Origin of the sequence: Jannaschia sp. S6380 (assembly GCF_023015695.1) — a bacterium.
Lineage (GTDB): Bacteria > Pseudomonadota > Alphaproteobacteria > Rhodobacterales > Rhodobacteraceae > Jannaschia.
Map to the genome: position 1 here is coordinate 1719479 of NZ_JALKAS010000001.1, position 109961 is coordinate 1829439.

Sequence of the window (109961 nt, forward strand, 5' to 3'; positions counted from 1 at the left end):
ACGCCGAACGCCTTGCCCAGAGTTCCCTCGATCAGGGTGATGCGATGGGCCAGCCCTTCGCGCTCGCTGATGCCGCCGCCGCGCGGGCCGTAAAGGCCCACGGCATGCACCTCGTCCAGATAGGTCATGGCGCCGTATTTCTCGGCCACCTCGACGATCTGGCGCATGGGGCTGATATCGCCGTCCATGGAATAGACGCTTTCGAAGGCGACGATCTTGGGCACGTCCGCGGGCAACGCGCGCAGCTTGGCCTCCAGGTCGGCCACGTCGTTGTGGCGCCAGATCACCTTTTGCGCGCGCGAATGCCGGATCCCCTCGATCATGGAGGCGTGGTTGCCCGCATCCGACAGGATGACGCAGCCCGGCAGGCGGCTGCCCAGGGTCGACAGCGCCGCCCAGTTCGACACGTAGCCCGAGGTGAACAGCAGCGCCGCATCCTTGCGGTGCAGGTCCGCAATCTCCCGCTCCAGCAGCAGGTGATCGTGGGTGGTGCCCGAGATGTTGCGCGTGCCCCCTGCCCCGGTTCCCGAGCGGTGCACCGCCTCGCACATCGCGGCGACGACGTCCGGGTGCTGCCCCATGCCCAGGTAGTCGTTCGAACACCAGACGGTCACATCGCGCGTCGCGCCTTCGTGGCGGTTGGCGGCGCGCGGGAACTTGCCCCTTCGGCGTTCGAGGTCGGCGAAGTAGCGATAGTTTCCTTCCGCCTTCAGGGTTTCGATCTGGCTGGTGAAGATGGCGTCGAAATCCATGGCTTTCATCTTTCGCTCGGGTTCATGGACGGCGGCGTGAACCGCCGATCGGGGGTTGCCGGCGCGGGCAGCATCCAGCGCCACAGCTTCGCATCCGGCAGCGGAAGGACCATCATCGCGTGTTCGACCAGCGCCAGCGCGGCCAGCATGGCAAGCAGGCTTGCGGTCGCGGCCTCTACCGAGGTCCGGGCCGAAACGAGATCGTGCAGCAGGACCAGTAGCAACGCCGACAGGATCGCCACGGCCAGCGGGAAGACGGCCGATATGGGCCCGAGGCGGAAATGCGATTTCAGATGTTCCAACCGCGCCGGCACGAATTCCAGGTTGATGCGTGGCACGCCGCAGAACAGGTTCAACTGCGCAAGGATCCGGGCGGCGAAAAGAATGGCATAGGTCTGCAATGCGATCGGGTTGGCATGGCCCCAGACGATCACGGTCAGGCCCAGAAGCCCGGCGATCAGCGCCGCCTCGTGATGCGCGATCGTCCGCCAGGCCAGCCGCACCCGTTCCGCGCCTGCAGCACCAGCAGGACACGGGGCGCGGCTGGGGCCGGCGATCGTGCCGGTCAGGAAGGCCAGCTCGATCCAGCCCCAGATGGCCAGCGCCGACAGGAAACCGGCATAGGCCCCCGGCACGCCGGCATCGCCGCGCGACAGGACGGCGCAGACGAGCCCGGCCGATAGGAACGGCAGCCCCGCCAACGCGGCGCCCAGCGGGGCCCGGCCGCCGGCGCGATCCGCCTGGCGCACGACGAACAGGATCGCCCCGGTGGCGAACCACCAGACGAAGAGCGCGAGAAGCGCCGCGATCCCGGCCGAGACGGCCATCAGTAGGCCGGCTCCAGCCGCGCATTGTCCGGCACGTCGCTATGCACCACCGGAATCGTGTAGAGCGACGCGAACGCCGCCGCCGCCTTCGCCATCCCGGCGATGCGGGACGCCATGCCGCCGATCCCGCCGCGCTGCTTCGCCTTGGCGACCTGCACCGAGGCGCGCTGCAACCGGTCGAGGCCAGGCCGCCAACGGGGATGGTCGATGTCGAGCGTGAACGGAAACACCTGCTTCGAGATCTCGGAGGTCTTGCGGAACACCTCCTGCCCGTACCAGGTCGGCTCCACCCCCAGCGCCTCGTGGAAGACCGGGCGCTGATGGTCGCGCACCCACATCGTACCGTAGACCGCCGTCAGGAAGAACTTGATCCAGAGCTTGTTGGCCCGGCTCTCCGTCAGCTTCGGGTCCGTCCGCATCAGCAACGCGAAGGCCTCGCCGTGGCTGAACTCGTCGTTGCACCATTCCTTGAACCACTTGAAGATTGGGTGGAACCGATGCTCGGGGTGCGCTTCCAGGTGGCGGTAGATCGTGATGTAGCGGGCATAGCCGATCTTTTCCGAAAGGTAGGTCGCGTAGTAGATGAACTTGGGCCGGAAGTAGGTGTATTTCTTGGCCTGCGTCAGGAAGCCCAGGTTCACCGCGATCCCCGCCTCGCGCAGCGCGTCGTTGATGAAACCCGCATGCCGCGCCTCGTCGCGGGCCATCAGCTGGAACAGCGTCACGATGTCCTCGTTGCTGCCCCGGCGCTTCATCTCCTTATACAGGACGCACCCCGAGAACTCGGCGGTGCAGGACGAGATCAGGAAGTCGATGAACTCGGCCCGCAGCGCGGGGTCCATCCCGTCCCAGTCGACGTGGTCCCAATCCTCGTTCTTCTTGAAATGGCCCTTGTTGGGGTCGGACTTCATCCGCGCGATCAGGGTGTCCCATTCGGCGCGGACGGGGGTCACGTCGATCGCGTCCATCTCGTCGAAATCGGTGGTGTAGAAGCGCGGCGTCAGCAACGTGTTCTGCATCGCGACCGCCGTCGCCGCCTCGTTCGACGTGATCTGCTGGTTCTCGGCGGCAAGCGCCTCCTCGACGGTGGCGGCGTCGGCCGAATGGGGAATATGGGCGTTCATGACAGCACCTCCTCGGAGAATGAAAACTCGCAGAGTTCCATGAATTCCAGATCGCCGGTCATCCGCGTCCAGGCCCGCTCCAGCGCCGAGGCGCGGGTGATCGTGGCCATGCGGTCCTCGCGCACCACCTCGCCATAGGGGGCCATGATCTCGGCGCCGTGGACGAGAACGCTGTCGCCGGGGTGGACGACGGCGCCGTTGTTGAACCGCACATGCGCGGACAGCTCGTCGAAGCGATGGCTGACCTCGACCGTGCAGGGGGCGGTTTCCGTCTCTCGTGTAAGCAGTCCCATGTCCGAACCCTCCTCCGGGTAATCAGTCGACCAGCCTGGCAAAGGCCGCGACGTTGTCCTCTCCGTACCCCACCAATTCCACCGACCAGTCGGTGGCCGTATCCAGGATGGCGATCGTGCCGTTCGTGCGGCGCAGCACGCGCACCGGGGCGCCGTCCGCGATGCCGCGCTTCATCCGTTCGCGGGCCAGCACGCGCCAGATCACGCCGATGAATCCGTTCCGGTCGGCCTCCGACCTGGCGATGACCGTGCCGGCGCCGTCGCGAACCGTCACGTTGCCCTGCCGGCTGCCCTCTAGATAGACGCGGCTCTCGGCCTCGACCGGGGCAAGGCGCGGCACGCCCACATGCGGGCGGTCCGTAAGCACCGCGAACCCCACCAGCAACAGCGCGCCCGTCATCAGCGCGAACATCGCCTGCACCAGCACGCGGGGCACCATCTCGGTGTCGCGGGCGCTCATCTGTGATTGCAGCTGTCCCATTCGGCCTACTCCGCGGCTATGGCGCCGACGGGCGTGTATTCGACCCGCGGCACGGCGACGCGCGCGTCGGCGGCCTCGGCGAACAGGCGTGCCACCCGGGCCGCATCGGGAATGCAACGAAACGCCGGCCGCGTGCGTCCCATCCGCCAGGGCCGGACATGCGGCCAGGTCATCAGGTACGAAAAGCGCGTCTCGCCCAGCAGGTCGAACGCCAGCGTGCCGCTGCCGCCCGGCCGGATATCCGCATCGGCCGAACCGATCCAGGTATAGGGAAGGTTCAGCGTCATCGTCAGCGCCACGCCGATCCGCATGGCGACGCGCTTGTTGGTCAGCGTGTAGACCGTCGTCCGCGCCATCGCCCGCGCGATCCCCAGAAGGACGAGGCAGGCCAGAGCCCCCAGCAGGACGAACGGCACCCCGTGCAGCAACGCCTCGCCCAGCGGCAGCCCGGTCGACGACACACCCACGCGCCAGATTGCCAGCACCGCGAAATATCCCGCGACCCAGCGGATCCACAGGACCTCGATCGCCAGTCGCCAGGCGTCGGGGCCGCCCTGCCACAGGATATGCTCGTCCGCGGGCAGGGTCTCGGGAAGGCCGCGCACTGGCTCGAAGTTGAAATCGTCATGGGACATCGCGAACCTCCTCCTTATGTCCGGTTCATATCTTGGGCTCGGCCCGCGACGGATGCGCGTAGAGCGTGCCGCCGGCGTACCAGGCCATGATCTTCTCTTCCTCCAACAGCGTGATGCGGTCGTCGGCCTTGATCGTCGGAATGCCCTCGAAGTTGTGGCTGTAGAGGGAGCGCACGGCGACGCGATCGCGCTTGATGCGGACCATGTGGATGGGCGCCAGGCGGATCTTGCCCGATCCCTCGGGGTTCAGGTCGATTACCAGATAGCGGACCATCTGCTCGGGCACGTCGACCCACATGTCGATGACCCGGCCCACGACCTCGCCATCGCCGGCCACGACCGCCTTGCCGCGCGGGTCGCGCCCGGCGCTGATGCGGAAATCGTCCAGCTTGGACAGCGGCCGGATCTTCGGATGGCCATGCGCGTCGAGTTCGGGGTGGTCGCCGCGTTCGGCCCAGCTGGCCGGCCCCACACCATCGACCATCGGGTCGCCGGTCGGCAGATAGGGCGCGCCACCGGAGGCGGCCGTCCGCTCCAGCGCGAGGTCGCGGCGATCCGCGCGCGCGCCCGACGGGACGGTCACGTCGTCGCGGTCATGCGGCAGATGGAACGTCTTGTCGCGCGGCAATGGGAAGGGGCCCTGGTTGGGCGACAGGTTCCCGTCGTCGTCCTCCAGCGGATAGCCCTCGCGCATGTTCTCGGTCTGGAGGTAGAAGATCAGCAGCGCGAAGAAGATCCAGAACATCCAGATCGCGGCACTGGCGAGGTCGAAGTTTCCAAAGAATTCAACGCCGAGCATGGCGATCTCCTTTCATGTTCAGGTCGGGAAGTCCGACAGTTCAAGCCGGACCGGCCGACCGTGGCCGAGCCGTCGGGCCTGCACGAGCGGGCCGAGGGCGATGAGGGTAATGAAAAGCAGGCCGATCTCGACCTGGTAGACGACGGAATAGCCGATCGACGGCGCGGTCAGTGCCTCGCCCAGCAGACCGGTCTCGGCCGCCTTGTTGATGATGTCGCGCAACGCCCCGCCGACGAAGATCGAAAGCCCCGCGCCGGTGGCCTGCGCCGCGCCCCAGACGCCGAGGGCCAGGCCGCGGCCCGCCACGCCCTGCACCGGCAGCGTCATCGCCGCCGTCAACGTGGCCACGGCGAACAGTCCGCCGCCCAGCCCGATGGCCGCGGCGCCGGCATAGAACATCAGGGGCGAGCCGGTCGGCGCCGAGAAGATCACCGCGCAGAACGCCGCCAGACCGCAAAGGATTCCGCGGGCGGCCATGCGGTGCGGGTCGATCCCGCGCGACAGCCAGCGTGCGGCCAGCCCGAAGCCCAGCAGCGCGCCGCCCGCCCACATCGCCGTCAGCAGCGTCGTGGACGAAACCGACAGGCCCAGTATCTCGCCGCCATAGGGTTCCAGCAGGACGTCCTGCATGTTGAACGCCATCGTCCCGAGGAAGATGACGACGACAAGACGCGTCACGCGGCCCTCGCGCGTGAAATCGGCCCAGGCCACCCGGAAGGACGGCCGCGGGCGGGCGCGTTCCGCGGGGGTGGTGGGGGACATCCGCTCCTGCTTCCACAGGGCCACGACGTTCAGGATCACGGTCACGACCGCGGCGCCCTGCACCACCTGCACCAGCCGCAGGTCCGAATAGTCCCGCAACAGCGTCCCGATCACCAGCGCGGCGAACGCCATGCCCAGCAGGTACATCACGTAGAGGAGCGAGACGACGCGCGCGCGCGTCTCCTCCGTCGCGCGGTCGGCGGCGAGGGCCAGGCCCGCCGTCTGCGTCATGTGCATGCCCAGACCAGTCAGGAGGAAGGCAAGCGCCGCCGCGACCTGTCCGAACATGCCCGCGTCGAGGGCTGTGTCCCCGGCCAGCACCAGCAGGGCCATCGGCATGATCGCGAGGCCCCCGAATTGCCAGAGCGATCCGAACCACAGATACGGCACACGCTTCCACCCGATCGCAGAGCGATAGGTGTCGGATCGGAACCCCAGAAGCGCGCGGAACGGTGCGATAAGGACCGGGATAGCAATCATCGCGGCGACGATGGTCGCGGGCACCGAAAGCTCCACGATCATGACGCGGTTCAGCGTGCCCAGCAGCATCACCGCCGCCATCCCCACCGAGACCTGGAACAGCGACAGGCGCAGAAGCTGCGACAGCGGCAACTGGTCGCTGACCGCGTCCGAGAACGGCAGCATCCGCAAGCTCAGGCCCGATATGGCACGCTTCAGGAACACGGGACGACTTCCAGAGCCTGCGAGATGTAGAAGCCGGAATTGACCCGCGTGACCGGCACCAGGCGGCAAGCGGTCAGACCCCGGCCAAGGCGTTTCGCCGATTGCGGCACCATTGCCGGCGACCGGTCGGCGCGCGGGAACAGCTTGCCCGCCCGCCACATCGCCATCAGGAGCGGGGTGCGCGGCGCGACCGTGAACAGTATGCTGTGCCGGATGCGCGGGGCGAGCGCGTCGAGCGCCGCGATCAGGTCGCTTTCCGAATAATAGATCAGGCTGTCCATTGCGGTGACGTGGTCGAAGGAACCCAGGCCTGCGTTCAGCATGTCGCCCGCGCGAAAGTCGACCCGGCCGCGCATGTCGCCCGGCGCGCGCCGCCGCGCGATGTCGATCAGCTGCGGCGAGATGTCGACCGCCGTCACCTCGGCCCCGCGCGCCGCCATCGCGACGGCAAGCGCCCCGGTGCCGCAGCCCGCATCCAGCACCCGCAGCCCGGTCAGGTCGCGCGGCATCCGGCTCAGCAGGATCGCGCGCATCCGGTCGCGGCCCGCCCGCACCGTGGCGCGAACGCCGGAAACCGGTGCGTCCGAGGTCAGCGCCTCCCACGCGCGGGTCGCGGTGCGGTCGAAATAGGTCTCGACCGAGGCGAGGGTGGCGTCATAGGTCATCAATCGAACCCCAGAAGCTCGAAGATCTCGCGGTCCGGCAGGGGTGCGGGCGCCAGCGGTTCGGTCCCGTTCCAGAGCGTCTCGGCCAGGCGGACGTATTCCTTGCGGACCTGCACGATCTCCTCGTCGTCGGCCATCTCGAACAGGGTCTTCTTCTTCAGACGCGATCGCCGGATCGCGTCGAGGTCGGGCATATGCGCGATCCGGTTGAACCCGACGGTCTCGCAGTAGCGGTCCACCTCGTCGGTATCCTTCGACCGGTTCGCGACGCAGCCCGCCAGCCGCACCTTGTAGTTCGCCGACTTGGCCTGCACCGCCGCGATGATCCGGTTCATCGCGTAGATCGAGTCGAAGTCGTTCGCGGTCACGATCAGCGCGCGGTCGGCATGCTGCAGCGGCGCCGCGAACCCGCCGCAGACCACGTCGCCCAGCACGTCGAAGATCACGACGTCGGTGTCCTCCAGCAGGTGATGCTGCTTCAGAAGCTTCACAGTCTGCCCCACGACATAGCCGCCGCAGCCGGTGCCGGCGGGCGGACCGCCGGCCTCGACGCATTTCACGCCGCCCCAGCCGTCGAAGATGAAATCCTCCGGGCGCAGTTCCTCGGCGTGGAAATCGACCTCCTTCAGGATGTCGATCACCGTGGGCACCAGCGTGCCGGTCAGTGTGAAGGTGCTGTCGTGCTTCGGATCGCAGCCAATCTGTAGCACGCGCTTGCCCAGCGTCGCGAAGGCCGCCGAAAGGTTCGACGACGTGGTCGACTTGCCGATCCCGCCCTTGCCGTAGACCGAGAAGACCTTCGCCCCTTCGATCCTGTCAGACGCGTCCTGATGCACCTGGACCGAGCCTTCGCCGTCGAGGCCGTTCAGAACGGGCGGTGTCCTGTCGAGTGCCATCGTTTCCTCTTTCCCGGCCTATTCGGCCGCAATGCCTTCCAGCCGATCCTCGAGCGCATCGGCGGCGGACCTCAGGCCCGCCAGGGTTTCGTCGTCCGGTGTCCAGTAGTCGCGATCGCTGGCTTCCAGCAGGCGGTTCGCCATGCGGATGCTCGCCTGCGGGTTCAGCTTGGCCAGACGCTCGCGCATCGCCTCGTCCAGCACGAAGGTCTCGCTCAGCCGCTGATAGACCCACGGATCGACTTGGCCCGTCGTGGCCGACCAACCCATCGTGTTGGTCACATGCGCCTCGATCTGGCGCACGCCCTCGTGGCCATGGGTCAGAAGCGGTTCGTAGAAGCGGGGGTTCAGGCTGCGCGACCGGGTCTCGAGCGCGACCTGCGCCTGCAACGTACGGACCTTGGTGCCGCCGCGCGTCTGGTCGCCGATATAGACCGCCGTCTCGGCCCCGCCCTTGGCGCGCCGCACGGCCCGCGCGATGCCGCCCAGCGTGTCGAAATAGTGGTCGACCGTGGTCACGCCCAGCTCCACGCTCTCAAGGTTCTGATAGGCCAGGTCGACGTCCTTCAGCGCGCTTTGCAACAGCGCCGCGTTTTGCACCGCCTTGCCGTCGGTCCCGTAGGCGAAGCTCTTGCGCGCCTCGTAGGCGTCGGCCAGCTCATCCTCGTCCCCGAAGGCGGAGCCGTCGACCAGCTGGTTCACGTTCGACCCGTAGGCCCCTTCGGCGTTCGAGAACACGCGCAACGCGGCAGTCCTGAGGTCGACACACATGGCGTCGGCATAGGCCAGGGCATGGGCGCGGACGAAGTTCCGCTCCGGCGGCTCGTCGGCATCGGCGCATTTCCACGCGGCCTCGGCCAGCATCCGGGTCTGGAGCGGCAGCAGGTCGCGGAAGATGCCGGACAGGGTCATCACCACGTCGATGCGCGGGCGCCCCAGTTCGGCAAGCGGGATCAGATCGGCGCCCGACAGGCGGCCATAGGCGTCGAACCTTGGCCGCGCGCCCATCAGCGCGAGCGCCTGCCCGATCGGCCCGCCATCGGACTTGATGTTGTCGGACCCCCAGAGGACCAGCGCCACCGAACGCGGCAGGGTCGCATGTGTGTCCAGAAGCGTCCGCGCCATCTCCGCCCCGTTTTGCAGCGCGAAGGCCGACGGCATCCGGAACGGGTCGAAGGCGTGGATGTTGCGCCCCGTGGGCAGGATGTCGGGATTGCGGATCAGGTCGCCGCCGGGCACCGGCGCGACGAACCGCCCGGAAAGCGCGCGCATCAGGGCGGGCAATTCATGATCCTCGGCCAGCAGCGCATCGACGCGGGCGGCGGTCTCGGCATCAGTGTCCATCGTGGCGATGTGGGCCGCGCGCACATCCGCCGCCAGCGGCCGCCCGACGACGTGCAGCCCGTCGGTGATCAGCGCCTCTTCCGTCTCCAGCAGCGTCAGCCACAGCGTCGCGGGATCGCCGCCATCCAGGTCCACCGCCTCCGCCTGTTCGCGGATCAGCGTGGCCAGATCGTCACGCGCCGGATCGTCCCCGGCCATCTCGCGCCAGCGGGTCAGGCTCGCCTTCAGGTCGGCCAGCCCCTTGTAGAGACCGGCGGCCGCCAGCGGGGGCGTCAGGTGCGTTACCGTCACCGCGTTGGCGCGCCGCTTGGCCAGCGTCGCCTCGGACGGGTTGTTCGCGGCATAGAGATAGACATTCGGCAGGTTGCCCATCAGGCGGTCGGGCCAGTCGGCCCCCGACAACCCGGCCTGCTTGCCCGGCATAAATTCGAGCGCGCCATGCATTCCGAAATGCAGCACCACATCGGCGGCGAAATCGGCCTTCAGCCAGCGATAGAAGGTGGCGAAGGCATGGGTCGGTGCGAAGCCCCGCTCGAACAACAGGCGCATCGGGTCACCCTCGTAGCCGAAGGCCGGCTGCACGCCGACGAAAACCTTCCCGAACCGCGCACCCAGTATGAACACACCGCGCCCGTCCGATTGCACGCGGCCCGGCGCGGGCCCCCACTGCGCCTCGATCTCGGCCAGCCATGGCGCGTCGGCCACGATCCGGTCGGCGGGCACATGGGCGGCGATGTTGGCCTGTTGCCCGTATTGCGCGGCGTTCCCCTCCAGGATCGCGGCGCGCAGGTCGTCCACCGTCTCGGGCGGATCGACGTCGTAGCCCTCGGCCCGCATCCGGTGGAGCGTGTTGTGCAGCGACTCGAACACGCTCAGATACGCCGCCGTCCCGACCGCGCCCGCATTGGGTGGGAACCCGAACAGCACGATGCCCACGTTCTTCTCGGCATTGGCCTTGCATCGCAGCGTCGCCAGACGGTCGGCCTTCTCGGCCAGCGCATCGATGCGCTCAAGGCACGGCGCCATCGCCTTGGCCTCGCCCGCCGGGCGGCAGGCATGGGCGCACCCGTCGCAGCCGCCGGTCCCGTGACGCCCGGCAAACACGGTCGGGTTGGTGGCGCCATCGATTTCGGGCAGGGCGACCAGCATCGTCGTCTCGACCGGGCCGAGGCCGCCGCCGCTCCGCGTCCACTGGTCCAGCGTCTGGAACTCCAGCGGCTGCGCCGAGACATAGGGCACGTCGAGCGCCGAGAGCGTCGCGACGGCCGCGTCGCTGTCATTATAAGCCGGCCCGCCCACCAGCGAGAATCCGGTCAGCGAGACCATCGCATCGACCCCGCCGAAATACGCCTCGATCGCGGGCCGCCCGTCGAGCCCGCCCGCGAAGGCCGGGATCACGCGCAGGCCCCGCGCCTCGAACGCGGCGATGACCGCGTCGTAATGCGCGGTGTCGGAGGCGAGGATGTAGGACCGCAGCATCAAGAGCCCGACGGTCGCGTGCGTCCCGTCCCGCGCGGGCAGGTCCGACAGGTCGGCGGCGATCCGGTGCCCGGGCAGGTCGGGGTGATAGAGGCCCACCTCGGGGTACTCGATCGGCGCGTCGGCCGCGACGCCCTGCCAGTCGATCCGGTGGGCATAGCGCGAGACGAGGAAGCGGATCAGCTGTTCGACATTATCGTCCGATCCGCCCAGCCAGTACTGCATCGTCAGGAACCAGGCGCGCAGGTCCTGCGCCCGGCCGGGGATCAGCCGTAGGATCTTCGGCAGGCGGCGCAGCATCTTCAGCTGGCTCTGGCCGCTTTTCTGACTGCCCGTGGCGTCGGTTTTCGGCTTCAGCTTCTTCAGAAGCGCCATCGCCCCCGAGCTGGGTTTCGACATGTCGAGCTCACCCATCCGCGTCTGCCGCACCATCTGCGCGTCCGAGATGATCGAGACGACGGCGTCGCAGTCCGCGCGCCGCGCCGCGATCTGCGGCAGGATCGCCTGGACGTGATCCTCCAGGAACAGGACGGCCGAGACGATGATGTCGGCGCTCGCGACATCGGCGCGAGCGGCGTCCAGCGCGGCGCGGTCCTCGCCCCATTCGGCGGCGGCATGGACCGTCAGCGACAGGCCCGGAAAGTCGCGGGCCAGGCGCGGCGCGACGCGCGCGACCGGCCCCGCCGCGTGGCGGTCCAGCGTCACGATCACGACGCGATAGTGCTGGTCCACGCTATCTCGCATAGTGCGCCTTCGCCTCGTAGAGCGTGTCGATCCCGATCTCGTGCAGGCCGTTCGCGGCGGCGAAGACCTCGGTGTTGCGCCGCGCCTTGCCGCGCACGAAGAACGGGATCTTGCGCAATTCGCGCTCCGCATCGGCCAGCCAGACGACGTTGTCGTCGGACGCCGCGACGGCGGGCGCGGGCTCTGCCACCGGCTGGGCGGGCTTGGCCTGCGCCCCGTGATGGCTGGCCCCGGCCGCATCGTGGAACTCGAAATCGTCGCGGAACATGTGCAGCAGATGCTCCTCCAGCCCCATGACCAGCGGATGCACCCAGGTGTCGAAGATGACGTTCGCCCCCTCGAACCCCATCTGCGGCGAATACCGCGCGGGGAAATCCTGCACATGGACGGGCGCGGAGATGACGGCGCAGGGGATGCCCAGCCGCTTGCCGATATGCCGCTCCATCTGCGTGCCGAGGATCATCTCGGGCTGCAGCGCCTCGATCGCGGCCTCGACCTCCAGGTAGTCGTCGGTGATCAGCGCCTCGACGCCGTATTCCTTGGCCAGCGCCCGGATCGGCCGCGCGAATTCGCGGTTGTAACAGCCCAGCCCCGCCACCTCGAACCCCATCTCGTCGCGGGCGATGCGTGCGGCGGCGGCGACATGCGTGCCGTCCCCGAAGAGGAAGACGCGCTTGCCGGTCAGGTAGGTGCTGTCGACCGAGCCCGAATACCACGGCAGCCGCAGGCGGCTCTCGTCCATCGACAGGTCCCGTCCGACGATGCCGCCGACCTCGGCCAGGAAGTCGCGCGTCGCGCCGACGCCGATCGGCACGGTCTTTGTCCAGGGCTGTCCCAGCTCCCGCTCCAGCCAGCGGGCGGCGCTTTCGCCCGTTTCGGGATAGAGCAGCACGTTGAAATGTGCGGCCCCAAGCCGGGCGATGTCGGCGGGCGTGGCCCCCATCGGCGCAACCACGTTGACCGCGATCCCGGCCTCCTCCAGCAGGGCGGTGATCTCGGCAATGTCGTCGCGGTGCCGGAACCCGAGGGCCGTCGGCCCCAGAAGGTTGCAGCTGACCTGCGCCGTGCGCTCCACCTTCCGGGCCAGATGCCGCACGATCTGCAGGAAGGTCTCGTCGGCGCCGAAATTCTCCTTGCGCTGATAGCTCGGCAGTTCCAGCGGGATGACCGGTATATCCAGCCCCATCGTCTCGGCGAGGCCGCCCGGGTCGTCCTGGATCAGTTCGGCGGTGCAGGACGCGCCGACGATGATCGCCTGCGGCTTGAACCGCGCGTAAGCGTCGCGACAGGCCGTCTTGAACAGCGTCGCCGTGTCCGACCCCAGATCGCGCGCCTGGAACGTGGTATAGGTGACCGGCGGGCGGTGGTCGCGCCGTTCGATCATGGTGAACAGAAGGTCGGCATAGGTGTCGCCCTGCGGCGCGTGCAGCACGTAATGCAGGCCCTTCATGCCCGTGGCGACGCGCATCGCGCCGACATGGGGCGGGCCCTCATATGTCCAGACCGTCAGCTTCATGCCGCGGCCACGCGAAGCTTGGCCCGGCGCCGCAACGGGCGCGAGAACAGGCCCGCCAGATCGCCCGCCTGTTCGTAGAAATGGACCGGCGTGAAGACCAGCTCGATCGCCCATTTCGTCGCCAGCCCCTCCGCCTCCAGCGGGTTGGCGAGGCCCAGGCCGCAGATCGTCAGGTCGGGCCGCGCTGCGCGCACGCGGTCGAGTTGCAGGTCCACGTCCTGTCCTTCGGAAATCCGCGGCCCCGCCGGCAGCAGGTCCAGATCCGGCCCATGCAGGACGTCGTGGATATAGGGCGATCCGACCTCCACCGCCGCCATTCCGCATTCACGGATCAGGAAACGGGCCAGCGGGATCTCCAACTGGCTGTCGGGGAAGAAGAAGACCGACTTGCCGCCCAGTATCTCCGCCGCCTGCGCCACGGCCTTGCGGGCGCGGGCGCGGGGGGCGTCGGTGACGCGGGCGAAGGTCTCGGCGTCGACGCCGAATTCGCGCGCGATGGCGGCGAGCCAGGCGGTCGTGCCCTCCTCACCGAACGGGAACGGCGCCGCGACGTGGCGCGCGCCACGCCGCTCCAACGCGGCATGCGTCTCGCCCAGGAACGGCTGCGTCAGCGCGAAGACCGTATTCGCGCCCACCCCCGTCTCGGCATCGATCCGTCGGGCCGGCAGGCAGCGGACCGGGCCGATGCCCAGATCGGCCAGAAGGCCCAGCATCTGATCTTCCACCACGTCCGGCAGGGCGCCGACGACCAACAATTCGCGCAAATCCGTCTCCGGCAGGACCGGAACCATCGACGCGAGGCAGGCATCCTCGCCTTCGGTGAACGTCGTCTCGATCCCCGAGCCGGAATAGTTCAGCACCCGCACATGCGGCGCATGAACCTGCGTCAGCTTCTCGGCGGCGCGGGCCAGGTCGAGCTTGATGACCTCGGACGGGCACGACCCCACGAGGAACAGCTGCCGGATGTCCGGCCTGCGCGCCAGGAGCCGCGCGACCTCGCGCTCCAGCTCGACATGCGCGTCGTTCAGGCCGGCGAGGTCGCTTTCCTCAAGGATGGCGGTGCCGAAGCGCGGCTCGGCGAAGATCATCACGCCCGCCGCCGATTGCAGCAGATGCGCGCAGGTCCGGCTGCCCACCACGAGGAAGAACGCGTCCTGCATCTTGCGGTGCAGCCAGATGATGCCGGTCAGCCCGCAGAACACCTCCCGCTGCCCCCGCTCCTTCAGGACGGGCGCCGCGCGGCAACCGGTGGCCGGGGGGCTGGGATCCTGTGCCGTCATACCGCCACACCCGCAGGCCGGGCGGGCCGGGCGACGTCGAGGCGCGCGCGGCGCAGCTTGAGGACGAACTGTCCCGCATTGATCGCGTAGGTCGCATAGGCCGCCAGCGCCAGGATCATCAGGCCCGTCGGCGACAACGCGCCCGCGAACAGCGCCACCAGATAGGCGCTGTGCAGGGCGATCACGATCATGCTGAACGCGTCCTCCCAGAAGAAGGCGGGCGCGAAGAGGTAGCGGCCGAACACGACCTTCTCCCAGATCGCGCCGGTCACCATGATCAGATACAGGATCGCCGTCTTGGCCACGATCGACATGGTCGCGATACCATAGCCCTCGCCGGTCGCGAGGTAGCGCAGCACAAGGCCCGCGGAGACTAGGAAGACCGCGAACTGCAGTGGAGCGAGGATCCCTTGGATCAGGGTCCAGACCGTCGCATCCCGGCGCGCGCGCTGGGCTTCGGTGTAGAGCTGTCCGGGGTTCGGAGCCGTTGCGGTATTCGCCGACATACGCTGTTCCTCGGATGGGTGCCTGTCACGAGATTACGCAAGCATTTCGCCAACTGTCAACTTAGACTTACACCGGCGAAAACCCGCCATGGCGCCTTACTGCCCGACTTCCTTGGAGGCTTGACTGCAACATGCGGAACACACGGCCTGCGCCGGTCTGCCGCGCCACGTTACTGTCAATTTCCTTTGACAGCCGTCCGACTCGGCTTAACCTAGCGGAAGGGATTGGGAGGTCCCGCGGGGGAATCGGTCGCGATGCGGCACCCCTGCAACTGGGAGGAGCGACCGAATGCCGAACCGTGCGAAATCGACGCCCGCGCCATGTGATCTTCATCTCGATGGCCGACTCGACGAATTGGCCGCCCGGGCGTTGAACGACGTCGCCCGATCGAGGCAACCCAGGCCCAAGGTCAACGCGGGCCTGGTCGAACGGCTGCTCGACGCCGCGCTTGGCCGCACGGGCGAATCCTACCGCACCGTCACCCGACGCATGCTGGCGCTGGGTATCGCCCCCGAGGTGATCGCCGACCGCTACATCCCGATCGTCGCCCGACGGATGGGCGAGGAATGGGTGAACGACAACGCCGGCTTCGCCACCGTCTCGATCGGCGGCACGCGGCTGCAGGCGATGCTGCGCGAGCTCAGCACCTGCTGGTCGGCCGACCGCATGGGTGGGGACGGCAAGATGACTTCGGCCGCGATGGTGATCGTGCCCCAGAACGCGCATCACACCCTGGGCGCCACCGTCCTTTCGACGCAGCTGCGCCGTGCGGGGCTATCGGTGCGGCTGTGCATCGGCATGGACCCCCGCGCGCTGAAGGTGACCGCCGACAACGGCGATTTCGACACCGTGATCATCTCCGCCTCGCTGGGCGACCGGATCGACGGCGTGCGAACGATGGTCGACATCGTCCGATCGGGTGGACGGGCCAAGACCCCGCCGGTGATCGTGGGCGGCACGATCCTCGAGCAGAACATGGACATCCAGCGCCGGACGGGCGCGGACCTCGCAACGGCCAACCTATGTGACGCGATGGATTTCTGCGACCTGCCCGCGCCGCGGGTTTATCATTGATCCTTCTGCGGCGTGATGTATCACCCTCCGTTAGCTATTTTTGAACGAGGCGCCGATGACATCCCGAAGCAGCGAAGACTGGGATATCGGTGCCATGCCCCTCGTCGCACCCGAAACCCTGGATGGGATCGTCACGGCTCTGGCGGACATGGCCTTGGTCGTCACCGCCGACGGGCATGTCCGCTCCGTCCTGGCCGAGCCACGGGACGGGACGGAGGTGGAGCCGGCCCGCTGGCGCGATGAGGATCTTCGCACGTTCCTGACCGTCGAAAGCGTTCCGAAATTCGAGGCCGCGCTCGATCGCGCCGCCTCGGCGACCGGCGACGCCCGACCGGTCGAACTCAACCATGTCGACCCGGTCGACAAGGCCGAGTTGCCGATCGCCTATACCTTCCATCCGCTGGGCGGCGAGGCCGGTATCCTGATGCTGGGACGCGACCTGCGCCCCGTCTCGGCCATGCAGCAGCAACTGGTGGATGCGCAGATCGCGCTTGAAGGCGACTACGAGCGTCAGCGCGAATACGATACCCGCTTTCGCGTCCTGCTGGCCGCATCGCGCGACGCGGTCCTGATCGTGTCGGTCGCCGATGGCCGCATCGTCGAGGCCAACGGCGTCGCCGCCGGCCTGCTGGGCCGCAGCGTCGAGGAACTGACCGGTCAGGAGATCGTGACGGTCTTCGACGACCGCGGCCGCGGCGAGTTCATGGCCGACATGGCAGCCTCGGCCCTGGCCGAAGGGGCGAGCCCGATCGGCGTCACGGCCCGCGACACCCGCCGCGCCCTGAAGGCGACGCCGTCCTTCTTTCGCGCCGCGGGCAACCGGATGATGCTGTGCCGACTGGAGGCGCAGGACCATGCCGAGGCCCCGACCGACGATCTGGCGCGCGGTCTGTCCGACCTCTACGATTTCGCGCCTGAGGCGATCGTATTCGTCGACCGCGACGGCACCATCGTGTCCGCGAACGAGGCCTTCTTGAACATGACGGAGACCGGCCATGACGTCGCCATCCGGAACCGGTCCATCGCCGATTACCTGGGCCGCGGAATCGTCGACATGAAGGTTCTGCTGGAAAACGCGACCCGGCAGGGGCGGATGCGCCTCTACTCCACCAAGCTGAATGGCCAGTACAGGGCCCAGCGCGCGGTCGAGATCTCGGCCACCGCCCTGGTCGATGCGCGCAATCCGGGTTTCGTCCTCGTCATGCGCGACGCGACCGTCGGTGACACCGCCCGCGCCTTGCAGGGGGGCGACGGGGCCCAGGATGCGTCGCGTTCGGTGGTCGATCTGGTCGGCAGCGCGTCCCTCAAGGAGATCGTGGCCGACACGACCGAGGTGATCGAGAAGGTCTGCATCGAGGCGGCGGTGGGCCTGACCTCGAACAATCGCGTCGCTGCGGCCGAGATGCTGGGCCTCTCGCGGCAATCCCTCTACGTCAAGCTTCGCAAGTACGGCATGGTCTCGCGCGGCGAGGAGGACTGACGCCTCACGGTTTGCTGTAACGTGATGTTTACACTTGTCGGATCACGGACGTCCATTTAACCTGACATTATGAGAGCGACTGCCGTCCTTCCGGCCGGCCGCTGGCCCGAACCGGCGGCGATGCTGCGGCTGCTCAAGCCGATCACGTGGTTCCCCCCCATGTGGGCATATCTCTGCGGCACCGTCTCCTCGGGCATGTCCCCCACCGGGAGCTGGGGCCTGATCCTCCTCGGCGTCGTTCTTGCCGGCCCGATCGTCTGCGGGATGAGCCAGGCCGCGAATGACTGGTGCGACCGCCATGTCGACGCAATCAACGAACCCGATCGTCCGATTCCGTCGGGCCGCGTTCCGGGTCGATGGGGCCTGGGCATCGCGCTGGCCATCACGGTGCTGGCACTCGTCGTCGGGTATCAGCTCGGCCCTTGGGGGTTCGGCGCGACCATCGTCGGCGTGGCCGCCGCCTGGGCCTATTCGGCGGAGCCCGTCCGGCTCAAACGATCAGGATGGTGGGGGCCCGGCCTCGTCGGCCTCTGCTACGAAGGGCTGCCCTGGATCACGGGCGCCGCCGTCCTGTCGGCGGGCGCGCCCGGCTGGCCCGTCGTCGCGGTGGCGCTCCTCTATGCGGCAGGGGCGCACGGGATCATGACGCTGAACGATTTCAAGGCGCTCGACGGCGACCGCCGGATGGGCGTCAACTCCCTTCCCGTAACGCTCGGCCCGGATCGCGCGGCGCGCGTCGCCTGCTGGACGATGGCCGTCCCGCAAGTCGCGGTGGCCGCGCTCCTGCTTCACTGGGACCGTCCGCTCCACGCCGCCGCCATCGCCGCGCTGCTGTTGGGGCAGATGCTGGCGATGCGCGTGCTGCTGACCGATCCGCGCGGCCGGGCCCCCTGGTACAACGCCACCGGCATCACCCTTTATGTCTCGGGCATGATGATCGCGGCCTTCGCGCTGCGCAGCTTCGGGGGCTTGGCCTGATGCTGGGCTGGGTCCAGATCGTCCGTCTGGGCCTGGTGCAGATGGCGCTGGGCGCGATCGTCGTGCTGACCACCTCGACCCTGAACCGGGTGATGGTGGTCGAGCTTGCCCTGCCCGCCACCCTGCCCGGCCTGCTGGTCGGTCTGCACTACGGCATCCAGATCACCCGCCCGAACTGGGGTTTCCGATCCGATACCGGCGGGGACCGCACCCGCTGGATCGTCGCGGGCATGGCGGTGCTGGCCCTGGGCGCGACGGGCGCCGCATGGGCGGTGCTGCTGTTCGAGGGGGCTGTCCTCTTGGGCATGATCGTCTCGCTTCTGGCCTATACGCTGATCGGGGTCGGCGTGGGCGCGTCGGGCACCTCGCTTCTCGCCCTGCTCGCGACCGCCACGGCGCCCGAGCGGCGCGCGGCGGCGGCCATGATCGTCTGGCTGATGATGATCTTCGGCATCGCGATGACGGCGGGCGTGGTGGGAACGCTGCTGGATCCCTATTCCCACGGTCTGCTGGTCCGCGTCGTGGGCACGGTCTCGCTGCTGGCGGTCCTGCTGGCCGGCCTTGCCGTCTACGGGATCGAGCGACGGACCGTGGCGCCCCGCGAGCCCGACCCCGCCCCGTTCCGCCAGGGCCTGCGCGAGGTCTGGGCCGAACGGCGAACGCGGCATTTCACCATCTTCGTGTTCCTGTCGATGACGGCCTATTTCATGCAGGAACTGATACTGGAGCCCTATGCCGGCCTCGTGTTCGGCCTGACCCCGGGCGAGACGACGACGCTCAGCGGTGCACAAAACGGCGGTGTCTTCCTCGGCATGCTGGCCGTGGGCCTTCTGCTGTCGGGCTTTCGCATCGGTGGCCTGCGCGGCTGGATCGTTCTGGGTTGCCTCGGCTCCTGCGCGGCACTGGCCGTCATCGCCTCGATCGGGCCTATGGGCGCGCGGGACCTGCTGCTGCCTTCGGTCGTGGCGCTGGGCCTCTTCAACGGGATGTTCGCCGTGGCTGCCATCGGCGCGATGATGGCGCTTGCCGGCCAGGGTCGGGACCGGCGCGAGGGCACGCGCATGGGTCTCTGGGGCGCGGCGCAGGCCTGTGCCGCGGGCTTCGGCGGGCTGGCCGGCGCGGCGCTGGTCGACCTCGCCCGCGCGGCCCTGACCACCGATGCCCAGGCCTTCGGCACCGTGTTCCTGTTCGAAGCGGGCCTCTTCGTCGCCGCCGCCTGGATGGCGGCCATCATCATCGACGGTCGGCGCAGCGCCCCCGTCGTCATACCGGGGGAATGACCATGTTCGACGTCGTCGTCATTGGCGCGGGTCCGGCCGGCGCCACCGCCGCAGAAGATCTCGCACGATCCGGCCGCAAGGTCGCCTTTCTGGACCGCGCCGGGCGGATCAAGCCTTGCGGCGGCGCCATTCCGCCCCGGCTGGTTCAGGACTTCGCCATCACCGACGACCAGATCGTCGCCCGCATCGCCACCGCGCGCATGATCTCGCCCACCGGGCGCCGCGTCGATATCCCGATCGAGAACGGCTATGTCGGCATGGTCGACCGCGAGCATTTCGATGCCTTCCTGCGCGACCGCGCCGAACAGGCCGGCGCCACCCGCGTCACGGGCACGTTCCAGGCCATCGAACGCGACGCCGACGGCACGCATGTCCGTTACCGCGACAAGGCCAGCGGCCGGACCGAACGCCTGACCACCCGCCTGATCGTGGGCGCGGACGGGGCCCGCTCGGCCGTCGCGCGGGCCGAGGTTCCCGGCGGCGACACCATCCCCTACGTCATCGCCTACCACGAAGTGATCGAGGCGCCCGAACCAACCCCCGGCTACGACCCGAAACGCTGCGACGTGATCTATGACGGCGCGATCTCGCCCGACTTCTACGGCTGGGTCTTTCCGCATGGCGGCCAGGCCAGCGTCGGCATGGGCACCCAGGTGCCCGGCGTCGACCTGAAACGCGCCACCGCCGACCTGCGCGCCGCCGCGGGCCTCGCCGATTGCCGCACCATCCGCCGCGAGGGCGCGCCGATCCCGCTCAAGCCGCTGGATCGCTGGGACAACGGCCGCGACGTGGTGCTGGCCGGCGACGCGGCGGGCGTGGTCGCGCCGTCTTCGGGCGAGGGGATCTACTACGCCATGGTCGGCGGACGGGTCGCGGCGAGTGCTGCCGCCGCCATGCTGACGACCGGACGCGTCCGCGACCTGCAACTGGCCCGCCGCCTGTTCATGCGCGAGCACAAACAGGTGTTCCGCGTCCTGGGCGCCATGCAGAACGCCTATTATCGAAGCGACGAACGCCGCGAACGGTTCGTATCGCTCTGCCACGATATCGACGTCCAACGTCTGACCTTCGAGGCCTACATGAACAAGCGTCTCGTCAAGGCGCGGCCCATGGCGCATCTGAAGATCGGGCTGAAGAACCTGGCCCATCTGTCGCGCCTGGTGGCCGCAACCCGCACGTGACGGCGCGGATCCCGGCCTGGGTCGGCGACACGCTCATGCCGGTCGACAAGCTGGAAGTGCATCGCCGCGGATTGCGTCACATGGCGGTCTCGGTCTTCGTGGTCGACCGGCGCCGGCTTCTCGTCCAGCAGCGCGCCCTCGCAAAATACCATACGCCGGGCCTCTGGGCGAACACCTGCTGCACCCACCCGCACTGGCAGGAACATCCCGACGACTGCGCCGCCCGACGCCTGGGCGAGGAGCTGGGCATCACCGACCTGCCCCTGCGCCATCGCGGGCGGCTGGAATACCGCGCCGAAGTCGGCGGCGGCATGATCGAGCACGAGGTGGTCGATATCTACCTTGGGCATTCGGACCCGTCGCTGCGGATCGAACCCGACCCGGCGGAGGTGCAGGACACCGACTGGATCGATCTCGACGTCCTGGCCGGTCAGGCCGAGCGCAAGCCGGAACGTTTCACGCCCTGGCTGCGGATCTACCTGAAGAACCACCTGCGCACCATCTTCGGCACGCTGCACTGACCGAACCTTGTCAGTCGGCCATCGGACGGGCCATGGCCGGGCGGATGCCGGCGGCCTCCAGCGCGGTGGCCGCGATGTCGGTCGCCGTCAGGCCCGCGTCGGCGTACATCGCGGCCGGCGCGGCCTGTTCGATGAACCGGTCCGGCAGCGTCATGCAGCGGATGGCGCAGCGCCCGTCCAGAAGCCCCTCGTTCGCCAGATAGTGCAGTACGGCTGCCCCGAACCCGCCGCGCGCGCCCTGCTCCACCGTGATCAGCGCGTCGTGGTCGCGCAACAGTCGGCGCACCAGCGCGCGGTCCAGCGGCTTGGCGAAGCGGGCATCGGCCACCGTGGGCGTGACACCGAAGCGAGACATCTCCTCGGCCGCTTCCAGACAGGTTGCCAGATGCGCGCCCAGCGACAGCAGCGCGATGCCCTTCCCCTCGCGGACGATCCGGCCCTTGCCGATCTCGAGCACCCGCCCACGCTCGGGCATGTCGACGCCCACCCCCTCGCCGCGGGGATAGCGGAAGGCGATCGGTCCGGCGTCGTGGGCGGCGGCGGTGGCGACCATATGCACCAGCTCGGCCTCGTCGGCGGCGGCCATGACGGTGAAGTTGGGCAGGTTCGACAGGTAGGCCAGGTCGAACGCACCGGCATGGGTCGCCCCGTCGGCCCCCACCAGGCCCGCGCGGTCGATGGCGAAGCGCACGGGCAGGTTCTGCAGGGCCACGTCGTGGACGATCTGGTCGTAGCCGCGCTGCAGGAAGGTCGAATAGATCGCGCAGAACGGCCGCAGCCCGCTCGCCGCCAGTCCGGCGGCGAAGGTCACGCCGTGTTGCTCGGCGATGCCGACGTCGAAGACGCGGTCCGGCATCGCCTCGGCCAGGATGTTCAGGCCCGTTCCCGACGGCATCGCCGCGGTCACCGCGACGATCCGCGGGTCGTCGCGGGCCGCCTCGCGGAGCGCCGCGCCGAACACCTTGGTATAGCCGGGCGCGTTCGGACGGGCCTTGGCCTGGGTGCCGGTCGCGGGGTCGAACCTGGCGACCCCGTGATAGCGGTCGGCGGCATTCTCGGCCGGGGCGTATCCGCGTCCCTTGACCGTGCAGCAATGGATCAGGACGGGCCCCGTCGCGCGCGTCCGCGCGGCCCGGAACGCGCCCAGAAGCTGGGTCATGTCATGGCCGTCGATCGGACCCAGATACTGAAACCCCAGCTCCTCGAACAGCGTGCCGTCGCCGCCCGGCATCCGCCCCGTCACCAGCGCCCGTGCGCGGCGGGCATGGTCACGCAGCGGCCCCGGAAGCGTCGTCTCGAACCCCTCGGCCATCCGGTGCAGCGCGCCCATGGGCCCGTCATAGAGGCCGGACATGTAGCGCGACATCGCGCCCACCGGCGGGGCGATCGACATCTCGTTGTCGTTCAGGATCACGAACAGGCGCCGGCCCGATGCACCCGCGTTGTTCATCGCCTCGTAGGCCATGCCCGCGCTGATCGCACCGTCCCCGATCACGGCGATGGAATCGCCGGTGTCCATCCCCATGTCGCGTCCGACCGCGAAGCCCAGCGCCGCCGAGATCGAGGTCGAGGAATGTGCCGCGCCGAACGGGTCGTATTCGCTTTCGGATCGTTTGGTGAACCCGCTCAGCCCGCCCTCCTGGCGCAGCGTGCGGATCCGGTCGCGCCGTCCGGTCAGGATCTTGTGTGGGTAGCATTGGTGCCCGACATCCCAGATCAGCTTGTCGCGCGGTGTATCGAACACGGCGTGCAGCGCGACGGTCATCTCTACCACGCCCAGCGACGATCCCAAATGCCCGCCCGTCTCGGACACGGCCGAGATCGTCTCGGCCCGCAACTCCCGGGCCAGCGCGGCCAGGGCTTCGTCGGGCAGGCGCCGCAGGTCGGCCGGTTGCGCTATTGCGTCCAGCAAGGTGGGCGATTTGGATCTATCGGAACACATGGCGACCTCCGGTCTGGAAGGGCCGGGCACGGCGGGCGTGCCGGGCAGATGCCGGGGGCGGCGTCTACGGACCCCGCCGCCAGCGCGGGCCATCCCAGGGCCTAGAGGACGTCTTGCGTGACCGGCCCCGGCAGAACGACCGAGGAGGTGGGCGTCGGGTCCCAGGCCTCTTTCGACTCGGGCGGCAGCAGGCGGCTGACGCCCAGGAGGATCCAGCCCAGGATCAGGATCGCGAAGCACAGGATCGCGGCATAGGCCGCCCCCTTCAGCATCAGCGCCAGTACATCGGCCCGCAACCGGAAGCCGCCTGTGGACGTCTTGAGGTAGTCGTGATTGTCGCTCATCTCATCGCTCCCTATTCCAGCGGCGCATAGCCGTGCTCCTGCGCCCAGACATACCAGTTGTCGACGACGGTGCCCGTCAGCAGGATGCCGATGCCGCCGGTCAGCGTGGTCAGCACCGCGAACCACCACGCCCAGCGGTGGATCCCCTCCATCGAGGCGTTGAACCCCATGGTCCAGCGCCAGAACAGCGAGGCGCGTTCCGTGGCCGTGCCTCGGTCGACGATCTGCTCGATCTCGCGCTCGCCGCCGAAGCGGCTGACGGCGAGGATCGTGGCACCATGCATCGCGAAGAGAAGCGCCGAACCATAGAGGAACACGATCGAGAGCGCGTGGAACGGGTTGTAGAACAGGTTCCCGTAGGTGATCGAGAACAGGTTCGTCCAATCCAGATGCGGGAAGATGCCGTAGGGCACCATCTCGGACCAGGATCCCATCAGTAGGGGCCGGAACAGGCCCAGCACCAGAAACAGCCAGATCGCCGAGGCGAAGGCCCAGCTGACATGCTTGCCCAGACCCAGCTCCTCGGCCCGGAGGTAGGTGCGGATCCACCAGCAGATCACGCTGACCAGCAGGAAGAACGACGCGATAAGGAAGTATCCCCCCTCGCCCATCGGCGGGATGCCCAGCCCGTATTCCGGCGAGGGCGGCTCCAGCGCTAGCCAGAACAGGTCACGGATGAACAGCGCCGGGTTGTAGCCGACCTGGTGCCAGAACGACATGCCGACCATGAAGAACCACGCGAACCCGGTGGCCAGCGACACCACCCCGAACACGCCCAGGTGAATCGGCCCCAGCTGCGCGTTCCCGAAGGTGCCCAGCAGTTGCGAGAACCGCGCGGACCGCGTCCGTTCCTGCCCCAGATTGGCGGGTGTGATCACGCCCATCTCGGGGGGACCCTGAACCTGCACCTGGGTGAAGATGTTCTGATATTCAGCCATTGCTCATATCCCCCTTACAGATCCGCCCACCAGGGCAGCAAAGCGTACCAGTCCCACCAGACGATCCATTCGTCGAACCAGATCGTCCCCGAGATCACGATGCAGATCGCGCTCCAGAACCCGGCATTCAGCGCCAGGAACAGTCCCAGTCGGTGGATACCCAGCGGGCCGATGGAATAACCGATCAGATCGCGGAAATAGGTGTCCTCGTGATCGGGCGACTTCACCAGCTCACCCTTGCCCGGATTGACCGCCGACAGCACCAGCGAGCCGTGCAGCGCCAGCGCGAAGCACGTCGTGAAGAAGAACGTGATCGCGATCATGTGCGCGGGGTTGTAGTGGAAGTTGCCGTAGGCGTAGCCCACGTTGTTCACCCAATCGAGATGGCTCCAGATGCCATAGGGAAAGCCGTGCCCCCATGCGCCCATCAGGACGGGCCGGATCACCACCAGCGTGACATAGGCCAGGATTGCTATGGAAAAGGCGAAGGGCACGTGGAAGCCCATGCCCAGCTTTCGGCAGATCTCCACCTGGCGCAACGCCCAGCTGCAGAATGCCCCGATCGCGCAGATCGTGATCATCTGCCAGAGCCCGCCCTCGCCCAGCGGCGCGAAGGCCAGCCCGTATTCCAAAGGCGGTGGATCGATCGAGATGAGCCACGGATTCCAGGTGTCGCCCAGCGACGCCCCGTAGAAGATCAGCAGCGTCCCCAGGATTGCGAAGAACGCGGTCGTGACGCCGAAGAAGCCGACGAAGAACGGCCCGATCCAGAAATCGAACAGATCGCCGCCCACGAGCGTCCCGCCCCGGACGCGGTATTTTCTCTCGAAGTTGAGCTGAGCCATCGTCCCACTCCTTGGCGTCGCGGCCGGCCCGGGTCGGGTGGCGGCCGTTCATGTGTCTGGGGTTCGCTGCGGCCGGGATCCCGGGGGGATCGCGCCCGCAGCGGTCTTATCGGATCGCCGAACGGTTCATTCGGCGATGACGACCACCTCTTCGGCGAACGCGCGCTCGAACCAGTTCGTCTGTGGATTGCTCAGCAGGACGAGATGAATCATCACCGCCAGCAGGAACAGAAAGACGCCCTGGAATACGAAGACGCGACGCGGATCGAAGATCAGCCATATCTTGTAGAACTGTGCCATCGCGCCCCCCTACCAAGCGAACCAGGGAAGCCGGATGTACGTGAGGATATGCGCGACGACCGCCACAAGCGTGAAGATCGCGAAACCACTCATATACACCGAATGCAGCTCCTGGGCCTGCTCGTCAGTGAGACCCGTGAACGACAGGTCGGTCTTATCAGCCATGTTTTTCCTCCGGAAAAAACAACTGGAGCCGCGCACGCCCCGCGACCGGGCTATGACGGGGGCTCATCCCCCGCATCCATCCACCGTCCCGTCAGGGGGGCGGATATCCGTGTTTCAGTCACCCGCAGAAAATCATCGGGGTGATGGTGCGGGCGTGCCCGCGCGCGACGGCCACCGGGCCGCAGTCCCGCCGCGGCATCAGCCGCAGCATCGACAGCGCCCAGCACAGCAGCGCCGCGGGCAACGTCAGCAGGAAGATCAGCGCGAAATAGAACCGGTATTCCATCCGGTCGTCGGTCGCGCGCCTATGGGTGTCGACGGGGGTGTCCGTGGTCAGGGTGGTCATGATCGCTCCTCCCAGTGATCGGCCGGTGTGGCATCGGGGTTCAGCCGCGCGACGGTCTCGCGAACGACGCGGTCGCCGCCATCGGCCAGCGCCGCGCGCTCGGCCGCGTCGCGCAGGGACTTGGCGGCGGAAATACGGGTCAGGATTGGATGCGTGGCGACGATGTCGTCCAGCAGGCGCTGCGCGTCCGCATCCCACGGGAAATCGCGGCGCAGCGTCGTGGGCGTGGCCTCGGCCGCATCCATCTCGCTGCCCAGCGGCAGGATGTGGAACAGCGCGTCGAACAGGCCGTTGCACACTTCCTGCAACAGGTAGGTCGCGCCGGCATAGCCCATGAACGGCGTCCCCGTGGCCCGCCGGATCGCGGCGCCCGGAAAGCTCGCGGCCAGGAAGGTCGGCGCGGGGCCATGTCCGCCCGCCAACTCGGCCAGGTACATCTTCTCGTTGATCGACCCCATCAGGACGAGGGGGCGCGTCTTCGCGATCAGCGACCGAACCTCCTCGTTGTTGGTCTTGGTCCCGGCGCTGCGCGAGATCGCGAAGGCGCAGGGCAGGCCCAGATCGTCCTCGAGGTACTTGCGGATGCCGCGGGCATAGGTCTCGTTCGCGACGATCCCGAAGGACGCGGTGGCGAAGAAGTCCTGCGTCACCGACCGCCACAGGTCCCAGACCGGCTTGATGGTCGAATGCTTCTCGCGTTCGATGAACGGTTCGGGATCCAGCCCCAGCATCTCGCCTAGGCGGCGCAGGAACCTGGTCGTGCTGTCGATCCCGACCGGCGCCTGAAGGTACGGCTTGCCCAGCACCTCGCAGAGGCCGCGCCCGAACTCCCGGTACATGCAGATATTGGCGTCCGCGTTAACGAGGTTCCGCATCTCGGCCACATGCGCACCCAGCGGCATCACCATGTTGACCGTGCAGCCTATCCCCTCGACCAGCCGCCGAATTTCGGCCAGGTCCGAGGGCATGTTGAACGTGCCGTACATCGGCCCCAGGATGTTGACGCGCGGGGCCATGCCCTCGTCGCGCTTGGTCTCCTTCGGCATCCGGCCCTTGGTCATCCCGAACTCGGTGAAGAGCCAGGTCATCGCCCGATCGGCGGCCTGCCACTGATCCTCGTCGATGGTGCGCGGCAGGAACCGCTGGATGTTCGTCCCCATCGGCGTGACGCCGCCGCCGATCATCTCGGCGATGGATCCGGTCACGACGACCGCCGGCAACGCGGGGTCCAGCGTGCCCCAGGCCCGCTTCATCGCGCCCTCGGTCCCGTCGCGGCCCAGCTCCTCCTCGCCCAGGCCCGTCACCACGATGGGCAATTCATGCGGCGGCAGCGCGTCGGTATAGTGCAGCACGCTCGTCACCGGCAGGTTTTCGCAGCCCACTGGCCCGTCGATCACGCATTGCAGGCCCTTCACCGCGCAGAACGCGTAGACCGCGCCCCAATAGCCGCCCGCCCGGTCGTGATCCTGGATCAGCATGGCGCATCTCCGTCACGTCCGATGGGCATCCGCGAACCGGAATGGCGGGTCATATCATCGCCTCCGCCGCTTCCGCGCGCTTGCGCTTCTCGATCTTCTTGAGGTTCAGCGCCCGGAATTGCGGCTGCAGGTTCGGCGCGCCTTCCCAGATACCGGCCGTATCGGCCTCGCCCACACCCTCGAAGAACGCCTTCATGTCGGTCATCCGCGTGCCGTTCCCGATGGCCGCGTTGACCACCTCGGCCAGCGACCCGGCCCCGGCCACGCCCATCAGGGGCCGCGCGGAGATCAGGTTTGTGAAATAAAGTGCCGGAATCCCCAGCGCCTTCGCCTTCTGGACCACCGGCGTCGTCCCGATGGCAAGGTTCGGATGCAGCCCCTCCATCGCGGCCAGGTCATCCTCCAACGAGGCCCGGAACTTCACCTCGGCCCCATGCGCCGTCAGCCAATCGACATCCGCCTCGGACCACGGCGTCTTCGGGCAGGCCGTTCCGACATAGGGGACGTCCGCGCCGCTCTCGATCAACAGACGCGCCACCAGAAGCTCGCTGCCCTCGTAGCCCGAGACGGTGATCGTCCCGTCGATCGGTGCCCCGGCCAGCGCGCCCTTGATCGCGGGCAGGGCCGCGTTCTGCGCCGCCTCGATCTGCCCGGCGGAAATCCCGAATGCCGCCCCGATCGCCGCCAGCCATGCGGCGGTGCCGTCATGGCCCACCGGCGCGGATCCGATGATCGGCCGGCCCGCCGCCTCGAACTCCCGGATCGCGGCGGTGTAGAACGGATGGATCGCGGCTACCGCCCCGCAATCGAGCGCGGCGTAAAGCTCCCGCCATTCGCGGCACGGCACCACCGGCCCCGCCGCGAGGCCCATCGGCTCCAGCATCCGCCCGATCATCATCGGATCGGCCGGGAACATCTCGCCCAGAAGCGTCACCGTCGGCCGGTCCGATTTGCCGCCGACCGGCGCGGGCACCGGCCCGGCCTCCACCTCGGCGCGGGCATAGTTCAGCATCGCACCGGCGAGGACGTCCTTCGCCTCGGCATGGGTCGGGATGCCGAAGCCCGGCACATCGATCCCCACGATACGCACGCCGTTGATCTCCGTCGGCAGAAGCCGCAGCGGCACGCCGGATGCGGTCGGCACGCAGAGGTTCGTCACCACGATGGCGTCGAACCGGTCCGGGTCGGCCATCTCGTGCACGGATTCGCGGATGTCCTCGAACAGCTTGCCCGTCACCAGCGTCTCGGAATTGAACGGGACATAGCCGACCGAGCGCCGCGCGCCGTAGAAGTGGCTCACGAAGGTCAGGCCATAGACGCAGCAGGCCGAGCCCGACAGGATCGTGGCCGTCCGCCGCATCCGCAGCCCGACGCGCAGCGATCCGAAGGCCGGGCACATGCTCTGCGGCCGGTCGTGCGGGCCTTGCGGATAGTCCTTCGCGTATTGGTCCAGGATCTCGGACTGGCCCGCCGCCGCGGCGGCCGCGCGCATCTCGTCGCCGGAATGGCAGCCGCCCGCCTCGACCGCCGTGACCGTCACGGCGCCATCCGGGTCGTGGCCGACCTCGTATCCGGCGCGCTCAGGCGTCATCGTAGACGACCTCCAGGCTTTCGGTCCGGACCGCGTTCTTGCCGCGCATGTCGGCATCCGTGGCCGGCTCCAGCACGACGTCGCCGCCGGTCTCGGACGCATCGAACAGGCCCAGAAGCCCGTCCTGGTCCAGCGGCGCGGGCCGCACCGGCGGGGCCACCGCGACGTTGTCTCCCAGCGACGCGAACAGGGCACCCCATTCGCTCTCCTCGGTGCCGACGATCTGATAGTTTGCAGATTTCTTGCGCAAATCGTCGTTCTGAGGAATCGCGGCCAGTACGGGGATCTTGACCGCCTCGGCAAAGGCCTTCGCCTCGCCTGAGCCGTCATCCTTGTTAATGACCAGCCCCGCGACGCCGACGTTTCCGCCCAACTTGCGGAAATATTCCACCGCCGAGCAGACGTTGTTGGCCACGTACAGCGATTGCAGGTCGTTGGACGCGACCAGGATGACCTTCTGCGCCATGTCCCGCGCGATCGGCAGGCCGAAGCCGCCGCAGACCACGTCGCCCAGGAAGTCGAGCAGCACGTAGTCGAAGTCCCAGTCGTGGAAGCCCAGCTTCTCCAAAAGCTCGAAGCCGTGGATGATGCCGCGCCCGCCGCAGCCGCGCCCGACCTCCGGCCCGCCCAGCTCCATCGCGAAGACGCCGCCGCGCTTGAAGCAGACATCGCCGATCTTGACCTCCTCGCCCGCGAGCTTCTTGGCCGAGGACGTCTCGATGATCGTGGGACATGCCTTGCCGCCGAACAGCAGCGATGTCGTGTCCGATTTCGGGTCGCAGCCGATCAGCAGGACGCGCTTGCCCTGTTCGGCCATCATGTGGCTGAGGTTGGCCAGCGTGAACGACTTGCCGATGCCGCCCTTGCCGTAGATCGCGATGATCTGCGTCTTGGAGGTCGGCTCGTCGGACACGATGTCGGCCAGATCCTCGGCCGCCTCGTCGCGCAGCCGCTGGTCGAAATCCTTCAGGTTCGGAACGTCGAGGCTCATGGGGTCGCACTCCAATCCAGGATCATCTTCAGGCAGTCGGGGTCTTCGAACGCCTGCGCATAGGCCTCAGGGGCCTCGGCGGCGGGACGAGTGTGGGTGATGAGGTCGTCGAGGCGCAGGCTCCCGCTCTCGATCAGGGCGCGGGTCGCGATCAGGTCATCGCGCGTCCACTCCGCGGCGATGCGCAGGCGCGCCTCCTTCATGAAGGCCGGCGCGAAGGCGAAGGCGACGGGTTGCGCGTAGAAGCCCGCCAGCACGACCTCGCCGCCACGCGCCAGACGTCCGATCAGCCGGTCCAGCACGGCCGCGTCGCCCGATGCGTCGTAGATCGACCGGTAATCGCGGCGCGGATCGTCGTCGGGATGGATGACTGCATAATCCTCGGCACCAAGGCGCCGGGCGGGCGAGATCTCCCACACCGTGGGCGGCGGCGCGCCGGCGGCGACGGTCAGCCGCGCCAGCAATCGCCCGAGGACGCCGTGGCCGACGATCAGGTCGGGCACGGCGTGGCCGGGCCCGGCCATCGCGTGACGGGCGGTTGCGGCAAGCGCCAGCAGCGCGCCTTCGTCGCCGGTCCCCGGATCAAGGCGCATGACCCTGTCGGCGGCGGTCACGACACGCCGCGCTGCCCCGCCAAACAATCCCTGCGCGCCGCGATAGCAACTCGCGCCGGGTACGAAGACCAGGTCGCCGACGCTATGCGTCGTCCGCGATCCCGCTTCGACGACATGTCCGACCGCCTCGTATCCCGGCACCAGTGGATATCCCATGCCCGGAAACGGCGGCATGTCCCCGGACCAGAACAGCTTTTCCGTCCCCGAGGAGATCCCCGAGGCCGTGACATCGACCACTAGATCGCCGTCGCCCGGCGGATCGATGGGCAGATTGTCCACGCGGATCGCCCTAGGTCCGTTCAGTATGACAGCCGTGCTTTCCATCTCGACCTCCAACCCGGCCTACGCCTTCGTGCGGCATGGACCCGACTCCGGCAGGTCCGTTCTGTCAGCTTAGACGGACATCAGATTATGTCAACTTAGTTAGACACCGCGCTTGTCAGGGGCGCCGACAAGTCAGGACCGATGTGATGTAGGGGCGCGGTGCCCGCTGCGGCCGCATCGCGCGAAACCCGACGTCGCGGCACAGCCCGGCCAGTTCGTCGGCGGACCGGGTTCGGCCGGTCCCCATGGCCACGGTATAGATCGCAAAATAAGCATCGCCCGCGCGCGCCGGCCGTGCCCCGCCCGACATCGGTTCGGATATCAGGAGCAGCCCGCCCGGGGGCAGCGCCTCGTACGCGGCGGCGAGCAGGGCGCGCACGGTTTCGTCGGAGTGGTCGTAGAGGACGCGGACCAGGCTGATCGCGTCGCAGCCCTTGGGCAGAGGATCATCGCGGAACGATCCGGGATGCACGGTGACCCGATCGCGCAGGTCCGGCGCCTCAAGGGCGGCGAGCCCGGACGTCACGACGTCGGGCAGATCCAGCAGCGACAGTCGCAGATGCGGATGGCGCCGCCCCGCCGCCGCCAGGAACAGGCCGGTGCCGCCGCCCACGTCCAACAGCCGCTTCACACCGGAGAGGTCGCAGGCGTCCAACGTGTCGCGCGCGACCAGATCCAGGCTGCGCGCCATCAGGTCTGAATAGCGGTCTACCGCGGCCCCGTCATCGGCGGCGCGGTCGCCAAGGACATAGGGCCAGAATGCCGCGACCTCGGTCGCCGTCTCGCCCCGGAAGAAGGCCACCGGGTCCGACAGGTCGCGATAGAGCGCGCGGTGATGGCGGATCATGTCGCAGAGACCGGGGACCCCCAGGAGTGCCGCGCCCTTGCGGGTCAACGCGAACCGGTCCGAACGACGCCGCCGCAATAGCCCCAGGGCCGCCCCGGCATTCAGCAGGACGCGCATGCGCTCGGCCGGCACGCCGCGCGACTGGGCCAGATCCGCGATGGTGGCATCGCCGTCAAGCATGGGCGCGAGGACGTCGAACTCGACCAGCGCGGCCAGAACCTGGCTGTGACAGAACCCGGCCACCAGGTCGAACAGCGCCGCCCCGTCGCGTCGAACCAGCCCGCGCGTCGGCGGAAACCGTGCCGCCCAATTCTGGAACCTCGGATTGGCGATCAGCCGCGCGCGCCAGCCCGTCAGGGGCCAGGCGCGCCGCCGCGGCGGGGGTCCGTCAAGCGTGACCATTCCGGCCCAGGGCGCCCGGTGCGACCGATGTGGTGGCCGGCATCAACCGACGCGCCTGCGCCTGCACCATGCGGGCCAGCATCGCCTCGCCGGGGCAGGACGGGATCGAGGCGATGGCCCCGCCCAATATGTCCTTCAGTCGCGCGACGGCACCGTCCAGACCCAGTTCCCGCACGGCGTTGGGGCGGTCATGACGCCCATCCTGATCGGCCGGCTTGCCGAGATCGTCCGCGTCGCCGCAGGCATCGCGCAGATCGTCGGCGACCTGAAACGCCTCGCCGATGCGCAGGCCCAGTTCCTCCCACGGGTCGGGGTCGTGACCGGCCGCGATGGCGCCCATCTGCGTCGCCGCGACGAACAGCGCGCCGGTCTTGGCACGATGATACGCGCCCAGGTCGATCTCGGCTTCGCTTTCCCATCCCTGCCCGGCGCAGATGCCGCCCGGCATGCCGGTCCGTCGCGCCAGTGACAGCACCAGCTGCGAGGACCGCATCGGATCGACCGTGGCGGCACGGGCGAGGATCTCGAACGCCAGGACGATCAGGCTGTCCCCGGCCAGCACGGCCAGTGGCTCCGAATAGGCACGATGGACGGACGGCTTGCCGCGTCGGGTATCCGCGTCGTCGAAGCAGGGCAGATCGTCGTGAACGAGCGACGCGCAGTGGATAAGTTCCAGCGCGCAAGCGGCGGCATTCGTAATTTCGGGCCGATCGTCGCCGCAGGCGGTCGCCACACCCAGCAGGATGGTCGGCCGAATCCGCGCGCCCCCGGGCAGGATGGCATGGTCGATGGCCGCCGCCAGCCGCGCGGGCGGGGCACCGGATCGGACATGCCGCAAGGCGCCGAGGATCGTGGGTTCGATACGGGTACTGACGGTCATCACGCGCCCCTTGTGTAAACAAACGGAAGCGCAAACTGCCCCGGTTGTGTAAATCAAACTGGACACTTTGCCAGTTCGAGTCAACAATTCCACCGAGAGGATGAGGCGAATGGCGGAAGATTACGACGTCATGGTGATCGGCGCCGGGATCGGCGGGATCGCCGCTGCGCTCTGTCTGGCGCATCATGGCCGCCGCGTGCTCGTCCTGGAACGACACGGCCATCCCGGCGGCAAGATCCGGACCCTGGACACCCCGGCCGGCCCCGTGGATTCCGGCCCGACGGTCCTGACCATGCGCGACGTGTTCGAGGATCTGTTCACCTCGGTCGAGGAGCGGCTGTCCGATCATGTCGAGCTGACCCGCCTGCCAATCATCGCGCGACATTTCTGGCCGGACGGAACGCGGTTGGACCTGACCGACGATGCCGAACAGAACGTCGGGCATGTCGCCGCTGCCATGGGCCGGCCGGCGGCACGGCAGTTCCGGGCCATGGCACGCCGCGCGTCGGGCCTGTTCGTCGGGTTCGAGGGACCGGTGATGCAGTCCCCGCAACCCTCCATCACTGCCTTGACGGCGCGCGTTCTGCGCCGGCCGCGCCTGATACGGGCGATGGCGCCGCATCGCAGCCTTGCTGGAATGTTGCGAAATCGGCTGGACGACCCCCGCCTGGCACAGCTCTTCGGGCGTTACGCGACCTATGTCGGCGGGATGCCCGATGCCGCGCCCGCGATCCTCGCGCTCATCTACCACGCCGAAGCGTCCGGGGTCTGGACCCCGAAAGGCGGCATGCAGGCCCTGCCCGCGGCGATGGCGGCGCTCGCCCGCCGGAAAGGGGCGGTGTTCCAGTATCGGACCGACGCCGGCGCGATCCGGCGGTCCGACGATGGCGGCCTTATTGTAGAGACCGATCGCGGCCCCCGAACGGCCACCACGGTCATCTTCAACGGCGACCCCCGGGCGCTGACGACCGGTCGACACGGGCCCGAAGTCGCGGGTGCCGTGCCGCGCGGGGCGACCGAACCCCGCAGCCTGTCGGCCTGCGTCCTGAGCTTCTCGGCCCGCGCCCGGGGGGTGGAGCTGTCGCATCACAACGTTTTCTTCGGCGACGCGCCGGGGGCGGAGTTCGACGATCTGGCGCAGGCCCGCCTGCCGCAGGACCCGACCCTGTATGTCTGCGCGCAGGATGCGAACCGGCCCAATGCGCCGGGCCGGTTCGAGATCATCATGAACGCCCCGGCGGGCCTTCGCGAAAGGAACGACCTCGCATGCCTCGATCACATCCTCGCGCGGCTGGCGCGCTTCGGCCTGACCTTCCATCCCCGGCCCGGCCCGGAAAGCCTGACGATGCCGCGCGATTTCGACCGACTCTTCCCGCACAGCCTGGGCGCGCTCTACGGCCGGGCGCCGCAGGGGCTCGATGCGACGTTCCGGCGACCGACGGCGCGCAGCCGGATACCCGGACTCTATCTGGCGGGCGGGGGGACGCATCCCGGGGCCGGGGTGCCGATGGCGACCCTCTCCGGCCGGCACGCGGCCGCAGCGATACTTCGGGACCTGCCTTCGACGTCGACGTCCCGCCCGGCGGCTATGCCTGGTGGTATGTCGACGGGATCAGCGATGACGGCCGGCGCGCCATCTCGGTCATCGGCTTCATAGGGTCCGTCTTCTCGCCCTGGTACGCGTGGTCGGGTCGACGCTCGCCGCAGGATCACTGCTGCATCAACGTCGCGACCTACGGGCCGGCCGGGCGCTTCGCGATGACCGATCGCGGCCGCGCGGCACTGCGGCAGTCGCCCGACGCCCTGACCGTCGGTCCGTCCGAAATGCGGTGGCATGGCGACCGGCTGGTCATGGATCTGGACGAGATCGCATCGCCCCCTCGCATCGGGCGCATCCGGGGCACGGTCACGCTGACGCCCGGCGCGGTGACGGGGGTGGAGCTGTCGCTGTCGCGATCCGGCGGCCATGTCTGGCGCCCCTTCGCCCCGGTCGCGCGGATCGCGGTCGATCTGGAGGCGGAAGGATGGCAGTGGGAGGGGCACGGCTATCTGGATGCGAATTTCGGCGACCGCGCCCTGGAACGCGATTTCGACTTCTGGACCTGGGGCCGGTATCCGACGCCGGATGGCGGCGCGCTCGTCGTCTATGACGCCGCACGCAGCGATGGCACATCGCTCGACGCGGCGTTCCGCTTTGCGGCCGACGGCACCGCGCGGGCTGCGACGGCGCCGCCGCGGACGGCGATGCGGCGCAGCGGTTGGGGCGTGCGCCGGGCGACCCGTGCGGATCCCGGCACGGTACCGCGTCAGGTCATGCCGATGCTCGACGCGCCTTTCTATGCAAGATCGGTTGTCGCCACGACCATCGACGGCGCGCGGCTGCGTGGCGTGCATGAGGCGCTGGACCTGCGCCGCTTCGCCTCGCCGCTCATCAAGCCGATGCTGGCACTTCGCGTGCCGCGTCGGCGGGGTTGGCCGACGGATCAGGCCTGATCGGGGCGCAGCGGCCGCACGTCGGGGTTCAGGCGGATCATCGCCGCGTTCAACGCGGTCGCGACCGTGACCCAAGCCAGATACGGCAGGAACGCCAGGCCCGCCCACAGGCTGAGCTGCCAATGCGCGATCGTCGCCCCGAGGACCGCAAGCCAGAGAACACCGACCACCAGCAGCGCCGATTTCATCCGCCGAAGTCCGAAGAACACCGGTGTCCAGAGCGCGCTGGCCGCCGACTGCAGCGCCCAGAAGGCCAGGGCCAGACCGCTTCCATTCATCTGCGCGACATAGGCCCCCGCCGCCGAGATCAGCAGGTGGATCGTCGTCCAGGCGACCGGGAAGAGCCAGTCCGGCGGAACCCAGGACGGCTTGGCCAGACGGTCGTACCAGGCGCCCGGCGGGAACAGCGCGCCCGTCGCGGCCGTCGCCCCGCAGGCGGCCAGGAACAGCAGGAAGAACAAAAGATCCAAGGCAGCCTCCGGGCGAAACGAACCATCAGGTCAGATAGGTCGTCCCGCCCCCGCTGTCACGCGCCTTGAGGTCGGCCAGCACCGACAGCAGCGCACCCGTCCGCCCTTCGCCCCAATCGGCACGGGGTTCGGTCCGGGCGGCGGCGTCGACCAGATGCGCGACTTCGGGCAGGGGCCGGGCATAGATGACCGGCGATCGCGGCAGCACCAGGCTGCTGCCGGTCCGACCCGCAGACAGGGCGATCAGCGCCAGCTTCCGGGCCCTGCCGGTCCGCGCGCGGTGCGAGATCGTGTCGCAGCCGTTGCGCCGGATGGCGGCCCCTATCCCGCAATAGATGTGGCGCGCCGCATAGATGCCCATGCGTGCATCGGGCGGCAGGGCCGGTATGCCGGCATCGGCGCGGACATACAGCCGCCGCGCCTCGCTCAGCAGACGCCGCACCATCACGCGAACGGCAGGCGTGGCGGCCGGGTCCGCCAGGAACGCCGCGGGCGACAGGCCCGCCGCCTCCAGCCAGGAGAGCGGCAGGTAGATGCGGCCGGCGCGGGCATCCTCGCCCACATCGCGCGCGATGTTGGTCAGTTGCATCGCGACGCCCAGATCGCAGGCCCGCGCGAGGGCGCCGCGGTCGCGGACCCGCATCAGCACGCACATCATCGCACCCACGGCGCTGGCGACCCGCGCGGCATAGGCATGCAGTTCCGACATCGTGCGATATCGGCGGCCCGCCGCGTCCCAGGCCAGACCTTCCAGCAGAGCCTCGGGCAAGGCGCGGGGCATGTCGTATTCCGCGACGATGGCGGCAAAGGCGCGGTCCTCGGGCGCGTTCCGGGGCCGGCCTAGATAGGCCAGGTCGAGCCGGTCGCGCAGGGTCAGCACGGCGCGGGCCTTGTCGTGGCCCTCGTCGACCTCGTCATCGGCCAGGCGGCAGAAGGCGTAGAGGGCGAGCGCGGGGTCACGCACCCGCGCCGGCAGCAGGCGCGAGGCCGCGTGGAACGACAGCGACCCGGTGCGGATCGCGGCGCGGCAATGCGCGAGATCGTCCGCGCGGATCATTCGGCCGCCATCCGATGCGCGACCGGCGGCGCGTCCGGCACCAGCTGCGCCAGAACCTCGGCGCTGGAGATGACGCCGGGCAGGCCCGCGCCGGGATGGGTGCCGGCACCCACGAGGTAGAGGCCGCGTGCTTCCTCGCTGATATTGTGGGGGCGGAACCAGGCGCTCTGCAGGATCCGGGGTTCTATCGAGAAGCCGCAGCCCAAAGGCGAAAGATAGCGTTCGCGGAACGTGTCCGGCGTGAAGGTCATCGACGGGCCGATCCGATCCTCGAAACCTGGCATCAGCCGATCCAGGACGCGGACCATCCGCCGCCGATAGGGTTCGCGCATGGCGTCCCAGTCGACCGGATCATCGCCCCCCAGATGCGGAACCGGCGACAGCACGTAGAACGTGTCGTCGCCCGGTGGCGCCACGCCGGGGTCGGTCACCGACGGCCGGTGGACATAGACGCTCATGTCCTCGGAGAGTGTCTTGTGGCGGAAGACGTCGCGGAGCAGCCCGCGATAGCGCGGCCCGTTCAGGATGGTGTGATGCCCAACATCAATCCACCGCCCGGCGGTGCCCTTCGTTCCGAAATACCAAACGAACAGGCCCATGGACCAGGTCTTGCGGGTCAGCTTCCGGTCGGTCCAGCGCCGGCGCGGCCGGTCGCGCAGCAGATGGGCGTATGTGTGGCCCGGGTCGGCGTTGCTGACCACGATTTCGGCATCCAGCGCCTCGCCCGAGGCCAGGCGCACGCCCCGCGCGGCGCCGTCGTCGACAAGGATCCGATCGACCTGTGCGCCGGTCCGAACCTGACCGCCCTGCCTGCGGATCACCGCCGCCATGGCATCGGCGATCGCCTGCACGCCGCCCATCGCGTAATGCACGCCGAACGCCTTCTCGAGATGATTGACCAGCGTGTAGATCGACGTCACCCGCGTCGGATCCCCGCCGATGAACAGCGGATGAAACGACAGCGCCATCCGCAGCCGGGGGTCGCGCACGCGCGCCGCCACATGGGCATAGACCGACCGGTCGGCCCGCAGGCGCACGAAGGTCGGCAGCACCTTCACGATCTCCATCAGCCGATTCATGGGGCGGCGGCCAAGGTCCTCGAACCCGAAGGAATAGCGGGTCTCGCTCTCACGCAGGAACCTGACATAGCCGGCCACGTCGTCGGGGTTCAGGCGGGCGACCTCCTCGATCATCGCTTCGGTTTTGCCGCTCGCCCGGAAGCGGCTGCCGTCCGGCCACCGCACCTCGTAGAAGGGGTCCAGCGGGCGCAGGTCAACATCGCGGCGGAAATCCCGCCCGCAGGCGGCCCACAGCTCCTCGAAGACCTGCGGGACCGTCACGATGGTGGGGCCCAAATCGAACCGATGTCCGTCCCGCGTAATGGAGGAGCCACGCCCCCCAACCCGGTCCAGCCGGTCGAGGACGGTGACCCGATACCCCTTGGCGCCCAGCCGCATCGCCGCGGCCAACCCGCCGAGTCCGGCCCCGATGATCAGGGCATGCGCGGCGCGATCCGGCAGAGGAGGCATGGGTCGCTGGAACATGGCGTCAAAGATATTTGCGTAAACTAAAGTTTACAATCCCAAACCTTGCATGAGTCTGAAATTCGGTATGGTCACTGCAGTGCCCTTGAAAATAACGATCAATATGTCAGGATAGCCTGACAACTTTCAGGAGGCCGCCTTGCCGCAGGCCGTGACCATCTCTTTCTATCGCTTCGCGTCGCTGCGCGATCGTGTCTGGGCGTTCGCGATGATGGCACTTGCCCCCCGGCGGTTGCGACAGGTGCCGGACCTCGGCTTCTGGAAACTGTGCGGGTCGGGGACGGGCGAAGGGTTCACGCCGGTTCCGAACACCGCCGTCTTCGCCATCCTCGCCACCTGGCCCGACGCCGACACCGCGCGCCGACGCATTGCATCCGCCCTGCCCTTCACCCGCTATCGGGCCCGCGCGGTCGAGGACTGGACCGTGATCCTGACGCCGACCGCCGCGCGGGGCGATTGGTCGGGCCGGCGGCCGTTCGACCCGGCCCCCGCGACGTCCGATGGCCCGCTGGCCGCGCTGACCCGCGCCACCATCCGTCCCAGGAGGCTGTGGCGGTTCTGGCGGCGGGTGCCGGAGATTTCACGCATGATCGGTCGCGACCCCGACGTGGCCTTCAAGATCGGCATCGGCGAGATCCCATGGCTGCACCAGGTCACCTTCTCGATCTGGCCCGACGCGGCGGCAATGGCCCGGTTCGCGCGACGGGGCCACCATGCCGAAGCCATACGTGCCGTGCGGGAGGGCGACTGGTTCCGCGAGGAGCTCTACGCCCGCTTCGCCATCCACTCCGATCTCGGCACGTGGAACGGAACCTCACCCCTGGCCGCGCTGGAGGCATCATGAAACAGCCCTATCCGTTCGCAGCCATCGTCGGCCAGGAAGAGATGAAGCAGGCGATGATCCTGACGGCCATCGACCCTTCGCTGGGCGGCGTGCTGGTCTTCGGCGACCGCGGCACCGGCAAGTCGACCGCGGTCCGGGCGCTGGCCGCCCTCTTGCCGCCGATCGACGTGGTGGAGGACTGCCCGGTGAATTCGGCCCGCCGATCGGACTGCCCCGACTGGGCCGAGATCCGCAGCGACACGGTCGTCACCCGTCCGACGCCGGTGATCGACCTGCCGCTGGGCGCGACCGAGGATCGGGTGACCGGCGCCCTCGACATCGAACGGGCGCTGACCCGGGGCGAGAAGGCGTTCCAGCCGGGGCTGCTGGCGCGGGCGAACCGGGGATACCTCTATATCGATGAGGTGAACCTGCTGGAGGATCACATCGTGGACGTGCTGCTGGACGTGGCGCAATCCGGCGAGAACCTGGTCGAGCGCGACGGCCTGTCAATCCGGCACGCCGCGCGCTTCGTGCTGGTCGGGTCCGGCAACCCCGAGGAGGGCGAACTGCGACCCCAGTTGCTGGATCGGTTCGGGCTGTCGGTCGACGTTGCCTCACCGGGTGATATCGACGACCGGGTCGAAGTGATCCGACGGCGGGAAGCCTACGACCACGATCATGCCGCCTTCATGCTGCGCTGGCAGGCCGAGGATGCCGCCATCCGCGAACGGATCGTCGCGGCCCGTGCCGCGCTCCGGCATGTCCGCACCCCCGACGCCGTCCTGCGCGACGTGGCGCAGCTTTGCCTGGAGCTTGGGACGGACGGGCTCCGCGGTGAGCTAACGTTGCTCAAGGCGGCGCGGGCGTATGCGGCCTTTCGCGACGATACCGCGCTGGCCCGCACCCATGTCCGCGCCACCGCCCCGGCCGCCCTGCGCCATCGACTGCGCCGCGATCCGCTGGACGAGGCCGGGTCCGGTGCCCGGCTGGCCCGCGCGGTCGAGGACGTCTTCGCCTGATGGGCGATGCGGGACGCTCCGCATGGTCGCGCGCCGCCTGCGTGCGCGACCTGTTGGCGATCGATCCGGTCGGTCTGGGCGGTGTCGTTCTGCGCGCGCGGGCCGGGCCGGTGCGCGATACGTTCCTCGCCGGCCTGACGGACCTGCCCGCCCCCGTCATCCGCCTGCCGCCCACGACCATGACGGATCGGCTGACCGGCGGCATCGACGTCACCGCCACGATCGCCGCCGGTCGCCGCGTGTCCGGGTCCGGCCTGCTCGAGGGGGCCGGCGCGGCAATTCTGCCCATGGCCGAGCGACTGCGCCCCGACCTCGCCGTCCATATCGCGCGCGCGATGGACGACTGCGGCCTCTGCGTCATCGCCGTGGACGAGGGGATCGACGAGGATGCCGCCCCCGCATCCATTGCCGAACGCGCGGCTTTTGCTCTGCATCTTGCGGACATCGCGATGGCCGACATCCATGGGCCCGCCACCGGTGCGCCGGCATTGGCGCGGGCGCGGCGCCGATTGGCGGCTATGCAGTCCGCGCCGGAGCTTGCCGCGCCGATTGCCCTGGCCGCGATGCGGTTCGGCATCGACAGCCTGCGCGCACCGCTTCTGACCTTGCGGGCGGCGCGGGCGCATGCGGCGTTGCACCGGCGCGACGCGGTGGAAGAGCCGGACCTGTTGGCCGCCGTCGACCTCGTCCTGTCGCATCGGGTCACGCACCTTCCCGACACGGAAGCGACGGATCTCCCGACTCCGCCTCCGGGCGGGACCGAGAGTGCGGGCGCAGACACCGACCGGATCGCGCCGAGCGACATGCTGGTCGAGGCGGTACGCGCCAACCTGCCCGCCGACATCCTCGACCGGCTGGCGGAACGCGCAAGCCGGACCGCACGGGGCGCGGGGTCGGGCGCACGACGCAAGGGCAACCGGCGCGGCCGACCGCTGCCCGCACGACCCGGCCGATACGACGGATCGGCGGCCATCGACATCGTCGCGACCCTGCGCGCGGCCGCACCCTGGCAGACCATCCGCGCGAGAACCGCGCGAACGCGCCGGGCGGTGCATGTCATGCCGTCGGACATCCATCTGAAACGCTTCGAGGAGAAATCGGACCGGTTGCTGATCTTCACCGTCGATGCATCCGGGTCCGCCGCGTTCGCACGGTTGGCCGAGGCCAAGGGCGCGGTCGAGTTGTTGCTGGGCGCGGCTTATGCACGGCGCGATCATGTCGCGCTGATTGCCTTTCGCGGCACGGGCGCCGAGCTGCTTCTGCCCCCCACCCGATCGCTGGTGCAGACCAAGCGGCGGTTGGCCGCCTTGCCCGGCGGGGGCGGCACGCCGCTGGCCGCGGGGCTGGCCTGCGCGATGGATCTGGCGATCGCGGCAGGCCGGCGCGGCATGACGCCGGCCATCGCGCTTCTGACCGACGGGCGGGCCAACATCGCGCTGGATGGGGCCGCCGACCGCGAGCGGGCCCGGGCCGACGCCACGCGGACCGCCCGCGCCCTGGCGGGCCAGGGTTGCAGCACCATCGTCGTCGACATGGGGAACCGGCCCGAGCCGGACCTGGCGGAACTTGGTCGAACGCTCGGCGGGCATTATCTGCCGCTGCCGCGCGCGGACGCGCATCGCCTGTCGGGGGCCGTCGCCGCCGCACTGGGAACCTGACGCCTTGCGCTGGCCGGAGGATGCCGCCGGATGGCCCATGGCCGAACATTCGCGGATCGTGGCCATGCCCCCCCACCGCTGGCACGTCCAGGAGGCGGGGACGGGCCCGACCGCCCTGCTGATCCACGGCGCCGGCGGCGCAAGCCAGAGCTGGCGTGGCCTGTTCCCGATCCTGTCGCGGCATTTCCGGGCCATCGCCATCGACCTGCCCGGACAGGGTTTCACCCGCCTGGGCGCCCGGCATCGCTGTGGCCTGGATGACATGACCCATGATCTGGCTAGGCTCTGCGATGCCGAGGGCTGGCGGCCGGACTTGCTGATCGGCCATTCGGCAGGCGGTGCGATCGCCCTGCGCCTGGCCGAGTTGGCGCCGGACACGCCGAAAGGGCCAAAAGGGATCGTCGGCATCAACCCCGCATTGGGCAATTTCCGGGGCGCGGCGGGATGGCTCTTTCCGCTGATGGCGAAACTACTGTCCCTCGCGCCCTTCACCGCCGATCTGTTCGTCGCCACGTCGTCCTCGCCGCGCAACGTCCGCCGCCTGATCGAGGGGACCGGCTCGCGGCTGGATGCACGGGGGCTGGACCTTTATGCGCGGCTGGCGGGCGACCGGGTGCATGTCGACGCGACGCTGGCGATGATGGCGCAATGGACGCTCGACCCGCTGCTGGCCCGGCTGGATCGGATCGCGACCCCGACGCTGTTCCTTCTGGGCGAGGAGGACCGCGCCGTGCCGCCCGAGATCGGCGCACGCGCCGCGGCGCGGATGCCGCATGCCACGGCCCGCCATCTGCCCGATCTCGGCCATCTGGCGCATGAGGAGGACCCGGACCTTGTCGGCGGGATCATCCGGGACTGGTGGGATGGCCTGACTTAGGGATCATGCCGGTCGGCCAGATCGACCAGACCGGTCTGCGCCATGGCGATGCTCAACTCGTCGCTCAACACATCCCAAAGGCGGACCAATCCCGCCTCGCCGGCGGCCGCGATGGCGAATTGCAGGATCCGGCCGAAGAAGCAGAAATCGGCGCCAGCCGACAGCGCCTTGAGCACGTCCTCGCCCGAACGCAGGCCACTGTCGAAGAACAGCGGGAACCCGGGGCCGACGGCCGCGCGGATTTCGGGCAGCATCGCAAAGGGCGACGGCGCGCTGTCCAGTTGACGGGCCCCGTGGCTGGAGACCTGGATCGCGTCCGCGCCCGCGTCCCGGATGCGCACGGCGTCATCGGGGTCGAGAACGCCCTTGACGACAAGGCTGCCCGACCACGCATCGCGCAGCCGGGCCAGCGTGTCCCAATCGGCGCGTGCACGGCTTTCGGTCCGGTCGAAATCGAACCCGTCCATCTGGAAGTTCGCCATCTGCGGACGGCCGGCCGCCAGCGATGCAAGCGACCACCGTGGATGCAGCGCAAAGTCGAGGAACTGTCGTGGGCCGATACGGAACGGCATGGTGAAGCCGTGCCGCAACTCCCGCGGGCGGCGGCCGACCTCGGGCACGTCCACCGTCAGGACGAGCGTGTCGTACCCGGCGGCGCGGGCCCGCTCGACCAGCTTGAAGGTGCCGGTCCCGTCGCCGCTGAAGTAGAGCTGGAACCAGGCATGGCCCTCGGCCACCTCGATCAGCCGTTCCATCGGCGTCGACGCGACCGTGGACACGCCCAGCGGCACCGCATGGCGCGCGGCGAGGCGCGCCAGCATCAGGTCGGCGCCGGGGCCCGCCAGGTTGCACATGCCCATGGGCGCAATTCCGAACGGGCGTGCGGCAGGCCGTCCGAAAACGTCGGCGGCCAGCGACCGGCGGCTGACATCGCGCAGGACGCGCGGCCGCAGGGTCGCGGCGTCGATGGCCGCGCGATTGCGGCGCGCCCCCGTCTCCTGCCCCGCGGCCCCATCGATATAGTCAAACACCATCCAGGGCAGGCGCCGCCGGGCCAGCCGACGCGCATCGGCCGCCCCGTGGATGCGTTCGGCTGCGCCCATGCGATCAGGCGCTGACGGCCTTCATGAACCGGTCACGGATGACCACCGGATCCATCGTGATGACCGGGTTCTTGGCGTTCCCGCTTTCGCATTTGCACACGATGATCGTCATCTTGCCGCTGTCCAGCGCGTCCTGCAGAACCTTGCCCGTCTCCTCGGCCTGGCATTCGACCACCCGGTCGCAACCGCAGGCCTCGGCCACGGCCGCGAGCGAGGTCCTCTTGCCCGCGTAGGTCGGCTGATCGCCGGTGGAGCCGTAGCTGCCGTTGTCGACGATCAGCAGGGTGAAGTTGTCGGCCACGTTGTTCGCGATCGTCGGCAAGGTGCCGAGATTGGTCAGCACGGACCCGTCGCCGTCGATGGCGATGACCGGCTTGGGCTGCGCGAGCGCGAGGCCCAGGCCGATGGACGACGCCAGGCCCATCGTGCCCAGCATGTAGAAATTCGTCGGCTGATCGTCGATCGCGTGGAGTTCCTGGCTGGGGATGCCGATGTTGCAGACGACCAGCTGGTCGCGAAGGATCGGTGCGATGTCCTTGAGTATCTCGGAACGGATCATTGGTCGCCGTAGCCTCCCCAGAAGTTGGCGTCGGTCAGGATCGCGACCGGCTTGTTGCACATGAACGTGTATTTCAGGATGTTGTCGAACTCGGCCACGTCCTTCTGCCAGTGGAAGTGGTAGGTCGGGATGTTCATCTGCGCCAGCAGGGCCTTGGTGTGGACGGCCATCTCGACCTGGCAGGCCACGGGCTCGCGCAGCTCGCCGCGGTACGAGATCAGCATCGGCAGGGGCATGCGGTAATACTGGATCAGCGTGGCCAGCGTGTTGATGGTGACGCCGATCGCGGTGTTCTGCATGATGATGGCGGGTCGCTTGCCGCCCATCCATGCCCCCGCGCAAAGCCCCATGCCCTCGTCTTCCTTGTTGGCGGGGATGTGGAAGATCTCGTCGCGGGTCTCGATCTCGTCGATGACGCCGGCCAGCTGCTTGCAGGGGACGGTCGTCACGAACGAGACGTCGTTCGCGACCAGATCGTCCGCGATCTTCTTGTCGATGTTCATGCTGACATTGCCTTTCGGTTCTCGGTCATGTGTCGGTTTCAGCCCGTGCCCCGGGGCGTGACGGTGCGGCCGGACCGGCCCGCCGGACCTTCGTCCGCGTCGGCCCAGGGGTCCAGAACGATCTTCGGGGCGGCGACGCGCCCGGCCCCCAGATCGGCGAAGGCCCCCTGCCCGGACGAAAGCGGCCGCGTCTCGTACCAGTCGAGCGGCCCCAGCCGGCCGTCGAAGATCGCCGCCGCCGTATCGCGGAAATCCTGCGCGGTGTAGGTATAGGCGCCCAGGAACGCGATCTCCTGCAGGGTCAGGCGGCGGACGTCCAGGCCGCCCGTGTCCTCGGCCAGGCCGACATGCACGATCACGCCGCCGGGTTCGGCCTGCGCGGATGCAACGGCGCGCGTCGCGGCCAGTCCCACGGCGTCGATCAAGATGCCGGCGCACCCCGGGGCCTCCGACGTCGCGGATTGCCCGCAGCGGGTGTTTAGGAACGCGCGGCGCGCGCCGTTCGGCTCCAGGATCCGCGGGGCGGGGGTGCCCATCGCGCGGAGCGACAACGCGCAGGCCAGGCCGATCGCCCCGCCACCGATGACCAATGCCCGCGCCGCGTCCGGGTCGGCCACGGCGGCACGCGCCAGACGGGCGGCGTGCCAGCCGACGGCCAGCGGTTCGGCCAGCGCCGCACGGGCCAGCGGGACATTCTCGGGCACCTCGACCAGGTTGGCCCCGGGCAGGGCGACGAACTGCGCGAAGGCCCCCTGGCGGGGCTGCATTGAGATGATCTGGCGGTCCGGGCACAGGTTCTCTCGCCCCGCCCGGCACATGGGACAGGTCCCGCAGGTCACCAGCGGGTTGATCGTGACGCGCGCGCCATCCCGGGCCCCGCCGACGATCGTTCCCGCAGCCTCGTGCCCCAGGATCAGCGGCGCAGGGCGGCGTGCGTCATGGCCGAGGAAGGCGTGCATGTCCGACCCGCAGATCCCCACCGCCTCGACACGGATCAGGGCCTCGCCATCGGCGCGGACGGGGTCGTCCGCATCGCGATAGCTGAGCCTGCCGGGCGCGGTATAGACCAGCGCCTTCATCGCGGGGCGAACCCAGACCCCGGGCAGGCCATCCGGCGATGTGCGGCGCGGTCAGGCATCGGCCTGCAAATCGAAGCTCTCGTCCGGAAAATATTTGGCCAACCGGGCGTCGGCGGCGCGGGCGTGTCCCTCCATCCCTTCCAGCCGCGAGATCCGGGCGGTCGCCTCGGCCACGGGACGGGCACCGTCGCGGGTGGCGCGCTGCCAGGTCACGATCTTCATGTACTTGTGGACGCTCAGCCCGCCGGTATATCGCGCCGCCCCAGACGTCGGCAGCACGTGGTTGGTGCCGGTCGCCTTGTCGCCGTAAGACACGGTCGTCTCCTCGCCCAGAAAAAGCGAGCCATAGCAGGATAGCCGGTCGAGCCACCAATCCAGGTCCTCGCATTGCACGGTCAGATGCTCGGGCGCGTATTCGTCGGAGGTCGCGGCCATCTCCTCGCGGTTGTCGCACAGGATCACCTCGGCGTAGTCGCGCCAGGCCGCGCGCGCGTTGTCGCGATTCAGCTCGGGCAGATCCTCGATCAGGCGGGGCACGCGCTCCATCACCTGCTCGGCCAGGGCGTGGTCGTCGGTGACCAGCCATACGGGTGAATTGTAGCCGTGCTCGGCCTGGCTGACGAGGTCGGTCGCCACGATATGCGCGTCCGCCGTCTCGTCGGCGAGGATCAGGCTGTCGGTCGGCCCGGCGATCATGTCGATGCCGACCCGACCGAACAGGATGCGCTTGGCCTCGGCGACGAACTGGTTGCCCGGCCCGACCAGAATGTTGGCCTTCGGTAGCCCGAATAGACCGAAGGTCATCGCCGCCACGGCCTGCACACCGCCCATCGCGATGATACGATCGGCCCCACAGACATGCGCGGCATAGACGATGGCGGGCGCCACGCCGACGCCGGGGCGTGGCGGCGAACAGGTGGCGATATGCCGGCAGCCCGCCACCTTGGCCGTGGTCACGGTCATGATGGCGCTGGCGATGTGACTGTAGCGCCCCCCGGGGACATAGCACCCGGCCGCATCGACCGGGATCGCCTTCTGCCCGGCAACCATGCCCGGCACGACCTCCAGTTCCACATCCGAGAGCGTGGCCTTCTGCGCCTCGGCGAAGCGGCGGACGTTGTCATGGGCGAACTGGATGTCGCGCTTGATGCGTTCGGGAACCTTCTCGCAGGCGGCCGCGATCTCCTCGGCGGTGAGGATGACGTTGCCGTCGTAGCGGTCGAACTTCGCGGCATATTCCATGGCCCTGGCGTCGCCGCCCGCTTCGATCTCGGCCAGGATGGTCTTGACCGTCTCGTGCACCTCTCCGGCATCGGACACCGCGGTCTTGGTCGCTTTCTTCAGGTATTCGCGGGGCATTGGCGGGCATCCTGCGGGTTGGGGGCCAGTGTTCGGCCGGCATCAAGGTGCATCTTGCGGACCGAATCGACGCGAAAAGGCACCACGAGGACCGTGTAAGCGCTTACATTCAATTCTGCAAGCGCTTACATCTCAATCCCGTCGGTGCTAGCACCAACCTTCATGCATCGGACGCGGAGGTCGCGATGATGTCGGACAATCGATCCACCCCGACCCTCGAAGACGTGGCGCGGGCGGCGGGTGTCAGCACGGCGACGGTGTCGCGGTGCCTGAACCGACCCGACCGGGTCGTGGCCGCGACCCGCGACCGGGTCATGGCGGCCGTCGAGACGCTGGGCTACACCCCGAATTTCGCCGCCCGCGTCATGGCCGCGCGGCGGACCTTCACCATCGGCGCCATCATCCCGACAATGGAGAACGCGATCTTCGCGCGCGGATTGCAGGCCTTCCAGGAGGCGCTTCACGAAAAGGGCTATACCCTTCTGGTCGCCAGTTCCGCCTATCGCCCCGACATGGAGGCCGAGCAGATCCGCGCGCTGGTCGCCCGCGGCGCCGACGGGCTCTTGCTGATCGGTCACGACCGGGACGGGGGCCTCTATGACTATCTTGAGCGTCAGGGCGTGCCCGCATTGATCGCCTGGTCCTACGCGGCGGAGGCCGCGCTGCCGTCGATCGGGTTCGACAATCGCGCCGCGATGCGCGCCCTGACGGAGGAGGTCCTGGCCCTGGGCCATCGCCGGATCGGCGTGATCTCGGCCATGGTCGAGGGGAACGACCGCGCACGCGATCGAGTGCAGGGGGTCCGCGACGCGGTCGGCGACGCCCCCCTCCGCGTGATCGAGACCACCTACGGCGTCGAGACCGGGGCCGCTGCGTTCGACGCCCTGATGTCGGACGAGGCCCCGCCCACCGCCGTGATCTGCGGAAACGACGTGCTGGCCGTGGGCGCCATGACCCGGGCGCGCGAAAGGGGGATCGCCGTGCCGCGCGACGTCTCGATCACCGGGTTCGACGATCTGGAAATCGCCCGCATCGTCGCGCCACCGCTGACGACCGTGCATGTCCCGCACAGGGAGATGGGCCGCCGCGCCGCCCATGCCCTCGTCGCCATGGTCGAAGGCGGGGGGGCCGCGCCGGCGGTCGAGCTTGCCACGCGCATGGAGTTGCGGGGGTCGCTGGGTCCGCCGCCCTGACCCGAGCGGGAACGCCGCCCGCCGGCGCCCGACGCGCCTGACCGAGATGGCCAGGCCGCGCGCAAGGCCTAGATCATGGCGCCGGGATGGATCACCACGGGCCGCAACCCCTATGAGCCAAGGGCTTACGATACACGACCTGACCTGCAGGTTCGGCGACCATACGGCGCTGGATCGTGTTTCGCTCGAGGTCGGAGGCGGGGAATTCATGTCGATCCTGGGCCCGTCCGGGTGCGGCAAGTCGACGCTGCTGCGTTGCATCGCGGGGCTGGAATCGGGCACCGGCGCCATCCGCATCGGCACGCGCGACGTCCACGATTTGGCGCCCAAGGACCGCGGCATCGCCTTCGTGTTCCAGTCCTACGCGCTCTACCCGCACATGAGTTCGGCCGCGAATATCGCGGCTCCGCTGCGGATGACCGACCTGTCGGCGCTTGGCCGTGCGCCCGGCCTCTGGCGGCTTTCGCCCCGCGCACGCCGGACCCGCGCCGAAATCGCGGCCGAGGTGGCCCGCGTGGCCGAGATGCTGCAGATCGGCCCGTATCTGCACCGGCGACCGGGGCAACTCTCGGGCGGCCAGCAACAGCGGGTGGCCCTGGGCCGCGCCTTGATCCGACGCCCGTCGCTCTTCCTTCTGGACGAGCCGTTGGCCAATCTCGACGCCGCGCTGCGCAACCGCACGCGCACCGAGCTGCGTGGCCTGCAACGCCGGATCGGGGCGACGACACTCTTCGTCACCCATGACCAGGGCGAGGCGATGGCGATGTCCGACCGCATCGCCCTCATGTTCGAAGGGCGCGTGCGGCAGGTGGGGACCCCCGATCAGCTGTTCCGCGACCCGGCCGACCTGGACGTCGCGCGCTTCCTGTCGCAGCCGCATCTCAACGAGGTCGATGCCGACATGATCCGCGCGCATATCGGCGACGCGACCTCCTCCCGTCCCATCCTGATCGGGGGCGCCCCCCTCCGCGATCTGGCGGGAACGGTGGCGTTCCGCCCCGAGGATGCGTCGATCCGGCAGGCGGCGCGCCCGGGACTTCCGGGTCTGCCCTGCACGGTCGATCACGCCGAACATGCCGGCCATGACGCGAACCTGTTCGTCCGGTTGCGCGATGGCACGCGCTGCGTGATCCGCATCCCGTCCTCCGCGATGCCGGACTGGCCGGAAGGCCGCGATGGCGTCGTGCATTTCGACCTTTCGGCGGCCCGCGCCTATGACGCATCGCAGGGGATCGCCGCGCCCCGACGGGCCGTCGCATGAGCATCGATGCCCGTGCCCGCAGGCGTGCGGGCGCCCTTCTTGCGCTGCCGGCCGCGACCCTCCTCCTCGCCCTGCTGTTCCTGCCCTCCTCGGGCGTCGCGGTCCTGTCGTTGACGGATTACCAGTTCGGAATGACCGGCTTCGACTGGATCGGCGCTCAGAACTACCAAAGGATGTTCGCCGATGCCCGGTTCCGTCAGTCGCTCGGCAACACGGGCCTATATGTCGCCGTGGTCACGCCGATCTCGATTTTCGCCGCGCTCTGGCTGGCCGTCCTGATCGAGGGGCAGGGCCGATTGCGCGGTCTCTTCCGCACCGTGTTCTTCCTGCCAGTCACCGCCACGCTGGTCGCCATGGCCACCGCGTGGGAGGTCGTCCTGCACCCGTCCTTCGGGATGGTGAACGTCGCACTGGACGCGGTGGGTCTCGACAAGCGCCGCTTCCTTTCGGACCCGTCCACGGCGCTGCCCACGCTGATGTTCATCGGCATCTGGAAGATGGTGGGCTACAATATCCTGCTGTTCATCGCGGGGCTTTCGACGATCCGGCCCGATCTGTACGAGGCCGCCGCGATCGATGGGGCCGACCGGGGGTGGAAGCGCTTCGGTTTGGTGACCTGGCCCATGCTGGCGCCGGTAACCCTGTTCGTGACCGTCATCACCCTGATCCGCGCCGTGTCGGAGTTCGAGACCATCGCCGTGTTGACCCAGGGCGGCCCGAACGGCGCGACCGAGATGATCCTGTACACCCTCTATCAGGAGGCGTTCCGCTATTTCGACATCGGCCTCGCCTCGGCCATCGCGATCTTCTTCCTGACCGTCGTGGCGGCCGCGTCGATCCTGAACGTGGTCGTCTTCGACCGCCGGCGCCGGGCATGAGGCGGGCCGCATCCCTTCTCGTCCTGGCGCTCGCCGCCGCGGTGACGCTGGCGCCCTTCGTCTACATGGTCGCGGTGTCGCTGGCCGCGCAGGGCACCGTCTATGCCGGCAGCGTCCTGCCCATGCCCTCGCTGGCGGCGGCGCACCGGAACTACGGCGACGCGCTGACGCAGGTGCCGCTGCTGCGCTACATGGCAAACGGGGCTTTCGTCTGCGCGGTCATCCTCGTCGCGCAGATTACGATCGCGGCGCCGGCCGGTTATGCACTGGCCAAACTGCCGTTCCGAGGGCGGCCGATCCTTTTGGGTATGGTCATCGTCGCGCTGATGATCCCGATGCAGGTGCCGGCGATCCCGCTCTATGTCGCGGTCGCCTATGCGGGGCTTCTCAACACCTACACCGCGCTGATCGTGCCCTTCGTCATCTCGGCCTTCGCGATCTTCCTGTTCCGCCAGTTCTTCCTGTCCTACCCCGACGAGGTGCTGGACGCCGCACGCCTCGACGGGTTCTCGGAACTGGGCATCGTCTGGCGTCTGATGGTGCCCGCCGCCTGGCCCGCCGTCGCGGCCTTTGCGACGATCTCGATCATCAACCACTGGAACGACCTCTACTGGCCCCTGGTGGTGGTGACCGACAGGCAGATGATGACCCCGCCGCTGGGCCTCGCCACCTTCCGGTCGTCGGGCGAATCCACCGGCAATGTCGGCGCCTTGATGGCCGGCGGCGTGATGGTCACCGCGCCGCTGGTGATCGCCTTCATGTTCTTCCAACGCGCGCTGATCCGGGGCCTCGGCCTCGGGGCGCGCACCTGATGTCGCTGCGAAAGGAGACTTCCATGAAACGACGCCACTTCAACATCGCGCTCGCCGCCATACTGGCGGCCACGCCCGCATTCGCGCAGGAGACGACGATCACCGTCTTCCACGCCTGGCCGCACCACGCCGAATGGCAGCAGGGCCTGGCCGACCGCTTCATGGAAGCGAACCCCGATATCACGGTCGAGATCCAGGCCCCCTCGGTCGACTACGACGAGGGGCTGGTGACCGTCATCCGCCAGAGCCTGGCAGACACCGCGCCTGACGTGTTCATGGTCGGCAGCCACCTGCTGGGCGAGCTCGTCGCCCGCGACATGGTCGCGCCGCTCGACGACGTGATGGCGGATGTCGACATGGGGGCGCTCGGCTACTCCGACGCGGCGCTCGCGCTCACGCAGATCGACGGAGTGCAGTACGGCCTGCCCTGGACGTCCTCGACGCCGGTGATGTTCTACAACGCCGATCTGGTGCGGCAGGCGGGCGGCGACCCGGATGATATGCCGACCACCTGGGACGCCACGATCGACCTGGCACAGCGGATCGACGCGCTGGGCGACGACATCTCGGGGATGTACTACGCGCCGGGCGACGACGACTGGATGGTGCAGAACCTGCTGGCCAGTGCCGGGATGCAGCCCATGGACGCAGACGGCACGCTGGCCTTCGACACCAAGGCGGGACGTGCCGCCTTCGGCCTGTGGGAGCGGTTCCACGACGAGGGCAGGCAGCAGGCGATCCCGAACTCCGCCGCGCGCCAGCAGATGTATGCCGGTCAGTTGGGCCTCTACTTCAACTCCACCGCCGCCGTCCGCAGCTTCGAGCGCGAAATCGCAGACCGGTTCGACTGGGGCACCTCCCAGATGCCCGCAGCGGTCGAAGGGGGCGGCGTCGCCTCGGGCGGCATGGCCGCTGTGATCCTCACCGACGATCCCGCGAGGCGTCAGGCCGCGTTCGAATATCTGCTGTTCGGCACCGGGGCCGAGGGCCAGGATTTCGTCGTGCGCAACACGGGCTACATGCCGGTGAACGACGGCGCGATGGCCGACGACCGTCTGGGCGGCTTCTATGCCGAGAACCCCGCCTGGCGCACCTCGGCCGAACAGATGGACCGCGCCTATCCCTGGTTCGCCTGGCCGGGCCAGAACGGCGTGCGCATCAGCCAGGCGGTGGTCGACCAACTGGCCGCCATCGCCAACGATCAGGTGGATACCGATGCGGCCGCGGCCACCCTGTCCGAGGAGATCGGACGCCTGACGCGCTGAAACGGTGCTTGGTGGCGGCCCGGTCTAGCGGGTCGCCATCCGGGCCAGATCTGGGGGCGCCTGCTCGGCATGGAACGGGCAGGCGACGCGGTGTCCCGGCGTCTCCTCGACCAGGAGAGGACGGGCTTCGGCGCAGGCCGCGCGCGCGATCGGGCAGCGGGTGCGGAAAACGCAGCCCGAAGGCGGGTTCAGCGGCGACGGCAACTCGCCCTGCAGAACGGGACGCGTGCGCGCCTTTTCGCGGCGCGGATCAGGGACGGGGATCGAGGCGATCAGCGCACGCGTATAGGGATGGCGCGGATCGGCGATCAGGTCGGCGGCGGGTGCGGTCTCGACGATGCGGCCCAGATACATGACCGCGATACGGGTCGAAACGTGCCGCACCACGCTGAGGTCATGGGCAATGAACAGCATCGATAGCCCCATGTCGCGCTGCAAATCGGCCAGCAGGTTCACCACCTGCGCCTGCACCGACACGTCGAGCGCCGAGACCGGCTCGTCGCAGACCAGCATCTCCGGCTCGGTGATCAGGGCACGGGCGATGCCGATGCGCTGACACTGCCCGCCCGAGAATTCGTGCGGGTAGCGGTTGAACAGCGACGGCAGCAGCCCGACCCGTTCCATCATCTGGCCCACGGCGCGGGCGCGTTCGTCCGACCGCATGTCCGGGCGATGCGTCCGCAGCGGTTCGGCCACGATCTGGCCGACCGTCATCCGCGGGTTCAGCGCAGCCAGCGGGTCCTGGAACACCATCTGCATCTCGCGCCCCAAGCGGCGCCGGTCGGCGGCGTCGGAGCCGGTGATGTCGCGCCCCTTCCACAGGATGCGCCCGCCGGTGGCCGGTACCGTGCCGATGATCGCGCGGGCCAGCGTCGACTTGCCCGATCCCGACTCGCCCACGAGGCCCAACGTCTCGCCCTCGTCCAGTTGAAGGTCGGCCTTCGACACCGCCTGAAGCCCGAGCGGTTTCGTCCAGGGCCAGGCACCGCGCGGCGTGACCGGGAAGGTCACGTCCAGCTCCTCGACCGACAGCAGGCGCGGGCTCATGGCGTCGCCTCCGGAATTTCGGACAGGGGGGCGTGGCAGGCGCGGGCGCGGTTTCCGTCGAACGTCTCCAGCGGGGGCATGACGTCGCAGGCATCGCGAACCAGCGGGCAGCGCGCGGCAAAGGGACAGCCGGGCGGCAGGTCGGTCAGGTCGGGCGGATCGCCCGGAATGGTGTTCAGGTTTTCCTGCGCGGCGTCCAGCCGCGGCACTGCCGCCAGCAGGCCTGTGGTATAGGGATGGGCGGGGCGGTCGAAGACGTCCTCCGTCGGTCCCGTCTCCATCACCCGGCCGCCATACATGACCGTGGTGCGCGCGCAGGCGCCGGCCACGATGCCCAGGTCATGGGTGATCAGGATGATGGCCGTTCCGAACTCGGCCCGGATCTCGGACAGAAGATCCATGATCTGCGCCTGCACCGTGACGTCGAGCGCGGTCGTCGGCTCGTCCGCGATCAGCAGCTTCGGACGGCAGAGCAGCGCCATCGCGATCATGATCCGCTGGCGCATCCCGCCGGAGAATTCGTGCGGATACATCCGCAGGCGCCCCTCGGCATCGGGGATGCGCACTGCCTCGAGCATGCGGGCGCTCTCGGCCAGGGCGTCGCGCCTGGACAGGCCCTGATGCAGTTGCAGCACCTCGGCCATCTGGTCGCCCACGCGCAGATAGGGGTTCAGCGACGTCATCGGATCCTGGAAGATCATCGCCACCTGCTCGGCGCGCAGCTTGTTGAGCGCGCGTTCCGGCAGGTTCAGCATCTCGGTCCCGTTCAGGCGCACCGACCCCGCGGCGCGCCCGTTGCGCGCCAGCAGCCCCAGGATCGCGAAGGCCAGCTGCGTCTTGCCCGAGCCGGACTCGCCCACGATCGCCATCGTCTCGCCCGCGTCGAGGTCGAACGAGATGCCGTTGACAGCGTGCACGGATCCGTCGGGCGTGTCGAATGACACCGTGAGGTCATCGACATCGAGCAGCATCAGCGATCCTCCGGCGCAGTCATTCTCAGCGGTCCTTGGGGTCGAGCGCATCGCGCAACCCGTCGCCGATGAAGAAGAACGCAAACAGACCCGCGACGAAGAAGCTCAGCGGAAAGAGGAGCTGCCAGATCGTGCCGTTGCGCATCTCGGCGGCGCCGTCGTTGATCAGTGCGCCCCAGGAGGTCAGCGGCTCCTGCACGCCGAGGCCGAGGAACGAGATGAACGACTCGTAGATGATCATCGAGGGGACGAGCAGCGTCGCATAGACGATGATGACGCCCAGAAGGTTGGGCACGATGTGACGCAGGATGATGCGAAACGGGTGCACGCCGGTGGCGATCGCCGCCTCGACGAACTCGCGCCCCTTGAGCGCCAGCGTCTGGCCGCGCGCGATCCGCGCCATGTCGAGCCAGGAGATCAGGCCGATGCCCACGAACAGCATCAGGATCGAGCGACCGAACACCACCAGCAAGAGGATCAGGACGAACATGTAGGGGATCGACATCAGGACATCGACCGTCCGCATCATGGCGCCGTCGACCCGCCCGCCGAAATAGCCGGCGACCGCGCCATAGAGCGTGCCGACCACGACGGCGATCAGCGCGCCCACGACGCCGACCATCAGGCTGATCTGCGTGCCCTGCACCGTGCGGGCGAACAGGTCGCGGCCCAATGTGTCGGTGCCGAACCAGTGCCCCGTGGCCAGCGAAGGCCGGCCCAGCGTCTCGACCTGGCCGAGGACGGCCCAGTCGATCTCCTCGTAGCTCCAGGGGGCGATGAAGGGGCCGACGATCGCCACGGCGGCGATCAGGCCCAGAACGATCAGGCCCGCCACCGCCGCCTTGTTGCGGAAGAACCGCCGCCGCGCATCGGCCCAGAGGCTGCGCCCGCGGGGGGCGTCGGCCAGTGCGCTGGCATCGGTGAGCGTGGCGCCCCGCATCAGTAGCGGATCTTGGGGTCGATCCAGGCATAGGCCACGTCGACGAGAAGGTTGAACAGGATGGTCAGCGCCCCCAGCAGCACTGTGATGCCCATCATCACCCCGTAGTCACGGTTGAGCGCGGAGGCGACGAAGAACTGCCCGATGCCGCCGGTCGAGAAATAGATGTCGATCACCACCGACCCGGTGATCATGCCCACGAAGGCCGGCCCCAGATAGGAGATCACCGGCAGCAGCGCAGGCTTGAGCGCGTGGCGCAGGATGATCCGGTGGCCCGGCAGGCCCTTGGCGCGGGCGGTGCGGATGAAGTTGGACGACAGCACCTCCAGCATGGAGGCGCGCGCGATCCGCGCGATCGACGCCATGAAGCTGGTGCCCAGCGCGATGACCGGAAGGATCACGTATTCCACCTGACCGCCCTGCCAGCCGCCGCCCGGCAGCCAGCCGAGCCAGAGCGTGAAGACCAGCACCAGGATCGGCGCCAGCACGAAGTTCGGCAGGACCTGCGCCCCGATCGAGACGCCGACCGCCAGGTAGTCGAGCCAGGTGTTCTGGCGGATCGCCGCCATGATCCCCAGCGCGCCGCCGACCAACACCGCCAAAACGAAGGCCCAGAACCCGTAGGTCAGCGTGACGGGGAAGCCCTGCGCGATCAGGTCGTTCACATCCTGGTCGCGGTAGACGAAGCTGGGTCCGAAGTCGAAATCGGTGACGATATTGGTGATGTAGGTCCAGATCTGCACCGCGAAGGGCTGATCCAGACCGTATTCGCGTTCGAGGTTCTGCAGCACCGCCGCGGGCACGCCGCGTTCGGTCGCGAAGGGCGAGCCCGGCGCGGTGTACATCAGCACGAAGGTCAGCACCACCAGCAGCAGCAGCACCGGAACCGCGACAAGCAGACGTCTGAGGATGAAGGCGACCATTCAGCGAACGGGGCGGCGCGGACGCCGCCCCTGCCCCGTCACTCGGACGCGGCGCGGTACATGTCCTGCACGTACCAGTTGTTTTCCACGTTGTTCATCGGCCAGTTCCGGATCGACGGGTCCAGCATGAAGTTCTGGGTGTAGTGGTAGATCGGGATGATCCCCATCTCGTCGGCCAGGATCTGTTCGACCTGGGTATAGGCGACGTTGGGATCTTCCATCGTCCGGCTCTCGGCCATCAGGCGGTCGACCTCGGGGTTGGAGTACTTGCCGTCATTGGCGCCATGCGTGGTGGTGACCAGGTCGAGGAAGGTCGACGCCTCGTTGTAGTCGCCGCACCAGGCCGAACGGGCGATGTCGAAGTTCTGCTCGCCCCGGATGTCGATGTAGCTCTGCCATTCGTAGTTCGACAGCGTCGTGTTCACGCCCAGCGGCTTCCACATCTGGCTGACCACGGTGGCGATCGCCTTGTGGTTCTCGGACGTGTTGTAGATCAGGTCCAGCTCGATGGGGTTGTCGGGGCCGTATCCCGCCTCCGCGATCAGGTCCCGCGCCTTCTGCGTCCGCTCGTCCTGGGACCAGGAGGCATAGTCGATCTCGGGCATCTCGAACCCGGCGGTGGCCTCGTGGGTGAAGTTGTAGGCCGGGGATTGCCCGCCCTTGAGCACCTGTTCCACGATCACGTCGCGATTGACCGCGTAGGACAGCGCCTCGCGCACCCGCTCGTCCTGCAGCGCCTCGTGACCGCTGTCGGTCAGGTTGATCGCGTAATAGTAGCTGCACAGACGCGGCGTCGAATGCGTCTCGTCCGGGAACTCCGCCTTCAGATCCGGATAGGTGCCGGCGGGCAGGTCGTCCATCATGTCGAACTCGCCGGCCTGATAGCGGGTCAGCGATTGGTTGCGGTCATTGACCACGAAGACCGTGATCTCCTCGATCGCGACGTCTTCGGCCGAATGGTACTCGGGGTTGGGGACCAGGCGCGTGAACTCGTTCACCTTCACCTCGTCGAGGATATATGCCCCGTTCGAGACCATGTTCTCCGGGCTGGTCCAGTCGTCGCCATGCGCCTCGATCGTGGCCCGATGCGCGGGGTACAGCGTCGAATAGGTCGTCATTGCGGGGAAGAACGGCAGCGGCTGCGTCAGCGTGACCTGCAGCGTGTGGTCGTCGACGGCCTCGACGCCCAGCGTCGAGGGATCGGCCTCGCCCGCGACGATCTCGGCGGCGTTCTCGATCGAGGTCAGCTCGACATACCAGGCGTAGGGCGAGGCGGTCGCGGGGTCGGCCGCGCGCTGCCAGGCATAGACGAAGTCCTGCGCCGTGACCGGGTCGCCGTTGGACCACCGCGCATCGTCGCGCAACTTGAAGGTCCAGGTCTGGTTGTCGTCGCTGGTCCATTCCGTCGCGACGGCGGGGATCAGGTTGCCGTCCGCGTCCTGGCGCGTCAGCCCTTCGAACAGCTGGCGGGCCATGTGGTTGCCGATCGTCTCCTCGATCAGCTGCGGATCAAGCGTCTTGGCCTGATCCAGAACGGAAATGTCGAGCGACTGATCCTCGGCCAGCGTATCTCCGGCCTGCATCTCGACGGCGAAGGCGGATGTGGCAAGCAGCGTCGCGGCACTGGCGAGCAGGGTCACACGTGTCATGTTCGAAACTCCCTTGAAGACGTGGGCGCCGGCAAACGGGCGCATCATGTCGCCAAGTGTTCGGACTGGACTGCCCTTTTGCAAGCGGGTTGACGGCTTGACGCCGGGTCGCGCCGGCCTAGAACCGGCGGAAATCCGCCATCGCGTCGGTCGGGAGACCCGCGACACGCATGCCCCGAAACGGGATCTGCGTATCGCGGCCCGGTGGCGCCTTAGGTCAGATCGAAGCGATCCAACTCCATCACCTTGGTCCAGGCGGCGACGAAATCGCGGACGAACTTCGCGCCGGAATCGTCCTGGGCATAGACTTCCGCGATCGCGCGCAGTTGCGAGTTCGACCCGAAGACCAGATCGCAACGCGTGCCCGACCAGCGGATCGCGCCCGTCGCACGGTCGCGGCCGATATAGGTGCCGGCGGTCTCATCGTCGGGTTTCCACTCGGTCGACATGTCCAGAAGGTTCACGAAGAAGTCGTTGGTCAACTTCCCGGGCCGGTCGGTGAAGACGCCGTGCGGCGTGCCGCCGGTGTTCGCGTCCAGCATCCGCAGCCCCCCGACAAGCACCGTCATCTCGGGCGCCGACAGGGTCAGCAACTGCGCCCGGTCGACCATCAGTTCCTCGGCCGAGATGCGGACCTCGTGATGCTGATAGTTGCGGAACCCGTCGGCCGTCGGCTCCAGCGGGGCGAAGCTCTCGGCATCGGTCTGGTCCGCGGTCGCGTCGGCGCGGCCGGGGGTGAAGGGGACCTCGATATCATGGCCGGCGTCACGCGCGGCCTTCTCGACGGCGGCGGTGCCGCCCAGCACGATCATGTCGGCCATGCTGATCGGCTGCCCGAACTCGGCGCGGACGCCTTCGAGCGTATCGAGCACGCGCGCCAGCTGCGCTGGATCGTTGACCTCCCAGTCCCGCTGCGGGGCCAAGCGTACACGCGCGCCGTTCGCCCCGCCGCGCTTGTCCGAGCCACGGAAGGTCGAGGCCGAGGCCCAGGCCGCCCCGACCAGTTCCGGGACCGACAGGCCCGATGCCAGGATCCGCGCCTTCAGGTCGGCGATCCCCGCCGCATCGATGACGGGCTGATCCCAGGCCGGGACGGGGTCCTGCCAGATCAGATCCTCCTCGGGCACCTCGTCGCCCAGATAGCGGATCCTGGGGCCCATGTCGCGATGGGTCAACTTGAACCAGGCGCGCCCATAGGCATCGGCGAACTTGTCGGGATTCGCGTGATAGTCCTGCGAGATGCGCAGGTAGTCCGGGTCCACCTTCAGCGCCAGATCGGCCGTCGTCATCATCGGCGCGTGGCGCTTCGACGGGTCATGCGCGTCGGGCACCAGGTCGTCGGTCGCACGGTCCACCGGGCGCCACTGATGCGCCCCCGCCGGCGATTTCGTCAGCTCCCACTCGTTGCCCAGCAACGTGTCGAAATAGGACATGTCCCAGGTCGTCGGCGTGGGCGTCCAGGCGCCTTCGATCCCCGACGTCGTGGTGTGCCCGGAATGGCCGCTCTCGAACGCGTTCTTCCAGCCAAGGCCCATGTCCTCCATCGCGCCGCCCTCGGGCTCGGCGCCGACCAGCGACGGGTCGCCCGCGCCATGGCCCTTGCCGAAGGTGTGGCCGCCGGCGACCAGGGCCACCGTCTCCTCGTCGTTCATCGCCATGCGGGCGAACGTGTCGCGAATGTCATGGGCGCTGGCCTGCGGATCGGGGTTGCCGTTCGGCCCTTCGGGATTGACGTAGATCAGACCCATCTGCACGGCCGCCAGCGGGTTCTCCAGGAACCGGCCCTTGCCGTCCTCGCCCTTGTCGTAGCGCAGGTCCTCGACGCCCAGCCACTCGTCCTCCATGCCCCAATAGACGTCTTCCTCGGGCTCGTAGATGTCCTCGCGGCCGCCGCCGAATCCGAACGTCTTAAAGCCCATGGATTCCTGCGCGACGTTGCCTGTCAGGATGAACAGGTCGGCCCAGCTGATGGCATTGCCGTACTTCTTCTTGATCGGCCAGAGCAGGCGCCGCGCCTTGTCCAGGTTGCCGTTGTCGGGCCAGGAATTGAGCGGCGCGAAACGTTGCGACCCCGACGACGCGCCCCCGCGCCCGTCCGCAGTGCGATAGGTCCCGGCGGAATGCCAGGCCATGCGCACGAAGAACGGTCCGTAATGGCCATAATCGGCCGGCCACCAATCCTGGCTGTCGGTCATCAGCGCCGTCAGATCCGCCTTGATCGCGGGCAGGTCCAGCTTGGCGAATTCCTCGCGGTAGTCGAAATCCGGGGCCATCGGGTTCGACGCCGGCGTGTTCTGGTGCAGGATCCCGAGGTTGAGCTGGTTCGGCCACCAGTCACGATTGCCGCGCCCGCCATGCGTGGCCCTGCGCGACCCGCCATGGATGACCGGGCATTTGCCGCCGCCAATATCGCTTCCGTCCATGTTTCGATCTCCCGATGTCTGAAATTGGCGGGCCGTGCGCCCGAAGATGCCGCTCCTGTATCACCGGCGCGCCATTGCGAAAAGTTGCATTTCCATATCCCGACGATAATCTGACCCTATGAACAACCTGACCCTGCGCCAGTTGCGGTACTTCGAGGCACTGGCCCGGCACCGGCATTTCGGGCGGGCGGCTGCCGCCTCCTCGATCTCGCAGCCGGCCCTCTCGGTGCAGATTCGGGAACTGGAAGAGACGCTGGGCGCCAAGCTGTTCGAACGCGGTCCGCGCCAGGTCGCCATGACCGCCTTCGGCGCGCAGTTCGCCCCCCGCGTCCGCGACATCCTGCGCAGCGTCGACGAATTGGGCGACCTCGCCCGCGTATCGCAGGGCGGCTTCGCCGGACGGCTTCGGATGGGGATCATCCCGACCGTGGCGCCGTACCTGCTGCCAAGGCTGATCCGAACGCTGACCGCGGCCTATCCCGGCCTGGACCTCGACATCCGCGAGACGGTGACCTCGCGCCTGATCGAGGAGATGGCCGACGGGGCGATCGACACGGCGGTGGTGGCGCTGCCGATATCCGAGCCCTCGCTGATCGAGACGCCACTCCTGACCGAATCCTTCGTCCTGATCCGCGCCGCCACCGACCGCGGTGCCCCGATGCCCGCGCGCGAGGACCTGCAGGAGATGCGCCTGCTGCTGCTGGAGGAGGGGCATTGCTTCCGCGATCAGGCCCTGTCCTTCTGCGACATCGCCACCGCCGGGCCGCGCCCCGGCCTTGACGGATCGACATTGTCGACGCTGGTTCAGATGGTCGCGTCCGGCATCGGGGTCACGCTGATCCCCGAGATGGCGGTCGGGGTCGAGACCCGGTCCGCGCCGGTGGCGATCGACCGGTTTCCCGCGCCCGGGCCGCGCCGCGTTGTCGGCATGGTCTGGCGCCGCACCAGTCCCTTGGGCGAGCAGTATCGGGACATGGCGGACCGGCTGCGCGTGGCGCTCAGATCCGCGCCATGACCTGAAGTTCGTCGTCGTCGTAGAACGCTTCCTCATCCTGGCCGTCGGTCAGGTCGGGCGATCCGTTCAGGAAATAGGCCCAGCCCGCCCCGGTAGCGCGGTCGGCCCAGACGCCGCCGGTGAAGCCCAGCGCATGGCCCGCGTGCCCGACCAACCGCCCGGGGATGCGGGGATGCCCGTCATAGATCGTGACGCCCGCCCCGAAGGCGGGGAACAAGCCATCGCAATCGGCCCCGTTCGTCCCGTCGAAGCGCCATCGTGCCCGGCGCTGCGCCCGCGCGATGTCGTCATCGGCGCCCAGCGCGCGGGCCAGGCGGGCCGCTTCGCCCACGGTCATGCGCAGGCCGGCATGGGGCGAGAACCACGTCGTGTCGCGACCTGGGCGGTAATCGGCCATCGGCGCGCCGCGTCCGCCGCGCCAGATCACCTCGGCCCCCCAATCGGTGTCGGGCCCGTCCGCCTCGCAGGTCAGGGCGTCGCCGTGGCGCTGCCAGACCGGCAGCGGGTTCCGGTCGTCCGGTGCGACGCCGGCCCAGTTGAACCCGCCAGCGATCCCCGCCGGCGCCAGGACCTCGCGCCGAAGGATACGGTCGAACCGGTCGCCCGCGATCACCTCCAGTGCGATGCCCAGCAGGATGTAGTTGAGGTTGGCATATCGAAAGAATGTCCCCGGCGGGTTCGTCGAGACCGCTTCGGGGCGGTCGGACAGGAAGGCGCGGGGCGTCTGGGGCGGCTCGATCAGGTATCCACCGTGATCCGTCAGGCCCGACAGGTGCGACAGCAGGTGGTCGAGCGTCACGCCGGGCAGATCCACATCCAGTACCTCCGACAGCGGCGTCGTCAGCGGCACGCCCGCCCGGTTCGCGCAGATCAAGACCGCCCGCGCAGTCGCCGCCTTCGAGATCGACGCCATGCGCAGCCGAAGATCGGTCCGTCGCAGCGGGTCTCCCCCTGGGGCCACGCGGCCGAAGACCCGCGCGACCTCGCCGCGCCCGTCGATCCGGGCCAAGCCCGCGTTCAGGAACCGGCCGGCGCGCGTCACCCGGTCCAGATGTGCGGAAATCGTCTCGAACACGTCGTCCATCGGCGCCCCCTGCCCGGTGGCGCCCTAGCCCGATTTCCGCCGTCGGGGAAGGCCCGCGTCAGACGGCCAGGCTGTGCCGGTCGCCCCGTTCATATCCGTCGATGGACATCGCGATCAGGCGGGCCAAGGGCCGGGCGCGTCCGACGATACGGATACCGCGCGCGGTCGGGCGCACCGCCTCGGGCCAATCGGCGGCGACACCTGCCAGCAGTGCCCGGGCCTCGGCCGGGTCCGCGCCCGCCCGGGCCGCGACGACCTCGGCCTCGGCGCCGAAGCGGCACAGAAGCTCCTCGATCGCCACGGCCTCAAGCCGATCGCGGGTCGACAGGGCATGGCCGCGCAACGTGGCCGGTCGCCTGGCGCGGACCGCAGCCTGCCATTTTGCCGTGCCGGGATCGTTCTGCGCATATCCCTGCGGCAGACGCGAAATCGCGGACGGCCCCAGCCCGATCAGTGTCTCGCAATCGTCGTCCGTGTAGCCCTGGAAGTTGCGACGAAGCCGGCCCTCGTCCTGGGCCACGCACAGGCCGTCGGCGGGGCGGGCGAAATGGTCGATGCCCACCGACGCGAACCCGGCCCCGGTCAAGCGGTCGGAGGCCTGCGCAAACAGGGCCATACGGGTTTCCGCGTTCGGCAACGCATCGGCGGGGATCATCACCTGCCGCCGCGCCACCCAGGGCACATGCGCATAGCCGAACAGCGCGATCCGGTCGGGGAACAGCGTCAGCGCCTGGTCGACGGTCCGTCCCAAGCTGTTCGCATCCTGAAACGGCAGACCGTAAAGCAGGTCGAGGTTCAGCCCGGAGACGCCCCGGGCACGCAGCCCTTCCACCGCCTCGCGCGTCTGCGCGACGCTCTGCGTGCGTCCGATGGCATGCTGCACCTTCGGCGCGAAATCCTGCACGCCGATGCTGGCGCGGGTCACGCCGAGCCGCGCCAGCGCGTCCAGGCGCGGGTCGTCGATGACGGTCGGATCGATCTCGACCGAGATTTCGGCCCCGGGCGCGAAGGCGAACCGGGCGCGCAGTGCCTCGGCCATCTCGTCCAGCATCTCGGGTGGCAGGATCGTGGGCGTGCCGCCGCCCAGATGCAGCCGGTCGATGCGGACCTGCGGCATGGCGTCGGCCATCAGGTCGATCTCTGCCCGGAGCGCGTCCAACCAGGGGCGCAGCGGCGCGTCCGTCTTCGTCCCCTGCGTGCGGCAGGCGCAGAACCAGCACAGCCTGCGACAGAACGGCACATGCACGTAAAGCGAGATGCCCGCCCCTTCGGGCAGCGAGGCGAGCCACCCTTCCATCTGCGCGGGCCCCACGGCGCGGTCGAAATGCGGCGCCGTGGGATAGCTGGTGTAGCGGGGCGCGCGCGCCTGGAACAGGCCGTGGCGGGACAGGAATGCGTGGTCGGTCATGGCGGTATCCTTGGTCCGCACACGGGGGTTCCGCCTTGATGCAGGTCAATGGGGTTCGTAGATGCCTCCCATGGCCCGACGTGATTCCACCCTCCGCATCGAGACCGATTGCAGCGCATGCCCCATCCGGCACCGCGCCGTCTGCGCCCAGTGCGAACCCGACGAGCTTTCGGTTCTGAACGATATCAAGACCTATCGCAGCTGGAAGGCGGGCGAGACCGTGGTGATGGAGGGCGAGCCGCTCGATTTCGCCGCGTCGGTCGTCCAGGGCTGCGCCACGCTGACCCGTTCGATGGAGGACGGGCGCACGCAGATGGTGGGCCTCCTGCTGCCGTCCGATTTCCTTGGGCGGCCGGGGCGCGACCGCACGGCCTACCAGGTGACGGCCGCGACCGACCTGACGCTGTGCATGTTCCGCCGCTCGGCCTTCGAGGCGCTGCTGCGCGACACGCCCCACGTGGCAGACCGCCTGCTGGAGATGGCCCTGGACGAGCTGGACGCCGCGCGCGAATGGATGCTGCTGCTGGGCCGCAAGACCGCGCGCGAGAAGGTCGCGACGTTCCTGTTGATGATCCTGCGTCGCGCGACGCTGGATGGCGGGCCCGCGCGGGCCGAACTGCCGATCACCCGCGACGCGATGGCCACCTATCTGGGGCTAACGATCGAGACCGTCAGCCGGCAGATGACCGCGCTGCGCCGCGACGGGGTGATCGCGACCGACGGTTTACGCGGCATCTCGACCGCCGATCCTGGCCTTTTGGCCGAGGCGGCGGGCGAGGACGCCGACGGCGCGCCCATCGTCTGACGCCCGATTGACCTGAATCAAGGCGCGCGCGCCGCTCGTGGGCCATCCCGCCCCCCGGAGAAGACCGGGAAGGGGACGGCGCATGTCCGACTATCTGAAACTCGTGGCACTCGGCCTGCTGGCCCTGTTCGCCGCGATAGCCGCGAGCTGGGCCCGCGACGCGGCCTACATGGTGCATGCCATCATCATCATGATGATCGCCACGGGCCTGTTCCTATGGACCCTGCGCGGCATGGAGGAGGCGCCCATCGGCGCCCCGACGCCCGCACGCGGATACATGGACGGGCCCATACGAGCGGGCGTCGTCGCCACCGCCTTCTGGGGCATCGCGGGGTTCCTGGTGGGGACCTTCATCGCGTTTCAGCTGGCCTTCCCGGCGCTGAACTTCGACTGGGGCCAGCCCTTCACCAATTTCGGCCGCCTGCGGCCGCTGCACACCTCGGCCGTGATCTTCGCCTTCGGCGGCAACGCCCTGATCGCCACGTCCTTCTATGTCGTGCAGCGCACCTGCGGCGCCCGCCTCTGGGGCGGAAACGCGGCCTGGTTCGTCTTCTGGGGCTATAACCTGTTCATCGTCCTGGCGGCGACGGGCTACCTGCTGGGGGCCACCCAGTCCAAGGAATACGCCGAGCCGGAATGGTACGTGGATATCTGGCTGACGGTGGTCTGGCTGGCCTATCTGGCCGTCTTCATGGGCACGATCCTGAACCGCAAGGAACGGCACATCTACGTCGCCAACTGGTTCTATCTCGCCTTCATCGTGACCGTGGCGATGCTGCACGTGGTCAACAACCTGGCGATCCCGGTCTCGGTCTGGGGCTCCAAGTCGGTTCAGGTCTTCGCCGGCGTGCAGGACGCGATGACGCAGTGGTGGTACGGCCACAACGCCGTGGGTTTCTTCCTGACCGCGGGCTTCCTGGGAATGATGTACTATTTCGTGCCCAAGCAGGCGGGCCGCCCGGTCTATTCCTACAAGCTGTCGATCATCCACTTCTGGGCGCTGATCTTCCTCTATATCTGGGCGGGACCGCACCACCTGCACTACACCGCTTTGCCCGACTGGGCCGCCACGCTGGGCATGGTGTTCTCGATCATCCTCTGGATGCCGTCCTGGGGTGGCATGATCAACGGCCTGATGACGCTGCAGGGCGCGTGGGACAAGATCCGCACCGACCCGATCATCCGCATGTTCGTGGCCTCGCTCGCCTTCTACGGCATGTCGACCTTCGAGGGCCCGATGATGTCGATCCGCGCGGTCAACTCGCTGTCGCACTACACCGATTGGACGATCGGGCACGTGCATTCCGGCGCGCTCGGCTGGAACGGGCTGATCACCTTCGGCTGCCTCTACTTCCTGACGCCGAAGCTCTGGGGTCGGACGCAGATGTACTCGGTCTCGGCCATCAACACCCATTTCTGGCTCGCGACGGTGGGGATCGTCCTCTACGCCGCCTCGATGTGGGTGACCGGAATCATGGAGGGCCTGATGTGGCGCGAGGTCGACGCGAACGGCTTCCTCGTCAACTCCTTCGCCGACACCGTCGACGCCAAGTTCCCGATGTACGTGGTGCGTGGCCTGGGCGGCGTCCTGTACCTGAGCGGCGCGTTGCTGATGGCGTGGAACATGTGGATGACGATCCGCGCGCCCCGCACCGACGCCATCGCCACACCCGCGGAGTGAACCCATGAGCAAGGACCCGAGAAACCCGAACTACGACCCCGAGGACGACCCGAAGGTCTCGACCCTGTCGGACGCCCCGGGCGAGCTGCCCAACGAGTTGCCGCCCGAAACCGAAACGATCACCTTCCATCAGCGGCTGGAGCGAAACGCGACACTGCTGCTGGTGGCCAGCTTCCTGGTGGTGACCGTCGGCGGAATCGTCGAGATCGCACCGCTATTCTGGCTGGAAAACACGATCGAGGACGTGGACGGCATGCGCCCCTACTCTCCGCTGGAACTGGCGGGGCGCGAAATCTACGTCCGCGAGGGCTGCTATGTCTGTCACAGCCAGATGATCCGCCCGATGCGCGACGAGGTCGAACGCTACGGCCATTACAGCCTCGCCGCCGAATCGATGTACGACCATCCGTTCCAATGGGGGTCCAAGCGGACGGGGCCGGACCTGGCCCGCGTCGGCGGGCGCTACAGCGACGAATGGCATGTCGATCACCTGATGGACCCGCAATCGGTCGTGCCCGAGAGCGTGATGCCGAAATACGCGTTCCTCGCCGACACGAGGCTGGAGGGGGAGCATATCGAGGATCTGGTCGCCACGCACCGGATGGTCGGCGTCCCCTATACCGACGAGATGGTCCAGATGGCCGCGGCCGACTTCCACGTCCAGGTCGACCCCTGGGGCGACATCGACGGGCTCCTGGAACGCTATCCGGGCGCGCAGGTCCGCAACTTCGATGGCAATCCCGTGCTGACCGAGATGGATGCCCTGATCGCCTATCTGCAGATGATGGGCACCCTGGTCGACTTCTCGACCTTCACCCCCGACCCGAACAGATAGGAGGGCGCAATGGACACCTATTCCTTCCTGCGCGAACTGGCGGACAGCTGGGTCCTGCTGATCCTGACGCTGATCTTCCTGGGCGTGATCGTCTGGGCGTTCCGCCCCGGATCGCGCCCGCTCCACGACGACGCCGCCGCCGTTCCCTTCCGCCACGACGACGCCGCGCCCGGCTGCGCCAATTCCTGCGCCGGCTGCACCTGCGGCGGCACGGACTTTCTGAAAGACGCGAAACATGGCTGACGAAAAGCGCATCGACGAGGCTACCGGGACCGAGACCACCGGTCACACCTGGGACGGCATCGAGGAGTTGAACACGCCCCTGCCCCGATGGTGGCTCTGGACGTTCTACGCCACCGTGGCCTGGGGCATCGTCTACGTGATCCTGTTCCCGGCCTGGCCGATGGTCAGTTCGGCGACGCAGGGCGTGCTGGGCTATTCCACCCGCGCCGAGGTCGCCGCCGAGATCGAACGCGTGAACCTGTCGAACGCGGACCTGCTGGAAAGCCTGCGGACCGTAGACCTGGGCGTGCTGGAACGCAACGAGGCGCTGCATGGCTTCGCGGTCCGCGCGGGCGCGTCGGTCTTCGCCAACAATTGTTCGCAATGCCACGGGCGCGGCGCGGCGGGGGTGCAGGCGGCCGGCTATCCGAACCTGCTGGACGATGACTGGCTCTGGGGCGGACAGATCACGGACATCGCCGACACCGTCCGCCACGGCATCCGCAACGAGGACGACCCCGACGCGCGCTATTCCGAGATGCCGGCCTTCGACGAGATCCTCGCCGACGAGGAGATCGCCGCGCTGGTCAGCCATGTCCGCGGCCTGTCGGGCCTGGCCGAGGGAGAAGCGGAGGGCGCGCAGCTCTTCCTGGACAACTGCTCGGCCTGTCACGGCGAGGACGGGCGGGGGGACCGCGAACTGGGCGCGCCGAACCTGACCGACGCGATCTGGCTCTATGGCGGCACGCCCGAGGCGGTCGAGCATACGATCCGCTACTCCCGCTTCGGCGTCATGCCCCCCTGGGGCGACCGCCTGGGCGAGGCGCAGGTCCGCGCCGTCGCGGCCTATGTCCACGGCCTGGGCGGGGGCGAGGCGCAGGTCGGCGTCCCGCTGTCCGAGGCCGCCGCCGAGGAAGCCGCCGACGTGCCCGAAGCGAGCTTCCCCGCCTCGGCCGACGAAACCCCGGCGGAGGCCGATGCGGCCCCGGTTCGCCCGGTCGACTGAAACCGCCCCCGCCCGGCCGGGCGACTGACGCCCCGGCCGGGCGCAATGCGACCCGGTCCCGGCACGGCTTGATCCACGTCAAGGCGTGCCGGGACCGCTCGTGCGATCCGGACCCCGATGGATTGCGCCCGGTGACCCCCCGATGACCCAGCCCGCCCCCCTTTTCGCGGCACAGGAGCCGATTTTCCCCCGTCGCGTGTCGGGCCGGTTCCGCACGCTCAAGTGGTGGATCATGGGGCTGACGTTGGGGATCTACTACCTCGTGCCCTGGATCCGCTGGGACCGGGGGCCGAACCTTCCCGACCAGGCGGTGCTCGTCGACCTGGCCGGGCGGCGCTTCTACTTCTTCTGGATCGAGATCTGGCCGCACGAATTCTACTTCGTCGCGGGCCTGCTCATCATGGCCGGCCTCGGCCTGTTCCTGTTCACCTCGGCGCTGGGCCGGGTCTGGTGCGGCTACACCTGCCCGCAGACGGTCTGGACCGACCTCTTCATCCTGGTGGAACGCTGGATCGAGGGCGACCGCAACGCCCGCTTCCGGCTTTGGAAGGCCAAGTGGGACGCGCGCAAATGGCGGCTGCGTCTGACCAAATGGCTGGTCTGGCTGCTGATCGCCGTGGCCACGGGCGGGGCCTGGGTGTTCTATTTCGCCGATGCGCCGACGCTGGCCCGCGAGCTGCTGACGCTCGACGCGCATCCGGTGGCCTATGCCACCATCGCCGTCCTGACGGGCACGACCTTCGTGCTGGGCGGGTTCCTGCGCGAGCAGGTCTGCATCTACATGTGCCCCTGGCCGCGCATCCAGGGCGCGATGATGGACGAGGGCACGCTGACCGTCGGCTATCGCGACTGGCGCGGCGAGCCACGCGGCAAGAAGCGGGTCAAGGGGGCGGGCGACTGCATCGACTGCATGGCCTGCGTGAATGTCTGCCCCATGGGCATCGACATCCGCGAAGGGCAGCAGATGGAATGCATCACCTGCGCGCTCTGCATCGACGCCTGCGACGACGTCATGGCGAAGATCGGCAAGCCCCGTGGCCTGATCGACTATCTGGCGCTGGACGACCGCCCGCCCGTCCTGCCGGGCGAACACGCCCCCGTCCGCCCCATGGGGTCCGACGCGCTGGACGACCCGAACACGACCGGCAGACCCGGATCGGGCGATACTGCGGTCGAGCCGGTCGAAGGCAGGACCGCGCCCGCCCCCCACGCCGCCGCCGCGCCCTTCGTGACCCGGCACAGCGAGGTCTGGGCCCCCCAGCCAGTCTGGCGCCACATCTTCCGGCCCCGCACGATCCTCTATTCGGTCGCCTGGCTGGCGATCGGCGTCGCGCTGGTCTTCGCCCTGTTCGTCCGCCCGGAGATCGAGATGACGGCCGCACCCGTGCGCAACCCGACCTTCGTCACGCTGTCGGATGGCGCGATCCGCAACGCCTATGACGTGCGCCTGCGCAACAAGCACGGCGAGGCGCGCGAGTTTCATCTTTCGCTGACATCCGAAACCGCCCTGGCCATCTCGCTGGAAGGCGAGGACGACCGGATCGTCACCGTCCCCCCCGACGCCACGCGCCAGCAGCGCGTCTATGTCACCGCCGCCCCGGGCAGCGACGCCGCCACGCGCGCGCTGACCGACCTGCGCCTGTGGGTGGAAGACGTCGCCTCGGGCGAGCGGGCGTATCGCGACACCATCTTCAACGGCAAGGAGAGCTTCGATGAACGCACCGGCGCGGCGGGCTGACCGCCCCCTGACCGGCCGGCACGTGCTGGCCCTGTTCTGCGGCGGCTTCGCCGTCATCATCGGCGTCAACGTGGCGCTGGCCGTCAATGCCGTGCGCACCTTCCCCGGCATCGAGACCGAGAGTTCCTATGTCGCCAGTCAGCGTTTCGACGCCGAACGGGCCGCGCAGGACGCGCTGGGCTGGACCGTGGATGCCGCCGTCGCCGATGGCCGGCTGCGCCTGGCCGTGACGGATGCCGCCGGGCCGGTCATGCCCGAAATCGTATCGGCGACGCTGGGCCGTGCGACCACCGTGGCGCAGGATACGACGCCGCGTCTGGAATGGACGGGCGGGGCCTTCGCGGCGCCCGTCGACGTCGCACCCGGCAACTGGAACCTGCGCATCGAGATGTTGGCCGCCGACGGCACGACCTTCCGCCGCCGCATCCCCCTGGTCGTCCGTTGACGGCGCTGGCGGCCTGCCCGGCCTGCGGACCCATGCCGCACGCCGCCAGCCGCGCGGCCCGCGATGCCGCGGGCGAAGTGCTGCACCTGTCGCTGCCGGGCGTGCATTGCGCGGCCTGCATCGCCGGGGTCGAGGCCACGCTGGCCCGGGTCGACGGCATCCGCGCGGCCCGCGTCAACCTCGGCCGTCGCCGGGTGCGCATCGTCGCCGCGCCGGGCCGGGGCGCCGCCCCCGCGCTGGCCGCGCTGGCGCAGGCCGGGTTCGAGGCGCACGAGATGGACGAGGCCGCGCTGGACCGCGACGACGACCCGGCCGGCCGCCTGCTGCTGGCCCGGATCGCGGTCGCGGGCTTCGCGATGATGAACGTCATGGCGCTATCGGTGGCGACCTGGTCCGGCGCGACGGACGCGACGCTGGCGCTGTTCCACTGGATCTCGGCCGCGATCGCGCTGCCGGCGGTCGCCTTCGCGGCGCTGCCGTTCTTCACCTCGGCCTGGTCCGCCCTGCGCGCCGGGCGGCTGAACATGGACGTCCCCATCGCGCTGGCCATCGCGCTGGCCTGCGCCACGTCGCTCGCCGCGGCGATCCGCCATGACCAGACCGCGTGGTTCGACGCGGCGCTGTCGCTGACGTTCTTCCTGCTGGCGGGGCGCTATCTCGACCACCGGGCCCGCCGGGCGGCGCGGTCGGCCGCGGCCGATCTGGCCGCACTGGAGTTGCCCCGCGCGACGCGGCTGGAGGGCGACATCCCCCGGACCGTCCCCGTCGAAGCGATCGCGCCGGGCGACCGTATCGCGCTTGCGGCCTTCGCGCGCGCGCCGGTCGACGGCACCGCCGAAGCGGCCGCCACGCTCGACCGCTCCGCCTTGACGGGCGAGTCGGCCCCGGTCCGCATCGCCGCCGGCGACCGCGTCTGCGCCGGCGAGATCGTGCTGGACGCGCCGCTGGTCCTGCGCGCGACGGCGCGGGCCGAGGACAGCACCCTGCGCCGCCTGGCCGCCCTGGTCGAGGTCGCCGAGACCGGGCGCCACCGTTACAGCGGCCTGGCCGACCGGGCCGCGCGCCTCTACGCGCCGGTGGTCCATGTCCTGGCCGCGCTGGCGTTCCTCGGCTGGTGGGCCGCGACCGGTCAGGTGGTGCTCGCCATCGGCGTGGCCACGGCGGTCCTGATCATCACCTGCCCCTGCGCTCTGGGCCTGGCGGTGCCGGCCGTGACGGCCAGCATGACCGGGCGGCTTTTCCGGCGCGGCGCATTGGTCAAATCGCCCACCGCCCTGGAACGCCTGGCCGAAATCGACTGCGTGCTGCTGGACAAGACCGGCACCGTCACCGAACGGGCCTTCGCGCTGCCCGCGACGCTGCCTCAGGACGCGCGGCATGTCGCCGTCAGTCTGGCGCGGGCCTCGCAGCATCCCGCCTCGCGCGCCATCGCGGACGCGCTGGCCGACACGCCGTCCACCCCCATCGACGACCTGCGCGAGGTGCCGGGTGACGGCATGCACGGCGTCTGGCGTGGCCTGCCCGTCCATCTGGGCGGTGGCGCGGACGGGGTCGCCCTGCGCATCGGATCCGATCTCCACCTCCTCCCCCTGGAGGAGCGGCTGCGCGACGGGGCCCGCGACCTCGTGCAGAAGCTGATGGCCCGGGGGCTGGAGGTTCGCCTGGTCACCGGCGACCACCCCGCCGCCGCCGCCGAGATGGCCGCACGGCTGGGTCTGGACCGGGTCCATTCCGCCATGCGCCCCGAGGACAAGGCCGCGATGGTCGCGGACCTCTCGGCGCAGGGGCGCCGGGTGCTGATGGTGGGCGACGGGGTGAACGACACGGCCGCGCTGGCCGCGGCCCACGCCGCCATCGCGCCCGCATCGGCCCTCGACGCGGCGCGGGTGGCGGCCGATGTCGTGCTGCTGGGATCGGACCTGATGCGCGTGGACGAGGTGCTGACCCTCGGGCGGCGGGCCGCGCGACGGATCCTCCAGAACTTCGCGCTGGCGGCGGCCTACAACCTGGTCGCGATCCCGATCGCGCTGGCCGGCCTCGCCACGCCCTTCCTGGCGGCACTTGCCATGTCGCTGTCGTCGATCAGCGTCGTGCTGAACGCGGTGCGGTCGTGAACGTCCTGGTCGTTCTGATCCCGGTCTCCGTCCTGCTGGGCGGGCTGGGCCTCGTGGCTTGCCTCTGGACGCTGCGCGCAGGGCAGTACGACGACCTGGAGGGCGACGCCGCCCGCGTTCTGCTGGAGGAGAAGGAGCCGGAGGACTGACCCCGGCGCCTCAACCCGCGAGAAGCGCGCCCACGGCTTCCGCCAGCGCCAGGCCCAGCGACTGCTGCGCGCCCGCCGACAGGTGGACCCCGTCGAGGCCGTCCACCTCGGCCACGCGGCCCGCATCGAAAAAGGCGCAGCCCAAGCGCGCGGCCTCCTCCTTCAGGGCGGGCGCGATGGCCCGCGACCGGACCCGACCGCCCTGGAACATCTCTGCCAGGATGCCCCGCTCCTCCACCGGGACCGGCGCGATCAGCAGGACCTTCGGCGCCGCCCCGCCCGGCCCCGCCGTCGACGCCTGGACCATCTGCGCCAGACGCCCGACCCCGGCGGCAATGTCCCAACCCCGCTGGCCGAACCGCGCCTTGCAGTCGTTCGTGCCCAGCATGATCGCCACCAGGTCCAGCGGACGGTGACTTTCGAGCAACGCGGCCAGCGCAGGCACCCCGTTCTTGTGGGCGCCGTCGATCGGATCGTCGTGAACGGTCGTGCGACCGGGATGCCCCTCGACAATGACGTCGGCGTCCAGGGTCCGGGCCATGACTTCGGGCCAGCGCGCGGATTTCGGGTGCCGGTCCAGTTGACCCAGGCGATGCTGCGGCCGGGTCCCGTGGGTGTTGCTGTCGCCGAAGACGAGGATCGTGGTCATGCGCGGCCCCTGCGGTCTGGCCGGACGCTAGCCCGCCGCGCCCGGCCTGTCACCCGTCGCAAGTTCCACCCGCAGAAGGCGCGCGGCCCGCACGGTCAGGGGCGCGTGGTTGCGCGCGGCGATCTCGATCCCCTGCCGGATGGCCACGCGGGGGCCCAGTTCCGCCAACCGTCCCGCACGCAGATGGCCCGCGATCAGCGACAGGCGCCCCATCAGGACGCCCGCCCCCTGCAGCGCGTCATCGACCGCGAGCGCATAGAGCGAATGAACCGGCCCCGCCCCCGATCCCGGCAGTGCGACCCCGCCCGCGCCGGCCTGCCAATGCGCCCAGTCGTCGGCCCATGACCCGTCGCCGAGGCGCGGGCCCTGACCCGCATCGGGCGCGGCGACGGGGACGATGTGGTCGCGCCCGCCCGGCCCGATGAAGATCGCGATATCCTGCGGGCTGCGCTTGGGCGCGGGCGGCGCCTCCATCGCGGTGATCGACACCGAAAGGCCGGGAATCGCGGCCTGCAACCGGGCCAGACGCGGCCGCAGCCAAAGCTGCGCCACCGCTGGAAGCGCCGCCACCGACAGACGCGGCGGCGCCGCCTCATGCCGCAGATGCGTCTTGGCCTGGTCGAGCGCGTCGAAGGCCGCCGTCAGGGCAGGCAACGCGCGGCGGCCCGCTTCGGTCAGTTGCACGCCGCGCGGATGGCGGTGGAACAGCGGCAACCCCAGCCGCTCCTCCAGTGCCTTGACATGCGCGGTCACGGCATTCGGTGCCACGCCCAGTTCCGCCGCCGCCGGGGCGAAGCCGCCCAGCCGCGCGGCGGCCTCCAGCGCGCGCAGGGCGTTCAGCGGCAGATCGGGCGCGGGGCGCGGTCGGACGGGCATGAAGTTCCTTCAATTTTCCTGAGCCTCAGTTTCACTGAACCTGAGTTGACCGCAAGCCCCCGGCGCGGCGAAACCACCCGCAGATACGCCCGGAGACCGCGCATGACGAACCTCGCCCCCCGCCCCTGGCTGCCCGATGCGGTGACCGAACGTATCGACGCGCTTCACCTGCCCGAGGACCCCGTCCGGCGGATCGAGGTGCTGGCCGCCCGCACGCGCGACATCCACGATCGCGAGGCGTTCAACCTGAACCCGGCCACGAACGTCATGAATCCGCGGGCCGAGGCGCTGCTCTCCGCCGGTATCGGTTCGCGCCCCTCGCTCGGCTATCCGGGCGAGAAATACGAGATGGGCCTCGGCGCCGTCGAGGAGATCGAGGTCATTGCCGCCCGCCTGGCCGCGCGGGTCTTCGATGCCGCCCATGTCGAGCTGCGCGTGCCCTCGGGGGCGGTGGCCAACCTGATGACGTTCATGGCACTGGCCCGGCCCGGCGACGCGATCATCGTGCCGCCCGCCACGATCGGCGGTCACGTGACCCACCACGCCCCCGGCTGCGCGGGCCTGTTCGGCCTCCAGATCCACGAGGCGCCGGTGGCGAAGGACGGCTATACCGTCGACCCGGACGCGTTGCGCGATCTGGCGCGGCGGGTGAGACCGCGCGTGATCACGCTGGGCGCCTCGCTCAACCTGTTCCCGCATCCCGTCGCCGCCATCCGCGGCGTCGCCGACGAGGTGGGCGCGCATCTGATGTTCGACGCGGCGCATCTGTGCGGGATGATCGCCGGGCGCACCTGGGACAACCCGCTGACGCAGGGCGCGCATGTCATGACCATGAGCACCTACAAATCGCTGGGCGGCCCGGCGGCCGGGCTGATCGTGACGAACGACGCCGACATCGCCCGCCGGCTGGAAGCGGTGGCCTTTCCCGGTCTGACCGCCAATTTCGACGTGGCCAAGACCGCGGCGCTGGGCGTGACGCTGCAGGACTGGGTGGCCTGCGGGGCCAACTATGCCCGGGCGATGGTCGACCTGTCGCGGGCTCTGGCACGCGCGGCCACCGATGCGGGCCTGCCGGTCTTCGCCGCCGAACGGGGCGGGACGGAAAGCCACCAGTTCGCGATCAAGGCGGCGCCGTTCGGCGGCGGACAAGCCATGGCGCGCCGGCTGGAGCGGGCCGGGTTCCTGACCTGTGGGATCGGCCTGCCCATCGCGCCCGTCGCGGGGGACATGAACGGCCTGCGCGTCGGCACGCCCGAACTGGCGCGCCGGGGCGTGGCGCCCGAAGACGCGCCCGCGATCATGTCGCTGCTGTCGCGGGCCCTGTCGGAGGATCCCGCGCGGATCGCACCCGGGACGGCCGCGCTGCGCCGGCGCTTCACCGACCTGCGATTCACCGCCTGACGGCGGCTCAGGCAGCGGTCGTCTGCGTCGCGCGCCGCTCCGACATCCAGGCCTCCAGCCGCGCGACCTGTGCCTGGTCGAGCCGCAGGCCCAGCTTGGTGCGCCGCCACAGGACGTCCTCGGCCCGCCGGGCCCATTCGCGGTCCATCTGCCAGGCCACCTCGGCCCCGGTCAGCGTGGCGCCGAAATCCTCGCCCAGATCCTCGGCCGTGGTGGCCTGGCCCAGAACCGCGCGTGCGTCGGTCCCGTAGGCGCGCACGAGCCGCAGCGCCCAGGGTGCGGTCAGGAAGGGATAGGCCGCGCGCAGGCCCGCAATCTGTTCGGCCACGCCGTCGACTGGAAAATCGCCGCCGGGAAGCGGCGCGTCCTGCGTCCACGGCCCGCGATCGGTGGACAGGTGATCTTCGATCTTCTCCATCGCGGCCTGGGCCAGCTTGCGGAACGTGGTGATCTTGCCGCCGAAGATGTTGAGTACCGGCGCCCCGCCCCGAGCCTCGACCTTGAGGACGTAGTCGCGCGTCGCGGCCGTGGCCGAAGTCGCCCCGTCGTCATAGAGCGGCCGGACCCCGGAATAGGTCCACACGACATCGCCCGGCCCGATGTCACGCTTGAAGTAGCCGTTGACGAAATCGATCAGATAGTCACGCTCCTCGGGCGTGCAGACGGGGCGGCTGTCGGGGTCGTGATGCTCGGCGTCGGTGGTGCCGATCAGGGTGAAATCCGTCTCGTAGGGGATCGCGAAGATGATCCGCCCGTCGGCACCCTGGAAGAAATAGCACTTGTCGTGGTCATACAGCCGCCGCGTCACGATATGCGAGCCGCGGACCAGTCGCACCCCCTCGGTCGCGTTGGAGCGCACGACGCCGCGGATGACCTCGCCCACCCAGGGACCGGCGGCGTTGACCAGCATTCTCGCGCGCACTTGGCCCGTCCGCTCTCCGTCGAGGGTGATCAGCCAGTCGTCGCCGTCGCGCTCGGCGCTGACGACGCGGGTGCCGACGGCGATCTCGGCCCCGTGCTGGGCGGCGTCCCGCGCGTTCAGCACGACCAGGCGGCTGTCCTCGACCCAGGCGTCGGAATATTCGAACGCCTTCTCGAACCGATCCTCCAGCGGCGCCCCCTCGGCCGTACCGCGCAGCGAGACCGTCCGCGTTCCCGGCAGCACCTTCGACTTGGCCAGGCTGTCATACATCAGCAGGCCCGCGCGGATCAGCCAGTCGGGCCGCCGCCCCTTCAGCCACGGCATGACCGTGCCGAGCAGTTTCGAGGTGGGCGTCCCGCCCTCGAACCGCATCTCGGGCGACAGCGGCAGGACGAAGCGCATCGGCCAGGAAATATGGGGCATGTTGCGCAAGAGGACGTCGCGTTCCTTCAGCGCCTCGCGGACCAGCCGCACCTCCCAATATTCCAGATAGCGCAGCCCGCCATGGAACAGCTTGGTCGAGGAAGAGGAGGTCGCGCCCGCGAGGTCGCCCATCTCGGCCAGACCGACCGACAGGCCGCGCCCCGCCGCATCGCGCGCGATGCCGCAGCCGTTGATGCCGCCGCCGATGATGAACAGATCGTAGGAATCGCGCATGTCACCCTCGCAAACGAACACAAGCGAACATCTACGCTTTCTTTTTCGCGCGTTCAACGGTGCGGCGGATCATCGGCGACCCTGCGTCATCCACGCCGGCGCCGGTGGCGCGGGTCGCGAAAGGCGGATAGCCTACGTCCCGACCGCCAGCCGGAGCCTTGCCCATGCAGATCACCGTCGACGGAACACCTCACGACATCGAGGTCGAGGGCGACATGCCGCTCCTGTGGTTGCTGCGTGACGAACTCGGCTATCTCGGCCCGAAATACGGCTGCGGGATCGCCGCCTGCGGTGCCTGCACCGTGCATCTGGACGGGCTGGCCGTCCGTGCTTGCCAAATCACCGCCGCCGAGGTCGAAGGCGCGCGTATCACCACGATCGAGGGTCTGGGCACGCCCGAGGCCCCGCACCCGGTGCAGGCGGCCTGGATCGACGAACAGGTCGCGCAATGCGGATATTGCCAGTCCGGGCAGATCATGCAGGCGGCGTCCCTTCTGGCGCTGAACCCCGCGCCGACGGACGCGGAGATCGACGCCGCGATGTCGGCCAACCTGTGCCGCTGCGCCACCTATCCACGCATTCGCGCCGCCATCCGCCGCGCCATGCGCGAGGGGGCGTGATGGGCCGCGCCGCGACCATCGCCCGCCGGACCTTCCTGATCGGATCGGCCGCCATCGCGGGCGGCGTGGCCTTCGGCGTCTGGGCCTATCGCCGCGAGGGCGAGAACCCGCTGCTGGCCGACCTGCCCGAGGGCGCCGCGACGCTGAACCCCTATGTCCTGATCGATGCCGGCGGCGTCACGCTGATCACGCCGCGGACGGATGTGGGCCAGGGCGCGACCTCGATCCAGGCGACGCTGCTGGCCGAGGAGCTGGACCTGGATCCGGCCACGGTCCGAACCGATCCGGGCCCCGCCTCCCCGGCCTATTACAACGGCAAGGTCGCGGCCGAAGGGATGCCGCTGGCCGCCTGGGACGACGGGACGGCGGCGCGCGCGGGACGCGTGGCTTCGGACGTGGCGGGCAAGTTCGTGGGGCTGCACCTGACGGGCGGGTCGACCACGGTGCCCGACGCCTATGACAAGCTGCGCGCCGCCGGCGCCGCAGCCCGCGAGACACTGAAACAGGCGGCGGCCGAACGTCTGGGTCTGGACCGCGCCGAATTACGGACCGCGGACGGCGCGGTGGTGCCGCCGGCGGGCGACCCGATCCCCTATGCCGCACTGGCCGCCGATGCCGCGCGACTGGACCCGGTGAAGGCCGCGCCGCGCGATCCGTCCGAATGGCGCCTGTTGGGCAAGCCGATGCGGCGGACCGACATCGTGACCAAGTCGACGGGCACGTATCGCTATGGCACCGACATGGTGCTGCCCGGGATGGTGCATGCCACCGTGATGTCCAACCCGGCGATGGGCGGGGGCGTCGCGTCCGTCGACGATGCCGCCGCGCGCGCCTTGCCAGGGGTGGAGGCGGTGCTGCCGGTCACCGACGGTCTGGCCGTGCTGGCCGACAACACCTGGCGCGCGATGAAGGCCGCGCGCGCGCTGGCGGTCGAATGGGGCACGCCCGACACCCACGCGGCCACGTCCGAGGCGATGTGGCAGGCCCATGCCGACGCCTTCATCGACGATCTGCGCGACAGCCAATTCTCCGACGACGGCGACGTGGACGCGGCCCCGGGCGAGGTTCTGGCGGCCGAATACCGAGTGCCCTTCCTGCATCACGCCCCGCTGGAGCCTGCCAACGCCACCGTCCGCTATACGCCCGAGAGGACCGACGTCTGGGCCGCGACGCAGGGGCCGGTCTTTCTGGCCGCGACGGTCGCAGCGATCACCGGGCAGGACACGGACCGCGTCCATGTCCACGCCCTGCCCTCGGGCGGCAGTTTCGGCCACCGGCTGGAGGATCTGTGGATCCGCCAGACGGCCGAGATCGCAATTCAGGTGCCGGGCCGCCCTGTCCGCATGACCTGGTCGCGCGAGCAGGACATGACCCACGGGTTCCTGCGTCCGATGGCGATCGCGCGCGGGCGGGGCACGACCGACGGGTCGGGCGTGCGCAGCTTCGACCTGGGCATCGCGGCCCATTCCGTCAGCGAGAGCCAGCTGACCCGCGTGGGCTATCCCCCCATCGGGCCAGATGTGGCCATCGTGGCCGCCGCCTGGGACGCGCCCTATGCGATCCCCGACCGCCGGGTGACCGGATACCGCGTGCCCGCCGGGGTCGGCGTATCGTCGTGGCGATCCGTGGGCGCATCCCATAACGGGTTCTTCTACGAAAGCCTGCTGTCGGAACTGATCCACCAGGCCGGCGCCGACCCGGTGGAGGAACGGCTGCGCCTGCTGCATCACGCGCCGTCGCGCAAGGTCCTGGAAACCGTGGCCGAGATGGCCGCATGGGATGGACCGAAGGGCGACGGCGTGGGGCGCGGCGTGGCCTTCACCTACGCGTTCGGCGTGCCCTGCGCGCAGATCATCGAGGTGACGCAGACCGACCGGGGCATACGGATGGACCGGCTGTGGCTGGCCGCCGAGGTGGGCCGCATCCTGGACCCGGTGAACCTGGAGGCGCAGCTTTCGGGTGGGGCGTTGTTCGGGCTGGGCCACGCCATCCATTCCGAGATCACATTCGAGGGCCATGCGCCGCAGCAGACCAATTACCACGACTACGAAAGCCTGCGCCTCTGGCAGACGCCGCGGGTCGAGGTCCGCGCACTGGGCACCACCGGCGACATTCGCGGCGCCGGAGAGCCGGGCCTGCCCGCTGCCGCACCCGCGCTTGCCGACGCGATCTTCGCGGCCACCGGCACGCGACTGCGAGAGATGCCGTTTGTCAGGGCGATGCGCTTCGCATGATCCGGGTGCTTCTGCTTCTGGGGGCCGTCGCCCTGCCTGCCGCCGCGCAGGATTTCGATGCAGTCCACGCCGTGCTCAGCCATCCGCGTTGCGCGAACTGTCATGTCGGCGGTGACGGCATCCCCCTGCAATCGACCGATGCCGGCGGCGTGCAGGCACATGCCTACGGCATTCGCGGCGGCGCCAGTCGCGTGGGCATCGAGACGCTGCCCTGCCTGACTTGCCATACCGACCGCAACGGCGTCCTGCCGGGCAGCGCGCCCGGTGCCGAGGGATGGGCCTTGCCGCCGGCGGAGATGCAGTGGGCCGCGCGTTCGCCTGCCGAGATCTGCGCGCAGATCAAGGATCCGGAACGGAACGGCGGCCGGACCCTGGCCGAGGTGGCGGACCACGTCTCGCACGACCCGCTGGTGCTTTGGGGCTGGGATCCGGGGCCGGGCCGCGACCCCGCGCCCGGCACCCCCGAGGAGGCCGCCGCCGCGATCCGCGCCTGGGCCGAGGCGGGCGCCCCCTGCCCCTGACGATGGACGGGGTTCGGCCCCGCACCATGCGAGGCGCCGACCTTCCGGATAAAATTGACACAGTCTCCTTTCATAGGAGTTTGTGACCGAATCGGGTATATGCGATGATCCGGAGCTTGAATTATCAGTCGGGTGATGCCCAGGGTCCCTTTGGCCCCTGGGCGATGGTTTGATGTATGCGTGACGAAAAAGAACAGATTGCCGCGCTGCCGTTGCGTTGGAAGAAGGACGCCGTCGAGGTTCTGATGATCACGTCGCGCGACAGCGGGCGTTGGGTCGTGCCGAAGGGCTGGACGATGAAGGGCGTCAAGCCCTGGGCCGCCGCCGCCATCGAGGCGATGGAGGAAGCCGGCGCCAAGGGCTACATCGCGCGCGAGGTGTTCGGCACGTTCCGCTATGACAAGATCATGGATAATGGCGAGGTTCAGCCCTGCCGGGTGCGCGTCTATCCGATGGTGGTGGAACGCCTGAAATCCGACTGGAAGGAACGCGACGAGCGCACGCGCAAGTGGTTCGCGCTGGAAACGGCCGCCGATCTGGTCGACGAGCCGGAACTGGCCGAAATGCTGCGTCGCCTGACGGTCAAGCCCAAGAAGGCGCCCGTCGCGGGCCCGCTGCTGCGCAGGGCGGCATCCTGAGGTAAAATCAAGCGTTCTATCCGGGCGAGCCCGGCCGTTCCGTCACCGATATGTCAGGGTTTGCGTCAGGGCCGGCGATGGGGCCGGTCGCGGACGGGGATCGGGATCGCGTCGGGCTGCGGCGCGAGCGCGCCGAGGAGATCGGACAACCGATCCTTGGCCGCATCGGTCAGCTTTCCAAGAATTCCCTTGCGATCCGCCATCGTCGAGACTCCCTTTCTTGGGGTGAATACGTGGAGCGACACCGGGGCGGCTTCAAGTCAAAGTTTGGGCAACTCGCGGAATTTTGCCATTTCCGGCATCGCGCCCGACTCGCATCAGTTCGCGCATCCCATCACCTCGACCGCGCCCCGGTCGCCGATGACGGTGATCCGTAGCCGGGACCGGTCGAGGGTCAGCGGACGCCCCTGCGCGGCCACGATCTCGGCCTTTGCCTGCAGGTGCTCTCCGGCCCTCCGCACGGTCGCGTCGCCCACCCAGACGGACGGGTCCGGCACTTCGAACACGACGATTTCGGGACCGCCTCGGGGCTTCAGCCGCAGGTCGGCGGTCACAACCAGACCGTCATGGGTCGGGCGGATCCCGCAGCGCGCCGATGCGTCGATCCGCCGCGGACGGTCCGCGAGGGCCGCCGCGATCTCGGGCGCGTACCCGCCACGGGCGGGCAGTACGGCGGCAAGCTGGACCCGCGCGGGAATACAGATCTCGGCGCAGACGCCGAAGTCCAACTCGCCCCGCAGATGCACGGGGCCCGCCCCTTCGGCGGCCACGAGCAGGGGCAGGATGAAATCCCGCTGATAGCCGATGGACCGCGCGCCCAACGGCCCGAAGGCACGCGGCGTCGGCCAGGACGGCGTGACGGACCGGGCCCCGCGCGTCGCGCGCCAGTCGAACTGCGGCGCGATGCCCGCGGCGCCTGCGCTTCGCCAATAAGTCTTCCAGCCGGGGCTCAGGTCCACCTTCAAGGCGGCGACATGCACGCCGTCCTCCCGGCGCCAGCCGGGCAGGACGGTGATGCGCACCACGTCCTCCATCGCCGCTGGCTGGGCGGTCGCGGACGGGGCAAAGGCCGTGGCGCCGATCAGGAGGAGGACGCCGAGGAAGAGACGGATCATGCCCCTGCCTAGCGTCGGGGTGGCGCGGGCGGAAATCACGGCTGCGCGATGCGGGGGGCCGCGGCGCGCCGCAGGCGATCGTTGATCGCGCGTCCCAGCCCGACCTCGGGGATCGGCGCCACGTCGATGCGCGCCAGCCCGCGCGCCCGGGCCAGCGCGTCGGCACGATGCAGCATGTCGAACAGGTTCGCCGCCGCCTCCACCACATCGCCCGTCGCCGACAGGGTCATGTCGCCGGCGACCGGTCCGAAACCGATATGCACGGCGTCCCCTTCGGCGTCGACCACATCCAGCCGCACCGCCGCGTTCGGCGCGTAGTGCGACGACAGCTGCCCCGGCGCCTGCACCTTGCCGGGCGTGACGTCGCGCGGAACGGCGTGACCCAGCGCCGCCTCGATCGCTTCGGCCGCCAGCCCCCCCTCGCGCAGGAGGGCCAGCGGATCGGTCCGCAGGATCGTCGATTCCAGCCCCACGGGGCAGGGTCCGCCGTCCAGCACGAGGTCGACATCCGCGCCCAGGCCCTCGCGGACATGCGCGGCCCGGGTGGCCGAGACCTGGCCCGAGCGATTGGCCGACGGCGCCGCCACGGGTCGACCCACCGCCGCAAGAAGATCGCGCGCGAGCGGGGCGGCCGGCACCCGGATCGCGACCGTATCCAGCCCCGCTGTCACCAGGGGCGCAAGCGCGTGCCCCTCGGCCAGGCGAAGCACCAGCGTCAGCGGCCCGGGCCAGAACCGCGCCGCGAGATCCCGCGCGACGGGATCGAAGACCGCGAGGCGCTCGGCCGCCGCAAGATCGCCGACATGGACGATCAACGGATTGAAGGCGGGCCGCCCCTTGGCCGCGAAGACCCGCGCCACCGCCCGGGCATCGGTCGCGTCGGCCCCCAGGCCGTAGACCGTCTCGGTCGGAAAGGCGACGAGACCGCCCCGCCGCAGGCGATCCGCGGCCTGCAACATCTCGTCATGACGTCGTGTTTCGGTTGCTGACATCTCCGGAGGCGCCCTAGGTTGGTAAGCGAGTTTTCCGGCCCATACACGGCCACCGCACCGAATGGGAGGTTTCCGATGTCCTACCGTGCCCCAGTTTCCGAGCTGCGCTTCGTCCTGGACCATGTCGTCGGCTTCGACCGCGTCACGGCCACCGACACCTTCGCCGAAGCCACGCCCGAGACGGTGGACGCCATCCTGACCGAGGCGGGCCGCATGTGCGCTGACGTGCTGGCGCCGCTGAACCGGCAGGGCGACCTTCATCCCGCACGTCTGGAGAATGGGGTCGTGCGCACCTCGCCCGGGTTCGCCGACGGGTTCCGCGCCATCGCCGAGGGCGGCTGGCTGGGCATGTCCGCCGATCCCGAGCACGGCGGCATGGGTCTTCCGATCGCGCTGACCATGGCCGTCAACGAAATGATGGGATCGGCCTGCCTGTCGCTGCAACTGAACCCGCTTATGACCCAGGGCCAGATCGAAGCGCTGGAGGCGCATGCCTCGGACGAGATCCGGGATTTGTACATCCCCAAGCTCATCTCGGGCGAATGGTGCGGGACGATGAACCTGACCGAGCCGCAGGCCGGCTCGGACGTGGGCGCCCTGCGAACCAAGGCTGTGCCGAACGGCGACGGCACCTATGCCGTCACGGGCCAGAAGATCTATATCAGCTGGGGCGACAACGATTTTTCCGAGAACGTCTGCCATCTGGTTCTCGCGCGCCTGCCGGACGCGGTCGAGGGGACGAAGGGCATCAGCCTGTTCATGGTGCCCAAGCGCATTCCCGATGCCGACGGCACCCTCGGCGTGGCCAATTCGCTGAAGGTCGTCAGCCTTGAGCATAAGCTGGGCCTGCACGGCTCGCCCACGGCGGTGATGCAGTATGACGGCGCGACCGGCTGGCTGGTGGGTGCGCCGCACAAGGGCATGGCTGCCATGTTCACGATGATGAACAACGCCCGCCTGGGTGTCGGCGTCCAGGGCCTGAGCATCGCCGAGGCCGCGATGCAGCATGCCGTGGGCTATGCGCTGGAGCGGCGCCAGGGGAAGACGGCATCGGGCGACGGGACGATCCTCGACCATGCCGACGTGCGCCGCATGATCCTGGGCATGAAGGCCGAGACCTTCGCCGCCCGCGCCATCGCGATGGACTGCGCGGTCTCGCTCGACATGGCCAAGGCCACGGGCGACGCGGGATGGCGCGCGCGCGGCGCCTTCCTGACCCCGATCGCCAAGACCTACGGGACCGAGACCGGGATGAAGGTCGCCGCCGAGGGCATCCAGGTCCATGGCGGCATGGGCGTGATCGAGGAGACGGGCGCCGCGCAATATGTCCGCGACGTGCGCGTCACCGCGATCTACGAAGGTACGAACGGCATTCAGGCGATGGATCTGGTCGGACGCAAGCTGATGGACGGGGGCGCGGCGGCCTTCGCCCTTCTGGACGAGGTCGAGGCGTTCGAGGATGACGACCTGCGCGCCGCGGCCTCGCATCTGCGCGTGCTGACCGACTGGATGGTCGCGCAGGACATGCAGGACCGCTTCGCCGGTGCCGTCTCCTACCTCGCGGCCTTCGCGCGGGTGTTGGGCGTTTGGCATCACCTGAAGGCCGCCGCGGCCGACGAGGCGCGCGCGCCGCTGGCCCGTTTCGCCGCCGGACGCCTGCTGCCCGAGGCCTTGGCCGAAATCGCCAAGGCGCGCACGGGGGCCGGGGAACTCTATGCCGTACCCACCGAGGTGGTCGCGGCCTGAGGTGTGGCCATGAACGACCTGTCCATCCCCGACGGATATGCCGGCCTGCAATTCCCCTGGGACACGCCGCCCGCCGAGGGCGATACGATCGAGGTGGCCGAGGACGTGCTCTGGGCCCGTCTGCCGCTGCCGATGGCGCTGGACCATGTGAACGTCTACTTCCTGCGCGAAGGCGGCGGGTGGGCGATGGTCGATACCGGTTTCGACACCAGGCGCACGCGCGCGATCCTCGAACGGCTGCGCGCGGGGCCGCTGGGCGGGCTGCCGATCACGCGCCTTCTGGTCACGCATCACCACCCCGATCACGTGGGTCTTGCCGGCATGCTGCAGGGCGGGGGGGCGGAACTGCTGATGACGCGCACGGCGTGGCTGATGGCGCGGATGCTCGTCCTTGATGTGCAGCCCGTGCCGACGCCCGAGACGTTCGCCTTCTGCCACCGCTACGGCATGGATCGCGACGTGCTGGCGGCCCGCGCGCAGGAGCGGCCCTTCAACTTCGCGGATGTCGTGGCCCCGATGCCCCTGGGCTATACCCGCATCGCCGCCGATCAGGTCCTTTCGCTGGGCGGGCGGCAATGGCGCGTGGCGCGGGGCGACGGCCATGCCCCGGAACATGCCGTCCTGTTCGAGGTCGGCGGCGACCTGGTGCTGGGGGGCGACCAGCTCCTGCCGGGGATCTCGCCCAATCTCGGGCTCTATCCCACGGAACCCGATGCCGATCCGGTGGGCGACTGGCTTCGGGCCTGCGACCGCCTGATGCCGCTGGCACGGGACGATCAGCTTGTGCTGCCTGGCCACAAGACGCCCTATCGCGGGCTGCCTGCGCGACTGGCTTCCTTGCGGCAGAACCATGTCGCGGCGTTGAACCGCCTGCATGCGCATCTGGCCGAGCCGCGAACCGGGGGCGAGTGTTTCGCGCCGCTGTTCAAGCGTGCCGTCGCGGACGACACCTATGGCCTCGCCTTCTTCGAGGCGATCGCCCATCTCAACCACCTCTGGCTGGAGGGGCGGGCCACGCGGACGCTGCGCGAAGACGGCGTCTGGTCGTGGCGCGCGGCCTGATCGCTTGAACCTGCCTCGCCGTCGGGCCACCATCGGCGCATGACCGACCCAACCGACACCCATACCACGGCCGAAGCGATGGAATCGGCCGCCATCCCGCGCTCTGCCGAGCTGCGCGCCGACGGACACGACCACGCCGTCCCGGTCCCCGCGCGGCTGGCCGCGAAGGCGCAGCGCAGCCCGGCGGAATGGGCCTATCAGCGCGTGATCTTCTATCTGAAGACCTTCGAGGAAAGCCTCGACGCCGACCAGGAGGCGGCGATGGGATTCACCGGCGGGGTCGCGGGCCTTATGCGGATCCAGGGCGTGGGCTTTCACGCGCCCGACATCGTCACCTTTTCCGGCGTCGACGAGCGGGGGTTCCGCACGCAGTCCGTCCAGCATGTCAGCCAGTTGAACATCCTCCTGCGCGCCGTTCCAAAGCCCGAGAACCAACCCGAACCCGCCCGCATCGGCTTTCGCCTGGCCAGCGCGCTCGAGGAGGCGGAGGAGGCCGAGACGAACGGTGACACGGGGCATCGTGACAGCGGCGCGGGCATGGGCTAGACGGGCGCCCGACACGGACAAACCCTTCAGGAGACGGACGCGATGGCCGAGGAACACAAAGTCGGAAGCATGGACATCACCGAGCAGGAAAAGACCTTCGCCGGCTTCATGACCTTCACCAAGTGGGCGGTGATCGGAATCATCGCCCTACTGATCTTCCTCGCCATCTTCCGGACCTGATCGGCATGCTTCGCGCGGTTGCGCTGGCGCTGCTGCTGCCGGTCTTGGCGGGCTGCGGCGCCGACAATGTCTATGCTCCCATGGCCGAGGTCGAGCGTCGCGCCTGGCAGGAGCCGGGCCCGGCGACGCTGACCCTCGTCACCGCGATCAGCAACCGATCCGGCGCCGGGGGCCACTCGGCGCTGATGGTATCGGGCAGCCAGCGGGTGATCTTCGACCCCGCCGGCACCTGGCACCATCCCACGGCACCCGAACGCGGCGACGTGATCTTCGGGATCACGCCGACGATGTACGACTTCTATATCGACTATCACGCGCGCCCGACCTACCATGTCGTCACCCAGCGGATCTTGGTGCCCGCCGCCACCGCCGAACGCGCGCTGCAGCTGGTGCAGGCCCATGGCCCCGCCGGCAAGGCGACCTGCGGGCAGTCCGTCAGCGGCATCCTGCGGGAACTGGGCTTCACCCAGGTTCGCCGCGCCTGGTTTCCCGACAGGATCATGCGCGACTTCGACACCGTCCCCGGCGTCGTGCGGTCCGAGATCTTCGACGACACGGTCGATGAACATTCGCCCGAACGGTCCACGATCCAGGCAATCAACGACGACCGCATCGCCCTGGACGGCTGATCGACACGGGCGGATGCCAAACGCCGCGAAACGTGCGAGGCTGCGGCCATGTCGAACGCCCTGCCCCTTCCCTGCGCCGAGGCGGCGCCGGACACCCGCGCCCGCGACACACCGGACGACCGCTTCGACCCAAGGGGCACGCTGACCGCCGCCATCGTCGCGTCCAGCCTCGCCTTCGTTCTCGGCTCGATCATCAATGTCGCGCTGCCGCGGATGCAGGCCGATTTCGCCGTCGACGCGGCCGGGGCGCAATGGATCGTAAACGCCTACCTGCTGCCGCTGGGTGCGCTGGTGCTGATGGGGGGCGCGCTGGGCGACCATTACGGTCGGCGTCGGATCTTCCTGGTCGGGCTGGCGGTCTTCGGCCTGTCCTGCGCCCTTTGCGCCGTGGCGTGGTCGTTTCCGGTCCTGCTTGCCGCCCGCGCGTTGGAGGGGATCGGCGCGGCCATGATCGCGCCGACCTCGCTGGCCATCCTGGCCGATGCCTTCACCGGGCGGGAACGGGGCCGGGCCATCGGCACCTGGGCGGCGGCGGGTGCGGCGGCGGGCGCGCTGGCCCCGGTCGCGGGCGGCTGGATCGTGGATGTCGCCGGGTGGCGTTGGGCCTTCGTCGCGGTCCTGCCCTTCGCGGCGCTGGCCTTCGCGATGGGCCTGCGCTCCGTCCGAGAGAGCCGCGCCGACGCCGCCGATTGCGCACCGCTCGACTGGTGGGGGGCGGCGCTCGTCTCGGCGGGTCTGCTGGCGGCGATCTGGGCGCTGATCGCCTGGCCGGCCGAAGGCGCCAGCGCGCGCGTGATCGTGGCGGCCATCCTGGGCATCGTCCTGATCGCCGGTTTCCTCCGGGTCGAGGCCGCGCGCGGCGATCGCGCGATGCTGCCGCTCCAACTGTTCACCGATCGCGCCTTCACGGGGCTCACCCTTTTCACGCTGGGCCTCTATGCGGCGTTGGGCGGCCTTCTGTTGCTGCTGCCCTACGTCCTGATCCAGGCGCTCGGTTTCTCCGCCACGGCTGCCGGCCTGGCGATCCTGCCGTTCCCGGCGATCCTCAGCCTCTTGTCGCGCTACACCGGCGGCGCACTGACCGACCGGTTCGGCGCGCGGATGATGCTGACCGCCGGGGCGGCGCTGGTAGCGCTGGGCTTCGTGCTGTTCGCACGGGTCCCGTCGCAGGACGTGACCTATCTGCGCGACATCCTTCCGGGGCTGGTCGTACTGGCGCTGGGCATGGCCTTGGCGGTCGCGCCGCTGACATCGGCCGTCCTGTCGGCGGCGGGCGAGGCACGATCGGGCATCGCTTCGGGCGTGAACAACGCCACCAGCCGGATCGGCGGGCTGGTCGCGACCGCGCTTCTGGGCGGGGTGCTGGCCGGCGACCTGCTGGCGGGGTTCGCGCTGGCGGCCTGGTTCGGCGCCGGGCTGGCCGCCGCCGCGGCCGCGATGGCGCTGACCATGGTGCCCGACAGAGGCTGACAAGAAAAACCCCCGGCGTCGCGGGACACCGGGGGTCTATCCTTCGGCATGGCGGGGACGACTTACATCATCCCTTCGCGCTGTGCCTTCTTGCGAGCGAGCTTACGGGCACGCCGAACGGCCTCGGCCTTCTGACGCGCCTTCTTCTCGGAGGGCTTCTCGAAATGCTGCTTGAGCTTCATCTCGCGAAAGACGCCCTCACGCTGCAACTTCTTCTTCAGGGCCCGGAGGGCCTGATCGACGTTGTTGTCGCGAACGCTGACCTGCATGTGGTTTTCACCACCTTTCTAGGTTTGAGTTGTCCGATAAATCGGTGCAGGAGGTGGCCATATAGGCCCCTGCCTCTATCTTGTCCAGCGACACCCCGCCGCGAGAGGAGACGCCATGACGCCGCTCAAGGACCGCATGATCGACGCCGCCCTGCCCCATGTCGCCTTCGACGGCTGGTCGGAGGCGACGTTCCGGCGTGCCGTCGAGGATGCGAAGGTCACGCCCGCGCAGGGCCGCGCGGCCTTCCCCCGTGGCGCCATCGACCTGGCGCTGGCCTTTCACCGCCGGGGCGACGACCGCATGGTCGACCGGCTGGCGGGCGAGGACCTGTCGCAAATGCGCTTTCGCGACCGCGTGGCCCACGCCGTCCGCACCCGGCTGGAGATCGCAGGCGAGAACCGCGAGGCCGTGCGCCGCGCCACCACGCTCTTCGCGCTGCCGATCCACGCGGCCGATGGCACCCGCGCCCTGTGGGGGACGGCCGACGCGATCTGGGAGGCGCTGGGCGATACGTCGCAGGACGTGAACTGGTACACCAAGCGGGCCACGCTGTCGGGCGTGTATTCGGCCACGCTCCTCTATTGGCTGGGGGACCAGTCCGAGGGGCGCGCGGAGACCTGGGGCTTTCTCGACCGCCGGATCGAGGACGTCATGCGGATCGAGAAGCTGAAGGCACATGTTCGCGAGAACCCGGTCCTGTCGCGACTGATGGCCGGGCCGAACATGATACTGGAGCGGGTCCGCGCCCCGGCCCGACCGCCCCGGGGCGAGATGCCCGGCTTCTGGCGCGACCCGACCTGACCGGGCCGCGAACCGGTTGATCGAAAACCGGACCGGACGTAGCCTTCCCCTAGGTCAATCGCTAGGAGAGAGCCATGCTACGTCGGACCAGCCTTACGACCCTCGCCGCGACCCTCGTCGCCGGAACCGTCGCTTTCGCCGCCAGCCACGCCGACGCCCCCCGCGAACTGAAGGCGCGCGAGGGCCTGATGTATATGCAATCGCTCTATCTCGGGACGATTGCCAACATGGTGCGTGGCAACGCCGAATACGATGCCGAGGCCGCGCAGACCGCCGCCGACAGCCTCGTCGCGCTCTCCGAGGTGGGTTGGGACCCGCTCTGGCCCGAGGGCACGTCCACCGCGGAGCTCGAAGCGACCCGCGCCCTGCCCGCCATCTGGGAGGACAAGGAAGGGTTCGACGCCGCCTGGACCAACTTCGCCGAAGCGGCCACCGCAATGCAGGCCGTCGCGGGCAACGGGCTCGAGGAGGTGCAGGCCGCCATGGGCGACCTCGGTCGGAGCTGTGGCGGCTGCCACGACGACTACCGCGAACCGGACGACTGACCGCGGTGCGACGCGCGTTTGCCGGGCTCGGCCTCCTCGCCGCCCTGGGCGTGGCGGCCGGGCTGTGGCTGACCCGCACCGACCCGTTGCCCGAAGGCACGATGGCAGGCCTGACCGGCGACCCGGAGGCGGGCGAGCAGGTCTTCTGGGCCGCCGGCTGTGCCTCCTGTCATTCCGATGCGGAGGCCGAAGGCGAGGCGCGCCTGGTCCTGTCGGGCGGGCAAGCGTTCCCCTCCGATTTCGGCACGTTCCGCGCCCCCAATGTCTCGATGCACCCCGAACACGGGATCGGATCCTGGGACGCCGATGATTTCGCCAACGCGGTTCAACGTGGGATTGCACCCGACGGTGGCCATTATTATCCGGTGTTTCCCTACGCCGCCTATGCCCTGGCCGAGGCACAGGACATCGCCGATCTGTGGGCCTTCTGGCAGACCTTGCCCGCCAGCGACGTGCCGAACCAGCCGCATGATGTGGGTTTCCCCTTCTCGATCCGCCGGGGCGTCGGCCTCTGGAAACGGCTCTACCTGCCGGACGATTTCGCCCTGCCCGATCCGCCCGACCCGGAGGTCGCGCGCGGCCGCTACCTGTCCGAGGCACTGGGCCATTGCGCCGAATGCCATACCCCGCGCGACGCGCTGGGCGGGCTCGACCGGTCGCGCTGGCTGTCGGGCGCACCGAACCCATCGGGCCGCGGGCGGATCCCGGCGATCACGCCCGACGAACTCACCTGGTCGCGATCCGAGATCGCCCAGTACCTGGCCGACGGCCTGACGCCGGAATTCGACAGCGCAGGCGGCCACATGGTTTCGGTCATCCGCAATCTGGCCCATCTGTCCGACGCGGACCGCGCCGCCATCGCCGCCTACCTCAAGGCCGTACCGCCCTCCGGTTGATGCCCCGGGAATCGGCGCGGCGGCCGGCCGGGTCTGGATGCACATCCCTCCGCCTGCTAGCCATCGGCCCAGCCAGCAGGAGATGCCGATGCCCCCCGCCAAGACCATGCGTGCCGTGGAGATCACCCGCCCCGGCGGCCCCGAGGTTCTGCAAATCGTGGAACGCCCCGTTCCCGAACCCGGCCCGGGCGAGATCCTGATCGCGGTGGATCATGCCGGTGTGAACCGGCCGGATGCCCTGCAGCGCGCGGGCGCGTATGACCCGCCAAAGGGCGCGTCGGACCTGCCCGGGTTGGAATGCGCGGGCACGGTGCAGGCGACGGGGCCGGGTGTCAGCCGTTGGCACGCGGGCGACCGGGTCTGCGCCCTGCTGCCCGGTGGCGGATACGCCGAATACGCCGTCACCCATGCCGACCATGCCCTGCGCATCCCCCGGGGCATGTCGATGGACCGGGCCGCCGTCCTGCCCGAGACATTCTTCACCGTCTGGTCCAACGTCTTCGACCGCGGCAGGCTGTCGGCGGGCGAACGGTTCCTCGTCCACGGGGGCAGTTCGGGGATCGGCACGACCGCGATCCAGCTGGCCCATGCCCGGGGCGCCCGCGTCTTCGCGACCGCCGGCACGGCCGAGAAGGTCGCCGCCTGCACCGCGTTGGGCGCCGAGGCCATGAACTACCGCGAGGTGGAATGGGAAGCCGCACTGCGCGAGGCGGGCGGCGCGCAGTTGATCCTGGACATGGTGGGTGGCGACTACATCCCCCGCAACCTGAAGGCGCTGGCCGACGATGGGCGGCTGGTGCTGATCGGGGCGCAGCATGGCCCGAAGGCCGAGGCGAACTTCGCCCAGGTCATGGTGCGGCGGCTGACGATCACCGGGTCGACCCTGCGGCCCCGTTCGGTGCTGGAGAAGGCCCGGATCGCGGAGGACCTGCGGCGCGAGGTCTGGCCCCTTCTGGATGCCGGGACCGTCGCGCCCGTAATGGACCGCGTCTTTCCCCTGGCGGAGGCGGCCGCCGCCCATGCGCGGATGGAGGGTGGGGACCACATCGGAAAGATCGTGCTCCAGGTGCGGTGACGCGGGCGGGGGCCGTGGGCCACACCCGGGCGGGCGGATGCATCGGTCTGCGCCGCCCCCTCTGGACAGGATGCCCCGTGCCGGGCCACCTGCGTGCATGGATCTCGACGTCACGCACCCCGCCCTCTCGGACCTTCGGGCCCGGGCCCGCCGCCGCATGCCGCATTTCGCTTTCGAATATCTCGACAGCGGGACGGGGCGCGAACTGGGTCTGTCGCAGAACCGCGCGGCGCTGGACGCGGTGCGCTTCAAGCCGGCGATTCTGGGCGGAGAGATCGAACCGAACCTATCCTGCACCACGCTGGGACACAGCCATCCCGTGCCGTTCGGCATCGCCCCCGTGGGCCTGGCCGGGGTGCTCTGGCCCGATGCCGAGCGCCTGATGGCCGAGGCGGCCTGTCGCCTGCGCATGCCCTATGGCCAGAGCACGGTGGCCGCCGCCGGCCCCGAGGAGACGGGCCCGATCGTCGGCGACCTGGGCTGGTTCCAGCACTACCCCGTCAACGATCCCGAGATCCGCCGCGACATGCTGGCCCGGATCAAGGCCTCCGGCTGGCGCGTGCTGGTCGTTACCGTCGACGTCCCGGGCGAAAGCCGGCGCGAGCGGCAACGCCGCGCCCATGTCTCGATGCCGCCGGTGATGACGCCGGGCGTTCTGGCCTCGATCGCGGCGAGCCCCGCCTGGGCGCTGGGTATGGCGCGGAAGGGCGTGCCGCGGATGGTCTTTCCCGGCAGCTATACCGATGCGGTATCGGGGGCGGACCATTTCACCCATGCCGGTCGTGTCATCCGGTGCTTCCCCGACCGCGCCTATATCGAGGCGCTGCGCGCCGAATGGGACGGGCCGCTGGTGGTCAAGGGCGTACAGGACCCCGACGATGTCGACCCGCTTCTGGACATGGGCGTGGACGCGATCTGGGTCAGCAACCATTCCGGCCGCCAGTTCGAGGGCGGGCCGGCCGCGCTCGACGCGCTGCCGCCGGTCGTGGACGCGGTGGCCGGCCGGGTGCCAGTCTACTACTGCTCGGGCGTCGAGGGCGGGCTCGACATCATGCGAGCCCTCGCGCTCGGGGCGGAGTTCGTCTTCCTCGGCAAGGCCTGGTATTTCGCGCTGGCGGCCTTCGGCGCGCGCGGCATCGATCATCTGCACCACGTCCTGACCGCCGACATGGTCGCCAACATGACGCAGATCGGGGCCGGCGCGATCGCCGACCTGCCGGGCCGGCTGATCCCGGGCGTGCGGCGCTAGCGGGTCAGCGTGCGCCCGACGGCGGCCTGCCAGCCGGCATAGCGACCGTCCCGCTCCTCGGTTGACATTCCGGGCTCGAACCGACGTTCCAGCGCCCAGGATTTCGCGAATTCCTCCGGTCCGCCGCAGACGCCGGCCTTCATCCCCGCCAGCCACGCCGCGCCGAGGGCCGTCGTCTCCAGCACCTCGGGCCGGTCGACGGGCGCGCCCAGGATGTCGGACAGGAACTGCATCGACCAGTCCGACGCACTCATCCCGCCATCGACGCGCACGACGCCCTCCAGCGGGCCGACATCGGCCTTCATCGCCTCCAGCAGGTCGCGCGTCTGGTAACCCACGCTTTCCAGCGCGGCGCGGGCGAACTCGGCCGGGCCCGACCCGCGCGTCAGACCGTAGATCGCGCCGCGCGCGTCCGGGTCCCAGTGCGGCGCGCCGAGCCCGGTGAAGGCCGGAACGAGGTAGAGCCGCTGCTGCGGATCGGCGCGTTCGGCCAGCGGCCCCGTCTCGGACGCCGCCTGGATCAGGCCGAGGCCATCGCGCAGCCATTGGACGACCGCGCCGGCGATGAAGATCGACCCTTCGAGCGCATAGGTCGGCTTGCCATCCAGCCGATAGGCAATGGTCGTCAGCAGGCGGTGGCTGGAGGTCACGGCCTGCTCGCCGGTGTTGAGCAGCGCGAAGCACCCCGTCCCATAGGTGGACTTCAGCATGCCCTCGCCGAAACAGGCCTGCCCGACGGTGGCCGCCTGCTGGTCGCCGGCCACGCCCAGGACCGGGATCGGCTTGCCCAGCAGGTCGGTCGTGCCGAAATCGGCGGCGCAGTCCAGAACCTCGGGCAGCATGCCCATCGGCACGTCCAGCAGGCCGCAGACGTCGGCGTCCCAGCGCCCCTCGTGAATGTTGTAGAGCATCGTGCGCGCGGCGTTCGTGGCGTCCGTCACGTGCCGCGCGCCGTCGGTCAGCTTCCAGATCAGATAGCTGTCCACCGTCCCGAAGAGGAGCTTGCCCGCCTCGGCCCGTTCCCGCGCGCCTTCGACGTTCTGCAGGATCCAGCGCAGCTTGGTGCCCGAGAAATACGGATCCATCAGCAGGCCCGTCCGTTCCGTCACCAGAGGCTCATGCGCTTGCATCTCGCGGCAGAACGCGGCGGTGCGCCGGTCCTGCCAGACGATGGCGCGATGCACCGGCGCGCCGGTCTCGCGGTCCCAGACGACCGTCGTCTCGCGCTGGTTGGTGATGCCGATGGCCGCGATGTCGCCCGGTTCGACCCCGGCCCGGGCCACGACCTCGCGGCAGGTCTCGGCCACCGTCCGCCAGAGGTCGTCCACCTCGTGCTCGACCCAGCCGCTGTCAGGGAAGTGCTGCGTGAACTCCTGCTGCGCCGTGGCGACCATGCGCAGCGACGCGTCGAACAGGATCGCGCGGCTGGAGGTCGTTCCTTGGTCGATGGCGAGGATATGGGTCATCTGGCGGCCTCCCTGCGGTTCGGATCAAGGTTTGCCGGATGGCGCGCAGGGGGGCAAGGGAATCGCCCGCGGGCCTGCCGCCAGCCTCACCCCGTGTCCGAATGGGCCCCGTCTTCGCGACCGACGGGGCGGGCCAAGGGCCCCGGGCAGCAAGGATACCTTCCCGTCCGCCCGGCCGATCGGAGGCGTTCGGATGTCAGCCGGGGTCGCGCGCGCGTTCGACCAGTTCCGCAACCCGCGGGCCGACCGCCTCGACGATCACCTCCACCCCTTCGCGGTTGGGATGTATCCCGTCGGGTTGCAGATAGCGTTGCCGGGCCGTCGCCAGATCGACCTCCGCCAACAGGGGGGCAAGGAAGCTCGTCTCGTGCAGCGTGCCGTATTCGAACGCCAGATCGGGATACATCGCGTCGAAATCGGCCTTGAATGCGGGGCCGTAATTGCCCGGCGCCTCCAGCCCGATCAGGAGAACGGGCAGGTCGCGATCGCCTGCCACCTGCGACAGGATCGCATCCAGATTGGCGCGCGACGCCGACGGGGGCACGCCGCGCAGCAGGTCGTTGCCGCCCAGCGCCACGATCATCGCGTCTGTCCCGTCGCTCAGCGCCCAGTCCAGCCGGGCCAACCCGCCGGCCGTCGTGTCGCCCGAGACGCCGGCGTTGACGATCGTCGCATCCACGCCGCTCGCGTCCAGCCATGCCTGGAGACGCGGCACGAACCCCTCGCCCTCGCGCAGGCCGTAGCCTGCGGTCAGGCTGTCGCCGAGCGCCACGACCTCGACGGTGTCGGCCCAGGCGGGGGCGGCCAGCAACAGCCCGGCTGCCAATAAGTGAACCGGCTTGTTCATTCCCCGTAATACCCCATATCGAAGACGACCCGCCAACCCGAGGAGCTTCCCGATGGTCCTGTCCCTGCGAGACGTCTCGCTGTCGCTGCAAGGAAACGCGGGGATGGTCGACATCCTGCACGACATTTCGCTGGAGGTGGCCGCGCGGGAGACGCTGGGGCTGGTCGGTCCTTCGGGGTCGGGCAAATCGTCTCTCCTAATGCTCATGGGCGGGCTGGAACGCGCCACCGGCGGGCAGGTCTCGGCGCTGGGCCACGACCTGACGACGATGGACGAGGACGCGCTGGCCCGCTTCCGCAGGGAGCATATGGGGGTCGTGTTCCAGTCCTTCCACCTGATTCCGACGATGACCGCTCTCGAGAACGTCGCCACGCCGCTGGAACTGGCCGGCCAGTCCGATGCTTTCGACCGCGCCGCGGCCGAGCTTGAGGCCGTGGGGCTGGGCCACCGCACCGACCACTATCCGGCGCAGATGTCCGGGGGCGAGCAGCAGCGCGTGGCCCTGGCCCGCGCCGCCGCGCCCCGGCCCGACATCCTGCTGGCCGACGAGCCGACGGGGAACCTGGACCAGGCCACGGGCGAGGCGATCATGGACCTGCTGTTCGGATTGCGCGACCGCCATGGCGCGACGCTGGTGCTGGTCACGCATTCGCCGGACCTCGCGGCGCGTTGCGACCGGACGGTGCGGCTGGTCGACGGTCGACTGGAGAGCGAGATGCAGCAGGCGGCGGCGGAATGACCTGGTTCGCCAACGCCGCGACCATCGCGCGGCGGGAGTTGCGTGGCGGGCTGGCGGGGTTTCGCATCTTCCTGGCCTGCCTGGCGCTGGGCGTGGCGGCGATCGCGGCGGTTGGTTCGGTGCGCGTGTCGATCACCGACGGGCTGGCCCGCGAGGGGCGGACGATCCTGGGCGGCGATGTCGAGGTGGAATTCACCTACAGGCGCGCAGCGCCGGAGGAGCTGGCCTATCTGGAAGGGTTGGGGACCGTGTCCGAGGTCGTGGATTTCCGCTCCATGGCCGCAACCGGCCAGGGGGCGGAGGCCGAGCGGGCCCTGACGCAGGTCAAGGCGGTCGACGACCTCTATCCCTTGGTGGGCGAGGTGGAACTGGACCCCCCGGTTTCGCTGGCCGAGGCGCTGGAGGGTGACGGCATCGTCGCCCATCCGGTCCTGGCCGACCGGTTGGGTCTTTCGGTCGGGGACCCGCTCTGGCTGGGCACCAAGCGGTTCACGATCCGCGCGCGCCTGTTGCGCGAACCAGATGCGGGCGGGGCCGGATTCGGCCTCGGTCCGCGGACGATCGTGCGCACCGAGGCGCTGGCAGGGTCGGGCCTGCTGGCCGAGGGCAGCCTGTTCGACGGCGAGTACCGCATCGCCATCCCGGATGCCCCCGACGAGACGCTGGACGCACTTCGCGACCGCACCGCCCAGACGTTCGAGGGCAGCGGCGCGCGCTGGCGCGACCGGCGCAACGCCGCGCCGCAGGTAGAGCGCTTCGTCGACCGTATCGGCAGCTTCCTCGTGCTTGTGGGGCTGGCGGGGCTGGCCGTCGGGGGCGTGGGTGTATCGGCGGCCGTGCGCGCCTATCTGGACCGCAAGACCGGTGTGATCGCCACGCTCAAGACGCTGGGGGCCGAGGGGCGGACGATCTTCGCCGCCTACCTGATGCAGATCGGCGTGCTGGCGGCGGTGGGCATCGTGCTGGGGCTCGCCCTCGGCACGCTGATACCGCTTGCCGCCGGTCCGTTCATCCAGTCGCAGCTGCCCGTTCCGGTCGCCCTGGGCGTGCATGCCGGGCCCCTGGCAGAGGCGGCGGTCTACGGCGCGCTGACGGCGCTGATCTTCACGCTCTGGCCGCTGGCACGCACCGAACAGGTCCGCGCCGCCTCGCTGTTTCGCGACGCGTCCGGACCGGCGCGGGGGCGACCGCGGGGGCGGTATCTGGCGGCGCTCGCCCTGTCAGTCGTGCTGCTTGTGGCGGTGTCGGCCTGGCTCTCGGGCATTCCCACGCTCGCGCTCTGGTCGGCGGGCGGCATCGTCGTCGCGCTGGCGATCCTGGTGCTGGCTGCGCTTGGCGTGCGCCTGCTGTCGCGGCGACTGGCACGCACCGCGCTGGTCCGTGGCCGGCCGGCGCTGCGCCTCGCGCTCGGCTCGGTCGGCGGCCCGGGGGGCGAGGCGACGGCGGTCGTCCTGTCGCTGGGCCTGGGCCTGACGGTGCTGGCCGCCGTGGGCCAGATCGACGCCAATATGCGCGCCGCCATCGACCGTGACCTGCCCGAGGTCGCGCCCAGCTATTTCTTCGTCGACATCCAGCCCGATCAACTGCCCGCCTTTCTGGACCGGGTTCAGGGCGACCCCGCCGTCAGCCGCGTCGACACCGCGCCGATGCTGGGTGGCGTCGTCACCTCGATCGCCGGGCGGCCCGCGTCGGAGTTCGACCATTGGGTCACGCGCGGCGACCGCCGGATCAGCTTCGCCGACACGCCCGGTGAAGGCACGCGCATCGTCGCGGGCGAGTTCTGGCCCGAGGGCTATGATGGTCCGCCGCAGGTCAGTTTCGCCCGCGAGGAGGCGGAGGAACTGGGCGTCGCGATCGGCGACACCGTCACGATGAACGTGCTGGGCCGCGACATCAGCGCGACCGTCACCTCGTTCCGCGAGGTTGATTTCTCCTCGGGCGGAATCGGCTTCGTCATCGTGTTCAACCCGGCCGCCTTGCAGGGTGCGCCGCATACCTGGCTCTCGACGGTTTATGCCGAGGAGGAGGCCGAAGCGCAGATCCTGCGCGACGTGGCCGGCGACGCGCCGAATATCACCGCCATCCGCGTCCGCGACGCCATCGCGCTCGTGACCGAGGCGCTGTCGGCGCTGGCCGCCGCGACCAGTTGGGGCGCCGGCGCCACGCTCCTGACGGGGTTCGTCGTGCTGATCGGGGCGGCCGCCGCCGGGGAACGCGCGCGCGTGTTCGAGGCGGCGGTGCTCAAGACCGTCGGCGCCACCCGCGCCACCGTGCTGCGCAGCTTTGCGATCCGGTCCGCCCTGCTGGGCGCGGCTGCCGGGCTCGTCGCCATCATCGGCGGCGCGCTGGCCGGCTGGGGCATCATGCGGTTCGTGATGGATGCGCCCTATGCATTCGAGTGGATCTCGGCCACCGTCATCGTGCTGGGCGGCGCCCTGGCCACGCTGCTGGCGGGGCTGGCCTTCGCCTGGCGCCCGCTGGCGACCCGCCCCGCCCGGGTCTTGCGCGCGCAGGACTGACGACGGAAATAGACCCGGACGTGGGGATACGTCCGGGTCGAACTTCAGTGAATGGCTTCGGTGCTATGGGCTGCTCAAGCCTCGGGTGCGGACATGACCGGCGGGTGTGAAGGTCCGATGTCGGCAGGATGACGGCTCCATGACGCGTGGCTTCTTTCCCCCGCCCGTCCCACCCGCTAGCGTCCGGCCCATGTGGCGTGCGCTTCTCTCCCGGCTGGTCTCGCTTCTGGCGTCGCTCGCGGTGGCCAGCGTGGTAATCTTCGTGATGCTGCAGGCCGTTCCGGGCGATCCGGCGGCGTTCATGCTGGGCCTGAACGCGCGCCCCGACACGGTGGCCGCCCTGCGCGCCGAACTGGGTTTGGAGGGGGCGCTGCCGGCGCGGTACCTGGCTTGGGTCGGCGGCATGCTGACGGGCGATTTCGGCACCTCCTACACCTATCGCGTGCCGGTGGCGGGCCTGATCCGGGACCGGCTTCCCGTGTCGGCGCCGCTGGCCCTCTATGCGTTGATCCTGACGCTGCTGATCGCGATCCCGGCGGGCCTCGTCTCGGCGTCCCGGCGCGGCCGGGCGGCCGATTGGGGCGTCATGGGCGCCACCCAGCTGGGCATCGCGATCCCGAACTTCTGGTTCGCCATGCTGCTGGTGTCGGTCTTCGCGATCTCGCTGGGCTGGTTCTCGGCCGGCGGCTTCCCGGGCTGGTCGGACCCGCTGGCCGCGATCCGCGCCCTGACCTTGCCGGCAATCGCCCTTGCACTGCCGCAGGCATCGATCCTCGCGCGCGTGCTGCGGTCGTCGCTGCTCGATACGCTCGATTCCGACTACATCCGCACCGCACGTGCCAAGGGCCTTTCGCGGCGCGCGACCCTCGTGCGCCATGCGCTGCGCAACGCGGCCATCCCGGCGCTGACGATCCTGGGCCTGCAGTTCAGCTTCCTTCTCGCCGGCGCGATCATCATCGAGAACGTGTTCTTCCTGCCGGGTCTCGGCCGCCTGATCTTCCAGGGGATCACGCAGCGCGACCTGATCGTCGTCCAGTCGGTCACGATGCTGCTGGTCTTCGCCGTGATCGTCGTCACCTTCGCGGTGGAGCTGGCCTATGCCGCCGCCGATCCCCGGCTGCGCCGCAGATGAGCTGGGCGTTCCGCTTCGGGTTGGCGCTGACGGCGCTGTTTCTGGCCGCCGCGGCGCTGGGGCTGATCTGGACGCCGCATCCGACGGATGTCGTGCGGGTCTCGGATCGCACGCTGGGGCCGTCGGCGCTGCATCCGCTGGGCACCGATCACCTCGGGCGCGACATGCTGTCGATGCTGATGGCGGGCGCGCGAACTTCGATTGCGGTGGCCCTCGTGGCCGTGGGCATCGGCATGGGCGCGGGCGTGCCGCTGGGTCTGCTGGCGGCGGCGCGGCGCGGCGGATGGATCGACGAGGTCGTGATGCGCGGCAACGACCTGATCTTCGCCTTTCCGTCCCTGGTGATCGCCATCCTTATCACCGCCGTCTTCGGACCCTCGGCCGTCAACGCGATCCTCGCCATCGGCATCTTCAACATTCCCGTCTTCGCGCGCGTGTCGCGGGGTGGGGCATTGCCGCTCTGGACGCTGGACTACGTGATGGCCGCGCGCGTGGCCGGCAAGGGACGCACACTGATTTCGACCCAGCACATCCTGCCCAACATCACCAACCTGCTGATCGTGCAGGCCACGATCCAGTTCAGCCTGGGCATCCTGGCCGAGGCCGCGCTGTCCTATATCGGCCTCGGCGCGCAGCCGCCGACGGCCAGCTGGGGCCGGATGCTGGCCGATGCCCAGACGATGATCCATACCGAACCGCAGCTTGCCATCCTGCCGGGACTGGCCATCGTGGGGATGGTCCTGGGGCTGAACCTGCTGGGCGACGGGCTGCGCGACATGCTCGACCCGCGCCTGCGCCGGGTGCGGATGTGAGCGAACCGCGCCTGGGCATCGAAGGTCTGTCGCTGGCGATCCACGGAACGCCCGTCCTGCACGATCTCTCCCTGCGCGTCGATGCCGGCGAGATCGTGGGCCTTGTGGGCGAATCGGGGTCGGGCAAGTCGATGACGGCACTGGCGGCCATCGGCCTGGCACCGGACGGCGCGCGCATGCAGGGCGCGATCCGGCTGGACGGCCGCGACCTGGCGCAACTGCCCGAACGGGAGTGGCTGGACATTCGCGGCCGCGAGATCGCGATGATCTTCCAGGAGCCGATGACCGCGCTGAACCCCGTCCATACCATCGGCGCGCAGGTGTCCGAGACGTTGCGCCTGACCGGCACGCCGCGCCCCGAGGCGGAGCGGATCGCACGTGACCGCCTGGACCGCGTCGGGCTGGAGGCGATCCCGCTGGACCGCTATCCCCATGAGCTGTCCGGCGGGCAGCGGCAGCGGGTCTGCATCGCGCTGGCCATCGCGCGCCGTCCCAGCCTTCTGATCGCGGACGAGCCGACGACCGCCCTGGACGTCACCACGCAGGCGCAGATCCTCGACCTGCTGGCCAAGCTCGTGCGCGAGGAAGGGATGTCGCTTCTGCTGATCACGCACGATCTGGGCGTTGTCGCCGGGCTGGCCGACCGCGTCGCGGTCATGAGGGACGGCGCCGTAATCGAGGCCGGGCGGACCGAGGCGTTGTTCCGCAACCACGCCCACCCCTACACGCGCGACCTGATCGCCGCGTCGCGCCCGTCGCCACGCCCGCCGCGCCCCTCCGCCGACGAGGACGTGCTGGCCGCGCGGGAGGTCGTGCGGGACTATGGCGCATTGCGCGCGGTCGATCTCGTCTCGCTGTCGCTACGCCGGGGCGAGAGCCTGGGGCTCGTGGGCGAGTCGGGCTGCGGAAAATCTACCCTGACGCGGGCGCTTCTGGGGTTGGAGCCGATCCAGGGCGGGGCGATCACCCTGCTGGGCCGCCCCGGCGGGACGGCGATGACCCGTGCGGACCGGGCGCGCATCAGCGTGGTGTTTCAGGACCCCTATGGCAGCTTCGACCCCCGCTGGACGGTCCGCCGCCTCGTGCAGGAGCCGTTCCACCTGACCGGCCGCCCCGCCGATGCCGACACCCGCGCCGCGCTGGCGCTGGCGGAGGTGGGCCTGTCGGAGGCGGATCTGACAAAGTACCCGCACGAGTTCTCGGGCGGACAGCGCCAGCGCATCGCCATCGCCCGGGCACTGATCACCAAGCCCGACGTGCTGGTCCTCGACGAGGCGGTCAGCGCGCTGGACGTGCGTGTTCGCGCGCAGGTGCTGGCATTGCTGGCCGATCTGCAGGCGCGTCTGGGCCTGAGCTATCTGTTCATCACCCACGACCTGACCGTGGTGCGCGCGATCTGCGACCGGGTGCTTGTCATGCGGGCGGGACGGATCATCGAGGACGGGGCGGTCGGGCGCCTGTTCGACGCCCCCGCCACCGACTACACCCGGACGCTGATCGCCGCCGCACCGGCGATCCCCGACGGTTGGCTGGAGGCGCGGGCATGACCTTGCTGCATCTGTCGATCACGGCGCGGTCGCCGAAGGCCTTCGCCCGGACCGTCGCCCGCCTTCTCGGCGGCGAGGCCCTACCCTTTCCGCCCTGTCCCGGCGCCTGGATCGCCTTCGCCGACGCCGATGATGGCACCGCGGTGGAGGTCTATCCCGCCGGCACGCGCCTGAGCGCGGGACCCGAGGCGCTCGCCTTCAGCCCCGGCCCGCCTCGCCGTTCCACCGGGGCGACGCATTTCGCGATCGCCTCGCCGCTGAAGGCCCAACAGATCCTCGACCTCGTCGAGGGTGTCGGCTGGACCGCGCGTCGTTGCGACCGGGGCCCGTTTTCCTGTCTCGAGGTGTGGACCGGCGAAGGGCTTCTGATCGAGGTTCTGGATTCCGGCATGCTGGCCGATTACCGCAAGGGCATGACGGCGGCGAACTGGCGCGCGATGTTCGGAATGGAGGAATGACATGACGATCTGGTTCGACACCGAGGAGATGCTGATCGGCGGCCGCTGGCTGCGCGCCGCCGATACGTTGACGCTGGAAGACCCCTCGACGGGGGCCCCGCTGGCCGAGATCGCACGTGGTCAGGCCCGCGAGATCGATGCCGCCGTCGCCGCCGGGCACGCGGCACTGTCGGGCGAATGGGGCCGGATGCCCGCCTTCGAGCGGGGCCGCATCCTGTCGCGACTCGGGGACCTCGTGCGGGCACGTGTCGAGGACCTGGCCGTGCTGGAGGCGATGGATGTCGGCAAGCCGCTGAAACAGGCGCGGGCCGACGCCGTGGCGCTTGCGCGATACCTGGAATTCTACGGCGGGGCCGCAGACAAGGTGCATGGGACGACGATCCCGTATCTCGACGGCTACACCGTCTACACACTGCGACAGCCGCATGGGGTGACCGGCCATATCGTGCCCTGGAACTATCCGATGCAGATCATCGGCCGGTCGGTCGGCGCCGCACTTGCCATGGGCAACGCCTGCGTCCTGAAACCGGCCGAGGAAGCGTGCCTGACCGCGCTCGCCTTCGCGCGCCTCGCCTGCGAGGCGGGCCTGCCGCCCGGCGCACTGAACGTCGTTCCGGGCCTCGGGCCAGAGGCGGGCGCGGCCCTGTCCGCACATCCCGGCATCCACCACATCAGCTTCACCGGCTCCGTCGCGACCGGTGCCAACGTCCAGATGGCCGCGGGGGCGAACGTGGTCCCGGTCACGCTGGAACTCGGGGGCAAGTCACCGCAGATCGTCTTCGCCGATGCCGATCTCGACGCGGCGCTGCCATTCCTCGTCAACGCGGGCATCCAGAACGCGGGCCAGACCTGTTCCGCCGCGAGCCGCATCCTCGTCCACCGGGATGTGCATGACGACGTCGTCGCGCGGATGGCCGAACGCTACGCCGCGCTGCGCGTCGGGCCGGCGATGGACGACCTCGATGTCGGCCCCCTCATCTCGGCCCGCCAGAAGGCGATCGTCGAGGGGTTCCTCGACCGCGCCGACGGCCTGACGGTCGCGGCGCGCGGGCAGGTGGAAGGCACGGGCGGCCATTTCGTCGCCCCGACCCTGCTGACCGGCGCGGATGCCGATCACCCGCTGGCCCAGGCCGAGATCTTCGGTCCGGTCCAGGTCGTCCTCCCGTTCGAGGACGAGGCCGAGGCCCTGCGCATCGCGAACGGCACCGATTACGGCCTGGTGGCCGGCGTCTGGACCCGCGACGGCGCGCGCCAGATGCGGATGGCGCGCGACCTGAGGGCCGGTCAGGTGTTCCTGAACAACTACGGCGCGGGCGGCGGGGTGGAGCTGCCCTTCGGCGGCGTCGGCAAGTCCGGGCACGGCCGCGAGAAGGGGTTCGAGGCGCTCTACGGGTTGAGCCAGCTCAAGACCGTGGCGGCGCATCACGGCTGACCAATCGGAAAGAAGTCACCTCTGGTCGAAATGCGTCGCGATGATCCGCTTGGCATTCGGTACCACGATATAGGTGCTCAAAGGCACCGCCGGGATCGTCGTCACGAAGGTCCGCAGCCAGATCGTGAGGCCCGAATCTACCGTCAGGTAGGTCATGATGGTAACGATCGGATAGACGCTGAGCCAGACCATCACCATCAACACCATGCGGTTTCACCGCTGGTGCGGATCGTTATCCGTCGTTATCTGGTCCGAATCCGGCATCCGTCCGCTCTCCCGTTCGACCCGGGATCAAGCGGCGCCCCGCCCGAGTGTTCCGTTCATCCGACCGGATAGAAGAACTCCTCCCGCACGATCTTGCCATCCTTGACCGTGTAGATGCCGATATCCTTCATCGGCTCCATCTCCCCGGTCTCGCGGTTCTTCATCTGCATGTCGAAGATGACGGCGAAGCGATCGTCGCCGTGAGGCATCGGGTCGGAGACATCACTGGAAACCTCCTCGTACTGGCTGGCGAACCACTCATGCTTGCCGCGGATCCCCTCGATCCCCTTCGTCTCGCGCCCGTTGCCCATGTCGGCGGCCTCGACGCTCACTGCGTCGTCCGCATAGAGCCTCGAAAGGTTCTCCTGCTCGCGCCCTTCGCGGCATCCGGCCACCAGTTCGTTCGCGACCTGCATCATGTCCATCCCATATCCCTCCGGTTGAATACTCAGACCATAGCACGGATTCCGCGACGGAAGGGTGACGCGGCGCATCCGGCGGGGCAGTATCGCCGCAAATGCGGGAGGGATCATGCGACTGAAGGGCAAGACGGCCATCGTGACCGGGGGCGCCTCGGGCTTCGGCCGGGGCATCGTGGAAAAGTTCGCGGCCGAAGGGGCGACGGTGCTGGTCGCCGACAGGAACGGGGACGGCGCCGCCGATGTGGCCGATGCGGCGGGCGGAATCCATACCCCGATGGACGTGGCGAAGGATGCCGACTGGCGTGCGCTGACGGCGCAGGCCATGGACGCATGGGGCCGGATCGACATCCTGGTGAACAACGCGGGCATCACGCACCTGCCGATGCCGATGGAGGAAGTGACGGAGGAGGAGTTCGACCGCGTCCTGTCGGTCAACGCCAAATCCGTCTACCTGTCGGCCCGCCATGTCGTGCCGATGATGAAGGCCGCGGGGTCGGGCGCGATCCTGAACGTGGCGTCGACCGCGGGGGTCAGCCCGCGTCCGCGCCTGAACTGGTACAACGCGTCGAAGGGCTGGATGATCACGGCGACCAAGGCGATGGCGGTGGAGCTGGCGCCATCGGGCGTGCGGGTCAACGCGATCAACCCGGTCGCGGGGGACACGCCGCTCCTGGCCAGTTTCATGGGCGAGGATACGCCCGAGACGCGCGCGAAGTTCCTGTCGACGATCCCGATCGGACGCTTCTCCACGCCCGAGGACATGGGAAATGCCGCCTGTTTCCTGTGTTCGGACGAAGCGTCGATGATCACGGGCGTCGGATTGGAGGTCGATGGTGGGCGGTGCATCTGAGGTGGTGGGAACGAAGGTCGATCTGAACGAACGGCTCGCGGCGATCGCCGAACACTGGGCGCCGGAACGCGTGGCCACCTACAATGACAACGAGGTCATGGTCGTGAAGCTGCGCGGCGAGTTCCCGTTTCACATCCACGAGGACAGCGACGATTTCTTCCTGATCCTGAAAGGCGAGGTCCATATCGACATCGAGGGGGAGGTGACGCAGGTCTGCGGACCGGGCCAGCTTTGCGTCATCCCCAGGGGCCGCCGCCACCGTCCACGCGCGCCGGAGGAGGCGGAGATCCTGCTGATCGAACCGCTGGGCCTGCGCGCGACGAACGACGCCGACCGGACCCAGGCGCGCAGCACATGAGGCTGGCCGCGGATATCCACGTGCTGGCCGGACGCTTCGCTTCACAACAGCTGGCCTATGCCCATCTTCTGGACGCGGCCGAGGCGGGCGACCTTTCCCCCGATCTCGACCATATCGAGGTGATTGCCGCGCCCGGACGAACGCGCCTGTCGGCCTATTTCGACGAGGACACGACTGCCGCGCTGATCACGGGTGCGGCGGGGGATACGTTGGTCCTGATCCTGCCGGGGGCATTGCTGACAGAGGCCTTCGCCGCGACGGCCCATCTGCGGGATCTGGGCCGGCACCCAGGCCATGTGAGCCGGGCGATGATCCCGTGACCCCCGGCGCGCGCAACCTGATCACGGACGTGGCCGGCCTGCATGTCGGCCACGCGCAGGACGTCCGCATCCGGTCGGGCGCCACCGTCCTGACCGGCGATCTGCCGTTCACGGCCGCCGTGCACGTCATGGGCGGCGCACCCGGCACACGCGAGACCGACCTGCTGGCGCCCGACAGGCTGGTGCAGGAGGTGGACGCCATCGTGCTGTCCGGCGGGTCGGCCTTCGGCCTCGACGCGGCGTCGGGCGTGGCCGATGGCCTGCGGGCGGCGGGGCGCGGCTTCGATGTCGGCGGCCAGCGGGTGCCGATCGTGCCGGGCGCGATCCTTTTCGACCTGCTGAACGGGGGCGACAAGGGCTGGTCGTCCAACCCCTACGGCGCGCTTGGCCGCACCGCGCTGGCCGAGGCCGGACCGGATTTCGCGCTCGGATCCGTGGGCGCGGGGTTCGGCGCGACGGTGCTTGACCTGGCAGGCGGCCTCGGCTCGGCCTCCTGCGTGTTGGCGTCGGGCGTGACGGTGGGTGCCTTGGTCGCGGTGAACGCCCTGGGGCGAGTTTGCGACGATGCCGGGCGGTTCCATGCCGCGCCGTTCGAGTACGAGGCCGAGTTCGGCGGCCGCGGTCATGCCAAGTTCGACCCGGAATGGGAGCCCTATGGCGACCGGGCGCCCGGACAATCGACCACGATCGCCATCGTCGCGACCGACGCGGCATTGACGCAGGCCGAGGCGACGCGGATGGCGATCGCGGCGCATGACGGCATGGCGCGTGCGATCGTCCCCAGCCATACGCCACTCGACGGCGACCTCGTCTTCGCGGCGGCGACCGGGCAAATTCCGCTGAAGGATCCGGTCTGGGACGGGCTGCGCCTGGGTCATGCGGCCGCGGCCTGCCTGTCCCGTGCCATCGCTCGCGGGGTTCGTGAGGCGTCGGGCGGCATCAAACCGTCCTGGCGCGACCGGCATGGCTGACGTCCAAGCCGGATTCCGCCCATCGGTGGCCCGGCCTCGGGGTTTTCACGCAACCGTGCATTGAAATCGGGACGTCACGCCCCACCTTAGGCCTAGGCGCGAACGAGGTTTCAGCCGCTCGCCCACCTGAAGACTGCCACGATCTTGGTCCTGGGCATTGCGCCATGCGGTGACCTGGACCGACGGGGCCGAAAATTTCTACGGCCCGCGAGGCGCGCTCGTTCCCCCCCGAGCGCGCCTCGATTCATGAACCTCCGCGCCTGTCCCGAAAGAAATCGCGCAGCAGTTCCGCGCAGGCTTCGGCGTCGATGCCATCATGGATTTCGGGTATGTGATGCGTCTGTGGATGCGTGAACACGCGCGCGCCATGAAGGACTCCGCCCGATTTCGGATCGCCTGCGCCGAAATGCAGTCGCGCGATGCGTGCGTGTGCGATGGCCTGCGCGCACATCGCACAGGGCTCCAGCGTCACCCAGATCTCGCAATCCGTGATCCGCTCCCGCCCGAGGGTGGCGCAGGCGGCCCGGATCGCCAGCATTTCGGCATGGGCCGTCGGGTCCCGTACCTCGCGCGTGCGGTTTCCGGCGCGCGCGATAACCTCGCCACCCCGGGTCACGACGGCGCCCACCGGAACCTCGCCGCGCGCCGCGGCGGCGCGGGCCTCCGCCAGGGCCTCGGACATGAAGGATCGGAACATTTCGCAGGTGTGACGGTCGGGCGTCCGGCGCGCAAGCCGCTTCCCCCCTGCGCGCAGGCAGGCTAGATCGCGACCATGACCCAGAACCCCGACAGACCCGGCGACCGCATCGCCAAGGTGATCGCGCGCGCCGGCCTCGCCTCGCGCCGCGACGCCGAGACGATGGTCACCGACCTGCGCGTCAAGGTGAACGGCAGGACCGTGTCCAACGTGGCGACGAACATCGTGCCCGGCGACCGCGTGACCGTCGACGGCCAGCCCCTGCCCCGGGCCGAGGGCGCGCGCCTCTGGCTCTATCACAAGCCCGCGGGCC

The 109961-nt window shown here is 69.3% G+C and carries 110 protein-coding genes (2 of these 110 running past the window's edge); 55 read left to right on the forward strand and 55 right to left on the reverse strand.

The features are described from left to right. The 14 genes in view from hemA to bchF are tightly spaced (at most 29 nt apart) and all read right to left on the reverse strand, a layout consistent with a single transcriptional unit that may run on beyond the window. Positions 1-752: the 5' portion of a 5-aminolevulinate synthase gene (gene hemA, locus MWU52_RS08845; protein ID WP_246951186.1), read on the reverse strand. Its footprint begins 463 nt before the window's first position; the window shows 752 of its 1215 coding nt (coding positions 1-752); it begins with the start codon at positions 750-752; its stop codon lies off the left edge, out of view. A gap of 5 nt (positions 753-757) precedes the next feature. Then, entirely contained in the window at positions 758-1579 is an 822-nt protein-coding gene (gene puhE / locus MWU52_RS08850) for a putative photosynthetic complex assembly protein PuhE (protein WP_246951187.1), read from the reverse strand. Beyond that, positions 1579-2703 (reverse strand): magnesium-protoporphyrin IX monomethyl ester (oxidative) cyclase, encoded by a 1125-nt coding sequence (gene acsF, locus MWU52_RS08855; protein ID WP_246951188.1) that lies wholly within the window; start codon positions 2701-2703, stop codon positions 1579-1581. Before acsF ends, puhE begins: the two co-directional genes overlap by 1 nt. Continuing rightward, positions 2700-2996, reverse strand: coding sequence for a hypothetical protein (locus tag MWU52_RS08860; RefSeq protein ID WP_246951189.1), 297 nt, complete (start codon positions 2994-2996; stop codon positions 2700-2702). The genes acsF and MWU52_RS08860 overlap by 4 nt, the downstream gene beginning before the upstream one ends. Positions 2997-3018: 22 nt before the next feature. Beyond that, positions 3019-3477, reverse strand: a complete 459-nt coding sequence (puhC, locus tag MWU52_RS08865) for a photosynthetic complex assembly protein PuhC (protein WP_246951190.1) — start codon at positions 3475-3477, stop codon at positions 3019-3021. 5 nt (positions 3478-3482) lie between these two features. Then, positions 3483-4112, reverse strand: coding sequence for a photosynthetic complex putative assembly protein PuhB (gene puhB / locus MWU52_RS08870; RefSeq protein ID WP_246951192.1), 630 nt, complete (start codon positions 4110-4112; stop codon positions 3483-3485). Between the two features lie 25 nt (positions 4113-4137). Continuing rightward, on the reverse strand, positions 4138-4911 hold the full coding sequence (gene puhA, locus MWU52_RS08875; protein WP_246951194.1) for a photosynthetic reaction center subunit H: 774 nt from the start codon (positions 4909-4911) through the stop codon (positions 4138-4140). A gap of 18 nt (positions 4912-4929) precedes the next feature. After that, complete coding sequence (locus tag MWU52_RS08880; protein ID WP_246952830.1) at positions 4930-6318, reverse strand: PucC family protein; 1389 nt, start codon at positions 6316-6318, stop codon at positions 4930-4932. Positions 6319-6347: 29 nt separating this feature from the next. Then, positions 6348-7022, reverse strand: coding sequence for a magnesium protoporphyrin IX methyltransferase (gene bchM / locus MWU52_RS08885; protein WP_246951195.1), 675 nt, complete (start codon positions 7020-7022; stop codon positions 6348-6350). Next, positions 7022-7918, reverse strand: coding sequence for a ferredoxin:protochlorophyllide reductase (ATP-dependent) iron-sulfur ATP-binding protein (gene bchL, locus MWU52_RS08890; protein WP_246951197.1), 897 nt, complete (start codon positions 7916-7918; stop codon positions 7022-7024). The genes bchM and bchL overlap by 1 nt, the downstream gene beginning before the upstream one ends. A gap of 18 nt (positions 7919-7936) precedes the next feature. Beyond that, positions 7937-11485, reverse strand: coding sequence for a magnesium chelatase subunit H (locus tag MWU52_RS08895; RefSeq protein WP_246951199.1), 3549 nt, complete (start codon positions 11483-11485; stop codon positions 7937-7939). Next, positions 11475-13001, reverse strand: a complete 1527-nt coding sequence (gene bchB, locus MWU52_RS08900) for a ferredoxin:protochlorophyllide reductase (ATP-dependent) subunit B (RefSeq protein WP_246951200.1) — start codon at positions 12999-13001, stop codon at positions 11475-11477. Before bchB ends, MWU52_RS08895 begins: the two co-directional genes overlap by 11 nt. Then, entirely contained in the window at positions 12998-14281 is a 1284-nt protein-coding gene (locus MWU52_RS08905) for a ferredoxin:protochlorophyllide reductase (ATP-dependent) subunit N (RefSeq protein ID WP_246951201.1), read from the reverse strand. The genes bchB and MWU52_RS08905 overlap by 4 nt, the downstream gene beginning before the upstream one ends. After that, a complete protein-coding gene (gene bchF / locus MWU52_RS08910; protein ID WP_246951202.1) occupies positions 14278-14787 on the reverse strand; it encodes a 2-vinyl bacteriochlorophyllide hydratase in 510 nt (169 codons plus the stop codon). Before bchF ends, MWU52_RS08905 begins: the two co-directional genes overlap by 4 nt. A gap of 370 nt (positions 14788-15157) precedes the next feature. Between bchF and MWU52_RS08915 the strand changes: the two genes are divergently transcribed. The 6 genes from MWU52_RS08915 to idi all read left to right on the forward strand — a co-directional run bounded on the left by MWU52_RS08915 (position 15158) and on the right by idi (position 21302). Next, positions 15158-15862 (forward strand): cobalamin B12-binding domain-containing protein, encoded by a 705-nt coding sequence (locus tag MWU52_RS08915; protein WP_246951203.1) that lies wholly within the window; start codon positions 15158-15160, stop codon positions 15860-15862. 55 nt (positions 15863-15917) lie between these two features. After that, entirely contained in the window at positions 15918-17342 is a 1425-nt protein-coding gene (gene ppsR / locus MWU52_RS08920) for a transcriptional regulator PpsR (protein WP_246951204.1), read from the forward strand. A 69-nt stretch (positions 17343-17411) separates the two neighbouring features. Next, positions 17412-18320, forward strand: a complete 909-nt coding sequence (chlG, locus tag MWU52_RS08925; RefSeq protein WP_246951205.1) for a chlorophyll synthase ChlG — start codon at positions 17412-17414, stop codon at positions 18318-18320. Continuing rightward, complete coding sequence (locus tag MWU52_RS08930; protein WP_246952832.1) at positions 18317-19600, forward strand: BCD family MFS transporter; 1284 nt, start codon at positions 18317-18319, stop codon at positions 19598-19600. Before chlG ends, MWU52_RS08930 begins: the two co-directional genes overlap by 4 nt. A 2-nt stretch (positions 19601-19602) precedes the next feature. After that, the gene (locus tag MWU52_RS08935) at positions 19603-20781 is read left to right on the forward strand and encodes a geranylgeranyl diphosphate reductase (RefSeq protein WP_246951206.1); all 1179 of its coding nucleotides are present in this window, start codon (positions 19603-19605) and stop codon (positions 20779-20781) included. Continuing rightward, the gene (gene idi, locus MWU52_RS08940; RefSeq protein ID WP_246951207.1) at positions 20778-21302 is read left to right on the forward strand and encodes an isopentenyl-diphosphate Delta-isomerase; all 525 of its coding nucleotides are present in this window, start codon (positions 20778-20780) and stop codon (positions 21300-21302) included. Before MWU52_RS08935 ends, idi begins: the two co-directional genes overlap by 4 nt. A gap of 10 nt (positions 21303-21312) precedes the next feature. On the opposite strand, the gene dxs is transcribed toward idi, so the two are convergent. The 13 genes from dxs to MWU52_RS09005 form a co-directional block, all read right to left on the reverse strand. After that, positions 21313-23244 (reverse strand): 1-deoxy-D-xylulose-5-phosphate synthase, encoded by a 1932-nt coding sequence (gene dxs / locus MWU52_RS08945; protein ID WP_246951209.1) that lies wholly within the window; start codon positions 23242-23244, stop codon positions 21313-21315. Between the two features lie 101 nt (positions 23245-23345). Then, positions 23346-23588, reverse strand: coding sequence for an RC-LH1 core complex protein PufX (gene pufX / locus MWU52_RS08950; RefSeq protein ID WP_246951211.1), 243 nt, complete (start codon positions 23586-23588; stop codon positions 23346-23348). Positions 23589-23599: 11 nt separating this feature from the next. Next, complete coding sequence (gene pufM / locus MWU52_RS08955) at positions 23600-24526, reverse strand: photosynthetic reaction center subunit M (protein WP_246951213.1); 927 nt, start codon at positions 24524-24526, stop codon at positions 23600-23602. Positions 24527-24540: 14 nt separating this feature from the next. Continuing rightward, entirely contained in the window at positions 24541-25371 is an 831-nt protein-coding gene (pufL, locus tag MWU52_RS08960; RefSeq protein WP_246951215.1) for a photosynthetic reaction center subunit L, read from the reverse strand. Between the two features lie 126 nt (positions 25372-25497). After that, a complete protein-coding gene (gene pufA, locus MWU52_RS08965; RefSeq protein ID WP_246951216.1) occupies positions 25498-25671 on the reverse strand; it encodes a light-harvesting antenna LH1, alpha subunit in 174 nt (57 codons plus the stop codon). Positions 25672-25680: 9 nt separating this feature from the next. Then, positions 25681-25836, reverse strand: coding sequence for a light-harvesting antenna LH1, beta subunit (gene pufB / locus MWU52_RS08970; protein ID WP_246951217.1), 156 nt, complete (start codon positions 25834-25836; stop codon positions 25681-25683). 118 nt (positions 25837-25954) lie between these two features. After that, complete coding sequence (pufQ, locus tag MWU52_RS08975) at positions 25955-26182, reverse strand: cytochrome PufQ (protein WP_246951218.1); 228 nt, start codon at positions 26180-26182, stop codon at positions 25955-25957. Further along, positions 26179-27660 carry a chlorophyllide a reductase subunit Z gene (gene bchZ, locus MWU52_RS08980; protein WP_246951219.1) on the reverse strand — a complete coding sequence of 494 codons (1482 nt, stop codon included), beginning with the start codon at positions 27658-27660 and terminating at the stop codon, positions 26179-26181. The genes pufQ and bchZ overlap by 4 nt, the downstream gene beginning before the upstream one ends. Positions 27661-27709: 49 nt before the next feature. Further along, positions 27710-29152, reverse strand: a complete 1443-nt coding sequence (gene bchY / locus MWU52_RS08985; protein WP_246952834.1) for a chlorophyllide a reductase subunit Y — start codon at positions 29150-29152, stop codon at positions 27710-27712. A gap of 88 nt (positions 29153-29240) precedes the next feature. Further along, on the reverse strand, positions 29241-30242 hold the full coding sequence (locus MWU52_RS08990) for a chlorophyllide a reductase iron protein subunit X (protein WP_246951220.1): 1002 nt from the start codon (positions 30240-30242) through the stop codon (positions 29241-29243). Next, positions 30239-31180, reverse strand: coding sequence for a chlorophyll synthesis pathway protein BchC (gene bchC, locus MWU52_RS08995; RefSeq protein ID WP_246951222.1), 942 nt, complete (start codon positions 31178-31180; stop codon positions 30239-30241). The genes MWU52_RS08990 and bchC overlap by 4 nt, the downstream gene beginning before the upstream one ends. 115 nt (positions 31181-31295) lie before the next feature. After that, positions 31296-32429: an acetylserotonin O-methyltransferase gene (locus tag MWU52_RS09000; protein ID WP_246951224.1), complete on the reverse strand. Its 1134-nt coding sequence runs from the start codon at positions 32427-32429 to the stop codon at positions 31296-31298. Then, positions 32416-33309, reverse strand: a complete 894-nt coding sequence (locus MWU52_RS09005) for a polyprenyl synthetase family protein (protein ID WP_246951225.1) — start codon at positions 33307-33309, stop codon at positions 32416-32418. Before MWU52_RS09005 ends, MWU52_RS09000 begins: the two co-directional genes overlap by 14 nt. A 109-nt stretch (positions 33310-33418) precedes the next feature. On the opposite strand from MWU52_RS09005, the gene crtD reads away from it, so the two are divergent. Further along, positions 33419-34966 (forward strand): 1-hydroxycarotenoid 3,4-desaturase CrtD, encoded by a 1548-nt coding sequence (crtD, locus tag MWU52_RS09010; RefSeq protein ID WP_246951227.1) that lies wholly within the window; start codon positions 33419-33421, stop codon positions 34964-34966. Continuing rightward, the gene (crtC, locus tag MWU52_RS09015) at positions 34921-35802 is read left to right on the forward strand and encodes a carotenoid 1,2-hydratase (protein ID WP_246952837.1); all 882 of its coding nucleotides are present in this window, start codon (positions 34921-34923) and stop codon (positions 35800-35802) included. Before crtD ends, crtC begins: the two co-directional genes overlap by 46 nt. On the opposite strand, the gene MWU52_RS09020 is transcribed toward crtC, so the two are convergent. Genes MWU52_RS09020 through MWU52_RS09030 form a run of 3 tightly spaced genes read right to left on the reverse strand, consistent with a single transcriptional unit; the run spans position 35793 to position 38858 of the window. Then, entirely contained in the window at positions 35793-36272 is a 480-nt protein-coding gene (locus tag MWU52_RS09020; RefSeq protein ID WP_246951229.1) for a TspO/MBR family protein, read from the reverse strand. The genes crtC and MWU52_RS09020 overlap by 10 nt on opposite strands. A gap of 25 nt (positions 36273-36297) precedes the next feature. Then, positions 36298-37329 carry a 15-cis-phytoene synthase gene (gene crtB / locus MWU52_RS09025; protein WP_246951231.1) on the reverse strand — a complete coding sequence of 344 codons (1032 nt, stop codon included), beginning with the start codon at positions 37327-37329 and terminating at the stop codon, positions 36298-36300. Further along, positions 37326-38858 carry a phytoene desaturase gene (locus MWU52_RS09030; RefSeq protein WP_246952839.1) on the reverse strand — a complete coding sequence of 511 codons (1533 nt, stop codon included), beginning with the start codon at positions 38856-38858 and terminating at the stop codon, positions 37326-37328. The genes crtB and MWU52_RS09030 overlap by 4 nt, the downstream gene beginning before the upstream one ends. Before the next feature lie 154 nt (positions 38859-39012). Here MWU52_RS09030 and crtA point away from each other — a divergent pair, with 154 nt between their 5' ends. The 4 genes from crtA to bchO are packed head-to-tail and all read left to right on the forward strand — an operon-like array spanning position 39013 to position 43253. Then, the gene (crtA, locus tag MWU52_RS09035) at positions 39013-39717 is read left to right on the forward strand and encodes a spheroidene monooxygenase (RefSeq protein WP_246951233.1); all 705 of its coding nucleotides are present in this window, start codon (positions 39013-39015) and stop codon (positions 39715-39717) included. Further along, complete coding sequence (gene bchI, locus MWU52_RS09040) at positions 39714-40718, forward strand: magnesium chelatase ATPase subunit I (RefSeq protein WP_246951235.1); 1005 nt, start codon at positions 39714-39716, stop codon at positions 40716-40718. Before crtA ends, bchI begins: the two co-directional genes overlap by 4 nt. After that, complete coding sequence (locus MWU52_RS09045; RefSeq protein ID WP_246951237.1) at positions 40718-42376, forward strand: magnesium chelatase subunit D; 1659 nt, start codon at positions 40718-40720, stop codon at positions 42374-42376. Before bchI ends, MWU52_RS09045 begins: the two co-directional genes overlap by 1 nt. Positions 42377-42413: 37 nt before the next feature. Then, positions 42414-43253, forward strand: a complete 840-nt coding sequence (gene bchO / locus MWU52_RS09050) for an alpha/beta fold hydrolase BchO (RefSeq protein ID WP_246951239.1) — start codon at positions 42414-42416, stop codon at positions 43251-43253. Here the strand turns inward: bchO and MWU52_RS09055 are convergent. Genes MWU52_RS09055 through hisD form a run of 5 tightly spaced genes read right to left on the reverse strand, consistent with a single transcriptional unit; the run spans position 43250 to position 47856 of the window. After that, complete coding sequence (locus MWU52_RS09055) at positions 43250-44356, reverse strand: alpha-hydroxy acid oxidase (RefSeq protein ID WP_246951240.1); 1107 nt, start codon at positions 44354-44356, stop codon at positions 43250-43252. The genes bchO and MWU52_RS09055 overlap by 4 nt on opposite strands. A 4-nt stretch (positions 44357-44360) precedes the next feature. Then, positions 44361-44915, reverse strand: coding sequence for a sulfopyruvate decarboxylase subunit beta (comE, locus tag MWU52_RS09060; RefSeq protein WP_246951242.1), 555 nt, complete (start codon positions 44913-44915; stop codon positions 44361-44363). Continuing rightward, positions 44912-45418, reverse strand: coding sequence for a thiamine pyrophosphate-binding protein (locus MWU52_RS09065; RefSeq protein WP_246951244.1), 507 nt, complete (start codon positions 45416-45418; stop codon positions 44912-44914). Before MWU52_RS09065 ends, comE begins: the two co-directional genes overlap by 4 nt. Before the next feature lie 38 nt (positions 45419-45456). Beyond that, complete coding sequence (locus MWU52_RS09070; RefSeq protein WP_246951246.1) at positions 45457-46497, reverse strand: alcohol dehydrogenase catalytic domain-containing protein; 1041 nt, start codon at positions 46495-46497, stop codon at positions 45457-45459. 51 nt (positions 46498-46548) lie between these two features. Then, positions 46549-47856, reverse strand: a complete 1308-nt coding sequence (gene hisD, locus MWU52_RS09075) for a histidinol dehydrogenase (protein ID WP_246951248.1) — start codon at positions 47854-47856, stop codon at positions 46549-46551. 188 nt (positions 47857-48044) lie between these two features. Between hisD and MWU52_RS09080 the strand changes: the two genes are divergently transcribed. The 5 genes from MWU52_RS09080 (at position 48045) to MWU52_RS09100 (ending at position 53265) form a co-directional block, all read left to right on the forward strand. Further along, positions 48045-49049, forward strand: coding sequence for a LacI family DNA-binding transcriptional regulator (locus MWU52_RS09080; RefSeq protein ID WP_246951257.1), 1005 nt, complete (start codon positions 48045-48047; stop codon positions 49047-49049). Positions 49050-49161: 112 nt separating this feature from the next. Further along, positions 49162-50310, forward strand: a complete 1149-nt coding sequence (locus MWU52_RS09085; RefSeq protein WP_246951259.1) for an ABC transporter ATP-binding protein — start codon at positions 49162-49164, stop codon at positions 50308-50310. Continuing rightward, positions 50307-51188 (forward strand): sugar ABC transporter permease, encoded by an 882-nt coding sequence (locus MWU52_RS09090; RefSeq protein ID WP_246951261.1) that lies wholly within the window; start codon positions 50307-50309, stop codon positions 51186-51188. Before MWU52_RS09085 ends, MWU52_RS09090 begins: the two co-directional genes overlap by 4 nt. Further along, a complete protein-coding gene (locus tag MWU52_RS09095) occupies positions 51185-52000 on the forward strand; it encodes a carbohydrate ABC transporter permease (RefSeq protein ID WP_246951263.1) in 816 nt (271 codons plus the stop codon). Before MWU52_RS09090 ends, MWU52_RS09095 begins: the two co-directional genes overlap by 4 nt. A gap of 23 nt (positions 52001-52023) precedes the next feature. Then, on the forward strand, positions 52024-53265 hold the full coding sequence (locus tag MWU52_RS09100) for an ABC transporter substrate-binding protein (protein WP_246951265.1): 1242 nt from the start codon (positions 52024-52026) through the stop codon (positions 53263-53265). 24 nt (positions 53266-53289) lie between these two features. Here the strand turns inward: MWU52_RS09100 and MWU52_RS09105 are convergent, their stop codons facing one another. The 6 genes from MWU52_RS09105 to katG all read right to left on the reverse strand — a co-directional run bounded on the left by MWU52_RS09105 (position 53290) and on the right by katG (position 61218). Next, positions 53290-54312, reverse strand: a complete 1023-nt coding sequence (locus tag MWU52_RS09105; RefSeq protein WP_246951267.1) for an oligopeptide/dipeptide ABC transporter ATP-binding protein — start codon at positions 54310-54312, stop codon at positions 53290-53292. After that, on the reverse strand, positions 54309-55283 hold the full coding sequence (locus MWU52_RS09110) for an oligopeptide/dipeptide ABC transporter ATP-binding protein (protein WP_246951269.1): 975 nt from the start codon (positions 55281-55283) through the stop codon (positions 54309-54311). Before MWU52_RS09110 ends, MWU52_RS09105 begins: the two co-directional genes overlap by 4 nt. 25 nt (positions 55284-55308) lie before the next feature. After that, positions 55309-56223: an ABC transporter permease subunit gene (locus tag MWU52_RS09115; protein ID WP_246951271.1), complete on the reverse strand. Its 915-nt coding sequence runs from the start codon at positions 56221-56223 to the stop codon at positions 55309-55311. After that, the gene (gene oppB, locus MWU52_RS09120) at positions 56223-57146 is read right to left on the reverse strand and encodes an oligopeptide ABC transporter permease OppB (RefSeq protein ID WP_246951273.1); all 924 of its coding nucleotides are present in this window, start codon (positions 57144-57146) and stop codon (positions 56223-56225) included. Before oppB ends, MWU52_RS09115 begins: the two co-directional genes overlap by 1 nt. Positions 57147-57184: 38 nt before the next feature. Next, positions 57185-58795 (reverse strand): peptide ABC transporter substrate-binding protein, encoded by a 1611-nt coding sequence (locus tag MWU52_RS09125; protein ID WP_246951275.1) that lies wholly within the window; start codon positions 58793-58795, stop codon positions 57185-57187. 212 nt (positions 58796-59007) lie between these two features. Beyond that, the gene (gene katG, locus MWU52_RS09130; protein ID WP_246951277.1) at positions 59008-61218 is read right to left on the reverse strand and encodes a catalase/peroxidase HPI; all 2211 of its coding nucleotides are present in this window, start codon (positions 61216-61218) and stop codon (positions 59008-59010) included. Positions 61219-61336: 118 nt separating this feature from the next. Between katG and MWU52_RS09135 the strand changes: the two genes are divergently transcribed. Next, positions 61337-62233: a hydrogen peroxide-inducible genes activator gene (locus tag MWU52_RS09135; protein ID WP_246951279.1), complete on the forward strand. Its 897-nt coding sequence runs from the start codon at positions 61337-61339 to the stop codon at positions 62231-62233. Here the strand turns inward: MWU52_RS09135 and MWU52_RS09140 are convergent. Further along, positions 62217-63317 carry a serine hydrolase domain-containing protein gene (locus MWU52_RS09140; protein WP_246951281.1) on the reverse strand — a complete coding sequence of 367 codons (1101 nt, stop codon included), beginning with the start codon at positions 63315-63317 and terminating at the stop codon, positions 62217-62219. The genes MWU52_RS09135 and MWU52_RS09140 overlap by 17 nt on opposite strands. A gap of 58 nt (positions 63318-63375) precedes the next feature. Continuing rightward, the gene (gene hemN, locus MWU52_RS09145; RefSeq protein ID WP_246951283.1) at positions 63376-64725 is read right to left on the reverse strand and encodes an oxygen-independent coproporphyrinogen III oxidase; all 1350 of its coding nucleotides are present in this window, start codon (positions 64723-64725) and stop codon (positions 63376-63378) included. Between the two features lie 70 nt (positions 64726-64795). On the opposite strand from hemN, the gene MWU52_RS09150 reads away from it, so the two are divergent. The 9 genes from MWU52_RS09150 to ccoS all read left to right on the forward strand — a co-directional run bounded on the left by MWU52_RS09150 (position 64796) and on the right by ccoS (position 73720). Beyond that, a complete protein-coding gene (locus MWU52_RS09150) occupies positions 64796-65530 on the forward strand; it encodes a transcriptional regulator FnrL (protein ID WP_246951284.1) in 735 nt (244 codons plus the stop codon). 82 nt (positions 65531-65612) lie between these two features. After that, a complete protein-coding gene (gene ccoN / locus MWU52_RS09155) occupies positions 65613-67211 on the forward strand; it encodes a cytochrome-c oxidase, cbb3-type subunit I (RefSeq protein ID WP_246951286.1) in 1599 nt (532 codons plus the stop codon). A 4-nt stretch (positions 67212-67215) separates the two neighbouring features. Next, on the forward strand, positions 67216-68046 hold the full coding sequence (gene ccoO, locus MWU52_RS09160; protein ID WP_246951288.1) for a cytochrome-c oxidase, cbb3-type subunit II: 831 nt from the start codon (positions 67216-67218) through the stop codon (positions 68044-68046). 9 nt (positions 68047-68055) lie between these two features. Beyond that, entirely contained in the window at positions 68056-68289 is a 234-nt protein-coding gene (locus MWU52_RS09165; RefSeq protein WP_246951290.1) for a cbb3-type cytochrome c oxidase subunit 3, read from the forward strand. After that, complete coding sequence (gene ccoP / locus MWU52_RS09170; protein ID WP_246951293.1) at positions 68282-69274, forward strand: cytochrome-c oxidase, cbb3-type subunit III; 993 nt, start codon at positions 68282-68284, stop codon at positions 69272-69274. Before MWU52_RS09165 ends, ccoP begins: the two co-directional genes overlap by 8 nt. Before the next feature lie 142 nt (positions 69275-69416). Continuing rightward, complete coding sequence (gene ccoG, locus MWU52_RS09175; protein WP_246951295.1) at positions 69417-71012, forward strand: cytochrome c oxidase accessory protein CcoG; 1596 nt, start codon at positions 69417-69419, stop codon at positions 71010-71012. Beyond that, positions 70987-71457, forward strand: coding sequence for a FixH family protein (locus MWU52_RS09180; protein WP_246951297.1), 471 nt, complete (start codon positions 70987-70989; stop codon positions 71455-71457). The genes ccoG and MWU52_RS09180 overlap by 26 nt, the downstream gene beginning before the upstream one ends. Before the next feature lie 32 nt (positions 71458-71489). Further along, positions 71490-73571, forward strand: a complete 2082-nt coding sequence (locus MWU52_RS09185; RefSeq protein WP_246951299.1) for a heavy metal translocating P-type ATPase — start codon at positions 71490-71492, stop codon at positions 73569-73571. Then, positions 73568-73720 (forward strand): cbb3-type cytochrome oxidase assembly protein CcoS, encoded by a 153-nt coding sequence (gene ccoS / locus MWU52_RS09190; protein ID WP_246951301.1) that lies wholly within the window; start codon positions 73568-73570, stop codon positions 73718-73720. Before MWU52_RS09185 ends, ccoS begins: the two co-directional genes overlap by 4 nt. A 10-nt stretch (positions 73721-73730) precedes the next feature. On the opposite strand, the gene MWU52_RS09195 is transcribed toward ccoS, so the two are convergent. Further along, positions 73731-74369 carry an SGNH/GDSL hydrolase family protein gene (locus tag MWU52_RS09195; protein WP_246951303.1) on the reverse strand — a complete coding sequence of 213 codons (639 nt, stop codon included), beginning with the start codon at positions 74367-74369 and terminating at the stop codon, positions 73731-73733. Positions 74370-74396: 27 nt separating this feature from the next. After that, positions 74397-75245, reverse strand: coding sequence for a LysR family transcriptional regulator (locus MWU52_RS18000; protein WP_281493932.1), 849 nt, complete (start codon positions 75243-75245; stop codon positions 74397-74399). Between the two features lie 102 nt (positions 75246-75347). Here MWU52_RS18000 and MWU52_RS09205 point away from each other — a divergent pair, with 102 nt between their 5' ends. After that, the gene (locus MWU52_RS09205) at positions 75348-76646 is read left to right on the forward strand and encodes a beta-eliminating lyase-related protein (protein ID WP_246951305.1); all 1299 of its coding nucleotides are present in this window, start codon (positions 75348-75350) and stop codon (positions 76644-76646) included. Between the two features lie 7 nt (positions 76647-76653). Here the strand turns inward: MWU52_RS09205 and glpD are convergent, their stop codons facing one another. Beyond that, the gene (gene glpD, locus MWU52_RS09210) at positions 76654-78225 is read right to left on the reverse strand and encodes a glycerol-3-phosphate dehydrogenase (protein WP_246951306.1); all 1572 of its coding nucleotides are present in this window, start codon (positions 78223-78225) and stop codon (positions 76654-76656) included. Positions 78226-78389: 164 nt separating this feature from the next. Between glpD and MWU52_RS09215 the strand changes: the two genes are divergently transcribed. From MWU52_RS09215 to MWU52_RS09230, 4 genes are all read left to right on the forward strand, one after another. Continuing rightward, positions 78390-78845: a (2Fe-2S)-binding protein gene (locus MWU52_RS09215; protein ID WP_246951308.1), complete on the forward strand. Its 456-nt coding sequence runs from the start codon at positions 78390-78392 to the stop codon at positions 78843-78845. Next, positions 78845-81079, forward strand: a complete 2235-nt coding sequence (locus tag MWU52_RS09220) for a molybdopterin cofactor-binding domain-containing protein (RefSeq protein WP_246951310.1) — start codon at positions 78845-78847, stop codon at positions 81077-81079. Before MWU52_RS09215 ends, MWU52_RS09220 begins: the two co-directional genes overlap by 1 nt. Then, positions 81076-81600 carry a hypothetical protein gene (locus tag MWU52_RS09225; RefSeq protein WP_246951312.1) on the forward strand — a complete coding sequence of 175 codons (525 nt, stop codon included), beginning with the start codon at positions 81076-81078 and terminating at the stop codon, positions 81598-81600. The genes MWU52_RS09220 and MWU52_RS09225 overlap by 4 nt, the downstream gene beginning before the upstream one ends. 176 nt (positions 81601-81776) lie before the next feature. Continuing rightward, on the forward strand, positions 81777-82238 hold the full coding sequence (locus MWU52_RS09230; RefSeq protein WP_246951314.1) for an NUDIX hydrolase: 462 nt from the start codon (positions 81777-81779) through the stop codon (positions 82236-82238). 65 nt (positions 82239-82303) lie between these two features. On the opposite strand, the gene MWU52_RS09235 is transcribed toward MWU52_RS09230, so the two are convergent. The 3 genes from MWU52_RS09235 to MWU52_RS09245 all read right to left on the reverse strand — a co-directional run bounded on the left by MWU52_RS09235 (position 82304) and on the right by MWU52_RS09245 (position 84345). Next, entirely contained in the window at positions 82304-82441 is a 138-nt protein-coding gene (locus MWU52_RS09235) for a hypothetical protein (protein ID WP_246951316.1), read from the reverse strand. Positions 82442-82555: 114 nt separating this feature from the next. Further along, entirely contained in the window at positions 82556-83353 is a 798-nt protein-coding gene (locus MWU52_RS09240) for a protein-disulfide reductase DsbD domain-containing protein (protein WP_246951318.1), read from the reverse strand. A gap of 35 nt (positions 83354-83388) precedes the next feature. Beyond that, positions 83389-84345: an L-threonylcarbamoyladenylate synthase gene (locus MWU52_RS09245; RefSeq protein ID WP_281493933.1), complete on the reverse strand. Its 957-nt coding sequence runs from the start codon at positions 84343-84345 to the stop codon at positions 83389-83391. Positions 84346-84420: 75 nt separating this feature from the next. Here MWU52_RS09245 and MWU52_RS09250 point away from each other — a divergent pair, with 75 nt between their 5' ends. From MWU52_RS09250 to MWU52_RS09275, 6 genes are read left to right on the forward strand one after another with little or no spacing between them, the layout of a single operon-like run. After that, a complete protein-coding gene (locus tag MWU52_RS09250) occupies positions 84421-86091 on the forward strand; it encodes an acyl-CoA dehydrogenase (RefSeq protein ID WP_246951321.1) in 1671 nt (556 codons plus the stop codon). Between the two features lie 9 nt (positions 86092-86100). After that, positions 86101-87153, forward strand: a complete 1053-nt coding sequence (locus MWU52_RS09255) for an MBL fold metallo-hydrolase (RefSeq protein WP_246951323.1) — start codon at positions 86101-86103, stop codon at positions 87151-87153. A 39-nt stretch (positions 87154-87192) separates the two neighbouring features. Then, a complete protein-coding gene (locus tag MWU52_RS09260) occupies positions 87193-87699 on the forward strand; it encodes a DUF6173 family protein (protein ID WP_246951325.1) in 507 nt (168 codons plus the stop codon). A 42-nt stretch (positions 87700-87741) separates the two neighbouring features. Beyond that, positions 87742-87879 (forward strand): aa3-type cytochrome c oxidase subunit IV, encoded by a 138-nt coding sequence (locus tag MWU52_RS09265; RefSeq protein ID WP_246951327.1) that lies wholly within the window; start codon positions 87742-87744, stop codon positions 87877-87879. Between the two features lie 5 nt (positions 87880-87884). Continuing rightward, on the forward strand, positions 87885-88508 hold the full coding sequence (locus MWU52_RS09270; RefSeq protein ID WP_246951329.1) for a hypothetical protein: 624 nt from the start codon (positions 87885-87887) through the stop codon (positions 88506-88508). 48 nt (positions 88509-88556) lie between these two features. After that, positions 88557-89978: an MFS transporter gene (locus MWU52_RS09275; protein WP_246951331.1), complete on the forward strand. Its 1422-nt coding sequence runs from the start codon at positions 88557-88559 to the stop codon at positions 89976-89978. A gap of 62 nt (positions 89979-90040) precedes the next feature. Here MWU52_RS09275 and rpsU read toward each other — a convergent pair whose 3' ends face one another. Next, the gene (gene rpsU, locus MWU52_RS09280) at positions 90041-90247 is read right to left on the reverse strand and encodes a 30S ribosomal protein S21 (RefSeq protein ID WP_055082236.1); all 207 of its coding nucleotides are present in this window, start codon (positions 90245-90247) and stop codon (positions 90041-90043) included. A 115-nt stretch (positions 90248-90362) separates the two neighbouring features. On the opposite strand from rpsU, the gene MWU52_RS09285 reads away from it, so the two are divergent. The 5 genes from MWU52_RS09285 (at position 90363) to MWU52_RS09305 (ending at position 94814) form a co-directional block, all read left to right on the forward strand. Beyond that, entirely contained in the window at positions 90363-91049 is a 687-nt protein-coding gene (locus MWU52_RS09285) for a COQ9 family protein (protein WP_246951333.1), read from the forward strand. Between the two features lie 74 nt (positions 91050-91123). After that, positions 91124-91594, forward strand: coding sequence for a cytochrome c (locus tag MWU52_RS09290; RefSeq protein WP_246951335.1), 471 nt, complete (start codon positions 91124-91126; stop codon positions 91592-91594). A 5-nt stretch (positions 91595-91599) separates the two neighbouring features. Next, the gene (locus MWU52_RS09295; protein WP_246951337.1) at positions 91600-92490 is read left to right on the forward strand and encodes a cytochrome c; all 891 of its coding nucleotides are present in this window, start codon (positions 91600-91602) and stop codon (positions 92488-92490) included. 88 nt (positions 92491-92578) lie between these two features. Continuing rightward, positions 92579-93565: an NAD(P)H-quinone oxidoreductase gene (locus MWU52_RS09300; RefSeq protein ID WP_246951339.1), complete on the forward strand. Its 987-nt coding sequence runs from the start codon at positions 92579-92581 to the stop codon at positions 93563-93565. A gap of 97 nt (positions 93566-93662) precedes the next feature. Further along, positions 93663-94814 carry an alpha-hydroxy acid oxidase gene (locus MWU52_RS09305; protein WP_246951341.1) on the forward strand — a complete coding sequence of 384 codons (1152 nt, stop codon included), beginning with the start codon at positions 93663-93665 and terminating at the stop codon, positions 94812-94814. Here the strand turns inward: MWU52_RS09305 and glpK are convergent. Both glpK and MWU52_RS09315 read right to left on the reverse strand, forming a co-directional pair. Then, positions 94811-96280 (reverse strand): glycerol kinase GlpK, encoded by a 1470-nt coding sequence (gene glpK / locus MWU52_RS09310; RefSeq protein ID WP_246951343.1) that lies wholly within the window; start codon positions 96278-96280, stop codon positions 94811-94813. The genes MWU52_RS09305 and glpK overlap by 4 nt on opposite strands. Before the next feature lie 196 nt (positions 96281-96476). Further along, a complete protein-coding gene (locus MWU52_RS09315) occupies positions 96477-97127 on the reverse strand; it encodes an arylesterase (protein WP_246951345.1) in 651 nt (216 codons plus the stop codon). A 52-nt stretch (positions 97128-97179) separates the two neighbouring features. Here MWU52_RS09315 and MWU52_RS09320 point away from each other — a divergent pair, with 52 nt between their 5' ends. The 7 genes from MWU52_RS09320 (at position 97180) to MWU52_RS09350 (ending at position 105766) form a co-directional block, all read left to right on the forward strand. Next, complete coding sequence (locus MWU52_RS09320) at positions 97180-97866, forward strand: ATP-binding cassette domain-containing protein (protein ID WP_246951347.1); 687 nt, start codon at positions 97180-97182, stop codon at positions 97864-97866. Beyond that, positions 97863-100385: an FtsX-like permease family protein gene (locus tag MWU52_RS09325; protein ID WP_246951349.1), complete on the forward strand. Its 2523-nt coding sequence runs from the start codon at positions 97863-97865 to the stop codon at positions 100383-100385. Before MWU52_RS09320 ends, MWU52_RS09325 begins: the two co-directional genes overlap by 4 nt. 190 nt (positions 100386-100575) lie before the next feature. Further along, positions 100576-101517, forward strand: a complete 942-nt coding sequence (locus MWU52_RS09330; protein WP_246951350.1) for an ABC transporter permease — start codon at positions 100576-100578, stop codon at positions 101515-101517. Beyond that, positions 101514-102329: an ABC transporter permease gene (locus tag MWU52_RS09335; protein ID WP_246951352.1), complete on the forward strand. Its 816-nt coding sequence runs from the start codon at positions 101514-101516 to the stop codon at positions 102327-102329. The genes MWU52_RS09330 and MWU52_RS09335 overlap by 4 nt, the downstream gene beginning before the upstream one ends. After that, positions 102326-103876: a dipeptide ABC transporter ATP-binding protein gene (locus tag MWU52_RS09340; RefSeq protein WP_246951354.1), complete on the forward strand. Its 1551-nt coding sequence runs from the start codon at positions 102326-102328 to the stop codon at positions 103874-103876. The genes MWU52_RS09335 and MWU52_RS09340 overlap by 4 nt, the downstream gene beginning before the upstream one ends. Continuing rightward, positions 103873-104334 (forward strand): hypothetical protein, encoded by a 462-nt coding sequence (locus tag MWU52_RS09345; protein ID WP_246951356.1) that lies wholly within the window; start codon positions 103873-103875, stop codon positions 104332-104334. The genes MWU52_RS09340 and MWU52_RS09345 overlap by 4 nt, the downstream gene beginning before the upstream one ends. A 1-nt stretch (position 104335) precedes the next feature. Continuing rightward, the gene (locus tag MWU52_RS09350) at positions 104336-105766 is read left to right on the forward strand and encodes an aldehyde dehydrogenase family protein (RefSeq protein WP_246951357.1); all 1431 of its coding nucleotides are present in this window, start codon (positions 104336-104338) and stop codon (positions 105764-105766) included. A gap of 15 nt (positions 105767-105781) precedes the next feature. Here the strand turns inward: MWU52_RS09350 and MWU52_RS09355 are convergent, their stop codons facing one another. Together MWU52_RS09355 and MWU52_RS09360 are read right to left on the reverse strand one after the other, a co-directional pair. Further along, positions 105782-105973 (reverse strand): hypothetical protein, encoded by a 192-nt coding sequence (locus MWU52_RS09355; RefSeq protein ID WP_246951359.1) that lies wholly within the window; start codon positions 105971-105973, stop codon positions 105782-105784. Positions 105974-106086: 113 nt separating this feature from the next. Continuing rightward, positions 106087-106455 carry a nuclear transport factor 2 family protein gene (locus tag MWU52_RS09360; RefSeq protein ID WP_246951362.1) on the reverse strand — a complete coding sequence of 123 codons (369 nt, stop codon included), beginning with the start codon at positions 106453-106455 and terminating at the stop codon, positions 106087-106089. Positions 106456-106561: 106 nt separating this feature from the next. On the opposite strand from MWU52_RS09360, the gene MWU52_RS09365 reads away from it, so the two are divergent. The 4 genes from MWU52_RS09365 to MWU52_RS09380 are packed head-to-tail and all read left to right on the forward strand — an operon-like array spanning position 106562 to position 108951. Further along, positions 106562-107302: a glucose 1-dehydrogenase gene (locus tag MWU52_RS09365; protein ID WP_246951363.1), complete on the forward strand. Its 741-nt coding sequence runs from the start codon at positions 106562-106564 to the stop codon at positions 107300-107302. 1 nt (position 107303) lies between these two features. Continuing rightward, positions 107304-107660, forward strand: coding sequence for a cupin domain-containing protein (locus MWU52_RS09370; RefSeq protein WP_246951365.1), 357 nt, complete (start codon positions 107304-107306; stop codon positions 107658-107660). Beyond that, positions 107657-107980: a hypothetical protein gene (locus MWU52_RS09375; RefSeq protein ID WP_246951366.1), complete on the forward strand. Its 324-nt coding sequence runs from the start codon at positions 107657-107659 to the stop codon at positions 107978-107980. The genes MWU52_RS09370 and MWU52_RS09375 overlap by 4 nt, the downstream gene beginning before the upstream one ends. Further along, positions 107977-108951, forward strand: a complete 975-nt coding sequence (locus MWU52_RS09380; RefSeq protein ID WP_246951368.1) for a P1 family peptidase — start codon at positions 107977-107979, stop codon at positions 108949-108951. Before MWU52_RS09375 ends, MWU52_RS09380 begins: the two co-directional genes overlap by 4 nt. 244 nt (positions 108952-109195) lie before the next feature. Here MWU52_RS09380 and MWU52_RS09385 read toward each other — a convergent pair whose 3' ends face one another. Beyond that, the gene (locus tag MWU52_RS09385) at positions 109196-109648 is read right to left on the reverse strand and encodes a nucleoside deaminase (RefSeq protein WP_246951370.1); all 453 of its coding nucleotides are present in this window, start codon (positions 109646-109648) and stop codon (positions 109196-109198) included. Between the two features lie 75 nt (positions 109649-109723). On the opposite strand from MWU52_RS09385, the gene MWU52_RS09390 reads away from it, so the two are divergent. After that, positions 109724-109961: the 5' portion of a pseudouridine synthase gene (locus tag MWU52_RS09390; protein ID WP_246951372.1), read on the forward strand. It continues 1106 nt past the right edge of the window; only the first 238 of its 1344 coding nucleotides appear in the window; the start codon lies at positions 109724-109726; the stop codon falls past the right edge of the window.

What these genes read in the sequence shown, in the direction of transcription:
- puhE (WP_246951187.1), bottom strand. Translation starts at nt 1,579, where the DNA reads ATGGCCGTCTCGGCCGGGATCGCGGCGCTTCTCGCGCTCTTCGTCTGG.
- acsF (WP_246951188.1), bottom strand. Translation starts at nt 2,703, where the DNA reads ATGAACGCCCATATTCCCCATTCGGCCGACGCCGCCACCGTCGAGGAG.
- MWU52_RS08860 (WP_246951189.1), bottom strand. Translation starts at nt 2,996, where the DNA reads ATGGGACTGCTTACACGAGAGACGGAAACCGCCCCCTGCACGGTCGAG.
- puhC (WP_246951190.1), bottom strand. Translation starts at nt 3,477, where the DNA reads ATGGGACAGCTGCAATCACAGATGAGCGCCCGCGACACCGAGATGGTG.
- puhB (WP_246951192.1), bottom strand. Translation starts at nt 4,112, where the DNA reads ATGTCCCATGACGATTTCAACTTCGAGCCAGTGCGCGGCCTTCCCGAG.
- puhA (WP_246951194.1), bottom strand. Translation starts at nt 4,911, where the DNA reads ATGCTCGGCGTTGAATTCTTTGGAAACTTCGACCTCGCCAGTGCCGCG.
- MWU52_RS08880 (WP_246952830.1), bottom strand. Translation starts at nt 6,318, where the DNA reads ATGCTGCCGTTCTCGGACGCGGTCAGCGACCAGTTGCCGCTGTCGCAG.
- bchM (WP_246951195.1), bottom strand. Translation starts at nt 7,022, where the DNA reads ATGACCTATGACGCCACCCTCGCCTCGGTCGAGACCTATTTCGACCGC.
- bchL (WP_246951197.1), bottom strand. Translation starts at nt 7,918, where the DNA reads ATGGCACTCGACAGGACACCGCCCGTTCTGAACGGCCTCGACGGCGAA.
- MWU52_RS08895 (WP_246951199.1), bottom strand. Translation starts at nt 11,485, where the DNA reads ATGCGAGATAGCGTGGACCAGCACTATCGCGTCGTGATCGTGACGCTG.
- bchB (WP_246951200.1), bottom strand. Translation starts at nt 13,001, where the DNA reads ATGAAGCTGACGGTCTGGACATATGAGGGCCCGCCCCATGTCGGCGCG.
- MWU52_RS08905 (WP_246951201.1), bottom strand. Translation starts at nt 14,281, where the DNA reads ATGACGGCACAGGATCCCAGCCCCCCGGCCACCGGTTGCCGCGCGGCG.
- bchF (WP_246951202.1), bottom strand. Translation starts at nt 14,787, where the DNA reads ATGTCGGCGAATACCGCAACGGCTCCGAACCCCGGACAGCTCTACACC.
- ppsR (WP_246951204.1), top strand. Translation starts at nt 15,918, where the DNA reads ATGACATCCCGAAGCAGCGAAGACTGGGATATCGGTGCCATGCCCCTC.
- chlG (WP_246951205.1), top strand. Translation starts at nt 17,412, where the DNA reads ATGAGAGCGACTGCCGTCCTTCCGGCCGGCCGCTGGCCCGAACCGGCG.
- MWU52_RS08935 (WP_246951206.1), top strand. Translation starts at nt 19,603, where the DNA reads ATGTTCGACGTCGTCGTCATTGGCGCGGGTCCGGCCGGCGCCACCGCC.
- dxs (WP_246951209.1), bottom strand. Translation starts at nt 23,244, where the DNA reads ATGTGTTCCGATAGATCCAAATCGCCCACCTTGCTGGACGCAATAGCG.
- pufX (WP_246951211.1), bottom strand. Translation starts at nt 23,588, where the DNA reads ATGAGCGACAATCACGACTACCTCAAGACGTCCACAGGCGGCTTCCGG.
- pufM (WP_246951213.1), bottom strand. Translation starts at nt 24,526, where the DNA reads ATGGCTGAATATCAGAACATCTTCACCCAGGTGCAGGTTCAGGGTCCC.
- pufL (WP_246951215.1), bottom strand. Translation starts at nt 25,371, where the DNA reads ATGGCTCAGCTCAACTTCGAGAGAAAATACCGCGTCCGGGGCGGGACG.
- pufA (WP_246951216.1), bottom strand. Translation starts at nt 25,671, where the DNA reads ATGGCACAGTTCTACAAGATATGGCTGATCTTCGATCCGCGTCGCGTC.
- pufB (WP_246951217.1), bottom strand. Translation starts at nt 25,836, where the DNA reads ATGGCTGATAAGACCGACCTGTCGTTCACGGGTCTCACTGACGAGCAG.
- pufQ (WP_246951218.1), bottom strand. Translation starts at nt 26,182, where the DNA reads ATGACCACCCTGACCACGGACACCCCCGTCGACACCCATAGGCGCGCG.
- bchZ (WP_246951219.1), bottom strand. Translation starts at nt 27,660, where the DNA reads ATGCTGATCCAGGATCACGACCGGGCGGGCGGCTATTGGGGCGCGGTC.
- bchY (WP_246952834.1), bottom strand. Translation starts at nt 29,152, where the DNA reads ATGCGCGCGGCCGCCGCGGCGGCGGGCCAGTCCGAGATCCTGGACCAA.
- MWU52_RS08990 (WP_246951220.1), bottom strand. Translation starts at nt 30,242, where the DNA reads ATGAGCCTCGACGTTCCGAACCTGAAGGATTTCGACCAGCGGCTGCGC.
- bchC (WP_246951222.1), bottom strand. Translation starts at nt 31,180, where the DNA reads ATGGAAAGCACGGCTGTCATACTGAACGGACCTAGGGCGATCCGCGTG.
- MWU52_RS09000 (WP_246951224.1), bottom strand. Translation starts at nt 32,429, where the DNA reads ATGGTCACGCTTGACGGACCCCCGCCGCGGCGGCGCGCCTGGCCCCTG.
- MWU52_RS09005 (WP_246951225.1), bottom strand. Translation starts at nt 33,309, where the DNA reads ATGACCGTCAGTACCCGTATCGAACCCACGATCCTCGGCGCCTTGCGG.
- crtD (WP_246951227.1), top strand. Translation starts at nt 33,419, where the DNA reads ATGGCGGAAGATTACGACGTCATGGTGATCGGCGCCGGGATCGGCGGG.
- crtB (WP_246951231.1), bottom strand. Translation starts at nt 37,329, where the DNA reads ATGATCCGCGCGGACGATCTCGCGCATTGCCGCGCCGCGATCCGCACC.
- MWU52_RS09030 (WP_246952839.1), bottom strand. Translation starts at nt 38,858, where the DNA reads ATGCCTCCTCTGCCGGATCGCGCCGCGCATGCCCTGATCATCGGGGCC.
- bchI (WP_246951235.1), top strand. Translation starts at nt 39,714, where the DNA reads ATGAAACAGCCCTATCCGTTCGCAGCCATCGTCGGCCAGGAAGAGATG.
- MWU52_RS09045 (WP_246951237.1), top strand. Translation starts at nt 40,718, where the DNA reads ATGGGCGATGCGGGACGCTCCGCATGGTCGCGCGCCGCCTGCGTGCGC.
- bchO (WP_246951239.1), top strand. Translation starts at nt 42,414, where the DNA reads ATGGCCGAACATTCGCGGATCGTGGCCATGCCCCCCCACCGCTGGCAC.
- MWU52_RS09055 (WP_246951240.1), bottom strand. Translation starts at nt 44,356, where the DNA reads ATGGGCGCAGCCGAACGCATCCACGGGGCGGCCGATGCGCGTCGGCTG.
- comE (WP_246951242.1), bottom strand. Translation starts at nt 44,915, where the DNA reads ATGATCCGTTCCGAGATACTCAAGGACATCGCACCGATCCTTCGCGAC.
- MWU52_RS09065 (WP_246951244.1), bottom strand. Translation starts at nt 45,418, where the DNA reads ATGAACATCGACAAGAAGATCGCGGACGATCTGGTCGCGAACGACGTC.
- MWU52_RS09070 (WP_246951246.1), bottom strand. Translation starts at nt 46,497, where the DNA reads ATGAAGGCGCTGGTCTATACCGCGCCCGGCAGGCTCAGCTATCGCGAT.
- hisD (WP_246951248.1), bottom strand. Translation starts at nt 47,856, where the DNA reads ATGCCCCGCGAATACCTGAAGAAAGCGACCAAGACCGCGGTGTCCGAT.
- MWU52_RS09080 (WP_246951257.1), top strand. Translation starts at nt 48,045, where the DNA reads ATGTCGGACAATCGATCCACCCCGACCCTCGAAGACGTGGCGCGGGCG.
- MWU52_RS09085 (WP_246951259.1), top strand. Translation starts at nt 49,162, where the DNA reads ATGAGCCAAGGGCTTACGATACACGACCTGACCTGCAGGTTCGGCGAC.
- MWU52_RS09090 (WP_246951261.1), top strand. Translation starts at nt 50,307, where the DNA reads ATGAGCATCGATGCCCGTGCCCGCAGGCGTGCGGGCGCCCTTCTTGCG.
- MWU52_RS09095 (WP_246951263.1), top strand. Translation starts at nt 51,185, where the DNA reads ATGAGGCGGGCCGCATCCCTTCTCGTCCTGGCGCTCGCCGCCGCGGTG.
- MWU52_RS09100 (WP_246951265.1), top strand. Translation starts at nt 52,024, where the DNA reads ATGAAACGACGCCACTTCAACATCGCGCTCGCCGCCATACTGGCGGCC.
- MWU52_RS09105 (WP_246951267.1), bottom strand. Translation starts at nt 54,312, where the DNA reads ATGAGCCCGCGCCTGCTGTCGGTCGAGGAGCTGGACGTGACCTTCCCG.
- MWU52_RS09110 (WP_246951269.1), bottom strand. Translation starts at nt 55,283, where the DNA reads ATGCTGCTCGATGTCGATGACCTCACGGTGTCATTCGACACGCCCGAC.
- MWU52_RS09115 (WP_246951271.1), bottom strand. Translation starts at nt 56,223, where the DNA reads ATGCGGGGCGCCACGCTCACCGATGCCAGCGCACTGGCCGACGCCCCC.
- oppB (WP_246951273.1), bottom strand. Translation starts at nt 57,146, where the DNA reads ATGGTCGCCTTCATCCTCAGACGTCTGCTTGTCGCGGTTCCGGTGCTG.
- MWU52_RS09125 (WP_246951275.1), bottom strand. Translation starts at nt 58,795, where the DNA reads ATGACACGTGTGACCCTGCTCGCCAGTGCCGCGACGCTGCTTGCCACA.
- katG (WP_246951277.1), bottom strand. Translation starts at nt 61,218, where the DNA reads ATGGACGGAAGCGATATTGGCGGCGGCAAATGCCCGGTCATCCATGGC.
- MWU52_RS09135 (WP_246951279.1), top strand. Translation starts at nt 61,337, where the DNA reads ATGAACAACCTGACCCTGCGCCAGTTGCGGTACTTCGAGGCACTGGCC.
- MWU52_RS09140 (WP_246951281.1), bottom strand. Translation starts at nt 63,317, where the DNA reads ATGGACGACGTGTTCGAGACGATTTCCGCACATCTGGACCGGGTGACG.
- hemN (WP_246951283.1), bottom strand. Translation starts at nt 64,725, where the DNA reads ATGACCGACCACGCATTCCTGTCCCGCCACGGCCTGTTCCAGGCGCGC.
- MWU52_RS09150 (WP_246951284.1), top strand. Translation starts at nt 64,796, where the DNA reads ATGGCCCGACGTGATTCCACCCTCCGCATCGAGACCGATTGCAGCGCA.
- ccoN (WP_246951286.1), top strand. Translation starts at nt 65,613, where the DNA reads ATGTCCGACTATCTGAAACTCGTGGCACTCGGCCTGCTGGCCCTGTTC.
- ccoO (WP_246951288.1), top strand. Translation starts at nt 67,216, where the DNA reads ATGAGCAAGGACCCGAGAAACCCGAACTACGACCCCGAGGACGACCCG.
- MWU52_RS09165 (WP_246951290.1), top strand. Translation starts at nt 68,056, where the DNA reads ATGGACACCTATTCCTTCCTGCGCGAACTGGCGGACAGCTGGGTCCTG.
- ccoP (WP_246951293.1), top strand. Translation starts at nt 68,282, where the DNA reads ATGGCTGACGAAAAGCGCATCGACGAGGCTACCGGGACCGAGACCACC.
- ccoG (WP_246951295.1), top strand. Translation starts at nt 69,417, where the DNA reads ATGACCCAGCCCGCCCCCCTTTTCGCGGCACAGGAGCCGATTTTCCCC.
- MWU52_RS09180 (WP_246951297.1), top strand. Translation starts at nt 70,987, where the DNA reads ATGAACGCACCGGCGCGGCGGGCTGACCGCCCCCTGACCGGCCGGCAC.
- MWU52_RS09185 (WP_246951299.1), top strand. Translation starts at nt 71,490, where the DNA reads ATGCCGCACGCCGCCAGCCGCGCGGCCCGCGATGCCGCGGGCGAAGTG.
- MWU52_RS09195 (WP_246951303.1), bottom strand. Translation starts at nt 74,369, where the DNA reads ATGACCACGATCCTCGTCTTCGGCGACAGCAACACCCACGGGACCCGG.
- MWU52_RS18000 (WP_281493932.1), bottom strand. Translation starts at nt 75,245, where the DNA reads ATGCCCGTCCGACCGCGCCCCGCGCCCGATCTGCCGCTGAACGCCCTG.
- MWU52_RS09205 (WP_246951305.1), top strand. Translation starts at nt 75,348, where the DNA reads ATGACGAACCTCGCCCCCCGCCCCTGGCTGCCCGATGCGGTGACCGAA.
- glpD (WP_246951306.1), bottom strand. Translation starts at nt 78,225, where the DNA reads ATGCGCGATTCCTACGATCTGTTCATCATCGGCGGCGGCATCAACGGC.
- MWU52_RS09215 (WP_246951308.1), top strand. Translation starts at nt 78,390, where the DNA reads ATGCAGATCACCGTCGACGGAACACCTCACGACATCGAGGTCGAGGGC.
- MWU52_RS09220 (WP_246951310.1), top strand. Translation starts at nt 78,845, where the DNA reads ATGGGCCGCGCCGCGACCATCGCCCGCCGGACCTTCCTGATCGGATCG.
- MWU52_RS09225 (WP_246951312.1), top strand. Translation starts at nt 81,076, where the DNA reads ATGATCCGGGTGCTTCTGCTTCTGGGGGCCGTCGCCCTGCCTGCCGCC.
- MWU52_RS09230 (WP_246951314.1), top strand. Translation starts at nt 81,777, where the DNA reads ATGCGTGACGAAAAAGAACAGATTGCCGCGCTGCCGTTGCGTTGGAAG.
- MWU52_RS09235 (WP_246951316.1), bottom strand. Translation starts at nt 82,441, where the DNA reads ATGGCGGATCGCAAGGGAATTCTTGGAAAGCTGACCGATGCGGCCAAG.
- MWU52_RS09240 (WP_246951318.1), bottom strand. Translation starts at nt 83,353, where the DNA reads ATGATCCGTCTCTTCCTCGGCGTCCTCCTCCTGATCGGCGCCACGGCC.
- MWU52_RS09245 (WP_281493933.1), bottom strand. Translation starts at nt 84,345, where the DNA reads ATGTCAGCAACCGAAACACGACGTCATGACGAGATGTTGCAGGCCGCG.
- MWU52_RS09250 (WP_246951321.1), top strand. Translation starts at nt 84,421, where the DNA reads ATGTCCTACCGTGCCCCAGTTTCCGAGCTGCGCTTCGTCCTGGACCAT.
- MWU52_RS09255 (WP_246951323.1), top strand. Translation starts at nt 86,101, where the DNA reads ATGAACGACCTGTCCATCCCCGACGGATATGCCGGCCTGCAATTCCCC.
- MWU52_RS09260 (WP_246951325.1), top strand. Translation starts at nt 87,193, where the DNA reads ATGACCGACCCAACCGACACCCATACCACGGCCGAAGCGATGGAATCG.
- MWU52_RS09265 (WP_246951327.1), top strand. Translation starts at nt 87,742, where the DNA reads ATGGCCGAGGAACACAAAGTCGGAAGCATGGACATCACCGAGCAGGAA.
- MWU52_RS09270 (WP_246951329.1), top strand. Translation starts at nt 87,885, where the DNA reads ATGCTTCGCGCGGTTGCGCTGGCGCTGCTGCTGCCGGTCTTGGCGGGC.
- MWU52_RS09275 (WP_246951331.1), top strand. Translation starts at nt 88,557, where the DNA reads ATGTCGAACGCCCTGCCCCTTCCCTGCGCCGAGGCGGCGCCGGACACC.
- rpsU (WP_055082236.1), bottom strand. Translation starts at nt 90,247, where the DNA reads ATGCAGGTCAGCGTTCGCGACAACAACGTCGATCAGGCCCTCCGGGCC.
- MWU52_RS09285 (WP_246951333.1), top strand. Translation starts at nt 90,363, where the DNA reads ATGACGCCGCTCAAGGACCGCATGATCGACGCCGCCCTGCCCCATGTC.
- MWU52_RS09290 (WP_246951335.1), top strand. Translation starts at nt 91,124, where the DNA reads ATGCTACGTCGGACCAGCCTTACGACCCTCGCCGCGACCCTCGTCGCC.
- MWU52_RS09300 (WP_246951339.1), top strand. Translation starts at nt 92,579, where the DNA reads ATGCCCCCCGCCAAGACCATGCGTGCCGTGGAGATCACCCGCCCCGGC.
- MWU52_RS09305 (WP_246951341.1), top strand. Translation starts at nt 93,663, where the DNA reads ATGGATCTCGACGTCACGCACCCCGCCCTCTCGGACCTTCGGGCCCGG.
- glpK (WP_246951343.1), bottom strand. Translation starts at nt 96,280, where the DNA reads ATGACCCATATCCTCGCCATCGACCAAGGAACGACCTCCAGCCGCGCG.
- MWU52_RS09315 (WP_246951345.1), bottom strand. Translation starts at nt 97,127, where the DNA reads ATGAACAAGCCGGTTCACTTATTGGCAGCCGGGCTGTTGCTGGCCGCC.
- MWU52_RS09320 (WP_246951347.1), top strand. Translation starts at nt 97,180, where the DNA reads ATGGTCCTGTCCCTGCGAGACGTCTCGCTGTCGCTGCAAGGAAACGCG.
- MWU52_RS09325 (WP_246951349.1), top strand. Translation starts at nt 97,863, where the DNA reads ATGACCTGGTTCGCCAACGCCGCGACCATCGCGCGGCGGGAGTTGCGT.
- MWU52_RS09330 (WP_246951350.1), top strand. Translation starts at nt 100,576, where the DNA reads ATGTGGCGTGCGCTTCTCTCCCGGCTGGTCTCGCTTCTGGCGTCGCTC.
- MWU52_RS09335 (WP_246951352.1), top strand. Translation starts at nt 101,514, where the DNA reads ATGAGCTGGGCGTTCCGCTTCGGGTTGGCGCTGACGGCGCTGTTTCTG.
- MWU52_RS09345 (WP_246951356.1), top strand. Translation starts at nt 103,873, where the DNA reads ATGACCTTGCTGCATCTGTCGATCACGGCGCGGTCGCCGAAGGCCTTC.
- MWU52_RS09350 (WP_246951357.1), top strand. Translation starts at nt 104,336, where the DNA reads ATGACGATCTGGTTCGACACCGAGGAGATGCTGATCGGCGGCCGCTGG.
- MWU52_RS09355 (WP_246951359.1), bottom strand. Translation starts at nt 105,973, where the DNA reads ATGGTGTTGATGGTGATGGTCTGGCTCAGCGTCTATCCGATCGTTACC.
- MWU52_RS09360 (WP_246951362.1), bottom strand. Translation starts at nt 106,455, where the DNA reads ATGGACATGATGCAGGTCGCGAACGAACTGGTGGCCGGATGCCGCGAA.
- MWU52_RS09365 (WP_246951363.1), top strand. Translation starts at nt 106,562, where the DNA reads ATGCGACTGAAGGGCAAGACGGCCATCGTGACCGGGGGCGCCTCGGGC.
- MWU52_RS09375 (WP_246951366.1), top strand. Translation starts at nt 107,657, where the DNA reads ATGAGGCTGGCCGCGGATATCCACGTGCTGGCCGGACGCTTCGCTTCA.
- MWU52_RS09385 (WP_246951370.1), bottom strand. Translation starts at nt 109,648, where the DNA reads ATGTTCCGATCCTTCATGTCCGAGGCCCTGGCGGAGGCCCGCGCCGCC.